The sequence below is a fragment of the Kitasatospora sp. NPDC001225 genome (assembly GCF_053597855.1).
The window spans coordinates 1-84,513 of the sequence record NZ_JBSFJC010000022.1; the positions used below are offsets into that span (position 1 = coordinate 1).

Consider the following 84,513-nt stretch of genomic DNA (forward strand, 5'->3'; position numbering starts at 1 on the left):
GTCCCAGAGCCCCGACCCGGCCCGACTGCTGGCCGACCACCGTCCGCGGGGCCCGGTGCCCGTCCGCCACCCGCAGTCCGGACCGGCGCAGCTCGCCGTGGTGGCGCGGCTCGGCGAGCACGAGGTCGGGGGCGGCGAGGGCGAGCCGGTTCGCCCCCTCGGCGACCGGCTCGGTGGGCTCGACGAGGGTGAAGGCCGCGCCGGCGCCGAGGACCGCCAGCTGGGCGACCACGGCGTCTGCCGTGCGGTCGAGATGGATGCCGACCAGACAGCCGCGACCGATGCCCGACGCCCGCAACAGGTCCGTCAGACGGTCCGCCCTGGAAGCGAGTCGGGCGTAGGTCAGACGTTCCCGACCCACGACGACGGCCGTTCGATGCGGGTGGGTTCGCGCGTGTGCGCGGACGAGCGCCGGGAGCATGCCGAAGTCCTCTCTGCGTGTCGACGGTCGATTCGAAGGCTGTGGCGGGAGCGGCGTCAGCTCCAGTAGACGAGCGGTTCCCTCGGGCCCTTGGTGGCGATGAACGCGGCCGCTCCGACCCGGTGTTCGTCCTCGCCGCTGGTCACCGCGTGCAGCATCCGGGGGCTGAAGATGATCAGGTCGCCGGCCTCGGGGTGGATCACGTGGACCGGGGGCTCCACGGAGTCGGGCTGCAGGCCCTCGACGTCGAGGATCGTCGCGGTCTCCTCCGGGGTCGGCTCGCGCAGCCAGAGGTGCAGGTCGCCGCCCTTCTTCGGGACCTGGAGGTAGACGTTGGCGACCAACTGGTTGAGCACGCCCGCGATTTCGGGGGCGTCGGTCTCCTGGTCGATCGCGTCGTTGTGCGGGTAGAACTTCGAGGTCGAGGGCTGGAAGACGCGGAAGGCGCCGACGAAGCAGGCCCGCTCGCGCAGCCGCAGCAGGTTGGCGCCGGCCGGCCACAGTTCCTGCAGCTCCAGGCGCACCCGGTCGATCGGCGAGAGGTACGGGTGGAACATCGAGCGGACGTCCTCGATGGCCGGCAGGGCGCTGTCGTGGTACTGCTTCGTCAGCTCGGCGTCCCACTTGGTGTCGATGTGCGGCATGTACACCCGTCCGACACTGCTGGTGTACTGCTTGTGGTAGTGCCCGAGCGCCTGGTGGTTGATCGCCTTCTGGGCGACCTGCTCGGCGATCTCGACGGGGTAGTAGCCGCGTACGTGGATCGCGCCGATCTCGCGCTCGGCCAGCTGGAGCAGGGTCCGGGCGGTGAGTTCGGTGGCGATCTCGTTCGTTGCCGACCTGACGACGTGCGCGGTGGCGGTCATGAGCGTGCTCCTGGGAAAGCGACGGGACAGGACTGTGCGCGCGCCTCCGGCGTTCAGCGGGGCGTTGGTGCGGTGGAGGCGTCGGAGGGGCCGCCGGCGGTGCCGTGACGCGTGAGCGGTACGGCGGACACGTCCGGCGGGGGTCTCGGCCGCGAGGACGCGTGGAGCGGCACGAGGAGTGGAACGGGCGGTCGGCCGCGGGGGCGTTCGGAGCCCTGGTTTCCGCCGCGTCCCTCCGTTCCGTGACACCGGGCCCCCGGTGTCAGCGCTCGATCACCGTACCCCAGACAATGTGACAGTACAATGTCATGTTGTCTGAAGGGGCTGTGATCAGCCACTGGTGACGGATGGTCAGCAGTTCACGGACGGGACCGGACGGCGGGCGGTGGCGTGCCAGGGCCGGCCGGTGCGTAAGGTGGGTCCGCCGATGATCGTCCGCATGCCGGGAGGCCTCATGACCAGCACGCCAGCCGCCGACGCCCCGCTCCCGGTCGGGGTGATCGGCCTCGGCGACATCGCCCAGAAGGCCTACCTTCCGGTGCTCACCGCGCTGCCCGGGCTGGACCTGCGGCTGATGACCCGGGACGCGGCCAAGCTCGACCGGCTCGGCGAGACCCACCGGATCGCCCCCGAGTACCGCTTCACCGACCTCGGCGCGCTGATCGGCAGCGGCATCCGTGCCGCCTTCGTGCACGCCGCCACCGACCAGCACGTCCCGATCGTCGAGCAGCTGCTCACCGCCGGGGTGGACGTCTACGTCGACAAGCCGCTCGACTACACCCTGGACGGCGCCCGCCGCCTGGTCGACCTCGCCGACCGCACCGGCCGCTCGCTGATGGTCGGCTTCAACCGCCGCTACGCGCCCGGCTACGCCCAGGCCAAGGAGCGCCCGCGCGACCTGATCGTGCTCCAGAAGAACCGCGAGGGCCTGGCCGAGGCGGCCCGCACCCTGGTGTTCGACGACTTCATCCACGTCGTGGACGTGCTGCGGTTCCTGGCCCCCGGCGAGATCGAGCACGTGGACGTCCGCGCCCGCACCCGGGACGGGCTGGTCGAGCACGTGGTGCTCACCCTCGGCGGCGAGGGCTTCACCGCCCTCGGCATCATGAACCGGGTCTCCGGCTCCACCGAGGAGGTGCTGGAGGTCTCCGGCGGCGACTCCAAGCGCGAGGTGCACAACCTGGCCGAGGTGGTCGACCACCGCGGCCAGCCGACCGTCCGCCGCCGCGGCGACTGGGTGCCGGTGGCCCGTCAGCGCGGCATCGAGCAGTGCGTGCTCGCCTTCCTGGCGGCCGTCCGCGCCGGGCACACCCTGGACGCCCACGACGCGCTGCGCACCCACGAGCTGTGCGAGCTGGTGGTGGAGCGGATCGAGGCTTCCTGGGAGTCCGCTGGGAGCGGGCTGTGAGAAACCCGGGCTGAGCGGCCGTCACGTCACCTGCGGGGAACCGTCCGTTCACCGTCGGGGTCTTGTCGGGGCATTTTCTACGCGCGTATCTTGAGGGGCGCCGCGGGGGGCGGGAGACCGTCCTCCGCTTCTTCGCCACGCGAGCAGCGCGCGCCCGACGCGCGCCTCCGCCCGGACCGCCGTGCCACGACCGTGCCGCACGACGGAGCTAGGAGCCCTGCCCCGGTGACCACCGCCCCCGCCTCCCGCCCCCGCAGAACCCTGCTGCGCGCCGCCCTGATCCCGGCCACGCTGGCCGCCTCGCTGGTGCTCGTCCCGCTGCCGGTGGCGAACGCCGCCGCGCCCGCGACCCCGGCCCCGACCGAGGCCGGCCCGCTGCGGATCCACGACATCCAGGGCAGCACCCGGATATCCCCGCAGGCCGGCAAGCCCGTCACCGGAGTGCCCGGCATCGTCACCGGCGTGCGCGCGTACGGCAGCGTCAAGGGCTTCTGGCTCCAGGACCCGAACCCCGACGCCGACCCGGCCACCAGCGAGGGCATCTTCGTCTACACCGGCGGCAACCCGACCGTGCAGGTCGGCGACTCGGTGCTGGTGAGCGGCAAGGTCACCGAGTACTACCCGAACTACAGCGGCGGCTCGCAGTCCATCACCGAGATCACCGCCCCCGGCATCACCGTCCTGTCGGCCGGCAACCCGCTGCCCGCCCCGGTGGTCGTGGACACCCGCAACATCCCCGGCACCTACGCCCCGCCGGCCGGCCCGGACGGCTCCATCGACGGCGGCACGCTCCAGCCGGAGAAGTACACCCTCGACTTCTACGAGTCCCTGGAGGGCATGCTCGTCCAGGTCAAGGACGTCCGGGTGGTGCAGGCGACCGACAAGTACAACGAGCTGTGGGTCGCCGCCGACAAGCAGGACCAGCGCAGCAAGCGCGGCGGCCTGCTGTACGAGTCGTACAAGGAGCCCAACGTCGGCCGGCTGATGATCCAGCAGCAGGCCCCGGTGAACCAGCGGCCGTTCCCGGTCGCCAACGTCGGCGACGAGCTGACCGGCACCACCACCGGCCCGCTGGACTACAACAACTTCGGCGGCTACACCCTGGTCGCCGGCACCATGGGCACCCTGAAGGACAACCACCTCCAGCGCGAGGTCACCGCCCAGGCCGGCGACCGCGAACTCACCCTCGCCACCTACAACGTGGAGAACCTGGCCCCGGGCAACCCGGACGCCAAGTTCGCCGAGCTGGCCCAGGGCGTCGTCACCAACCTGCGCTCGCCCGACATCGTCGCCCTGGAGGAGATCCAGGACAACAACGGCAACAAGAACGACGGCACGGTGGACGCGAGCCAGACCGTCGCCAAGTTCATCGCCGCGATCAAGGCGGCCGGCGGCCCGGCCTACGACTGGCGCTCGGTCGACCCGCAGGACGGCAAGGACGGCGGCGAGCCCGGCGGCAACATCCGCCAGGTCTTCCTGTTCAACCCGCAGCGGGTGTCCTTCACCGACATCCCCGGCGGCAGCGCCACCACCGCCGTCGGCGTGACCGGCACCGGCGCGGGCACCGCGCTGACCGCCTCGCCCGGCCGGATCGAGCCGAACGACGAGGCCTGGACCAACAGCCGCAAGCCGCTGGTCGGCCAGTTCTCCTTCCGCGGCAAGAAGGTCTTCGTCATCGCCAACCACTTCAACAGCAAGGGCGGCGACCAGGGCATCGACAGCCGCTTCCAGCAGCCGACCCGCAGCTCCGAGGTGCAGCGGATCAAGCAGGCCACCGTCGAGCAGTCCTTCGTCGCCAAGCTGCTGGCCGCCGACAAGGAGGCCAAGGTCGTCTCCCTCGGCGACTTCAACGACTACCAGTTCTCGCCCGCGCTCGCCGCGCTCACCAAGGACGGCGTGCTGCGCGACCTGGTGAACGAGCTGCCGGAGACCGAGCAGTACTCGTACGTCTACCAGGGCAACTCGCAGGTGCTGGACCACATCCTGGTCAGCCCCGAGGTCGGCTACGCCAAGTACGACGTGGTGCACATCAACGCCGAGTTCGCCCAGCAGGCCAGCGACCACGACCCGCAGGTGGTCCGCATCAAGCCGTAGTCCGGGCACCGGTTACGCTGCCTCCGCCGCCGGTGATCACCGGCGGCGGAGGCAGCGCCGTGTGACGGGGAGACGATGGACCACCGGATCGAGCGGATCGGACGCGAGGACTGGCAGCGCCTGCGGAAGGTACGGCTGGCCCAACTCCTCGACACGCCCCTGGCGTTCGGCGAGACCCACGAGTACGCGAGCCACCAGGGCGAGGGCAACTGGCGGGCCCGCTGCAACTGGGTCAACGAGCCCGACAAGCTGGGCCTGGTCGCGGTGGACGCCACGGGGGAGTGGGTCGCCACCATGCTGTCCGTCCCGAACCGGGAGCAGCCCGGCGCGCTCGACCTGATCGGCGTCTGGGTGGACCCGGCGCACCGCGGCCGCGGGCACGGCGTCGCCGACGCCCTGCTGGACGCGGTGCTCGCCTGGGCGCGGGTCCGGGGCGCCGGGCGGATGCTGCTCGGGGTGCACGAGGCGAACCCCCGCGCCGCCGCCTTCTACCTGCGGCGCGGGTTCGTCCACACCGGCGGGTCCACGCCGTACGTGCTGGACCCCTCGGCGCGGATCCTGGAGATGGCCCTCCCGCTGGACTGACCGGCCCGGCGGGAGGGCCCCGGCTCCGCGGAGGCGCGGCGCGGAGTCGGTCCGGCTCAGCCCAGATACCGGGCCAGCGCCTCGCCGGTCAGCGTGGACCGGGCGGCGACCAGCTCGGCCGGGGTGCCCTCGAAGACCACCCGCCCGCCGTCGTGGCCGGCACCCGGCCCGAGGTCGATGATCCAGTCGGCGTGCGCCATCACCGCCGGGTGGTGCTCGATCACGATGACCGACTTGCCGGACTCGACCAGCCGGTCCAGCAGCCCCAGCAACTGCTCGACGTCGGCCAGGTGCAGGCCGGTGGTCGGCTCGTCCAGCACGTAGACGCCGCCCTTGTCCGCCATGTGGGTGGCCAGCTTGAGCCGCTGCCGCTCGCCGCCGGAGAGCGTGGTCAGCGGCTGGCCGAGGCTCAGGTAGCCGAGCCCGACGTCGGCCAGCCGCTCCAGGATCCGGTGCGCGGCCGGGAGCTTCGCCTCGCCCGAGCCGAAGAACTCCTCCGCCTCGGTCACCGACATCGCCAGCACCTCGGCGATGTCCCGCCCGCCCAGGTGGTACTCCAGCACCGCCGGCTGGTAGCGCTTGCCCTCGCAGTCCTCGCAGGTGGTGGCCACCCCGGCCATCATCGCCAGGTCGGTGTAGACCACCCCGGCGCCGTTGCAGGTCGGGCAGGCGCCCTCGGAGTTGGCGCTGAACAGGGCCGGCTTCACGCCGTTGGCCTTGGCGAAGGCCTTGCGGACGGGTTCGAGCAGCCCGGTGTAGGTGGCCGGGTTGCTGCGCCGGGAGCCCTTGATCGCCCCCTGGTCGACCGAGACCACGCCCTCGTCGACCGGGATCGAGCCGTGGATCAGCGAGCTCTTGCCGGAGCCCGCCACCCCGGTCACCACCGTGAGCACCCCGAGCGGGACGTCCACGTCCACGTCCCGCAGGTTGTGGGTGTTCGCGCCGCGGATCTCCAGCGCGCCGGTGGGCTTCCGTACGGCCTCGCGCAGCGCCGTCCGGTCGGACAGGTGGCGGCCGGTCACCGTGCCGCCGGCGCGCAGCCCCGCCACGTCGCCCTCGTAGCAGACCGTGCCGCCGGCCGCACCGGCCCCCGGACCGAGGTCGATCACGTGGTCGGCGATCGCGATGGTCTGCGGCTTGTGCTCCACCACCAGCACCGTGTTGCCCTTGTCCCGCAGGCGCAGCAGCAGCCGGTTCATCCGGTCGATGTCGTGCGGGTGCAGGCCGGTGGTGGGCTCGTCGAAGACGTACGTGGTGTCGGTGAGCGAGGAGCCGAGGTGGCGGATCATCTTGACCCGCTGCGCCTCGCCGCCGGACAGCGTGCCGGAGGGGCGGTCCAGCGAGAGGTAGCCGAGGCCGATCTCCACGAAGGAGTCGAGGGCCTGCCGGAGCGTGCCGAGCAGCGGCGCCACCGAGGGCTCGTCGAGGTCGCGGACCCAGTCGGCGAGGTCGCTGATCTGCATCGCGCAGGCGTCGGCGATGCTGATCCCGGCGATCTTCGAGGACCGGGCCGCCGCGCTGAGCCGGGTGCCCTCGCAGTCGGGGCAGGCGGTGAAGGTCACGGCCCGCTCCACGAAGGCCCGGATGTGCGGCTGCAGCGCTTCCTTGTCCTTGGAGAGCATCGACTTCTGGATCTTGGGGATCAGGCCCTCGTAGGTGAGGTTGACGCCGTTGACCTTGACCTTGGTCGGCTCCCGGTACAGGAAGTCCTGCATCTCCTTCTTGGTGAACTTCCGGATCGGCTTGTCCGGGTCGAGGAAGCCCGAGTTGGCGTAGACGCCGACCGTCCACCAGCTGTCGGTCTTCCAGCCGGGGATGGTGAACGCGCCCTCGGAGATCGACTTGCTGTCGTCGTACAGCTGGGTGAGGTCGATGTCCGAGACGCTGCCGCGGCCCTCGCAGCGCGGGCACATGCCGCCGGTGATGCTGAAGCTGCGCCGCTCCTTGACCGTCCTGCCGCCGCGCTCGACGGTGACGGCGCCGGCGCCGCTGATCGACGGGACGTTGAAGGAGAAGGCCTTGGGGGAGCCGATGTGCGGGGTGCCGAGGCGGCTGAACAGGATGCGCAGCATCGCGTTGGCGTCGGTGGCGGTGCCGACGGTGGAGCGCGGGTCGGCGCCCATCCGCTGCTGGTCGACGATGATCGCGGTGGTCAGGCCCTCGAGGACGTCCACCTCGGGGCGGGCCAGGGTGGGCATGAAGCCCTGGACGAAGGCGCTGTAGGTCTCGTTGATCAGCCGCTGGGACTCGGCGGCGACGGTGTCGAAGACCAGCGAGCTCTTGCCCGAGCCGGACACCCCGGTGAACACCGTCAGCCGGCGCTTGGGGATGTCGATGCTGACGTCCTTGAGGTTGTTCTCGCGCGCGCCGTGCACGCGGATCAGGTCGTGGCTGTCGGCGACGTGCGGCTGCGCGTCCGTCCGCTTGGGCATCGTTCTCTTCGCTCCCTGGCTCTCGGCGGTCTCTCGGGGTCTCTCGGGGGTCTCTCCCGGGGGAGGGGCCGGCGGGCCCGCCCCGCGGCCGCCGTCGGTGTGCTCGAACCCTTCGATCCAACCATCGATCCGGCCGGGATCGAACGGCTTTCGGGTGCGGCCGACGGCGGGGAGGGACGGGCCCCGGCGCCCTCGGGCCGGGCCGGGCTTGTCCCGGCCCAGCCGGCTCAGCCCGGCTCAGCCCGGCCCAGCCCGGCTCAGCTCAGCTCAGCTCAGCTCGTTGAAGCGGACCATGGTGCCCGCCGGGTCGCGGAACGCGCAGTCGCGGACGCCGTACGGCTGGGTGGTCGGCTCCTGGACCAGCTCGGCGCCGCCGGACTTCAGCCGGTCGAAGACGCCGTCCAGGTCGCGGGTGCCCAGGACGACCCGGGCGTAGGTGCCCTTGGCCATCATCTCGGTGATGGTCCGCTGCTCCTCCTCGGTGCGGCCCGGGTCGGCGGAGGCCGGCTCCAGCACCAGGGAGACGTCCGGCTGGCCGGCCGGGCCGACGGTGATCCAGCGCATCGGGCCGCCGCCGACGTCGCTGCGCACCTCGAAGCCGAGCAGGTCGCGGTAGAAGGCGAGGGAGGCCTCGGGGTCGGTGTGCGGGAGGAAGGTCCAGTGAATGGTGAGGTCGCTCATGACTGCAACGCTAGGCGCGCACCCCGGGCGCGCGCTTCTCGAATCCTGATCGCTTCCCGTTCCTCCCCGCGGCGCTCCCCTGGGGCGTTCCTCGGGGCGCTCCTCGGGGAGGAACGACCGCGCCGGCCGCCTCGGGGGAGACGGCCGGCACGGGGCGGAGGGGGCTTCCTAGCAGTCGGGGATGGTCGTGCCGTTGTTGTCCTTGGCGGTGTCGTTGCCCCAGCGGGAGAGGTAGAACGCGGAGACCCACTGGCCGGCGGGGCCCCCGTCGGCGTCGGTCCTCAGCCACCAGTGGTTGACGCTGCCGCCGTTGGAGACCTCACGGCCCCAGGCCTTGCAGTAGACGTAGTTCGTCCCCTGGTTCAGCGTCCCGGTGGCGTTGGTGGAGGTCGGCGAGGAGTAGACGCTCGCGCTGGCGAAGGTGTCCACCCAGTACTTGCCGGTGGCGGGCGGGGTGCCGCCGCCGGGGCAGGTGGGGATGGTCGTGCCGTTGTTGTCCTTGGCCGTGTCGTTGCCCCAGCGGGACAGGTAGAACGCGGACACCCACTGGCCGCCGGGGCCGGAGTCCGGGGCGGTCTTCAGCCACCAGTGGTTGAAGGCGCTGCCGTTGGAGACCTCGCGGCCCCAGGCCTTGCAGTAGACGTAGTTGGTGCCCTGGTACAGCGTCCCGGTGCTGGTGGTGGAGGTCGGGGAGCCGTACACCGGCGCGTTGGCGAGGGTGTCCACCCAGTACTGGCCGCTGTTCGACGGGGGCGTGGTCGGCGGCGGGGTGGTGGAGCCGGGGCCGTACAGCCGGATGGCGCCGTAGTAGTCGCCGTGCGAGGAGAGCGTCGCCACCTGGACGTAGCCGCCGGAGTAGGGGGCCTCGACTATCCAGCCCTGCCCGAGGTACATCGCGACGTGGTGGATGGTGGAGGCGGTGTTGCCGAAGTACACCAGGTCGCCGGGGAGCAGCGGTGCGGTCCCGTCCGCCCGGTAGTAGCGGGCGACGGCGCGGGAGGTCGGCCACTGGGTCCGGGTGGTGCCGTTGATGACGTCGTCGCCGACCGCCAGGTCGTAGGCGTAGCGGACCATGCCGGAGCAGTCCAGGCCGCGGACGTTGCAGTCGTTGGGGGCGCCGTTGGCGGGGTCGCAGAGGCCGTACGTCGGGCCGGGCTGCGAGCCGTGGCCGCCGCCCCACGAGTACGGGGTGCCGATCAGCCCGCAGGCGGAGCGGACGGCGGCGGTCGCCTGCGGCGCCGCACCGGTGGAGAGCACCCCGCAGGCGGGCGCCGCCTCGGCCGCGCCGGCACCGGCGAAGAACACTCCGACCGACACCAGCAGCGACAGCAGGGCCGCCCACCGCAGCGGGGCGACCAGCCACCGCGACAGAACGTTTACGCGCGTAGTCATGGTCGCGAATACTTCCGGAGCCGCTGACTCCGGGTCAATGGTCCTGTCCCCCATACCTCCTGTGGTCCGCACACTTGCCGGTGTGCAGGTCACGGGCACGACTACCGGCAACAAGGGGGCAGCCCGGCGCGGACGTGCCGCAGCGGCCGCCGGGCCGGGCTGCTCGCCCCCGGGTGGCACCGGGGCGGGCCGTCACACCCCGGCGGCCAGGGCGGGCGTCGGGACGACCCAGAGCTCGGCGGGGCCGTTGATGATGGCGGACTCCAGCCGGGGCGGCGTCGGACGGGACGGGTCCAGGGCGCTGTCGGGGTAGGCGCCGAACAGGCCCTCCAGGGCCACCTCGGTCTCCAGTCGGGCGAGGGGCGCGCCGAGGCAGAAGTGCGGGCCGTAGCCGAAGGCCAGGTGCTCCTTGTCGGGGCGCGTCGGGTCGAAGTCGTCCGGCCGCTCCGGGTGGACCTCCGGGTCCCGGCCGGCCGCGCCGAAGCCGAGCAGGATCGGCTCGCCCCGCCGGATGACCACGCCCTCGCCCAGGTCGACGTCCTCCAGCGGGTAGCGGAGCGGGAGGTGCATCGCCGGGCTCTCGTAGCGCAGGGTCTCCTCGACGACGGCTTCCCAGCCGAGGGTGCCCGCGCGGACCTCGGCCAGGTGGCGGGGGTGGGCCAGGAGGGCCTGGACGGCGCTGGTGATGAGGTTGACCGCGGTCTCGTACCCGGCGCCGAGCATCAGGAAGAGGATGTCGCGGGACTCCTCCTCGCTGCGGCCGGTCCCGTCGCCGGTGTCGACGGCCGCCACGTCGCTGGCGAGGTCCGGGCCGGGGTCGCGCCGCTTGAGCGCCAGCAGCTCGGTCAGCACCACGTTGATCTCCGCGCGGGAGCGCGTCATCTGCTCGTTCGTGGCCGTCGTCGTCAGCAGGGTGTCCATCGCCGTGCCGATGGGCGGCCGCATGTCGGCCGGGACGCCGAAGAGGTCGCAGATCACCGTCATGGTCAGCGGACGCGAGAGGGCGTGGCGCAGGTCCACGGCCTCGCCGGGGCCGAGCGTACGGAACGCACCGACCAGGGCGGCGGTGGTCTTCTCGATGCCGGGCCGCAGCGCGGACACCCGGCGGGGCGCGAACGAGGGCGCCATCCGGCGCCGGGCCGAGCGGTGTTCGCCGCCGTAGAGGTTGAAGAAGTTCTGCTGGAACGCGATCGGCCCCATCGGCCAGCCCTCGGGCACCGAGGCCAGGCCGGGCCAGTGCCTGCGCGGGTCGCGGGAGATCCGCGGATCGCCGGTGAGGGCGCGGATCACCGAGCTGCGGGTCACGGACCAGGCGATGATGCCGCCGGGGAGTTCGACCCGCACGGCGGGTCCGGCGGAGCGGAGCTCGGCGTTCTGTCGGTGCGGGTCCCGGGCGGTCATGTCCAGCACCGGGCAGCGGCTGACGTCTGGATCTGGAGCCATGGTGTTGCTCCTCAGGATCTCTCGGGGTGCCCCGGGCGGGCCGTGCCAGGGCACGGTCCACCGTCTCCGGGGCCTGTGCTCCGTTGTAGAGGGGTACGGCGCGGCCGTCAACGGGGCCGCGGCCCGTCCGTGGCGTTCGGCGCCGGTCGCCGCGCCGGGTCTTTCCCCTTTTCCCGGGTGCGGCACGACATCACCGGCGTCCGGGGCGGGCCCGCCCATAAGGCATACGGGCATCGGGAACGCAAATCGGCGATATGCGGAACGGCGGAATGCGTAATGCGCCGCACGGTCGGCCGTCCTGGATTCAGAGGTAAGGCCATGGCTTCACCAGGTAAGTCAAGACTTACCTTCGAGGGGCTTTGACCGTATGGTGTGGCTCGAATCGAAGGAGTCCCCCGTGTCGAATGCGAATGATCCCGTTGTGCGCGCGGTTGCGTCGGAGCGGGATTATGTGTCCTCCCTGTATGAATTCCTCACCGAGCGGCTTTCCGAGGCGCGAATGCACCGGGCGGGTCTGCTGAAGGCTCCGGCGGAAAGCGCCGGTGAGGCGTACGAGAGGGAAATCGCCGCCGATCGGCTGGCCAAGGAAATTGGCCGGCTGGAGGGCGCCGAAAAGGGTCTGGTATTCGGGCGGATCGACTGGGCGGACGGCACGGCCCTGCGCATCGGGCGGATCGGACTGCACCGGGAGGAGGACGACCTGCCCCTGCTGGTGGACTGGCGTGCGAACGCGGCGCGGCCGTTCTACGAGGCGACGCCGGTCCACCCGATGGGCCTGCGGCGGCGCCGGCACCTGCGCCTGGAGGAGCGCACGGTCGTCTCGGTGAGCGACGAGCTGCTGGACGGGAGCGCCCCGACCGAGGAGGACGTCGTGGGGGACGGCCCGCTGACCGAGGCGCTGTCGGCACGGCGCACGGGCCGGATGGAGGCGGCCGTCGCCACGCTGCAGGCCGAGCAGGACGAGGTGGTCCGCTCCGCCCACCGCGGGGTGACCGTGGTGCAGGGCGGGCCGGGCACCGGAAAGACGGTGGTCGCCCTGCACCGGGCGGCCTACGTCCTGTACGCGTTCCCGCGCGCCGCGGAGGAGGGCGTCCTGGTGGTGGGCCCGAACGCCCGGTTCCTCGACTACATCTCCCAGGTCCTCCCCTCGCTCGGCGAGAACGACGTCGTCCTGGCGACCTGCCGGGAGCTGGCCGGAGTGTCGCCGGCCGCGGCGGACCGGTTCGACACGGCGCGGCTCAAGGGCGGCGCCGAGCTCGCCGACGCCCTGGCCGGCCTGCTGCGCGCCTACCAGGCCCCCGCCGGCGACTTCACCGTGCGGGTCGGGCGGGAGCCGGTCCACCTGTCCGCCGAGGAGGTCGCCACGGCACGCGACGCCGCCGCGGCGGCCGTACCGGGGCACAACCCCGCGCGCCAGGTGTTCAAGGAACTCCTGGTCGACGCCGTCACCGACGCGATGCAACGGGACATGGGCGACGTCCTGGAGCAGATCGACTCCGACACCGTCGCGATGACGGGCCTGGACCTCGACCGGTTCACGGGGGCCGGCCGGCACCGCGGCGAGGGCGCGGCCGACACGGGTCCGGCGCACGAGCTGGACCTGGACGCCCTCCGGGCCGATCTCCTCGACGACGCCGGCCTCGACCGGGCGGTCGAGGCGCTGTGGCCGCGGCTGGCACCCGGCGACCTCGTGCGGGCGCTGCTGACGGACGCCGACGCCCTCGCCGAGCAGCTGTCCCGGCTGACCGCGCCGGAGCGGTCCCTGCTGCTGCGCGGTCCGGACGCCCCGTGGACCGACGCCGACGTGCCGCTGCTGGACGAGGCGGCGAGCCTGGTCGACGGCCCTCCGGAGCGGACGTACGGGCACGTGGTCGTCGACGAGGCGCAGGAGCTGACCGCCATGCAGTGGCGGATGATCGTCCGCCGCTGCCCAGCGCGGGCGATGACGCTGGTCGGCGACTTCGCCCAGGCGGGCCCGGTCGCGACGGCACGCGACTGGAAGGAGGCGCTGGCCCCCCACGTCGGACCGCGGTTCAGGCTGCACGACCTGACCGTCAGCTACCGCACCACGCAGGAGATCCTGGAGAGCGTCCGGGGCCTGCTCGCGCGGATCGCCCCGGAGCAGAAGCCCACCCGGTCGCTGCGCGGCGGTGAGAGCCCCCGCACCGTGACCACGCCCCCGGACGGGTTGGCCGCCGCCGTCCTCCGGGAACTCCGGGCCCAGAGCGCCGCGCACCCGGGCGAGCTGCTGGGGGTGGTCTGCGCGGACACCAGGGTGGGCGAGCTGACGGCCCGGGGCGTCGCCCGCCACGCGCGCGTCGTACCGGCCTCCGAGGCGCGCGGCCTGGAGTTCGACGGGGTCCTCGTCGTGGACCCGGAGGAGATCACCGCGGCCCGCCCCGGCGGGGAGCGGGACCTGTACGTGGCCCTGACCAGGGCCACCAAGCGCCTCTGCACGATCACCGTCCAGCCCGCCTGACGCGCCCCGGCGCCCGCGCCGCCGCCGCGGGCGCGCCCGGCGTGGGACGGGCACCCGGCGCGCGGCGGGGGCGGGGTACACCGGATCGGAGGAAACAAGCAAGCGTGATTGCTTTTTTCTGCGGGCGGTGCCACGCTGCTGGCGGTGGCGCCCGTCGAAGGGTGCGCCCAACTCACCGGCAGGGGAGGCGCATTGGTGCGCGACGGCGCGGTACTGCGGATCGGCAACGCCTCGGGGTTCTACGGGGACCGCTTCGCCGCGATGCGGGAGATGCTCACCGGCGGGCCGCTGGACGTGCTCACCGGGGACTACCTGGCCGAGCTGACCATGCTGATCCTCGCCCGGGACCGGCTGAAGGACCCGTCGCTGGGCTACGCCCGGACCTTCCTGCGCCAGATGGAGGAGTGCCTCGGCCTGGCCCGCGAGCGCGACGTGAGGATCGTGGTCAACGCGGGCGGCCTCAACCCGGCCCGGCTCGCCGAGGAGCTGCGCGCGCTGGCCCGGCGGCTCGGCGTCGAGGCGGCCGTCGCCCATGTCGAGGGCGACGACCTGCTCCCGCGCCGGGACGAACTCGGCCTGCCGGAGGGCCTGTTGGCCGCCAACGCCTACCTCGGCGGGTTCGGGATCGCCGCCTGCCTGAACGGCGGCGCCGACGTGGTGGTGACCGGCCGGGTGACGGACGCGGCGCTGGTCGTCGGCCCCGGGATCGCCCGCTTCGGCTGGCCCCCGGAGGACCTGGACGCCCTGGCCGGCGCCGTGGTGGCCGGGCACGTCCTGGAGTGCGGCGCCCAGGCGACCGGCGGCAACTACGCCTTCTTCCACGAGCACGACGTGACCCGCCCCGGCTTCCCGCTGGCCGAACTGCGCGCCGACGGCTCCAGCGTGATCACCAAGCACCCGGGCACCGGCGGCGCCGTCACCACCGGCACCGTCACCGCCCAACTCCTGTACGAGACCGGCGGACCGCGCTACCTCGGCCCGGACGTCACGGCCCGGCTGGACACCGTGCGGCTCACCGAGGAGGGGCCGGACCGGGTCCGGATCGACGGCGTGCGCGGCGAGGCCCCGCCGCCCACCCTGAAGGCGGGCCTCAACCGGCTCGGCGGCCACCTCAACGAGGTGGTGTACGTCCTCACCGGCCTGGACATCGAGGCCAAGGCCGCCCTGGTGCGGCGGCAGTTCGCCGACGCGCTGCCGCCCGCCGCCCGCCCCGCCGAGCTGCGCTGGACCCTCGTCCGCACCGACCACCCGGACGCCGCCACCGAGGAGACCGCCTCCGCGCTGCTGCGGCTGACCGCCCGGGACCAGGACCCGGCCAAGGTCGGGCGCCAACTAGGCAAGGCCGCGGTCGAATCGGGGCTGTCCGGGTACCCGGGCTTCCACCTCACAGCCCCGCCCGGACCGGGCACGCCGTACGGGGTGTTCAGCGCCGTGTCCGTCGACCCGAAGGCCGTCGAGCACACCGCCGTCCTGCCGGACGGCCGCCGGATCGCCGTCCCGCCGGCGCCCGTGACCGGCCACGCCGCCCAACCCGACCGGCCCGAGCCGGAGTTGCCCGCACCGCTCCTCGAGGGCCCGACCCGGCGGGCCCCGCTCGGCCTGGTGGCCGGCGCCCGCAGCGGCGACAAGGGCGGGGACGCCAACCTCGGCGTCTGGGCCCGCTCGGAGGACGGCTGGCGCTGGCTGGCGCACGTCCTCACCGTGGAGAAGCTGCGCGAACTGCTGCCCGAGACCGCAGAGTTGCCCGTCGCCAGGCACCTGCTGCCGAACCTGCGGGCGGTCAACTTCACCCTCACCGGCCTGCTCGGCGAGGGCGTCGCCGCCCGGCACCGCTTCGACCCGCAGGCCAAGGCCCTCGGGGAGTGGCTGCGCGCCCGCCACCTCGACATCCCGGAGGTCCTGCTGTGACCGTGCTGCCCACCTGCGTCGACCCGGCCGGGCCCGAGTACGCCGGGCACCGCGCCGCGATGGTCGCCAAGCTCGCCGAGCTCGACGCCGAGCACGCCAAGGCGCTGGCGGGCGGCGGCCCCCGGTACGTGGAGCGCCACCGCGGGCGCGGCAAGCTGCTGGCCCGTGAGCGGATCGAGCTGCTGGTCGACCCGGACTCCCCGTTCCTGGAGCTGTCGCCGCTGGCCGCCTGGGGGAGCGATTACCCGGTGGGCGCGGCCCTGGTCACCGGCATCGGGGTGGTCGAGGGCGTCGAGTGCGTGATCACCGCCAACGACCCGACGGTGCGCGGCGGCGCCAGCAACCCCTGGACCCTGCGCAAGGCCCTGCGGGCCAACGAGATCGCGCTGGAGAACCGCCTCCCGCTGGTCAACCTGGTCGAGTCCGGCGGCGCCGACCTGCCCAGCCAGAAGGAGATCTTCATCCCCGGCGGCGCCCTGTTCCGCGACCTCACCCGGCTCTCCGCCGCCGGAATCCCCACCGTGGCCGTGGTGTTCGGCAACTCGACGGCCGGCGGCGCCTACGTGCCCGGCATGTCCGACCACACCGTGCTGGTCAAGGAGCGCGCCAAGGTCTTCCTCGGCGGCCCGCCGCTGGTGCGGATGGCCACCGGCGAGGAGGCCGACGACGAGTCGCTCGGCGGCGCCGAGATGCACGCCCGGGTCTCCGGGCTGGCCGACCACGTCGCGGCGGACGAGGCGGACGCGCTGCGGATCGCCCGCCGGATCGTCGCCCGGCTCGACCACCGCAAGCCCGGCCCCGGCCCGGACCGGAGCGCCGAGCCGCCCAGGTACGACGAGGAGGAGCTGCTGGGCATCGTCCCGGGCGACCTCAAGGTGCCCTTCGACCCGCGCGAGGTGATCGCCCGGATCGTCGACGGCTCCGACTTCGACGAGTTCAAGCCGCTCTACGGCACCAGCCTGGCCACCGGCTGGGCGCGCCTGCACGGCTACCCGGTCGGCGTCCTGGCCAACGCCCAGGGCGTGCTGTTCAGCCAGGAGTCCCAGAAGGCCGCCCAGTTCATCCAGCTGGCGAACCGGCGGAACACCCCGCTGCTGTTCCTGCACAACACCACCGGCTACATGGTCGGCAAGGACTACGAGCAGGGCGGCATCATCAAGCACGGCGCGATGATGATCAACGCCGTCGCCAACTCCACCGTCCCGCACCTGTCCGTGCTGATGGGCGCCTCCTACGGGGCCGGCCACTACGGCATGTGCGGCCGGGCGTACGAACCGCGCTTCCTCTTCTCCTGGCCGAGCGCCAAGTCCGCCGTGATGGGCCCGCAGCAGCTCGCCGGGGTGCTGTCGATCGTCGCCCGGCAGTCGGCCGCGGCGAAGGGCCGGCCGTACGACGAGGACGCGGACGCGGCGATCCGGGCGATGGTCGAGCAGCAGATCGAGGCCGAGTCCCTGCCGGTGTTCCTGTCCGGCCGGCTCTACGACGACGGCGTCATCGACCCGCGCGACACCCGTACGGTGCTCGGCCTCTGCCTGTCCGCGATCCACAACGCCCCGGTCGAGGGCGCCCGTGGCTACGGCGTCTTCCGGATGTGAGGGACCCCAGACGATGATCACCAACCTGCTGGTCGCCAACCGGGGCGAGATCGCCCGCCGGGTCTTCCGGACCTGCCGGGAACTCGGCATCGCGACCACCGCCGTCCACTCCGACCCGGACGCCGGCGCCCCGCACGTGCGCGAGGCCGACGCCGCCGTCCGGCTGCCCGGCGCCGCGCCCGCCGACACCTACCTGCGCGCCGACCTGCTCGTCCGCGCCGCGCTCGCCGCCGGGGCCGACGCCGTCCACCCCGGGTACGGATTCCTCTCCGAGAGCGCCGACTTCGCGCGGGCCGTGCTGGACGCGGGCCTGGTCTGGGTCGGCCCGCCGCCCGCCGCGATCGCCGCGATGGGCTCCAAGACCGCCGCCAAACGGCTGATGGCCGAGGCCGGGGTGCCGGTGCTGGGCGCGCTCACCGAGCCCGCCGAGGCCGACCTGCCGCTGCTGGTCAAGGCCGCGGCGGGCGGCGGCGGGCGCGGCATGCGGGTCGTCCGGAGCCTGGCCGAGCTCCCCGGCGAACTGGCCGCCGCCCGCGCGGAGGCGGCCAAGGCCTTCGGCTCGGACGAGGTGTTCTGCGAGCGCTACCTGCCCGCCGGGCGGCACGTCGAGGTCCAGCTGCTGGCCGATGCCCACGGCACCGTCTGGGCGGTCGGCGACCGGGACTGCTCGCTGCAGCGGCGGCACCAGAAGGTGATCGAGGAGGCCCCGGCCCCCGGCCTGCCGCCGGAGGTCCGCGCCGAGCTGCACGCGGCGGCCCGCGCCGCGGCCCGGGCGATCGGCTACACGGGCGCCGGCACCGCCGAGTTCCTGCTCGCCGGGGACGGCCGGTTCTTCTTCCTGGAGATGAACACCCGCCTCCAGGTCGAACACCCGGTCACCGAGGCCGTCACCGGCCTGGACCTGGTGGCCCTGCAACTCGCCGTCGCCGAGGGCGCGGAGCTGCCGCCCGACCCCCCGGCCCCCGCCGGCCACGCGATCGAGGCCCGGCTCTACGCCGAGGACCCGGCCAAGGACTGGCAGCCGGCCACCGGCACCCTGCACCGGTTCGAACTGACGCTCCCGTACCAGGAGTTCACCTGCGTCGAAGCGGGCTCCGGCACCGGCCTCCGGCTGGACTCCGGCGTGGAGTCCGGCAGCGAGATCACCCCGCACTACGACGCGATGCTCGCCAAGGTGATCGCCTGGGGGCCCACCCGCGCGGCCGCCGCCCGCCGGCTCGCCGACGCGCTCGCCCGCGCCCGCGTCCACGGCCCGGCCACCAACCGGGAGCTGCTGGTCCGGGCGCTGCGCCACCCGGCCTTCCTGGCCGCGGACCTGCACACCGGCTTCCTGGCCGAGCACGCGGCCGACCTCACCGCCCCGGACGCCAAGGGCGTCGACCGCGCCGCCCTGGCCGCCGCCCTGGCCGCCGCCCTCGCCGACGCCGCCGGCCGCCGCGGCGCGCTGCCCTCCGGCTGGCGCAACCTGCCCTCCCAGCCGCAGCTCAAGCGCTACCGGGCCGAGGACGGCACCGAGGCGGCCGTCCGCTACCGGCACACCCGCACCGGCCTGCTGGCCGAGGACCACCCGGACGTCGAGCTCGTCGAGGCCGCGCCGGACCGGGTCGTGCTGTCCGAGGGCGGGCTGCGCCGCACCTACCGCGTGGCCCGGTACGGCGACCGGGTGCACGTCGACACCCCGGCCGGCGGCACCGCGCTCACCGCCCTGCCGCGCTTCCCCGAACCCGTCGTCCGCACCGACCCCGGCGCGCTGCTCGCCCCGATGCCCGGCACCGTCGTCCGGGTCGCCGCCGCCGTCGGGGACACCGTCACCGCCGGCCGGCCGCTGCTGGTGCTGGAGGCGATGAAGATGGAGCACCGCGTCGTCGCCCCGGTCGACGGCACCCTCGTCGAACTGCGCGCCACCCCCGGCCGGCAGGTCGAAACCGGCACCCTGCTGGCCGTCGTCCGGCCCACCGAAGCCTGAGGAAGGACCCCGCATGTCCATCGGCAGTCAGCTCCTGGAGACCCCCGAACGCCAGACCCTGCGCCGGGCCGTCGGCGACCTCGGCCGCCGCTACGGCTCCACCTACTACCTCGCCAAGGCCCGGGCCGGCGAGCCCGCCGACGAACTGTGGGCGGAGGCCGGCAAGGCCGGCTACCTCGGCGTCAACCTGCCCGCCGAGTACGGCGGCGGGGGAGGCGGCATCACCGACCTCGCCATCGTCCTGGAGGAGCTCGGCGCCGCCGGCTGCCCGCTGCTGATGCTGATCGTCTCCCCGGCGATCTGCGGCACCGTGATCGCCCGCTACGGCACCGCGGAGCAGCAGCGGCGCTGGCTGCCCGGCCTGGCCGACGGCAGCCGCAGGATGGCCTTCGGCATCACCGAACCGGACGCCGGTTCGAACTCGCACCGGATATCCACCGTCGCCCGCCGGGACGGCGAGGACTGGCTGCTGACCGGCCGCAAGGTCTTCGTCTCCGGCATCGACCACTCCGACGCGGTGCTGTTCGTGGCCCGCACCGAGGACGCACGGACGGGGAAGCTGAAGCCCTGCCTGTTCGTCGTCCCGCGCGACACCCCCGGCTTCGAGTACCGGGCGATCCCGATGGAACTCGTCGCCCCGGAAAAGCAGTTCCAGGTCTTCCTGGACGACGTCCGGCTGCCCGCCGACGCCCTGGTCGGCGACGAGAACGCGGGCCTGCTCCAGCTGTTCGCCGGTCTCAACCCCGAGCGCGTCCTCACCGCAGCCTTCTCGCTCGGCCTCGCCCGCCAGGCCCTCGGCAAGGCCGTCGAGTACGCGAAGACCCGCACCGTCTGGTCCACCCCGATCGGCGCCCACCAGGGCCTGGCCCACCCGCTGGCCCAGTGCGCGGTGGAGATCGAACTGGCCCGGCTGATGACCCAGAAGGCCGGCCTGCTCTACGACGCGGGCGAGGACCTCGCCGCCGGGGAGGCCGCCAACATGGCCAAGTACGCGGCGGGGGAGGCCGCCGCCCGGACGGTGGACCAGGCGGTGCAGACCCTCGGCGGCAACGGCCTGACCCAGGAGTACGGGCTGGGCGCGCTGCTGACCGCCACCCGGGTCGGCCGGGTCGCCCCGGTCAGCCGCGAGATGGTGCTCAACTACGTCGCCCAGCACACCCTCGGGCTGCCGAAGTCGTACTGAGCGGCCGCCGCCGGTGGTCCTGAGCAGCCGCCGCCGCACCCGCCACCCCGGTCGGCCACCCGTTCGGTGTCGCCCGCCAGGGTGGTGCCGGCGCAGGCCTTGACGTAGCCGTCGGCGCCGGGCGCGGCCGGAGCGGCAGGAGCGGGACGGGGCCGGACAGGGGCCCCACAGCGGGGAGTTCCGCGGGCGGGGCCGCTCCCGGAGGCGGGCGGCCGTGGTGCGCGCCCTCCGGTCGGGCGCCCCCCGGGAGCGACCGTGCCACGGATGGTCCATTACGGGTTCCCCACAATGGCCGAGCCAGGCCCCCTACTGTCCGTATGCTCCTGAACGCGCCCCGCACGGAACTGCTAGCCGGTTTTGTTGCTACGTCAACTTCCATACTGGAGGCCCACCTTGGTGTTCCGAAGCGAGTTCCCCGACGTTGCCGTGGTCGACCTGCCGATCCACGAGGCGGTGCTCGGCGCCGCGGCGAAGTACGGCGACCGCCCGGCCCTGATCGACGGCGTCACCGGCGAGACCACCAGCTACGCCCAACTCGCCGACGCCGTCGAGCGGGTGGCCGCCGGACTGGCCGAGACAGGCGTCCGCCGCGGCGACGTCGTCGCCCTCTTCAGCCCCAACTCGACCGCCTACCCGATGGCCTACTACGGCGCGACCAGGGCCGGCGCCACCGTCACCACCGTCTCGTCCTTCGCCACCCCCGCCGACCTCGCCGGCCAGCTGCGCGACAGCGGCGCCCGCTGGCTCGTCACCGTCTCCCGCTTCCTGCCGACCGCCCGTGCGGCCGCCGAACTCCTCGCCGAACAGGGCCGCCCGCTGGCCGAGACCGTCGTCCTGGACGGCGCCGAGGGCCACCGCTCGCTCGCCGACCTGCTGGCCGCCACCGGCCCCGCCCCCGAGGTCGCCATCGACCCGGGCGAGGACATCGCCGTGCTGCCCTACTCCAGCGGCACCACCGGCCTGCCCAAGGGCGTGATGCTCACCCACCGCTCGATCGCCACCAACCTCTCCCAGTGCGACGCCCTCTACCGCCCCGCCGAGGGCGAACGGGTGCTCGCCGTCCTGCCGTTCTTCCACATCTACGGACTGGCCGCGCTGCTCAACCAGCCGCTGCGCTGCGGCGCCACCGTGGTCGTGCTGCCCCGCTTCGACCTGGAGCAGTTCTGCCGCACCGTCCAGGAGCACCGGGTGCAGGCCCTGGTGGTGGCCCCGCCGATCGCCCTCGCGCTGGCCCGGCACCCCGTCGTCGAGCAGTACGACCTCTCCTCGGTCGAGTACCTGCTGTGCGCCGCCGCCCCGCTCGACCACGAACTCGCCGACGCCTGCGCCCGGCGCCTGGGCCTGCCGCACCTGCTCCAGGGCTACGGCATGACCGAGCTCTCCCCGGTCACCCACGTCGTCTCCCCGCGCGAGGGCGACCCCTCGCCCGGCTCGGTCGGCCGGATGGTCCCCTCCACCGAGCTGCGGATCACCGCCCTGGACGGCTCCGACGGCGACCTCGGGCCCGGCGAACCCGGCGAGCTGCTGATCCGCGGCCCGCAGGTGATGAAGGGCTACTTCGGCCGCCCCTCCGAGACCGCCGCGGTGGTCGACGCCGAGGGCTGGCTGCACACCGGCGACGTCGGCTTCGTGGACGAGCGCGGCTACCTGTACATCGTCGACCGGGTCAAGGAGCTGATCAAGTACAAGGGCTACCAGGTCGCCCCCGCCGAACTGGAGGCCGTGCTGCTCGGCCACCCGCAGATCACCGACGCCGCCGTGATCGGCGTCCCGGACGCCGAGGGCACCGAGTGCCCCAAGGCGTTCGTGGTCCGCGCCCCGGGCAGCACCCTGACCGCCGAGGAGGTCACCGGGTACGTCGCCGGACAGGTCGCCCCGTACAAGAAGGTCCGCCTGGTGGAGTTCGTCGACACCGTCCCCAAGTCCGCGGCCGGCAAGATCCTGCGCCGCGAACTGCGCGCCCGCGAGGCCGGGCGCGCCGCCGCCCGCTGACCGGCCGGGGCCGCCCCGGCGGCCGGGGACCGGGGCGCGTCTGTGAGGATCGTCCCGCCGCGCCCCGACCGGCACCCGCCGCGCCCCGACCGGAACAGGAACCGCCCGCCGCCATGACCAGCCACCCCGCCGCCCGCACCCCGCAGCAGGACCGCAGCCGAGCGACCAGGGCCCGGCTGCTCGCGGCGGCCGTGGACTGCCTGGCCGAGCTCGGCTGGCACGGCTCCACCGTCACCGTCGTCGCCGAACGGGCCGGGGTCTCCCGGGGCGCGGCCCAGCACCACTTCCCGACCCGCGAGGACCTCTTCACCGCGGCCGTCGAGCACGTCACCGCCGAGCGGCTGGCAGCCGTCCGCGCCCACGCGGACGAGCTGCCGACCGCCGGCCCCGACCGCACCGGGGCCGTGGTCGACATGATCGTGCGGCTCTACACCGGCCCGCTGTTCCGCGCCGCCCTGCACCTGTGGACCGCCGCCGCCACCGAGGAGGCGCTGCGCGAGCGGATCATCGCCCTGGAGGGCCACGTCGGCCGGGAGGCCCACCGGGCCGCCGTCGAGTTCCTGGACGCCGACGAGAGCCGCCCCGGGGTGCGCGAATCCGTGCAGGCCACGCTGGACCTCGCCCGCGGACTGGGCCTCGCCAACCTGCTCACCGACGACAGCCACCGACGTTCCGGCGTGATCCGGCAGTGGGCGGGCGTTCTGGAGAGTACGCTGCGGCCGGTACGCCCATGACGCCCGTACACCCGGAGCGACCGGACGCCCCCTGACCAAAGGGGTCGCCGGGCGGCCGATGTCCGTGCAGTCTGGAGAAGAATCCCGGCCGGCACCGACCGCGAGGCCCACCCGGCCGGGCACGAGCCGAACCGGGGTGCTGCCTGATCATGCACGGACACGAGTGGGACGCGACCGCCGCCGACCCGGCACCGGGCCGTGCCCCGGTACGTCCCGAGGGCGCGAACCCCGAAGGCCACCGGCTCGTCCCGCTCGCGACGGCGCTGCTCCAGGACGACGGACTGATCCTGCACTGGAGCGAGGACGCCGAGGCCCTGCTCGGCTACTCCGCCGAGGAGGCCGTCGGCAGCTACGCCGCCCAGCTGCTCACCGACGGGTCCGACCGCTCCGAGGTGCTCGGCCTCTTCCAGCGGATCATGACCGGCAGCGGCTGGTCCGGCGTCTTCCCGGTGCGCCACCGCGACGGCCACAAGGTCGAGCTGGAGTTCCGCACCTACCCGATAGCCGGCCCGGCCGGCACCCTGCTGCTGCTCGCCACCGCCTCCGACACCCGCGCCCTGCACGCCGTCGAGGCCGACCTCGCGGTCCTGGACGGCATCTTCGGCCGCTCGCCGATCGGCATGGCCGTCTACGACACCGGACTGCGCTACATCCGGATCAACGAGGCACTCGCCCGGATGAACGGGGTGCCCGTCGCCGCCCACCTCGGCCGCCGGATATCCGCCGTCCTGCCCGGCATCAACAGCGCCGAGATCGAGCAGATCATGCGCCAGGTGCTCAAGACCGGCAAGCCCGTCGTCGACGCCCGCTCGCACGGCCGGGTCCCCGGCGACCCCCGGCGGGACCGCGCCTGGTCCGCCTCCTACTTCCGGCTCGAGGACTCCACCGGCCGGATCTTCGGGGTCTGTTCCTCGATCATCGACGTCACCGAGCGCTTCCAGGCCGAGGCCCGCGCCGCCCGGGCCCAGGAACGGCTCGCCACCATCGCCGAGGCGACCGCCCGGATCGGCACCACCCTCGACCTCCAGCGCACCGCCGAGGAACTGATCGAGGCCGTCGTCCCCCGGTTCGCCGACTTCGCCACCGTCGACCTGCTGGAGCCGGTGCTGCGCGGCGCCGAGCCCACCGCGATCCCCTCCGACCGGAACGTCACGCTCCGCGCCGTCGCCGTCGGGGAGTCCTACGAGAGCGGCCTCGCGCACGCCGTGGACGTGGTCGGCGAGACCTCCGAGTACGCCCCCGACCGCAGCTACACCCAGTGCCTGCGCGCCGGGAAGCCGCTGCTGCGCACCCACGTGGACGAGGACGTGCTGCGCGGGCTGGTCTCCAGCGAGGACCGGGTGGCCCCCGGGATGGCGGCGGGCATCCACTCGTACCTGATGGTGCCGATCACCGCCCGGGGCATGGTGCTCGGCGGCTCCGAGTTCATCCGGATGCGCAACCCCGAGCCGTTCACCGCCGCCGACGTCGCCCTCGCCGAGGAACTGGTCGCCCGCACCGCGCTGGCCCTCGACAACGCCCGGCTCTACCGCCGCGAGCGGGAGACCGCCCTCACCCTCCAGCGCAGCCTGCTGCCGCAGGAGGTGCACCGCACCCTCGGCCTGGAGATCGCCTACCGCTACCTGCCCAGCAGCGTGGTCAGCGAGGTCGGCGGCGACTGGTTCGACGTGGTGCCGCTGTCCTGCGGGAGAGTCGCCCTGGTGGTCGGCGACGTGATGGGCCACGGCATCCGGGCCGCCGCCACGATGGGCCAGCTGCGCACCGTCGCCCGGACCCTCGCCACCCTCGACATGCCGCCGGAGCAGGTCCTCACCCGGCTGGACGAGACCGCCTCGGGAATCGGCGAGGGCCAGTTCGCCACCTGCATCTGCGCGGTGTACGACCCGCTGGAGCGCACCGTCCAGGTCGCCTCGGCCGGGCACCTGCCGCCGGTCCGGGTCGCCCCCGACGGCACCGCCGCCAGGGTGGACGTGCCGCCCGGGGTGCCGCTGGGCGTCGGCGGGGTGGCCTTCGAGTCGATCGAGTTCACCATCCCCGAGGGCGGCATGGTCACGCTCTACACCGACGGCCTGGTCGAGCGGCGCGGCGAGGACCTGGACACCGGGATCGACCGGCTCGCCCGCACCCTCTCCGGCCCCGGCCGGACCCTGGAGGAGAACTGCGACGCCGTCCTCGCGGCGCTGGTCACCGACGGCACCGAGGACGACATCGCGATGATCATGGCCCGGGTGCTGCCGCTGCCCGCCGACCGGGTCGCCACCCTGCCGCTGTCCGGCGGCGGCCGGCTGCCCGGCAGGGCCCGCCGCTTCACCCGCGCCACCCTGGAGGCCTGGGGCCTGGCCGCGCTCACCGACTACGCCGAGCTGCTGGTCAGCGAGCTGGTCACGAACGCCCTGCTGCACGCCGACGCCCCGCGCCGGCTGCGGCTGTTCCGCGACCGGGTGCTCACCCTGGAGGTTTCCGACGCCGGCGGCCAGACCCCGCAGCTGCGCCCGTTCGCCGAGCAGGACGAGGGCGGGCGCGGGATGTTCCTGGTCAGCGAGCTGGCCCAGCGCTGGGGCAGCCGGCTCACCCGGGACGGCAAGGTGGTCTGGGCCGAGCTGGAGCTGCCCTTCGGGGTCTCGTAGGTCCCGTAAGGAACGGTGGTTCCGTACACGAGAACGGCCGTTCCCCCGGGGGGAACGGCCGTTCTCGGTGCGCTGTTACGCCTTGACGCTCGGCTGCGTGGCCGACACGTCGACGGCGCCCTCCGGGCCGGTCCCGGCGCCCGTCTCCGCCCCGGCCGTCGGCTCGGACAGCCCGCGGAGCAGCCGCCAGGCCATCACGGCCGCGCCGACCAGCAGCGCGGCGGCCAGCAGCCCGGCGCTGTTCATGCCGTGGACGAAGGACTCCCGGGCGCTCGCCAGCAGCGGCTGGGCGAGCTCCGGCGAGAGGCCCTGCGCCGTCTCGACGGCCGAGCCCAGCGATTCGCCCGCCCGGGCGGCGGCCGCCGGGTCCGTCCCGGCCGGGACCGCCAGCCCGTTCGCGTAGATCGAGCCGACCACCGAGCCCACCAGCGCGATGCCGAGCGCGGTGCCCAGCTCGTACGCCGTCTCCGAGACCGCCGAGGCGGCGCCGGCCTTGTCGGCGGGCGCGGCGTTCAGCACCAGGTCGGCGCCGAGCGTGTAGACCACGCCCTCGGCCGTCCCGACCAGCAGGAAGGAGGCGGCCAGCAGCAGGTAGGTGGTGTCCTGCTCCAGCCAGCCGAGCGCGCCCACGCCCAGACCCATCGCCAGCAGACAGGCCGTCAGCGCCTTGCGGGCACCGTAGCGGCGGGCGATCAGGGCGGTCAGCAGGCCGCCGACCACCGATCCCGCGAAGGCCGGCAGTTCGGCCAGGCCCGCCTGGAGCGGCTGGTAGCCGCGGACCAGCTGGAGGTACTGCGAGACCACGAAGATCACGCCGGAGAGCCCGATCAGGGAGATCAACGAGGCCGACACGGCCGCGGTGAACCGCCGGTCGCGGAACAGCCGGACGTCGAGCAGCGGGGTCTCCAGCCGCAGCTGGCGGCGGACGAACACGAACAGCGCGGCGGTGCCCAGCACGAAGGCGACCGGCACGTCCCAGCGGTCCACGCCGTGCGCGGCGGCCTCCTTGACCGCGTACACCGCGCCGATCACGCCGGCCATCGACAGGACGACGCTCAGCACGTCCCAGCGGCCCGGCTTCGGGTCCTTGGACTCCGGCAGCAGCCAGGCGCCGAACACCAGCAGCAGGATCAGCACCGGGATGTTCAGCAGGAACACCGAACCCCACCAGAAGTGCTCCAGCAGCACCCCGCCGACCACCGGCCCGAGGGCGGCCCCGGCGGTGGCGGCCGCACCCCAGATGCCGATCGCGGTGGCCCGCTCCCGGTCGTCCGGGAAGAGGCCGCGGATCAGCGAGAGCGTGGAGGGCATGATCGTCGCCCCGGCCACGCCGAGCAGGGCGCGGGCCACGATCAGCCAGCCGGCGCTCGGCGCGTAGGCGGCCAGCAGCGAGGCGGCGCCGAACGCGGCGGAGCCGGCCAGCAGCAGCTTCTTGCGGCCGATCCGGTCGCTCAGGGCGCCCATGCTGACCAGCAGGCCGGCCAGCACGAAGGAGTAGGAGTCGCCGATCCAGAGCAGCTGGGTGCCGCTGGGGCGCAGCGTCTCGCTGATCGACGGGATGGCGAGGGAGAGGACGGTCGCGTCCAGGGCGACCACGGTCACGGCCAGGACGAGGACGGCGAGGCCGGTCCAGCGCTGGCGGGCGGTCAGGGTGTTCATGGTGTATCGGTGTCCGGCCTGTGGTCGGCGGTGCTGTGGATGGGGGTGGTGACGGCAGTGGTGCCCACGCCGATGGGAACGGGCGTCCGCGCGTCCGGTCTGCGCAGCGCGCCGCCGAGGAACAGCTCGGCGAGCGAGAAGGCGGCGTCGCGCGGGGCGAGCCGGCCGTCCTGGATGGACCAGCCGACGCCGGCCACCAGGTCGAAGAAGGCCTCGCTCAGCCAGGCGGCGCTCAGCTCGATGCGGAACACGCCCTGCTGCTGGCCGCGCAGGAAGAGCGCGTGCAGCCGGGCGATCTGGACCTCCCAGAGGTCGTTGATGTCGTCGTTCTCGTAGAGCTGGTTCTCTCCGGCCAGGAAGGCGCAGAGCATGGCGTCCGGCACGGAGGCGTCCACCAGACGGCGCAGCGCGGCCTCGGCGTCGCCCTCTTCGACCTCGGCGGTGTCCAGTGCGGCGGCGAACCGGCGCAGCCCGAGCAGGCCGACCTCGCGGATCAGCGCGTCGCGCCCCGGGAAGAGCCGGTGCAGTGTGGCGCGGCTGATGCCGGCGGCGCGCGCGATCTCGTCCAGGTGGGCGGTCGGGCGGCGGGAGAGCACGCCGACGGCGGCTTCGAGGACGGTGTCGCGGTCGGTGGCCATGGATCGAGTCTAGTTCACATGAGACACCGATGTCTCATTCTTTTGTTCGAGCTCTCAGGTGATGCGCGGGATCTCGGTGCACGGGCAGCAAAAAACCGGGGACGGTGGTGTACCGTCCCCGGTTCCGGGGTGCCTGTGAGCCCTCGCGGGGCGGCGGCTCAGCTCTGGTTGTAGAAGCCGGTGTCGTCCATCGGGCGGTCGATCACCATGACCTCGACGTCGGCCGGGGTGAGCAGGAAGACCCTCCGGGCGATCCGCTCGATGCCGCCCCGGGTGCCGAAGATCAGCCCGGAGGCGAAGTCGACCATGCGCTTGGCCTCGGCCTCCGACATCTCGGTGAGGTCCATGACCACCGGGATGCTCGCCCGGATGTGCTCACCGACCGTCCGGGCCGCCTCGAAGCCCGTCGGCCGCAGGGAGACGATCTTCGTGGGCGCGGGGGCGGCCGGAACCGTCTCCTGATCGACCCACTCGTCGTCGTACACCGCGGCCGGGTAGTTCCCCGAGGGCATCAGCCACCCGTTGTGGTGCTCGTCGCGAAGTGCTCCCATGCCGCGCCTCCCTGCCTCGTCCCGTCCTGGTCCCCCGGGGGTGCGTGCCGTTCTTGACACGTCATCCACTCGTCGGAACTGTCCGAGTATCGCACTGTTCACCGGTCCCGTGCCCGCTCGCAACCCCCGTACGAGTCGTGCCGCGCCGGAAACCCGGGCGAACCCGGGCACTCCCACTGACGCGGCGCAGCGCCGTACGGTTGCGCGCGTTGACCTTATCGGTCGCGGTCACGGCGTAATTGACCTTCTGTCAACAATGCGGAAACGATTTCACCCGCGGTGTCACCCGCAGGGTCACTCGCCGGTCGATCCGTCGATCAATTCGCGCAGAAGATCCGCGTGGCCGTTGTGTCGGGCGTACTCCTCGATCATGTGGGTGAGGATCCAGCGCAGCGTCACCGGCTGGCCGCGGCGCGGCTTCTTGCCGACGGTCTCCAGCGGCAGGCCGGCGGCGGCGCTGCGGGCGGCCTCGACCTCGGCGCGCCAGACGGCGAAGTCGGCCGCGACGTCGGCAGTGTCGACGTCGTCGAAGTCGCCGTCCTCGTTCTCCTTGGTCCAGAAGTGCCCCTCGGCGTTCTCCTGGCCGAGCAGGACGGACTGGAACCAGTACTGCTCCACCTCGGCCATGTGCCGGACCAGGCCCAGCAGCGAGAGGTTGGACGGCGGGACGGAGCGCAGCCGCAGCTGGTCGTCCGTCAGGCCCTCGGTCTTCAGCGCGAGGGTGTCGCGGTGGTAGTCGAGGAAGGCGTGCAGGGTGGCGGCCTCGTCGGCCGTCATCGGCGGGTCCACCCGCGGGTCCGGTGCAGTCATGCGCGCCATCCTGGCCTCCGGCGGCGCACCGGCGCGAACGATTTTGTCCTGGTGGGCCGGGCTGGGGGAGTCGGAGCGGACGGACGGGCCGGGTTCAGCCGGCCGTCGCCCGGCGGCGGGTCCGGGCCGCCCGCCAGAGGCCCACCACGCTGCCCAGCACCAGCAGCGCGATCACCCCCGCCGACAGCAGGAAGGCCGCCGAGCCCGGCCGGCCCGCGCTGGCCGCCGCCGTGACGTACACGGCCGTGGTCGGCACCACGCCGATCGCGGTGGCGAGCACGAAGGGCAGGAAGCGGACCCCGGAGAAGGCCGCGCCGTAGTTGGCCGCCTGGAACGGCATGCCGGGCAGCAGCCGCAGCACCAGCACGCTGCGGAAGCCCTGTTCGGTGAACCGCCGGTCCAGCGTCCCGAGCACCTTCCCGCGCAGGTACGGGCGGAGCGCCTCGCGGCCGAGGCCCCGGCCGAGCACGAAGGCCAGGGCGGCGCCGACCGTGGTGCCGAGCACCGCCAGCAGCACGCCCTGCTGGATGCCGAGCAGCAGCCCGGCCGCGGCGTTCAGGGCCGGCCGGGGCACGAAGGCGAGCGTCCCCACCGCGTAGACCAGGGCGAACAGCGGGCCGAACCAGTAGCCCGGCATCCGGTCCGCCAGCCCGCCGGACAGCAGCTCCGTCGGGCTCCACAGCAGGAGCGAGCCGGCCGCCGCCGCGAGCGCCGCGACCAGCAGGGCGAACCGCCACCACGGGGAACGCGGCGCGACGGCGGGCACCTGCGGTGCGAGGGGCGGGACGGGAACGGCATCGGGCTCGAACACCGCCCGAGCCTAACCGGTCCCGGGCCCCGGCCCCGCCGCCGTCCACGCCCCGGTCCAAGGCCTGGGGCAGGGCCGGGATCCGGGTTCAGCGCGGCCGGGCGAGGAAGCCCAGCAGGCGCTGCCACGCGTCCCGGGCCGCGTCGGCGTGGTCGACCGCGGCGAGCTCGAAGAAGTTGTGCGGCGCCCCCGGATAGGTGACGAAGGTGTGCGGGCAGCCGGCCGCGGTGAGCGCGGCGTCGAAGGCCTCGACGGCGGCGGCCGGGATGTGCTCGTCCGCACCGCCCCAGAGGGCGAGGACCGGGGCGGTCAGCTCCGCCGCGAGCTGGGTCGGCCCGGGAGCGCCGTGGAGGGTGTCCGGGTAGCCGTAGAAGCCGACCGCGCCGGCCAGGCCGAAGCGCGGCGCGGCCGTCCGGAAGGCTTGCCGGCCGCCGAAGCAGAAGCCGAGCGCGACCACCTCGGCGGGCCCGGCGGCGCGCAGCCGTTCCAGTGCGGCGGTGATGTCGGCGTCCAGCCCCTCGGGGGTGAGCGCGAGCAGGTGGGGGAGCAGGTCCGGCAGTTCGCCGAATTCCGCCGGGCGCTTTTCCGGGAAGGCTCCGGCGGTGCGGCCGTAATAGTCGAGGACGAGTGCCGGGTGGCCCTGTTCGGCGAGCCGGGCGGCGGTCTGCCGGTAGAACGGGGAAAGGCCCCTGTTGTCCGGCAGGACGAGCACGCCGACGCCGGTGGCGACCTCCGGGCGGGCCAGGAAGGCGCCGAACCGGGTGCCGTCGGCCGAGGTCAGGGTCAGTGGGGCGGCCTCGGCCAGCGGCCACGGGGCGGGACCGAGGGCGGGCGGGGCGGCGTCCGGGTCGTAGCACACGGGGAATCCCTCTCGCGGAGCACGAAAACCGCCGGACGCGGCGCGCCCGGCGGTTCGAGACTTTAGCGGGGAATTCCCTCAGGAATTCACCATCATATCGTGGAGAGATCTTTTCCGGAAGGCTTTTCCGGTGACGTTGCGGTCACGTTCTCGCCGCCGGAATTCCGTTCGGCCAGCCGTAGCGCCCCGGCGCTCAGCAGCAGGGCGAAGGCGAGCGCGGTGACGAGTCCGAAGGAGACGGTCAGCGAGGTGGCCTGGGCGAGGGCGCCGATGACCGCGGGGGCGATCAGGCCGGAGGTGTAGGTGACGGTGGCGACGCCCGCGATGGCCTGGCTGGGGTTGCTGCCGATCCGGCCGGCCGCGGCGAAGGCGAGCGGGACGATCACCGCGATGCCGATGCCGAGGAGGGCGAACCCGGGGATGGCCAGCGCCGGGCTGTCGGCGGCGACCACCAGCAGGCCGCCGACGGTGGCCACGGCGCCGCCGACGCGGGTGGTGCGGACGGCGCCGAGCCGGCGGATCGCCGCGTCCCCGGCGAGCCGGCTGACCGCCATGGTGAGCGAGAAGGCGGTGTACGAGGCGGCGGCGACGGTGGCCGAGGCGCCGGTGACGTCCCGCAGGTAGACGCCGCTCCAGTCCATCGAGGCGCCCTCGGCGAAGACCGCGCAGAAGCCGACCAGCCCGATCACCAGCGAGCTGCGCGGCGGCAGCGCGAACCGCGGCGGCTCCTCCGCGCCCTCGTGCGCCCGGATGTCGGGCAGGCCGCGGCAGACCGGCTGGGCGAGGGCGAGCAGGACCAGCGCGGTGACGGCCAGCTGGAGCCTGGCGTCGAGGTCCAGGTGGGCGGCGAGGATGCCGAAGGCGGAGGCCAGCAGGCCGCCCGCGCTCCACATCCCGTGCAGCCCGGACATGATCGAGCGGCCGAGCCGCTCCTCGATCTCCACGCCCTGGGCGTTCATCGCGACGTCCGCCATCCCGGCCGCGGCGCCGTACACCAGCAGGGCCGCGCACAGCACCGGCAGCGAGGGGGCGAGCGCGGGCAGGGCGAGGGCCAGGCACCAGAGCGAGATCAGCCCGCGCACCGCGGCCCGGCCGCCGTAGCGGTGCACGAAGCGGCCGGCCAGCGGCATGGCGAGGGAGGAGCCGATGGCGGGCATGACCAGGGCCAGGCCGAGCTGGCCGGTGGAGAGGTCGAGGCGGTCCTGGAGCCACGGGATGCGGGTGACGAAGCTGCCGCTGACGGCCCCGTGCACGCAGAAGACCAGGGCGATGCCGGCCCGGGCCCGGCGGGGTGCGCTCAGCGGTTCCGGCGGTGGCGGTGGTGGCGCGGTGGTCCCGTTCATGGGGTGTTCCCTCCCGGTCGCGCGGTGTGGGGCGCGACAGTGCCCTGTGACGGTCGATAAACTATCAGGAAGGGACCCTGATAGAAACACTCTGGAAGGATGATCCGCCATGACCATCGCGCGTACGGCCACGCCGAGCACCGCCCGGGCGATCAACGACCGGCTGGCACTCAACCTCCTGCTCGAACAGGGTCCGCTGACCGCGACCGAGCTGCGCGGCCTCACCGGCCTGTCCCGGCCGACCGTCGCCGACCTGCTCGAACGGCTCCAGCGCACCGGCCTGGTGGCCGTCGTCGGCGAGCGCGGGGAACAGCGGCGCGGCCCCAACGCCCGGCTCTACGCGCTGGTCGCCTCCCGGGCCCACCTCGCCGCCTTCGACGTCCGCTCCGGCGGCGTCAGCCTGGTCGTCGCCGACCTGGCCGGGCGCAGCCTGGCCACCGCCGAGGTCCCGGTCGAGGGCGACGGCGGGCCGGACACCGCCGCGGAGATCGTCGCGACCCTGCTGGAGACCGCGCGCGGCGCCGGCGTCGACCGGCTGCACACCGTCGCGGTCGGCGCCCCCGGGCTGGTCGACCCGGCCACCGGGCGGCTGCAGAGCACCGGCAAGCTCCCCGCCTGGCACGCCGAACTCCTCGCCGAGCTGCGGCGGCTGCCCGGCACCGAGGTGATCCTGGAGAACGAGGTCAACCTCGCCGGGCGGGCCGAGTACCGGGTCGGCGCCGCGCGCGACCGCGACACCTTCGTCCTGCTCTGGCTGGGCCACAGCGTCGGCGCCGCCGTGATCCTGGACGGGCGGCTGCGCCGGGGCTTCTCCGGCGGCACCGGCGAGATCTGCTTCCTGCCCGTCCCCGGCACCGTCGGCCTGCCCAGCGCCGACAGCTGCGAGGGCGGCTTCCACGGCCTGGTCGGCAGCGCCGCGATCTGCGCGCTGGCCCGCGCCCACGGGCTGCCCGCCGACCCGGCCGGGGACGCCCCCGCCGCCGAGGCCGCCGTCCGGGCCGCCCTCGCGGCCGGCGAGGCGGGCGGGGGCTTCCTGGACGAGCTGGCCGAGCGGATCGCGATCGGCGCGGCGAGCGTCTGCGTGGTGCTGGACCCCGGCTGCGTGGTGCTCGGCGGCGAGATAGGCCGGGCCGGCGGGCCGGAGCTGGCCGGCCGGGTCGAGCGGCGGCTGGCGCTGCTCTCCCCGCTGAGCACCGAGGTGCGGGCCGGTACGGCGGGCGGCGGCGCGGTGCTCGCCGGGGCGGTGCTCACCGCCGGGGACGCGGCACGGCGCGACCTCTTCGGCGAGCCATAAGGTATGCCGTGGGGGCGGCCCTCACATGATCGTCCGTACCGCCGGTACGGCAGGATGGCGCGGGGGCGCCCGCCCCGAGAACCCGAACCACCGTCAGGAGACGCACATGGGCCAGCCCGAGGTGCCGGCCAACCCGTACCGCATCGGCGAGGCCGCGGCGCTGCTCGGCGTCAGCGCCGACACCATGCGGCGCTGGGTGGACGCCGGGCGGGTCGCCGCCGCGCGGGACGAGCACGGGCACCGGATCATCCCGGGGGCCGAACTCGCCGCCTTCGCTCGGGAGTTGGCCCGGCCGGAGAACGCCGAGGCGGAGGGCCGGCCGTCCTCGGCGCGCAACCGCTTCCCGGGGATCGTCACCGACGTGGTGCTGGGCGACGTGGCCGCGCAGGTGGAGATCCAGGCCGGGCCGTTCCGGGTGGTGTCCCTGATCAGCCGGGACTCGGCGGTGGAGCTCAACCTGGTCCCCGGTGCGCCCGCCACGGCGGTCATCAAGTCCACCAATGTGATGATCGAACGCCGCTAGCCGGCCCGGTGGATCCCCGCGGATCCCTCCGCAGCCCCCTGCAACCCCCTTCGTACGAGTCCCGGAACGAACCGAGAGGCGCCCGGATGCCACCCCCGCACCTGCCGACCACCCAGAGCGCCGTGCTCGCGATCGAGGCCGTGGCCGCCCGGCACGGCCGCAGCGTCCGCGCCCAGCACGACATCGGCCGCGACCAGACCTTCGCCGGGCTGGTCGGCCCGGACGGTCCGGGCGGCTCGGGCGGCTCGCTCGGGGAACTGGACGCCATCCCGCACGAGGCGCTGCTGGAGTTCGACGGCCGCCCCGCCGTCACCGTCCGGCTGTTCACCCACGACGAGGTCGCCGTGACCGTCGAGGGCATCGCCTTCGACGTCGACCGCGACCGCGTCCCCGGCTTCCTGAACGCCGTCTGGTCCGACCTGGTGCACGTCAAGGCGCGCACCTTCCCGCCGTCCACCACGCTGATCGTCACCGTCCCCGGGGAACCGAGCCACCGCGAGGGCATCGGCGTCCACAGCCTCACCCCCTGGCTCGCCGGAAGGATCCGATGAACGCCGCCGCCAAGCCGCTCGCCGCCGGAACGCTCGCCGCCAAGCCGCTGGCCGTCGCCCACCGGGGCGACCCGTACCGGTTCCGCGAGAACACCCTGCCCTCCGTCGAGTCCGCGCTCGCCGCCGGGGCCGACGCCGTCGAGGTGGACGTCCAGCTCACCCGCGACCGGGTGCCCGTCCTGCTGCACGACCGCACCCTGGAGCGGCTCTGGGGCGACGCGCGGTCGATCGACCGGGTCACCGCCGACCAGCTGGAGGAGCTGCGGCAGGGGCCGCTCGCCGTCCCCACCCTGGCCGAGGCGGTCAAGGCGGTGACGGCCGTCGAGGGCCGCCGGCTGCTGATCGACCTGGACGACGCGGGCCCGGCCGCCGCGGCCTGGTCGGTCGTCACCGGGCTCGGCGCCGAGGCGGCGGTCGCCTTCTGCGGCCCCACCACCGCCATGCTCGCGGTGCGCGAACTGAGCCCGGACGCCGAGATCGCGCTCACCTGGAAGCAGCCCCGGATGCCGGTGCGCGCCCTGCTGGACGACCTGCGCCCGCGCTACCTCAACCCGCCGTTCGGCCTGGTCACCCCCGAGTTCACGGCCGCCGCGGCGGAGCGGGGGCTCGCCGTCTCCACCTGGACCGCCGACCTGCGCCGCACCATGCGCCGGCTGCGCGACACCGGGGTCGCCTCCATCACCTCCAACCGGATCGGCGTCCTGCGCTCGGTGCTGGACGGCCGCGGCTGACCGGAGCGGTGCTCGGCCGGAGGGCGCCCGGGTCGCCCGTTCGGGTGCTCCCGGCCGATCCGCCGCGCGGCCCGTCGGAACCTCTGCTGAGCTGGGGCGGTTCGGAATCGTCGACGACCCCCGGCGGAGGTGGCCGTGTCCGTGGAGCGCGCGCCCGGCGAGCAGCGGCAGCCGGACGACCGCAGGCCGTACCTGATGCTGCCGCCCGGGCTGCGGCAGGCGGCGGCCTGGTCGGTGGCGGTGATCCTGCTGATCGCCGTCGCCTCGCTGGTGGTCTTCGCGCTGGTCGAACTGCGGGCCGCGACCGTGCCGTTCGTCCTGGCGCTGCTCGGGGCCTCGCTGCTCTACCCGGTGGTGCCGTGGCTGGTGGGCCGGGGCGTGAGCCGGAGCCTGGCGGCCGGGCTGACCTGCGTGGTGCTGGTGGTCGCGGTCAGCGGGGTGATCGCGCTGCTGGTCAACTCGCTGGTGCACAGCGCCCCGCAGATCGCCTCCTCGCTCCAGGAGGCCGGGCAGCGGCTGGCCGACTGGCTGGGCCCGCTGGGGGCGAAGATCCGGCACGGCCTGGACAACGCCAAGGGCGAGACCAACTCGCTGGTCTCCACCCTCACCAACGGCGTGCTCTCCGGGCTCGGCCTGCTCACCCAGCTGATCACCGGCGGGGTGCTGGCGCTGGCCCTGGTGTTCTTCTTCCTCCGGGACGGCCACCGCACCGGCGACGCCATCCGCTCCTACCTGCCCGAGCGCAGCGCCACGACGGTGATCGCCTGCGCGGAGCGGGCCTTCGACGCGATGGCCGGGTTCATGCGGGGCACCACCCTGATCGCGCTGATCGACGCGGGCTTCATCACCATCGGCCTGATCGCCCTCGGGGTGCCGGGCGCGCCCGGGCTCGGCGCGCTGGTCTTCATGGGCGCCTACATCCCCTTCGTCGGGGCCTTCCTGTCCGGCACGGTGGCCGTGCTGGTGGCGCTCGCCGACGGCGGGTTCGGTACGGCGCTCTGGGCGCTGGGCGTGGTGCTCGCGGTGCAGATGATCGAGGGCAACGTCCTCCAGCCGGTCATCCAGAGCCGGACGGTGGAGCTGCATCCGGCCACCATCATGGTCGCCGTGGTGGCCGGCTCGGGCATCGCCGGGATCATCGGCGCCCTGCTCGCGGTGCCGGTCTGCGCCGCCGTGATGGGCGTCATCTCGGTGCTGCGGGGGGACCCGGACGCGCGGGAGAAGTCGGTTGCCGGGTCGTGAACCGTTGTGCGAGCATCACTAATGCGATTTAAGTCGCGATAGTGATGCGGAGGGGTTGCGTGGAGCTGTTCGAGGTGGCCGAGGCGGGGGCCGGGCCGTACGGGGTGGCCGTGGGGCCCGACGGGGGCGTGTGGTTCACCCTGGTGCACGCCGGGGAGATCGGGCGGCTGGCCGCGGACGGGACGGTCGAGCGCTTCGGCCTCGGCGCGCCGGAGTGCGGGCCCGCGGTGATCACGGCGGGGCCGGACGGGGCGCTCTGGTTCAGCCGGATGCGGGACCACCGGATCGGTCGGATCACCGTGGACGGGACGGCGACGTCCTACGCGCTGCCGACGGAGGAGGCCGGGCCGTACGGGATCGCCGCCGGGCCCGACGGGGCGCTCTGGTTCACCGAGCTGAACGCCGGCCGGATCGGGCGGATCACCGTGGCCGGTGAGGTCACGGAGTTCCCGCTGCCGCTCGCCGGGGCCTTCCCGTCGCTGATCACGGCCGGGCCGGACGGGGCGCTGTGGTGCACGCTCAACCAGGCCGACGCCGTCGCCCGGATCACCGTGGACGGCCGGGTGACCGTCCACGGGCTGCCCACCGGGGGCACCGCGCCGGTCGGCATCACCGCCGGGACGGACGGCGCGCTCTGGTACGTCGGCATCGGCGGCGGGCTGGTCGGGCGGATCACCGTGGACGGCGAGGTGACCGAGTACCCGCTGGCCGACCGCGCGGCCCGCCCGCACGCGATCGCGGCCGGGCCGGACGGCCGGCTCTGGTTCACCGAGTGGGGCGCCGGCCGGATCGGGGTGCTCGGCCCGGACGGGCGGCTCGGCGGCCACCCCCTCCCGGGCGGGGGCGCCGAGCCGCACGGCATCGCCGTCGCCCCGGACGGCGCGGTGTACGCGGCGCTGGAGCGCGGGCAGCTCGCCCGGCTGGACGGCGCGCCCGGTCAGGGCTGACGGCGCAGCAGCTCCTCCAGGTCGGCGAGCAGACCGAGGGCGGCGGCCCGGTCGGGGGCCGCCTCCGGGGCGGGGGAGCGCTCGGCGATCACCCGCAGGGCGGCGGCGGCCTGACGGGCGAACATGGCCAGCAGGTCCAGCTCGGGCAGGCTGGCGCGGGCCTGCGGGGCCGGGTCCAGCACCTCCAGGACGCCGAGCACCCGGCTGCCGTGGGTGAGCGGGGCGGCCATCAGGGCGGTCGGGACGTACGCGGTGGACTCGGCGAAGTCCCGGTCGAAGGTGCGGTTGGCGCCCAGGTCGTCCACCACCATCGGCTCGCCCGAGGCGGCCACCCAGCCGGCGATCCCCCGGCCGGCCGGGAAGCGGCGGCCCACCAGCGACTCCTCGCCCCGGCCGGAGACGGCCTGGAAGACCAGCTCCCCGGCCGCCTCGTCGAGCAGGCACACCGAGCCGGCCTGGGCGCCGAAGATCGCCCGGGCGACGTCCACCACGGACTGGAGCAGCTCGCGGGCCAGCGGGTCGACGGCGGGGTCAGTGCTGAGGGTCATCGGGCGCCTCCGGGGTGGGGGTGGAAGGGACCTGGACGTTGGCCGCGGTGAGGTAGAGCGCGCTCTTCAGCTGGAAGGTGGTCAGCCTCGGCCGCCGGGACAGGATGCGGGCGCAGAGCCCGGCCACGTACGGGGTCGCGAAGCTGTTGCCGGTGGTGCGGATGGTGGCGCCGCCGAGCCAGGGCACCCGGACGTTCTGGCCGGGGGCGAAGAACTCCACCGGCGGCGCCGGGTTGTACAGGTGCAGCTCCGGGTCCTCCTCCTGGTGGCTGCCCACCGAGATGACCGAGGAGAAGCGCCACGGGTAGCTCTCCACCGGGGTGTTGTGGGCGGAGGCGACGATCGCGGTGCGGGCGAAGAAGGCGTCGTCGGCGATCGCGTGCAGCTGCTCCAGGAAGCGGGTCCGGGTGGTGGAGAGGCTGAGGTTGACCACGTCGAAGCCCTGCCCGACGGCCCAGCGCAGCCCGGCGATCAGCATGTCGCCGGTGCCGGTGAAGCGCTCGCCGAGGACCCGGACGCTGTAGAGCTCGCAGTCCGGGGCGGTGCGGCGGATGATGCCCGCGCAGGCGGTGCCGTGCCCGCAGGTGTCGCCGGCGCTGTCGGGGCGGACGGTCAGCTCCCGGGTGACCGGGTCCTTGACCACCGCCCAGGAGCCCTGCACCGGCCCGACCAGCGGGTGGTCGGGCTCGATCCCGGAGTCGACCACGCAGACCCGGACGCCCTTGCCGGTGCCCCCGGCGTCGGATGCCCCGGCGTCGCTGGCGACGGCGTCGGCGAGCACCGGGAGGTCGGCGGGGGTGCGGTCGCGCAGGCTCCAGGTGAGGCCGGCCGGGCCGCTCACCGGGTGCCCCCGAGCCGCTCGGCGCGCCGAACGCCCGGCAGGTGGCCCTTGGCGGCGAACCGGTCCCGGGCGGTGGCGGCGGCCGCCGCGGCCTCGGCGGGGCGGTCGAGCAGCAGCAGGGCGTGCGCCCGGTCGAGCGCGGTCAGCGCCTGGAGCAGCAGCGACTCGGTGGCCTCGGCGGCGGACAGGGCGGCGGCGGTCAGGTCCAGCGCCGGCGCGGCCTCGCCCCGGGCGGCGGCGAGCCGGCCGCGCAGCGCGGCCAGCTCGATCGCGAGCACCGGAGGCAGCGCGGCGACGGCGTCCGCGCCGTCCAGGTGCCGGGCGGCCTGGGCCGGGCGGTCGGTGTCCAGCAGGACCCGGGCGGTGGTCAGGGCGAGGCGCGGCAGCGGGGCGGCGCTGCCCTGGTGGCGGGCGATCTCGGCGGCGTCGGCGAGCAGGTCCAGCGCCTGGCCGCCCTGCCCGAGCGCGGCCGCCGCCTGGGCGGTCAGCGCGGGCAGCGCGATCATCGCCTCGGCCAGCGACAGCTCCCCGGCCAGGCCGTTGGCCTCGGCGAGCAGCAGCTCGGCCTCCTCGGGGCGGTCGCGCAGCGCCAGCAGGACGGCCAGCGGGCCGTTCAGCGCGACCCGGACGGTCCGCCGGCCGGTGCCGTGCTCGGCGAGCAGGGCGCGCAGCCGGAAGGTCGCGTTCGGGACGGGCTCGGGGCCGGCCAGCAGCGAGGCGGCCAGCGCGGCCAGCACGGCGGCCCGGTCCAGCTCGGCGTCGGTGCGGGAGACCTGGCCGAGCGCCCGGTCCAGCAACTGCTCGGCCTCGGTGTGGCGGCCGGCCAGCAGGTGCTCCTCGGCCAGCCGCAGCCCGGCCCGGGCCTGGCCGAGGTCGTCCCCGGTGTCGGTGAACAGCGGCAGCACGGCGCGGGCGGTCGCGGCGGGCTGGTCCTGGCCGGGCGGCAGGCCGCGGGCGGCCAGCGCGAGCCGGGCGTGCGCGGCGTCCAGCGGGTCGGCGGCCGCGTCCCGCACCTGGGCGAGGACGGGCAGCGCCTCCTCGGCGCGGCCGAGCGCCAGCCGGGCCTCGCCGAGGCGGCGCAGCACCGGGCCGGTGGCGCGCTCGCCCGGGTAGTGCAGCCGCACCGCGCGCTCCAGCAGGTCGGTGGCGGCGGGCAGGTCGGCGCGGGCCAGCGCACCGGCCCCGGCGGTGCCGAGGGCGGTGGCCGCGCGGGTGCGCAGCACGTCGGTGCGGGTGTCCAGCAGGCCGAGTTCCAGCCGGTAGCGGTGGGCGCGCTCCAGGTGGCCGCCGACGGCGGCGTCCCCGGTGGAGCGGACGGCCGGCAGGTCGGCGGCGCGCTCGTGGCGCTCGGCGCGGGCCCGCTTGGACATGGACTGGTAGACCGACTCCTGGACCAGGCCGCTGCTGAACCGGTAGCCGGTGCCGGTCGGTTCGACCAGCCGCAGCTCGGCCAGCCGGGCCAGCGCGGCGTGCAGCCGCGGCGGGGTGTCGTCGACCCAGGTGGACGGGCCGGCCGGCAGGCCGTCGATCGGGCCGGTGAAGACGTCGTCCTGCGGGTCGGCGAAGGCGTCCTGGTCGCTGCCGCCGTGGGCGAGTTCGGCGAGTTCGGCGGCGGTGAAGGCGCGGCCGAGGACGGCGGCGAGGTCGAGGGTGGCGCGCTCGTCGCGCTCCAGCCCGTCGATCTGGGCGCTGAGCAGCGCCCGTCCGGTGGGCGGCAGTTCGTCCGTCAGCGCGGGGCCCTCGGTCTCGGTGAGGGCGGCCAGCAGCTCCTCCAGGTGCAGCGGGTTGCCCTCGGCGCGCTCCAGCAGCCTGGTGGGCACCGCGTCCTGGTGGGCGCTCAGCTCGGTCAATTGGGCGGCCAGCAGGGCGGATTCGTCCCAGGACAGGCCGCCGACCGGCAGCGTCGGCAGCTCCGGGCGGGCGGCCGGGAGCTCGGGGCGGGTCAGGCAGAGCAGCAGCACGGGGGCCGCGCCGAGTTCGGCGGCCAGCCGCTCGACGGCGTCCAGCAGCACCGGGCCGGCCCACTGGCAGTCGTCCAGGACCAGGACGGCCGGGCGCTCGACGGTGCGGCCGCGCAGGATCGCGGCCAGCAGCTCCAGCGAGCGGCCGGCGTCGATGCCCGGCGCCGTCGCCTCGTCCAGCCGGGCCAGCGCCTCGGCGGGGGCGGCGCCCTCGGGCTCGTCCAGCAGGGTCCGGACCGCCTCGGCGAGCGGCGCCAGCACGCCCTGCCCGCCGAAGCTGCGGCAGCGGGCGGTGCCGCAGCGCGCGGTGCGCCGGCCGACCCGCTCGCGCCAGTCGCGCACCAGCCGGGTCTTGCCGATGCCCGCCTCGCCGGCCACCAGCAGCAGCTCGGCCCCCTGGCCGCCCGCCACCCGGGCCAACGCGGCGTCCAGCAGGGCCAGTTCGCGCTCCCGGCCGACCAGCGGGACGTCGAAGCGACGCAGCAGCTCCGGGTCGTCCTCGTCGAGGCCGACCAGGCGGTAGGCGGTGACCGGCTCGGCCTTGCCCTTGAGGTGCAGCGGGCCGACCTCGTCCACCTGGGCGGCCGGGCCGGCCGCGCGCAGCGTCTGCGGGCCGATCAGCACCTGGCCGGGGGCGGCCCGGGTCTGCAGCCGGGCCGCGATGTTCACGGTCTCGCCGGAGATCAGCGCCTGGCGCGCCGAGGCGTCCGAACCCGCCACCACCTGGCCGGTGTTGACACCGATCCGGACGTCCAGTCGGACGCCGAGGGTGGCGTCCAGCTCGGTGTTGAGGTCCTCCACGTCCTCCAGCATGGCGAGCGCGGCGGCCAGCGCCCGGTGGGCGTCGTCCTCGCGGATCACCGGGACGCCGAAGACGGCCATCACGGCGTCCCCGATGAACTTCTCCAGGGTGCCGCCGTGCGCCTCGATCCGGCGGTGCATCCGCTCGAAGTAGCGCAGGACCACCTCGCGCAGGGTCTCCGGGTCGAGCGCGCCGGACAGGGCGGTGGAGTCGACCAGGTCGCAGAAGACCACCGTGACCAGCTTGCGCTCCTCGGCGGCCAGGTCGAGGGCGGCGGCCCGGGGGGTGCCGCAGGAGGGGCAGAACTGGTCGTTGGTGCCGACGAGTTGGGCGCAGAGTGGGCAGGGCATGGTGGCCGTCCTTCGGTCGTCCTTCGCGGTGCGGGGCGTGCGCGGCGAAGCGGAACGGGTGTGCGCGGCAGGGCGGTTGGCGCGGCCCGGTGGTGCGGGCCGGCCGGTGGTGCGGGGCGTGCGCGGCGGGGCGGTGGTACGGGGGCGCGAGCGTTCCGGGCCAGGGTCGCGGGCGCGGCTTCGGGCCCGGTTCGGGAACGCCTGGTAGGCGGTATGGCCGCAGGTGGGACGGGGTGCGGCAGCCTCCCGGGCGGGCCCGCCCGGGGCCCGGCGGGCCGGCGCGGCCGCTCCGACCTGCGGCCATACCGGTTTCCAACCGGCCCCGAAGCCGGGCGCAGGCGGCTCGGGCCACGGTGGTCGGCAACGGCGGGCAGCCGCCCGCCGGAGCCGTAACCACCCCCGTGCGGAAGGGAGTTCGACCATGGCCGAGAACATGGAGCAGCAGAACGTCGGCGAGAGCGGCGAGGAGACCCCGGAGGTCGAGGCGCACGTCGCCAACATCCTGGACCTCCAGGCGATGAAGGTCCTGAGCGAGTCCTCGGACGGCCTCTGCTTCAGCCTGATCAGCTACGTCCACGGCGCCGAGACCACGGTCTGACCGGAGCCCGGACACCGGGCCGTGCGCGGGGGCGGACGCACCGCCGCCCCCGGCCGCCGACACCCGGTCACCGGCCGCCGGTTCCCGGTCGCTGGTTCACCGGTCACCGGCCACCGGCATTTCGGTCACCGCAAGGCTTCCGGGGCGGTCCCGCCGAGACGGGGCCGCCCCGGCCCGATCCGCACCCCCGGGTGCCCCCGCCGACCACGGAGGACGGCCATGGACCCCACCCCGCTCTCCCGCAACCGGGACTTCCGGCTGCTCTGGGCCGGCGGCCTGCTGGCCTCCCTCGGCTCCCAACTCGCCTCGATCGCCCTGCCGTTGCTGGTCCTGCGGGAGACCGGGTCGGCGGCCCGGGCGGGCGCCATCGGCACCGTCTCGGTCGGCGCGCTGCTGATCACCACGCTGCCCGGCGGGGTGCTCGCCGACCGGATCGAGCGGCGCCGGCTGATGCGGATCTGCGACGTCCTCAGCCTGCTCGCGGTCGCCGCCCTGGTCGTCGCGGTGCTGCGCGGGCACACCCCGCTGCCGCTGGTGCTGCTGGTCGCCGCCGCCGGGGCGTTGATCTCCAGCGTCTACGGGCCGGCCGCCGGCGCCCTGCTGCGCGCGGTGGTGCCCACCGGGCAGGCCCGCGAGGCCTCCTCCCGGATGCAGGCGCGCGGCGCCGCCGCCCGGCTGGCCGGACCGCTCGGCGGCGGGGCGCTGTTCGCCTGGCACCCGGTGCTGCCGTTCCTCGCCGAGGGCGTCGGCCTGCTGCTGTCCACCGTCTGCGTGGCGCTGATCCGGACCCGCGCGAAGCCCGCCACGACGGGCGGACCGGCGTTCAGCCGGGCCGAACTGACCGCCGGACTGGCCTTCCTCTGGCACCGGCCCTACCTGCGCACCCTGCTGCTGGTCTTCGGCCTCGGGATGAACTTCGCGTTCAGCGCGCTGATGTTCACCACCCTGGCCGTCGCCTCCGACGGCGGCCGCTCCGGCCTCGGCGGCGGCACCGTCGTCTCCTGCACCGCGGCCGGTGCCCTGGCCGGCGCGCTGCTCGCCCCGAGGCTCGCCGCCCGGGCCCGCGACGGCAGCCTGGTCGCGCTCGCCTGCTGGGCCTGCGCGCTCACCGCCGGGGTGCTGGTGCTGACCAGGGCCCCGCTGGTGATCGGGCTGCTCTGCGCCGTCTGCATGTGCCTGTCCACCGTCGCCAGCATCGGCTTCGTCTCCGGCATGCTGACCGCCGCGCCGCCCGACCGGATCGGCCGGGTGCAGAGCGCGGCCGGCTTCCTGTCCACCCTGGTCCAGCCGTTCGGCCCGCTGGTCGGCGGCGTCCTGCTCGGCTCGCTCGGCGGCACCCGGACCTTCGCCCTGCTGGCCCTCGCCATCGCGCTCTGCGCGGCCGTGGTCACCTGGGCGCCGCCGGTGCGGCGCGGACCGGTGCTCAGCCCCGCCGTCTGACGCACCGCCCGCCGCCGCACCGCCCGCTCCCGGACGACCCCGGAAGACTTCGGAACAGGAGGCCCACGATGGCCGACGTCCACGAGACCCAGCTCTACTGCCTCGCCGACCCGACGTACTACGACACCCCCGGACGGCTGCGGGACGGGGACAGCCGCTACCCGCTGGGCCTCGGCGAGCCGCCCGAGGGCTGGCGGCGGGAGCAGCGCGGGCTGTGGACGGTGCTGCGGCCCGACGGCGGCCGCCTGCCCGAGCAGGGCTGGAAGCTGCACGTGTCGGCGGCGCAGGACGGCGCCGAGCGGACGCTGGCCGTCGTCGCGGGGATCTGCACCGCCCGCCGGGTGGCGTTCAAGTTCCTGCGCAGCCCGGCGGCGCTGCGGGTGGCCAACGGCAAGTACGCGGGGCGCGGCGGCAGCGGCAAGTTCGTCACCGTCTACCCGGCCACGGACGGCGAGTTCCTCTCCCTGGCGGAGGAGTTGGCCGAGGCGCTGGCGGGCTTCCCCGGGCCGTACGTGCTCACCGACCTGCGGATCGGCGACGCCCCGGTGTACGCCCGCTACGGGGCCTTCGTCGAGCTCTGGTGCCGGGACGCGCGGGGCAGGACCGTCCCGGCCCTGCGGGACCCGGCCGGCGCGCTGGTGCCGGACCCGCGCGAGCCGGCGTTCCGGCTGCCCGCCTGGGTCGAGCCGCCGGCGGCGCTGCGCCCGCACCTGGCCGCCCGGGAGGCGGCCGGCGGGGAGCTGCCGTACCGGATCGTCGAGGTGCTCCAGGTCTCCAACGCGGGCGGGATCTACCTGGCCGAGAAGCACGGCACGGGCGAGCGGGTGGTGCTGCGCGAGGCCCGCCCGTACGCCGGGCTGGACGGCACCGGGGCGGACGCCCTGACCCGGCTGCGGCGCGAGCGGTGGGCGCTGGAGCGGCTGGCCGGGCTGGCGTGCGTGCCCCGGCTGCACGAGGTGCGCACGGTGTGGGAGCACACCTTCCTGGTGCAGGAGCACATCGAGGGCGTCCAGCTGTTCGCCGAGGCGATCCGGCGCTACCCGCTGGTGCACCAGAACTGCACCGCCGAGCAGCGCGCCGCGTACGCGCGGTGGGTGGGCGGGGTGGTGGACGGGCTGGCGGAGGCGCTCGACGCCCTGCACGCGCGGGGCGTGCGGTTCGGGGACCTCCACCCGGCCAACGTGGTGCTCCGGCCGGACGGGTCGGTGGTGCTGGTGGACTTCGAGTACGCGGCCGAGCTGGACGACCGGCGGGTGCCGACGGCCGGCGCCGCCGGGCAGCACGTCCCGCCGGGGCTGGGCGGCGCCGAGGCCGACCGCTACCTGCTGTGGGCCACCTGGCTGATGCTGCTGATGCCGGTGATGGAGCTCGCCGACTGCGACCCGGGCAAGCTCCCGGCGCTGGAACGGCGGGCGCGGGAGTGGTTCGGACTGGGGCCGGAGGAGGGGCCGGTGCGGCCCGCGGCGGTGGCACGGGTGGAGTCGGCGAGCGAGCGGCGCGGCCGGGAGCTGCTGGCCGGGCCCTCGCTCGACCCGGTGTGCCGGGAGCTGGTCGCGGGCATCCACGCGGGCGCCACTCCGGACCGCCCGGACCGGCTCTTCCCCGGGGACGTGGCCGGCTTCGCCGACGGCGGGACGGGCGTGTCGCACGGCGCGGCCGGGGTGCTGTACGCGCTGCACCGCGCCGGGGCCGACTGGCCGCAGGAGTACGCGGACTGGCTGGTCGCGGCGGTGCGCCGGCGGGCCGACCGCCCGGCCGCCGACGGGCTGTACGACGGGCCGCTCGGCATCGCGCTGGCGCTGGCCCGGATCGGCCGGACGGAGGCGGCCGAGGAGCTGGCCGGGCGCGCCCGTACCGCCCTCCCGGCGCGCGCGGCGGGCCTGTTCGGCGGCCGGGCCGGCGCGGCGCTCGCCCGGCTGCGGCTGGCGGACGCGCTGGACAGCCCCCGGGAGCTGGTCCACGCGCTGGACGACGCACGGGAGTTGGCCGCGGTGCTGGGCGGCGGGTCGGTGCCCGGGCTGGACGAGCCCGAGGCCGCCGGGCTGCTGTACGGGCTGGCGGGCGTCGCGCTGCTCCAGCTGCGGCTGTACCGGCGGACCGGGGAGCGGTGGCTGCTGGACTCCGGGCGGGTGGCGCTGGAGCGGGCGGTGGCGCGGTGCGTCCGGGTGCCCGACGGGTCCGCGCAGGTGCTGGAGTCCGGGCGCAGGCTGGCCTACCTGGACCGGGGCAGCAGCGGGATCGCGCTGGTGCTGCGGGAGTACCTGGAGCACGGCGAACTGCCGGGCGGGGAGGCCTTCCTGGCCGATGTGCGGAAGGTCTGCGCGCCCGGGTTCATCCGGGAGCCGGGGCTGTTCCGGGGCCGGGTCGGGCTGACGCTGGCGCTGGACCGGCTGGGCGGGGCGCCGGCCCGGGAGGCGGTGCTCGGGCAGGTGGGCAGGCTCCAGTGGCACCTGGTGGCCCGGCCGGAGGGGCTGCTGGTGCCCGGGATGCGGCTGCGCCGTTTCTCGGCGGACCTGCACACGGGCGCGGCCGGGGTGCTGCTGGCGCTGTCCGGGCTGACGGAGGGGCGCGGGGCGGAGCGGGCGGACGTGCTGGACCTGCTGACCCTGGGGTGAGCGGGGCCCGGGGCTGTCACACGGGTTCCGGGGACCGCGCGGGCGCCGCGACGGCGGTCTGCGGTGCCCCGACGGCGGTCCGCACCGCCCGCTCCCGGGCGTGCAGATGGGTCAGCCGGGGCAGGGCGTACAGCGCGGCGTGGGCGGTGACCTCGCCGGTGGGGGAGGTGACCGCCCCGGTGTCGGTGAGCGCCTCCAGGGTGCGCAGGGCGAGCCGCTCGGGCCGGCCGAGGGCGGCGGCGGCCTCCGGGAGGGTGAAGAGCAGGGCGAGCGGCAGGGCGGCGAGCCGGGCGAGGGCGAGCCGGCCCTGGTCGGTGAGGTCGCGCCAGCCGGAGTCCAGCCGGGCCCGGACGGTGACGTCCCCGGCGACCAGCTCGTCCAGGGCGCCCGCCGGGTCCTCCAGCCGGGCCGCATACTCGGCCAGCGGGAGGTGGCGCAGCACGGCCAGCCGGGTGCCCGCGACCCGTATGGCGAGCGGCAGCAGCCCGCAGGCGGCCGCGATCCGGGCTGCGGCCGCGCGGTCGGCGCCGGTCCGGCCGGTGCCGACGATGCGGCCGAGCAGGTCCAGGGCCTCGGCGGGGGCGAGCGGCGGGACGGCGATGCGGCGCACCGAGGCGAGGCCGGCCAGCTGGCCGCGGGAGGTGACCAGGACGGCGCTCGGGCCGAAGCCCGGCAGCAGCTCGCGGACCACGGCCTCGCCGGGGGCGTCGTCCAGGACCAGCAGCAGCCGGCGGCCGGCGAGCGAGGCGCGCCAGAGCGCGGCGGCCCGGGCGGTGTCGGCCCGGGCGGTGTCGGGCTGGGCCGGGTCGGCGGGGCCGGGGCCGGTCCGGTCGGCCGGGCGGCCGGTGAGGGCGGCGAGTTCGGCGAGCACCTCGGGCAGCGGGCGCGCGGCACCGTCCTCGGTGCGCAGCCGGACCAGTACCCGGCCGTCCGGGAAGCGGTCGGCGAGCAGGTGGCCGGCGTGTACGGCGAGCGCGGTCTTGCCGCTGCCGGCCGGGCCGGTGAGCACCGCGACGCGTCCGCCGCCGGAGCCCAACTCGTCGACGAGCTGGCGTAGTTCGTCGGTTCTTCCGGTGAAGTCGGCGGTGTCGGCGGGCAGCAGGGAGCCGCCCGGGCCGGTGCCGCGGTCCGGGCGGGCTGCGGTGGGCAGGGAGCGGCCGCGGGCCAGCAGTTCGCGGTAGCGGGCGGTCAGCGCGGGGCTCGGCTCCAGGCCCAACTCCCGGGCGAGCAGCTGGCGGTGGGTGTCGTAGACGGCGAGCGCCTCGGCCTGCCGGCCGGAGAGGTGGAGGGCGTTCATCCGGGCGGCCTGGAGGCGCTCGCGCAGCGGGTGGCGCTCGGCGAGTTCGGCCAGGTCCTCGGCGACGGCGCCGGCGTTGCCGAGCTCCAACTCGGTCTCCGCCCAGTCCTCGTGGACACCCAGGCAGCGGGCCTCCAGCCGGTCGGCCTCCGCCGCGACGGCGGGGGAGCGGCGCAGGTCGGCGAGCGGCGGGCCCTGCCAGAGGTCGAGGGCCTGGCGCAGCAGCCGGGCGGCGGGGGCGAGCGCCCCGCCGTCGGCGGCGGCCCGGCCGGCCCGGGCGAGGGCCCGGAACCGGAGCAGGTCCAGCTCGGGCTCGGCGACCCGCAGCAGGTAGCCGGCGGCCGAGTGCGACAGCCGGTCGGGCCCCTCCTCGCGGCCGAGCAGGGTGCGCAGGGTGCAGATGTAGACCTGGAGGTTCTTCCGGGCGGTGCGCGGCGGCTCCTCGGGCCAGACCGCGTCGGTGAGCAGGTCGACCGGGACGGCGGTGTTGGCGCGGCTCAGCAGGACGGCCAGGACCAGCCGCTGCTTCAGCGGGCCGAGGGCCAGCGGGCGGCCGCCGGCCTCGCCGGTGAGCGGGCCGAGGACGGCGAAGCGCAGCCGGGTGGGGGTGGCGGGCTGGGCCAGGGGCATCGGCGTACCTCCGGGGCGTGGGCGGCGGCAGTGCGGCGGTGTAGCAGGTGGTGGGGGCCGTGCGGTGGTGGGCGCAGGCTACTTGACGGCCGATCGGCGCTGAAGGCCACGGAATCGACCGGCTTCGGTCACATCGGCCGCACAACCGGGGTGCCGGAAGCTGGGATCGACGGGGGGTTTCGTACGGCTGTTCGGACGGCGTTCCGGCAGGTCGGGCCGGGTGGCGGGGGCCGGCCGGACCGGGCGGACGGACGGCGCGCGGGGCGCCGCCGGACGGGTGCGCGGGGCGGTGGGGAGGGGCGCGTTCCGGCGGTTCTCGACCGGGGCTCAGCGCCGCGGCGAGCGCGGCCCGAGCGGGCGGCGCGGTCGCGGGAGGCGGCCCGACGGCCGGTCAGGAGGCGGCGTACGCGCGGACGGCAGGCGGTGGCCGAGCGGACAGGAGGTCCCGGTCGCGCGGTCGGGAGGTCCCGGTCGGGGGCCGGGAACTCGGGCCCAGCGGCCCCGGACGGGCGGGCCGAAGGGCCCTGGGGTGCGGAGGCGGCCTGTTCGGATCATGGAGCGCCACCCATTCGCACGACGTTCCGAAGGAGTGCGTCCTTGAGCGCCACCCAGGCACAGGGCGACCCCACCTCACCGCCGACGACCCTCCCCGCAGGGGCGGTCAGGGCCAGGAGGCCCGGTTCGGCCCTGGTCAGACTGCTGACCACCACCGACCACAAGACGATCGGCACCATGTACCTGGTGTCCTCGTTCGCGTTCTTCCTGATCGGCGGCATCCTCGCCCTGGTCATGCGCGCCGAACTCGCCCGGCCCGGAACGCAGATCCTCTCCAACGAGCAGTTCAACCAGGCGTTCACCATGCACGGCTCGGTGATGCTGCTGCTGTTCGCGATGCCGCTGTTCACCGGCTTCGCCAACTGGATCATGCCGCTCCAGCTCGGCGCGCCGGACGTCGCCTTCCCGCGGCTGAACATGCTGTCCTACTGGCTGTTCATGTTCGGCTCGCTGATCGCCGCGGCCGGCTTCGCGACCCCGCAGGGCGCCGCCGACTTCGGCTGGTTCCTCTACGCGCCGCTGTCCGACGCGATCCACTCGCCCGGCGTCGGCGCCGACATGTGGATCATGGGCGTGACGCTGTCCGGCTTCGGCAGCATCTTCGGCGCCGTCAACTTCATCACCACCATCATCTGCATGCGCGCGCCCGGAATGACCATGTTCCGGATGTCCATCTTCTGCTGGAACGTGCTGCTGACCTCGGTGCTGGTGCTGCTGGTCTTCCCGGTGCTGGCCGCCGCGCTGCTGGCGCTGGAGTGCGACCGCAAGTTCGGCTCGCACGTCTTCGACCCGGCCAACGGCGGGGCGATGCTCTGGCAACACCTGTTCTGGTTCTTCGGCCATCCCGAGGTGTACATCCTGGCGCTGCCGTTCTTCGGCATCGTCTCGGAGGTCATCCCGGTCTTCAGCCGCAAGCCGATGTTCGGCTACTCCGGCCTGATCGCGGCCACCATCGCGATCGCCGGCCTGTCGGTGACGGTGTGGGCGCACCACATGTACGTCACCGGACAGGTCCTGCTGCCGTTCTTCTCCTTCATGACCTTCCTGATCGCCGTCCCGACCGGGGTGAAGTTCTTCAACTGGGTCGGCACCATGTGGAGGGGCTCACTGAGTTTCGAGACCCCGATGCTCTGGACGGTCGGCTTCCTGGTCACCTTCCTCTTCGGCGGCCTGACCGGCGTGCTGCTCGCGGCCCCGCCGATCGACTTCCACGTCTCCGACTCGTACTTCGTGGTCGCGCACTTCCACTACACGCTGTTCGGCACCGTGGTCTACGCGATGTTCGCCGGCTTCCACTTCTGGTGGCCGAAGATGACCGGCAAGAAGCTCGACGAGCGGCTCGGCCGGATCACCTTCTGGACCCTGACCGTCGGCTTCCACGCGACCTTCCTGGTCCAGCACTGGCTGGGCGCCCAGGGCATGCCGCGCCGCTACGCCGACTACCTGGCCTCGGACGGCTTCACCACCCTGAACACCGTCTCCACCATCGGCTCGTTCCTGCTCGGCCTGTCGATCCTGCCGTTCCTCTACAACGTCTGGAAGACCGCCAAGTACGGCGAGAAGGTCACCGAGGACGACCCGTGGGGCTGGGGCCGCTCGCTGGAGTGGGCGACCTCCTGCCCCCCGCCGCGGCACAACTTCGTCAAGCTGCCGCGGATCCGCTCCGAATCCCCGGCCTTCGACCTCCACCACCCGGACATCGCGGCCCGGGACGTCCTGGAGCACAGCGGCAAGCCCGCCACGCACCTTGGCGACGTGGAGCCGGCGAAGTACGACCGGCCGCTGAGCCGGGCCGACCGGGCGCGGGTGGCGTCCGCCTCCACCGACTCGCCCTCCTCGGACGGCTGAGTCCGCTCCCCCCGAACGCCGTCCCGGCCCGCGTCGCTGCCCCCGGGCGGGCGGGGACGGCCCCGTCCGCTCCGCTCCTCACCCTCCTCACCAACCCCTTCGTGACCAGGAAGGCCGGGTCGTGAACCACACCGTTCTCGCCATCGGCACCGCCGCCCTCACCGCGAGCGGCTGTGTCTGGTACCTGCCCGCCATCGCCGACCTCCAGGCCGGCGCCGACCGGCCCCGCTCCACCCGTACGGCCGCCGCGGCCTGCGTGCTCTGGTGGGCCGGGCTCGCGCTCGCGGGCGGGCTGCTGCTCGTCCTGTCGGACTGGCGGCCCGCCGCCCAGATCGCGCTCGCCGGACTGGTGGGCGGCGCGGCGCTGCGGCTGCGGGCCCTGGTGGACCGCCGCCGGGAGGTACGGGAGACGGCGGTCCGCTGGGCCGCCCTGGACGCGGGGCCCGCCCCGCGCTCCAACCGGCCGCCGGCGCTGGCCCTGGCGGGCTGGCTGGTGGTCGGTGCGGCCGTCGCCCTGCTCGGAGCGGCGGCCATCCTGCTGTCCGGCGGCGGCGAGGTCGTGCCCCGGGTGGTGCTCGCGGCGGTCAGCGGCGCGGGCGTCGCGCTCGCCTTCCTGCTGATGGGGCTGGGGAACGTCCGGCGGCAGGGGCGCTGAGGGCACCCGGACCGGCCCGGTCGAGGTCGGGGCCCGTACGGGTCCTGCGGCCCGGTCCGAATGGGGCCGTTGGGCCCTGGGCCCGCGGCCGGTCGCGGGGGGATGATGCCCTGGGCCCCGCTGGGAGTGTGCGGGGGTGACGAAGGTGGAGCCGCGTGATGGCGACCAAGACGGAGGGTGCCGAGGCCTCGGCACCGGTCCGGGTGTTCCTGCTGGACGACCACGAGGTGGTGCGCCGCGGGGTGCACGACCTGCTGGACGGCGAGCCGGACCTGGAGGTGGTCGGCGAGGCGGCGACGGCCGAGCAGGCGCTCGTCCGGGTGCCGGCCCTGCGGCCCGACGTGGCCGTGCTGGACGTCCGGCTGGGCGACGGCGACGGCGTCTCGGTCTGCCGTGAGCTGCGCTCGCGGATGCCCGGGCTGGCCTGCCTGATGCTGACCTCCTTCGACGACGAGGAGGCGCTGCTGGACGCCGTGATGGCGGGCGCCGCCGGGTACGTGCTCAAGCAGATCAGCGGGACCGACCTGGTCGCCGCCGTCCGCACCGTCGCCTCCGGGCGCTCGATGCTCGACCCCGGCGCCGCGACCCGCCTGCTGAACCGCCTGCGCAGCGACGCCGAGCCCGCCCAGCCGGTCACCACCGGACCGGGCCTGACCGTGCGCGAGCAGGAGGTCCTCGAACTCATCGGCGAGGGCCTGACCAACCGGCAGATCGGCGAGCGCCTCTACCTCGCCGAGAAGACCGTCAAGAACCACGTCTCGCGGCTGCTCGCCAAGCTCGGCGTCGAGCGCCGGGTGCAGGCCGCCCTGATCGCCACCGAGCTGCGCCAGGCCTCCGCCGCCCCGCAGCCCTCCGTGCTGCGCTCCGGCCGGTACTGATCCCGGGCCCTGCCCGGCGGGTCCTCCGGGTCCTGCCGGGCAGGGCCGTGGGGCCCGGGGCCGACGGCCCGCCCGGCGGGGCCCTCGCCGGGCCCCGCCGGGACCATCGGCCCTCGCGGCCCGGCCCGGGCCCGGGCGAGCATCGCTCGCATGAACCGCGACCACGTCCCGTCTCCCCGGCCCGTCCCGTCCCCCCGGCCTGTTCCGTCTCCCCGGCCCGTTCCGCACGACCGCCCCGTCCCGGCCGACCGTCCCGACCTTCCGGAACTGCGCGAACTCGACCGGAAGCGGTCGCTGGAGCTGCTGGCCCGGGCCGAGGTCGGCCGGGTGGTCTACACGGTGGACGCCCTCCCGGCCGTCCTGCCGGTGCCGTTCCGGCTGGCCCCCGGCGGCGTGCTGCTCTCGGCCCCGGCCGGCTCCGAACTGGCCCGGGCGGTGGACGGCGCCGTGATCGCCTTCGAGGCCGACGAGGTGGACGGCCGGGACGGCTCCGGCTGGTTCGTCACCGTCCTCGGCCGCGCCCAGGTCCGCCCGGCCACCAGGGCGGCCGATCCGGGCGGCACGGTCCGCATCCGTATCCGCCCGGAACTCGTCATCGGCCGCCGGCTGGCCTGAAAGGGCCTACGGGCCCAGCAACGCCCCGGCGGTGTGCAGGAGTTCGGCGTCCGCCGCCGCGTCCGCGGTGCCGGCCAGGCCGGAGCGGAAGAGCGAGGCGCCCTCGATCAGCATGACGAACACCCGGGCGCGGGACCGCCGTTCCTCCTCCGTCAGGGCCGGGCGGCGTTCGGCGAGGAAGCAGGCGACCAGCTCCTGGTAGCGGTCGTAGAAGGCCCGGACGGCGGCGGCCACCGAGGGGTCGCGGGCGGCCAGCGCCCACAGTTCGGCGAACAGGCGGACCAGGCGCGCGTCCTGCTGCTCGGCGAGCAGTTCGCGGAGCAGGGCGTCCTCGTCGCGGCCCGGGTCGAGCAGCGGCGCGAGCCGTTCCACCGAGCGGGCGAGGACGCGCTCCAGCACGGCGGCCACCAGCTCGGCGTGGGTCGGGAAGTAGTGCTGGAGGTGCCCGAGGCGGACGCCCGCGGCGGCGGCCACCGCCCGCATGGACAGCTCGCCGCTGCCCGTCGTGACCAGCAACTCCTCCGCCGTGTCCAGCAGTTGCTCCCGCTTCTGGGCACCCTTGCCGCTCAGGCCCCGGACGCTGCTCATGCCGCCGCCTCCGTGCCGCGCGCTCCGTCCGCCGCGGTTACCGTGACGGTGACGCCGAGGGCCGCCAGGTCCTCCAGCACCCGCCCGGGGCGCGGGGTCTGCTCCGGGAAGGCCACCCCGGCGGGCGGCGGGGCGCCGTCCGTGCCGAGCGCCCGGCGCAGCGCCAGCAGGGCGCCGACGGCGGTGAGTCTGGCCTGGCCGGCCCGGTCCTCGACGGTGGCGGTGAGGGTGCGTCCGCCGGAGGTGACGTCGGTGCGCAGCAGGGCGGTGCCGCCCTCGCCGGGGGAGTAGAGCAGGGCGCGGCGGGCCGGCTCCCAGCGGTCACCGCGGCCCCAGCGGAAGAAGCCGGCGTGCCGGGCCGCGAGCAGGGCGGTGGTGGAGGAGCGCGAGCTGAAGCCGATCCGGGTGGCGGCGGTGGTGGTGCCCAGGGTGAGCGGGAGGGTGAACTGCTCGGGGGTGTCGATCCCGGCGACCAGCGTCGGGGCGTCGCCGATGCGGACGGTCCGCGGGCGGCTGAGCGGCACGACGGAGCGGCGCCGGCCGTCCTGCACCACCTCGTAGTCGAGCCCCAGGCGGTCCATGAACTCGACTGAGTCGGCGCCGGCCCGGTCCGCGAGGTCCCAGCGGATGGCGGTCTCGATCCGCTCGGCCCCGCCCAGCCGGTCCGCCAGGGCGGCGGCGACCAGGCTGGTCACCCCGCCCATCCAGGCCGAGGAGAGCAGCACCGGGGCGGTCGGGCGCAGCAGGGCGGCGAGCGTGGCGGCCCGCTGGAGCCGGGCGGTCCAGCGGGTGACGTCCACGTACGGGACGCCCGCGCGGACGGCGGCCCGCAGCACCCGGTCGTCCGGGTCGTTGACCACCCCGACCACCGCCCGTACGGCGGCGGTGAACGGCTCGGGGTCGGCGAGGTCCCAGCGGCGGGCGGTGGCGTCGTCCAGTTCGGCGGCGAGGGCGCCGCCGCGCTGCTCGGAGCGGCCGGTGAGCAGCAGCGGCCAGGCGGGGGAGGCGAGCCGGGCGAGTTCGGTGCCGACGGTGCCGTAGCCGCCGACCAGCAGGACGGGGCCGTCGGGGTTGTGACGGAGGCGGTCGGAGGGGAAGGTGGGGTGCACGGGGATGCCGCCGGAAACGGGTTCGGTGCTCATGGAGACAAATATAGGTCACACGACCTAAAATTGTCGTCATGACTGAATCCACTGTTACCGGTTCCACCGATGACCTGTGCTTCTTCGACAGCGGCCACGGCCGCCTCGCCTACCTCGACGCCGGTACGGGCGAGCCGCTGGTGCTGCTGCACGGCGGCCTGCTGGACCACCGGAGCTGGGCGGACCAGCTCCCCGCCCTGCTGCCCGCGTACCGGGTGATCGCGTTGGACACCCGCGGCCACGGCGCCTCCGACAACGCGAGCCGGCCGTTCCGGCCCGCCGACGATCTGGCGGACCTGCTGCGCCACCTCGGCCTCGGCCCGCTGACGGTGATCGGGCTGTCCATGGGCGGGACGATCGCCCTCGACCTGGCGCTCGAACACCCGGAGCTGGTCCGCGCGTTGGTGATCAGCGGCAACGGCACCAGCGAGTCCGAGTTCACCGACCCGTGGCTCGGCGAACTCGCCGCCGACCAGACCGCGGCCCTCGCCGAGGGCGACGGCGAGGGCTGGATCGACTCCTTCACCCGGCTCGCCTCCGGGCCGCACCGCCGCCTGGACGAGGTCGACCCGGAGGTGGTGCGCAGGCTCAAGGAGATGACCCGGAACACCATTTCCAAGCACACCCCCGACGACCCCCAGTACCTGGTGCCGGTCACCGACACCTGGAAGCGGCTGACCGGGATCACCGTCCCGCTGCTGGCGATCAACGGCGGCATCGACTCGGCGGACCACGTCAACCTGGCCGAACGGGTCGTCCGCACCGTCGTCGACGGCCGCGCGGTGACCGTCGAGGGCACCGGGCACTACCCGAACATGGAGCGGCCGGCGGAGTTCAACGCCCACCTGCTCGCCTTCCTGGGCGCCCTGCAGGGCTGACCGCCCCGCGGCTGCCGCGCGGCGAGGGAGGTAGCGGGACGAGCAGGCCTCAGGAGCCGACCGGGGCCTCCCATGCCAGCCGGGTGCCGCCGCCCTCGGCCGGGTCGACGGTGAACGAGCCGCCGACCCGGTCGGCGCGCTCGGCCAGGTTGCGCAGCCCGCTGCGCCGCCCGCCCTCGGGCACGCCGACGCCGTCGTCCGTCACGGTCAGCGCCACCCGCCCGGCCAGCGCGCGCAGCGTCACCTCGACCCGGGACGCCCCGGCGTGCCGGGCGGCGTTGCTGAGCGCCTCGGCGAGGACCGCGACCACGTGCCCGGCCAGCTCCTGCGGCACGTCGGTGTCCAGCAGGCCCTCCATGCTCAGCCGGGGCGCGAAGCCGAGCGGCCCCTGGGCCTCGGTGACCACCCGGGTGGCCCGGGCGCGCAGGCCGCGGTCCGGCTCGCTGTGGGCGCGCAGGCCGAAGATGGTCGAGCGGATGATCTTGATGGTCTCGTCCAGGTCGGCCACCGCCCGGGCCACCCGGTCCGCCGCGGCCTGGCTCTCGATCAGCCGGCCCGCGCTCTGCAGCGTCATCCCGGTCGCGAACAGCCGCTGGATCGCCAGGTCGTGCAGGTCCCGGGCGATCCGGTCACGGTCCTCCAGCAGGTTCAACTGCTCGGCGTCGCGCCGCCGTTCGGCCAGTTCCAGGGCCAGCGCGGCCTGGTCGGCGAAGCCCAGCAGCGGGCCCGTCTCCTCCGGCCCGAAGGCCGGCTGCCCCTGCGCCCGGGCCAGCAGCAGCACGCCCCGCCCGTACCCGGCACCGGTGCCCAGCGGCACCGCCACCGCCGCGCCCAGCCCGTCGAAGCGGCCCGCCGGACCGGCCGGGAAACGGGTGTCGGAGGCCAGCTCGTCACTGGTGGCCGGCGAACCGGAGGCGTACGCGGCGCCGGACAGCGTGCCGTCCACCGGCACCGTCACCCCCAGCCGCGCGGAGGGATCGGCGCCGAGCGCCACCTCCACCGTCAGCTCCTCGGCCCGCTCCTCCGGGCCGGCCAGCGCCACCGAGACGTCCGCCAGCTCGGCGCCGGAGATCTCCCGGGCCCGGCGGGCGATCAGCTCGACCACCTCCAGCCGCGGCGCCCCCGACAGCAGGCTTCGGGTGATCTCGGTGCTCGCCCGCAGCCAGCGCTGGCGCAGCTGCGCCTCCTCGTACAGCCGGGCGTTGTCGATCGCCACCCCGGCCGCGACCGCCAGGGTCGAGATCACCGCCTCGTCGTCCTCGTCGAAGTCCAGCCCGCCGCGCTTGTCGGTCAGGTAGAGGTTGCCGAACACCTCGCCGTGCACCCGCACCGGCACCCCCAGGAAGGTGTGCATCGGCGGGTGGTTCGCCGGGAAGCCGGCCGAGGCCGGGTGGTCGGACAGCACCGGGCAGCGCAGCGGCCGCGGCTCGCGGATCAGCTCGCCCAGGATGCCCCGGCCCGACGGCGGCGGGCCGATCTCGGCGATCTCCTCCTCGCTCAGGCCCACCGTCAGGAACTGCGACAGGGTGTGCCCGTCCGGCCCGATCACCCCGAGCGCCCCGTACCGGGCGTCCACCAGGTCGGCGGCGGCCTCCACGATCCGGTGCAGCGCCTGCGCCAGGTCCAGCTCACGCCCGACCGCCAGCACCGCCTCCAACAGGCTGTGCACCCGGTTCTGCGTGCCGCGCGCCGCGTCGATCCGCCACTGGAGCTCCTCCAGCAGCTCGTCCAGGCGCAGCCGTGGCATCCGCGCGCCGCCACCCGCCGCGCCGCCGTCCGCTCCGCCCACCGCTGTCCTCCTCGTCGTCCTGCCCTGACCAGCCCGTCCACCGTCCGGACGCACCCCGCCCACCGTCCGGACGGCCCCCGCCGCCCGACCCGACTCGGGTGCCGTCCGACCAGCGGGATTGCCGTGTTCACGGTAGTGCCCCGGTGTCGGTGGCCGGGACGGCGGGGTCGGCCGTAGGCTCCGTCGGGCGGGCCTTTCGTCCCGTCGCGGAGGGTCCTGCGGCCTCTGCCGCCGGGCCGTGTACGGGTGCCAGGGTGGGGGAGGAGCGGACGGGGCGTCAGAGCGCACCGCGGCCCGCACCGAACCGCCGAGCGTCGACAGCGTGTCGACAGTGTGGAGGAAGAGACATGACGTCAACCGTGCTGGCCGGGGTCGACGGGTCGCCGCAGAGCACCGCGGCCGTTCACTGGGCCGCCGCCGAGGCGGAGCGCCGGGGCGCCTCGCTGCGCCTGGTGCACGCCTGGCCGTGGCTGACCGACGGGGTGTCCTCCTTCGCGGAGTCGGACGACCTGCCCGAGGCCGTCCGCCGTACCCTGGCCGAGGCCGCCGAGGACGTCCGCGGCCTGCACCCGGACCTGACCGTGGAGACCGACGCCGTCCTGGACGCGCCGGTGGACGGTCTGCTGGCCGCCGCCGCGGAGGCGGAGCTGCTGGTGCTCGGCTCGCGCGGCCGCGGCGGCTTCACCGGGCTGCTGCTGGGCTCGGTCAGCATCTCGGTGGCCGGGCGCAGCACCGTGCCGCTGGTCGTGGTGCGCGAGGCCGGAACGGCGGGCGAGAGCGGCAAGGGCGAGGTGGTGGTCGGCGTGGACGCCCACACTCCGGAGCCGGAGGTGCTCGACTTCGCCTTCCGCGCGGCGGCCCTGCGCGGCGCCCGGGTCCGGGCGGTGCACGGCTGGGACCTGCCGCCGGTGTTCGGCTACGCGGGCGGCGCCGTCCCGGCCGCCGAGCTCGGCCAGCTGGAGGCGCTGGAGGCCGAGCTGCTCTCGCTCGCCCTGGCCGGACCGCGCGAGCGGTACCCGGACGTCGAGGTGGTCGAGGACGTGCAGCTCGGGGCCGCCCGCGCCCTGGTCGAGGCCTCCGCGGGCGCCGCCCTGGTGGTGGTCGGCCGGGGCCGCCGCCCGATCGAGTTCGGCCCCCGGCTCGGCCGGGTCGCGCACGCCGTCCTGCACCACGCCGAGGCTCCCGTCGCGGTCGTCCCGCACGGGTGACGGACGCCCGTCCGGTGGATCCGCCCCCGTCCCGATCCACCGGACGGGCCCTTGCCCGCCAAGGCCCCCCGCCCGGCCGTCGTGAGGACGGGCCCAAGGGCCCTGTCGTCCGCGCGGCCGGGCGCGCACGCTCGGAAGCAGCGGGACCTCCGGGCCCGCCCTGACCCCGCGGTTGATGCCGAAGCCCAGCGGCTGAAGGAGTGGATCGCCATGACGCTCGACCCGGCTCTCACCCAGATGCTCAGCGCGGCCGACCTGCGCCTGCTCGCCGCCGCCGGCGGCGCGGCGCCGTCGCTGCACAACAGCCAGCCCTGGCGCTTCGTGCCGACGCCGGACGGGCGCGGGCTCGCCGTGTACGCCGACACCGATCGCTCCGTACCGCTGGCCGACCCGGCCGGCGCGGCCGTGCACATCGCGGTCGGCGCGGCCGTGTTCAACCTGCGGGTGGCGGCCGGGCGGCTGGACCGGGAACCGCTGGTCCGGTTGCTGCCGGACGTCGCCGAGCCCGGGCTGCTCGCCGTGCTCGACCTCTCCCGCCCGGCCGTCGCGGAGGCGCCCTTCGGCCGCGACCTCTACCCCGCCATCGCCGCCCGGCACTCCAGCCGCGAGCCCTTCACCCAGCGCGACGTGCCCGAGGCGGTGATCGGCGAGCTGATGGCCGCCGCCCGGGAGGAGGGCGTCACCCTGGCCGCGCTGGAGGAGGAGGGCGTACGGCGGGTGCAGGAGCTCACCGCCGACGCCGAGCGCCGCAACGCCGCCGACCCGGCCAGGGCCGCCGAGTCCCGCGCCTGGCTGCGGCCCGACGACGGCACCGCCGAGGACGGCATCCCGCGGTCGGCGCTCGGCCCGCAGGACCACGACGCCCGGGTGCCGATGCGCGAGTTCGGCGGCCGCCCGCCGGAGGCCCCCGAGCAGCCGCCCTCGCAGCGCTTCGAGGCGCTGCCCCAGCTGTGCACCCTCACCACCCACGGGGACGGCCCGCCGGACTGGCTGCGCACCGGGCAGGCGCTGGAGCGGGTCTGGCTGCTGGCCACGCTGCACGGCGTCCGGCTCACCGTCTGGCACCAGGCGATCGAGTGGCCGGACACCCGCTGGGCGCTGCGCGACCCGGCCGCCGGGCCGGGCCACGTCCAGCTGGTCCTGCGGGCCGGGTACGGCCCGCCCGGGGCGGCCACCCCGCGCCGGGCGGTCGAGGAGACGCTCGGGGAGCGGCCTTCCTGAGCCGATGACGTAGGGGCGTGTCCCGCGGATCCTTCCGGTCCGCGGGACACGCCCCTACGTTGTTCAGCGCGCCCGTTCAGCGCGCCCGTTCAGCGCGGCCGTTCGGCCGCCGGCAGGACCTGGGCGGCGAGCCGCAGCGGCGGGCTGTGCCGGAAGGTGAGGGTGAACTCCACCCACTGGCCGGCCCGCAGCGGCGGCGGGTCGGCGATCATCAGGTCCGCGTCCTCCGGGGTCATCCGCAGCTCGCCGCGGCCCGGCACCGGCAGCGCCGGGGCCGGCTCCCAGCGGCCCGCCGCGCCCTGGTGCAGGTGCCGCTTCAGGGTGATCCGGCCGCCGAACTCCCAGCTGGCACCGGTCAGTTCGTCCGGTATGTCGCCCGGGTTGCGGATCGTGAAGAAGGCCGCCGTGGCGGAGGCCGCGCCGGCCGTCGGCAGCAGCACCCAGCCCGGTCCGGCCTCCACCGGGCGGTCACGGCCGGCCCCGCCGAACGCCGTCCACCCGGTGAGCAGGACCAGGGCCAGCGCCGCCGCGCCGACCGGCGGGCCGACCGCCCCGAGACGCTGCCAGGCCTTCACCGTCGTCCTCCCTTGCGCTGTCCCCGTCCCTGCCCCTGTCCCTGGCCCCTGCGCTGTCCCCGCCCCGGTTCCCAGGTGCGCAGCCGCAGGCTGTTGCCCACCACGAGCAGTGAGCTGAGCGACATGGCGACCGCCGCCAGCATCGGGTTGAGCAGTCCGACCGCCGCCAGCGGGATCAGCACCAGGTTGTAGCCGAAGGCCCAGAGCAGGTTGGCCCGGATGGTCGCCAGGGTCTGCCGGGCCAGCCGTACGGCGTCCACCACCGCCTCGATGTCGCCGCGCACCAGGGTCAGCCCGGCCGCGCCGATCGCGGCGTCGCTGCCGGAGGCCAGCGCCACCCCGAGGTCCGCCGAGGCCAGTGCCACCGCGTCGTTGACGCCGTCGCCGACCACCGCGACCGTCCGTCCGGCGGCGCGCAGTTCGGCCACCACCTCGGCCTTGCGCTCGGGGGAGGCCGAGGAGTGCACCCGCTCGATGCCCAGCTCGGCGGCCACCGCCCGGGCGGCGCCGGGGCCGTCCCCGGTCAGCAGTACGGTCTCCAGGCCCAGCCCGCGCAGCCGGTGCAGGGCCCGCCAGCTCCCCGAGCGCACCGTGTCGCCGACCGCCAGGACGGCCGCCGGCCGCTCGTCCAGCTCGACCACGACGGCCGTGCGGCCCGCCTCCCCGGCCTGCGCCACCGCCTCGGCCAGGGCCGGCGGCAGCGCGGCGTCGTCCGGCCGCCCGACCCGGACGGCCCGGCCCTCGACCGTCCCGGACACCCCGAGCCCGGTGGCGGCCGCGAAGCCGGTCACGGCCGGCAGCGGCCCGCAGCGCTCGCGGGCCGCCGCCGCGACGGCCCGGCCGATCGGGTGCTCGGAGCGGTGCTCGACCGCGCCGGCCAACCGCAGGGCCTCGTCCTGCGTGGGACCGTCCGCGGTGGTGACGGCGGCCAGTTCCATCCGGCCGGTGGTCAGCGTCCCGGTCTTGTCCATCACCACCGTGTCCACCCGGCGCAGGCTCTCCAGCACCTCCGGGCCGCGCACCAGCACGCCCAGCTCCGCGCCCCGCCCGGTCGCCGCCAGCAGCGCCGTCGGCGTGGCCAGCCCGAGCGCGCACGGGCAGGCCACCACCAGCACCGCGACCGCCGCCGTCACCGCCGCCTGCGGGGCCGCGCCCGCGCCCAGCCAGAAGCCCAGCACGCTCGCCGCGACCGCCAGCACGCAGGGCACGAACACCCCGGCCACCGCGTCCGCCAGCCGCTGCGCCCGCGCCTTGCCAGCCTGGGCCTCCGCCACCAGTGCGGTGATCCGGGCCAGTTGGGTGTCCGCGCCGACCGCCGTGGCCCGCACCACCAGGGCGCCGCCCACGTTCACCGTCGCGCCCGCCACCCGGTCCCCGGGGCCGACCTCGACCGGCACGCTCTCCCCGGTCAGCAGGCTCAGGTCGAGTGCCGAACCCCCGTCGACCACCACCCCGTCGGTGGCCACCCGTTCGCCCGGCCGCACCACGAACTCCTGCCCGGGAAGCAGCAGTTCGATCGGCACCAGGCGCTCCTCGCCGTCCGCCCCCCGCAGGCACACCTGCTTGGCGCCCAGCTCGGCCAGCGCCCTCAGCGCGGACCCGCTGCGCCGCCGCACCCGGCCCTCCAGCAGCCGCCCGGCCAGCACGAACAGCGGCACGCCGACCGCCGCCTCCAGGTACACGTGCGCGGTGCCGCCGCCGTCGGCGGTCAGCGAGAAGGGCATCCGCATGTCCGGATCGCCCGCCCCGCCGAGGAACAGCGCGTACGCGGACCAGCCGAAGGAGGCCACCACACCCAGGCTGACCAGGGTGTCCATGGTCGCCGCCGCGTGCCGCAGCCCCCGCAGGGCGCGGAGGTGGAACCCGGCCGACCCCCAGGTCACCACGGGGACGGCGAGCGCGAAGCAGACCCACTGCCAGGCGGTGAACTGCGCCGACGGCACCATCGACAGCACCAGCACCGGGACGGCCAGCAGGGCGGTGACCAGCAGCCGCCACCGCTCGTCCGGCTCCTCCGCCGCCACCCCGACCGGCGCCCCGGCGGGCAGCGGCTCGGCGGTGTAGCCCGCCCGCTCGACCGCCGCCACCAGCTCCGCGACCGGCACCCCGGCCGGGTGCAGCACCCGGGCCCGTCCGGTCGCCAGGTTCACCCCGGCCGTCACCCCGTCGATCCGGGCCAGCCGCTTCTCCACCCGGCCCACGCACGCCGCGCAGGTCATCCCGCCGACCGCCAGATCGGTGGCGACCACGGGCTCGGCGACGGCGCTCACCGCATCCCGCCCATGCCGTGCCCGTCCATCCCGGGCGACGCGCCGCCCCCGCTGCCGGGCCGCAACCCGGGCGCGACCGGGCCGACCTGGCGCCCCACCCCGTAGGCCACCACGAACACCACCACCAGCAGCAGGACGAACCCCGCCAGCACACTCAACGGCCGGACTCCCGGCGACTTCGCACTCACCCCCCAGCAGTCGGACGGGCGACGCGGTTGGTTCCCGTACGTTCCGGAACCGGTTCCCGTACGTTCCCGAACCGGCGGTGCCAGGCCGCTCCGCCGGGCGGCGCCCCGGCGGGTGTCCCTTGTCAGTGGGGCGTCGTAGGTTTGCTCCGCACGCCGAACACCGGGCGTGCGGACCGAGGAACACCGAAGGGGGAACCAGCGATGAAGCGTACGGGGAAGCACGGCTTCGCGGCGGTGGCCGGGGCGGTGGGGGCGGTGCTCGCCCTCGCCGGGACGGCGGTGGCGCAGCCGGCCGGGAGCGGGGCCGAGGCGCCCGCCGCGGTTCCCGGCCAGCCGGGGACGGGCGAGATCCTGCCGCACCCGGGGCCGGAGGGGCTGATCCGGATACCGGACTGGATCGGCGACGGCGGCGCCGTGACGGCCTCGGTGAACCCGTCGCAGCCGTTCACGTTCACGCTCGGCTGCCGGGGCGGCGGCTCGGTGGACGTGCACATCGGCGGCGCGGCGCCGGTCGACTTCACGGTCCAGTGCCCGGTCGACTCCACCGGCGTCGGCTCGGTGGAGGTCCCCGCCCGCCCGGGCCGGGACCTGCTGTTCACCGCGCACACCTCGGACCCGTCGATCCACTGGGGCATGTACGCCACCCAGGCCGACTAGACACGGCCCAGGGCTACGGCCGAACGCTGCGCGGCCCGATGGCGGTGGCACCCGACACGCCGACCCGGGCCCGCAGTTCGCGGTCGGCGGTGGCGACCAGGCAGGTGCGGGCGGGGTCTCTGGTCTTCTCGGCCCGGACCAGCTCCACGATCCGGTCGTCGCCGCTGCCGCTCGCCGCCACCACCCGTACTCCGGGCACGCCGTCCACCCCCCGGGCCGCGCCCTCGACGACCAGCACCACCTCCAACGGGCCGGGGTGCTCCGGCACGCCCCGCTTGGCGACGGCCACCAGCGCGTCCCGCAGCCGCTCGGCGGCGCCCCGCCGGTCGCGCCACCAGCCGTCCGGCACCGATCCGACCACGTTCGCGCCGTCCACCACCAGCAGCGGGAGCGGCCCGGCCTCGTTCTCGTCCATGGCCGCCAGCCTGCCACGCCGCCAGGCCGGGTTCCGCGGTGGCCGGTCGGAGCCGCGCCGCTCGGCCGAACCGGCGACGCGGGCGGCATGTCCGGTGCCGCCTGAGCGCCGGCCCCGGGCGGCTCGGGTAGGCAACGGGCCCATGGACACACGCATCGACGAGATCGCCGAACGCATCTACCGGATCTCGACCTTCGTCCCGGAGATCGCCCCGCCCGCCGGGTTCACCTTCAACCAGTTCCTGGTCGACGCCGAGGAGCCGCTGATCTTCCACACCGGGATGCGCTCGCTGTTCCCGGCGGTGTCCGAGGCGGTCGGCCGGGTGCTGCCGGTGGAGCGGCTGCGGTGGGTGACCTTCGGGCACGTCGAGGCGGACGAGTGCGGGGCGATGAACGAGTTCCTCGCCGCGGCCCCGCACGCGCGGGTCGCGCACAACACGCTCGGCTGTCTGGTCTCGCTGAACGACCTGGCCGACCGCCCGCCGGTGCCGATGGACGACGGCGAGGTGCTGGACCTCGGCGGGCGCCAGGTGCGCCGCCGGGTGCGCAACATCAACACCGCGCACGTGCCGCACGGCTGGGAGGCGCGGGTGCTGTTCGAGGAGCAGACCCGCACCCTGTTCTGCGGCGACCTGTTCACCCACCTCGGCAACGGGCCCGCCGTCACCGACGCCGACCTGGTCGAATCGGCCCTGGAATCCGAGGGGCTGTTCCGCCAGACCTCCTGCCTGACGGCCGCCGCGACCGCGCTGCGCTCCCTCGCCGAGCTGCGCCCGCGCACCCTGGCGGTGATGCACGGCTCGTCCTTCCACGGCGACGGCGCGGCCGCGCTGACCGCCCTGGCGGACGGGCTGGAGGAGCGGTTCGGGCCGGAGTCGGGGTTCGTCGGGCTGCCCAGCGCACTGGCCGGCCCGCACCCGTAGCCCGGTCCGTCGGCGCCCGGTCCGTCAGTGCTCAGTCCGTCAGCGTGATCCGGATGCCGACGGTGCCGCGCTCGCCGCGGCGCAGCCGGCTGCCGAGCAGGGTGAGCACGCCGAGCAGGCCGTACTTCTGGCGCAGCAGGGTGCGGTAGGCGGCGGTGCGCTCGGGGCCGAGGAGCTCGGCGGTGGCGGGGTACTGCTCGCCGGTCGGGCGGCCCTTGACGTCGCACGGGCCGACCAGCACGTCGGCGCGGTTGCGGATCCGCTTGACCTTCCAGGAGTCCGCGACGGTCCAGACCCCGAGCGCCTCCCCGTCGCGCACCACCCACACCGGGGTCGGCACGGCGGTGCCGTCCTTCCTGTACGTGGTGACGAGCAGGTAGCTCCCGGAGGAGAGCTGGACGATCCGGGCGAGCCGGTCCGCGGCGGAGGGGTCGGGCGTGGTCATGGCCGGAAGTCTAGAGGGCCCCGGGCACCATCCCGGGCAGCGGAGACGGGCGGTCACCAGAACTGCGCCAGCGCGCTCTCCTTGAAGGGTGTCGGGCTCACGCTGAGGTCCCCGGCGAAGGGCCGGTCCAGCACCAGGACCAGCAGCAGGCTGAACCCGATCAGCGCGGCCACCGAGCCGACGAACAGCAGCCGCACCTTCGGGCTGCGCAGCCCGTACAGCAGGGTCAGCGCGAGGATCACCAGCGCGCCGCCCACGATCAGCACCTGGAGCAGGACCGGCAGTTCGTTGCGGCTCTCGTTGATCCGGTCCCGGCGCTGCCCGACCGCGTCGTTGAGGCTGCCCAACGCCTCGGTGTAGAAGGCCTGTTCGGACTGGGACTGGGGCTCGTACTCGCGCAGCACCTGGTACATCCGGTCCACCTTGGAGGCCGTCGCCGTGAAGTCGCCGTGGCCGGCCCTCATCAGCGGCCACTGCTGCTCGACCACGGCGTGCACGTAGTCGTGGATCGCGGCGTTCACGGCGGTCTGGACGTCGGGCGGGAAGGCCTTGGCGTCGCGGGCGATCTGGGAGATCGACGTCGCCTCGGTGGAGACCACCTTCTGGGTGTCCTGGAGCTCGGTCCACAGGTTGACGATGACGAAGGCGAGGATGATGCCGTAGATCGCCCCGAACATGCCGAGCACCACGCCGACCATGTCGTTGTTCTCGCCACCGGTGAGGGCGGGGAAGCGGCGGGTGGTGAGGAGGCTGCAGGCCACGGCCAGGACGACGAAGCCGCCGACGACCAGGAACGTGAGCTCGGTGGTGGAGAAGTGGTTCAGCAGCCAGAGTTCCACGGCCGTCCGTCCTCGCCGGTCAGTCGGGTGTGGTCCCGCGGGGCCCGCGGGTGGTACGGGGAGGCCCGCCGGTACGGGCGGTGCGGAGCAGGGTGCGGGCGCGGCGGGTGAGGCGGTGCCGGCCGTGGCCGCCGACGCCGGTGGCGCCCCCGACGGCGGTCGCCCCGCCCCCGTCGTACGCCGGGGCGGACGCGGCGGACGCGGTGCGGCGGCGGGCGGTGACGCGGGCGGTGGCCCAGGCGGCGAGGGCGGTGGCGAGGACGGCGGCGGTCCAGACGGCGGGGGCGAGGCCCGAGCCGGAGCCGCTGGTCAGCGGCGGGCGGGACCAGGGCGGCAACTGCTCGCCGGCCTCGGCCCCGCCAGCGGCGGCGGACGGCCCGGCGGGGGCGGGGGCGGCGGTGTCGTCGACCAGCTTGCCGACCGGCTGGACCTTCCCGGCGGCCGCGAAGCCCCAGTCGAGCAGGCTGGCGGCCTCGTCGTAGACCCTGCCCTGCGCGTCCGGGTGCATCACCGTCACCAGCAGGGTGCGGCCGTCGCGTTCGGCGGCGCCGGTGAAGGTGGCGCCCGCGTTGGTGGTGTAGCCGTTCTTGACGCCGATCAGGCCGGGGTACTTGCCGAGCAGCCGGTCGGTGTTGGCGATGTCGAAGCTGGTGCGCTGGCCGGTGATCTTGTCCAGTCCGCCGGGGAAGCGCGCGGTGCGGGTGGCGCAGTAGGAGCGGAAGTCGGCGTTGCGCAGCCCGGCCCGGGCGAAGAGCGTGAGGTCGTAGGCGGAGGAGACCTGGCCGTCCATGTCGTAGCCGTCCGGGGAGACGACCTTGGTATCGCGGGCCTGGAGCGCCCGGGCGCGCTCCTGCATCTCGGTGACGGTCTGCTGGATGCCGCCGTTCATGTGGGCGAGGACGTGGACGGCGTCGTTGCCGGAGCTGAGGAAGACGCCCCGCCAGAGGTCCTCGACCCGGTACGGCAGGTTCTCCTTGACGCCGACCAGGCTGCTGCCGGCGCCGAGGCTGGCGAGCTCGGTCGTGGTGACCTTGTGCTCGGTGGTGCGGTCGAGCTTGGGCAGCACGGTGTCCGCGAACAGCATCTTGAGGGTGCTGGCCGGGGGCAGCGGCAGGTGGGCGTCGCGGGCGGCGAGCACCTCGCCGGTGGCCGCGTCGGCGACCAGCCAGGAGCGGCCGGTCAGGTCGGACGGCAGCGCGGGCGCCCCGGCCAGCGGCGCGACCTGGACGGCCGGGCGGCCGAGCCGCTCCCCGCCGACGGCGGGGACGGAGTCCTGGGCGAGGGAGGCCGGGGCGGTGACGGCGAGGACCAGGACGGCGCAGGCGGCGGCTCCGGCCGCGGTCACGGCGGCGGAGGGCGACTTCAGGGGTGTGCGGGTGGGGAACACACGGCGAACGTACCCGCGCCGCCGCCGGGCCGCCGGGCCTGCTGCTCCGTCCGGAGCCGGGCTGAGCCGTCCGGAGCCGTCCGGAGTCGGGCCGGGCGGTGAGGAACCGTCCGGAGCCGGGTCGGAGCCGCGCGGAAGGGACGACTTTGGTGGCGTCGGCCCGCACCGAAAGTCGGATGTCCGGCGGAGGGCCGGATTCCTAGGCTCGGGAGCATGAAGACCCTGCTCGGCTACCTCGGCTCCGTGTTGATCGTCGGCGGCGCCTCCGGCCTGCTGTCCACCTGGATCGAGGGCTTCCGGCTGTTCGGCTTCGTCCGGGTCCTGGTGCCGGCCGGCCACGAGATCGCCGGGTACTCCACCCTGGTGGTGCTGGGTGTCCTGCTGGCGCTCCCCGCCGCCCGGCACGGCTAGGGGATGCGCGGCACGGCTGGAACGCGCCCGGCACGGTCAGCGCACGCCCTGATCGTCTGAGGGCGCCCCCGCCGCGATGCCGTCGAGCAGGACGGCGAGCCCGGCGCGGAAGGCCTCCCGGTGGCCGTCCTCGGGGGCGCCGCCGCCGGTGCTCTGCAGGGCGACGAGCAGGGGGAAGCGCTCCGCGAAGTCCGGTGCCAGCTCGGCGAGTCGGGCGGAGCGGGTGGCCCACCAGTCCTCGTCGGCGATCCCGGTGGCGGCGGCCGCGCCGCGCGCGTCGGCGGTGGTGGCGGCCAGGCCGCGGACGAACTGCCAGAGCGCGGCGACCGCCCCGCGCAGCCGCGCCGGTGCCAGGCCGGCCGGCCGCAGTGCGCGCAACAGCGCCTCCATCGCGGCGAGTTCGGCGGGGCCGAGGACGGGGCGGGCCTGCGAGACCTGGAGCACCCAGGGGTGGCGCAGGTAGCAGGCGTACAGGGCCTCGGCCCAGGCGGTGACGGCTTCCCGCCAGGTGTCGGCCACCGGGAGTCCGCCGGGGAATTCGGCGGGAACTCCCGAGGGGGGTTCGGTGGCGAGTTCGGCGAGCGCCCGGTCGTGCATCAGGTCGAGCAGTTCGGCCTTGCCGGGCACATAGGTGTAGAGCGCCATCGCGGTGCGGCCGAGCCGTTCGCCCACGGCGCGCATCGACAGCGCGGCCATGCCCTCGGCGTCGGCCACCGCGATTCCGGCGGACACGATCGCGTCGACGCTCAGGCCCGGCTTGGGGCCGCTGCGCCCGGCGCGCGGCTCCTCGGGCGCGCCCCAGAGCAGGGCGAGCGCGCGGTGGGCGTCGCCCTGCCCGGCGTAGACGGTCATCCGACATCTCCTTATGGCGTAAAGTATCGCCCCGACGGCAACTCTTTATGCCGTAAGGTTACCAATCGAAGGGGTTTCGCGATGACATTGCCCGTCACCTTCGTCGAGGTCGTCGAGGTCCGCCGGATCACACCGCGCACCGCCCGGATCACCTTCGCCGCCGAGGAACTCCCCGACGCCGTCGGGACCGCCCCGGACCAGCAGCTGAAGCTCTGCTTCCCGCGCCCCGGGCAGCGCGAGCCGGTGCTGCCCGCCCGGCAGGACGACCCGATGGGCTGGTACCAGGCCTACCTGGCGATCCCCGAGGCCGAGCGCCCGCTGCTGCGCAGCTTCACCCTGCGCGGCCGGCGGCCCGGCACCCGGCTGGTCGAGATCGACTTCGTGCTGCACGGGGACTCCGGCCCGGCCGCCGCCTGGGCGGAGCGGGCCGCGCCGGGGGACCGGCTCGGGATGGTCGGCCCCTCCGCGCTGTACGCCCCGCGGGTCCCCTTCGTCGAGGCCGCCACGGAGGCCGACTGGGTGCTGCTGGCGGGCGACGAGACCGCGCTGCCGGCGCTCGCGACGCTGCTCGGGGTGCTGCCCGAGGGGGTCCGGGCGTACGTGTGGATCGAGGTCGCCGACCAGGCGGAACGCCAGGAGCTGGAGAGCCGCGCCGAGCTGGAGGTGGAGTGGCTGTACCGCGACGGCGCGGCCCCGGGCACCGTGCTGACCGAGGCGTTCCGGGACGGCGTGCTGCCCGGGGGTGAGCCCTTCGTCTGGCTGGCCGGGGAAGCGGGGGCGGTCCGGGAGGTCCGCCGGCTCCTGATCGAGGAGCAGGGGGTGCCGAAGGAGGACATCGACTTCACCGGCTACTGGCGCCACCGGCTGACCCAGGACGACGCGCCCACCGCCGAGGACCTGGCGGACGCTCAGGAGCGGCTGGCCGGCACCTGAGACCGGGCCGGGCGTCCCGCCGCGGCTCCCGCCGCGGGACGCCCGGGCGCCGTGGCGGCCGTTTCGCCGGGCGGCGGCGTGGGAAGGGAGTCCGCCGGGGCTCTCGCGTGCCGGCCGTCCGGATCCGGTAAGGGCCGATCGGCTGAAAGATGCGGATTCGACCCGATTTCCTCTCCGAATTTTACTGATTGATGGTCAACTTTACTTTCTGATGGGGATTTACCCCCTTGTCGTGATCCTCTCAGGTGCGTTGGAATGCGTCAGCTGTCCATCTGACGAGAGGATTTATATGATCGGCTGGCGGAAAACCCAGCTAGCGGCCGCCGTCACGGTGACCGCCGCGTCCATGGTCCTGAGCCTCGGGACCATCGCGACCGCGGCCCCGGCCCCCGAACCGCAGAACGCCCAGGCGGCGTCCACGGACGGGTCCCCGGTGCCGGTGATCGTCATCATGAAGGACCAGATCGCGGACGCCCCGGCCGACCACGGCCACCTCGGCGCCCGGCAGCAGAAGACCGCCGACGCACAGGCGCCGCTGCTGAACAAGGTCAAGGCCGGCGGCGGCACCGATATCAAGAGTTTCGTGGTCGGCAACGCCTTCTCGGCCACGGTCAGCCCCGCCCTGCGGGCCCAGCTCCAGGCCGACCCGGCCGTCTCCTCCGTGGTGGCGGACGCCCAGGTCCAGGTCGCCCCGCCGGCCGCCGCCAAGGCGAAGGCGGCCAAGGACACCGCCGCCGCCAAGGCGCCCAAGGCCGACGCCGCTCCGCAGGCCGTTTCGGGCAGTAACGGCCAGGGGGCGGAGGAGAACGCGACCAACACGGTCTGCCCCGCCGACCCGGCCAAGCCGCTGCTGGAGCCCGAGGGCCTCTACTCGACCCGGGCCGTCACCGGCAACGGCAAGCCCGGCGTGGAGGACCTCGCCACCGGCAAGGGCGTCAAGGTCGCCTACATCGCGGACGGCCTCGACCCGAACAACCCGGACTTCATCCGGGCCGACGGCTCGCACGCCGTGGTCGACTACCAGGACTTCGCGGGCGACGGCTGGGACGCGCCGACCGGCGCGGCCGAGGCCTTCGGCGACGCCTCGGCGGTCATCGCCCAGGGCCGCCAGGTCTACGACGTCTCCAAGTTCGTCAACTCCTCGCACCCGCTGCCGGCCGGCTGCAACATCCGCATCCGCGGCCTCGCCCCGGACGCCGACCTGGTCGCGCTGAAGGCCGGCGGCGAGATGATGTCCAACTCGTCGATCCTCCAGTCGATCGACTACGCGGTGCGGGTCGCCCACGTGGACGTGCTGAACGAGTCCTTCGGCGGCAACGTCACCCCGGACAGCGGCGCGCACGACACCATCTCGCTCTTCAACGAGCAGGCCGTCAAGGCCGGTGTCACGGTCGCGGTCTCCACCGGTGACGCCGGCCTCAGCGGCACGATCGGCACCCCGGCCACCGACCCGTCCGTGATCGCGGTCGGCGCCTCGACGGACAACCAGAACTACCAGCAGACCGGTTACGCGGCCTCCCAGTTCTCCAACAAGACCTGGAGCAACAGCCGCATCTCCGCGCTCTCCTCGGGCGGCTTCACCCAGGCCGGCCGGACCGTCGACCTGGTCGCGCCGGGCGAGTCGGACTGGGCGCTGTGCACGCCCGACACCAGCAAGTACACGGACTGCACGGGCTACAACGGGCAGCCCTCGCCGATCCAGCCGTTCGGCGGCACCAGCCAGTCGGCCCCGTTCGTCACCGGCGCCGCGGCCCTGGTCATCCAGGCCTACCGCGACACCCACGGCGGCGACTCGCCCGCCCCGGCGCTGGTGAAGAAGTTCCTCACCGGCACCGCCACCGACCTCGGCGTGCCGGCCGAGGAGCAGGGCGCCGGCCTGCTGAACGTCCGCGCCGCCGTCGAGGCCGCCCGCGGCTACGACGACGGGGACGGCACCGACGGTGCGAAGACCGTCGTGGTCAACACCGGCCAGGTCGACATCGCCGGCGCCCCCGGCTCGACCCACACCGCCGACGTGTCCGTCACCAACACCAGTGACAGCACCCAGACGGTGAGCGCCACGACCCGCGGCTTCGCGCCGCAGTCGAGCAACCGGCAGACCGTCCAGCTGGACCCGTCCTCGAAGGACACCTTCAAGTACGCGACCAACGGCGCGGACTGGGTGCAGAAGCAGGTCAAGTTCACCGTCCCGGCCGGCGCCGACCGCCTCGCGGCCTCGATCGCCTGGCAGGGCGCGCCCAACCCGGTCACCAACGGGCCGGTGGTCCGGATGACGCTGCTCGACCCCTCGGGCCGCTTCGAGACCAACACCCGTCCGCAGGGCGGCGCCACCCCGGCCAACTTCGGCCTGGTGGACGTCCCGCACCCGGTGGCCGGCGAGTGGACCGCCGTCCTCTACACCCCGGCCGGCCAGGCCGGCTACAACGGCGCCGTCGAGCTCGGCACCGCCACCCAGCGCGCGGTGCCGGCCGGCGCCGTGAGCCCCGGCACCACCGACCTGAAGCCGGGCCAGACCAAGACCCTCAAGGTCCAGCTCACCACCCCGGCCACCAGCGGCGACTCCAGCGAGGCCGTCCTGGTCTCCGGCTCCAACGGCAACACCACCAGCGTCCCGGTCGTGCTGCGCAGCCTCGTCCCGGTCAACCAGGGCAAGGGCACCTTCACCGGCACCATCACCGGTGGCAACGGCCGCAGCGCCTCGCCGACGCAGAGCTTCTCGTACGCCTTCGACGTCCCGAAGGGCCAGAAGGACCTGCGGGTCGGCCTGACCGTCGGCAAGGACCCGAAGCTGCTCATGCAGGGCGCGCTGATCAGCCCGAACGGCACCCCGGTCGACATCGAGGGCAACGGGCAGTTCGACGCCCAGGGCAACCTGGCGGGCACCGGCAACGGCGTCTCGGCCACCGCCGTCAACCCGGCCGCCGGCCGCTGGCGGTTCGTCCTGAACGTGCTCGGCCCGGTCAGCGGCCAGGAGCTCGCCCAGGACTTCACCGGCACCATCGCGTTCAACCAGAACCAGGCCACCGCGGCCGGTCTGCCCAACGACGCCCGCAGCAAGCTGGCGGCCGGCAAGCCGGTCACCGTCCAGGTGAACTACACCAACAACACCGTCGCGACCCAGCGGATCGCGGCCGACGGCCGGCTGGACCGCCGGGTGGACGTGCCGCTGGTGCCGCAGGGCACCTCGGCGACCGTCACCCTGCCGCTGAGCCTCAGCTCCGCAGTGCCGTCCTTCCTGGTGCCGCCGGGCACCGACCGGCTCAAGGCCGTGGCGGCGTCCTCGACGCCGGCGCAGATCGAGCTGAGCGCCACCACCGGCTCGCCGGACCTGTTCGGCGACCTGAAGAAGGCCCAGGACGGCTCCACCGTCTCGGTCGTCACCGACAACGGCACCGCCGAGCAGCCGGTCGTCCCCGGCACCTGGAGCACCTTCGTCCAGCAGATCGGCCCGTTCGGCACCGGCGGCGCGCCGGCCGGCACCTCCACCATCACGGCCACCGCGCACACCCAGGCCTTCGACCCGGCGCTGACCTCCAGCACCGGTGACCCGTACGCCGCCTCGGTGAACGCCTCGGCCGCGGCCGCCACCCCGGTGACCGTCGCCCCCGGCGCCACCGGCACGCTCCAGGTGACGCTGACCCCGACCGGCCCGAAGGGCAGCACCGTCAAGGGCGTGCTGTACCTGGTGTCCGGCCCGACCGGCGTGGCCACCGCCAACAACGCCCTGAACACCACCGGTTCGGTGCTCGCGGCGATCCCGTACAGCTACACCGTGAACTGACGCCACGTCAGCCGACGTCAGGCCGAGGCCGTCCCGGGGTTCCGGGGCGGCCTCGGCCGCGTTCGGCGGCCGGGGTTCCGGGGGCGGCCGACTGGGCAGGGTCGGGAGTGAACGGATGTTGTCACCGGATGTTGTCACCGGATGGGGAGTTGCGAGTTGAACGACGCGATCAAGCACGGCGAGGTCGTGGTGAACGGCGTACGGCTGCACTACGCGGAGCAGGGCGAGGGGCCGCTGGTCCTGCTGCTGCACGGCTTCCCGGAGAGCTGGTACTCCTGGCGCCACCAGTTCGCGCCGCTCGCCGAGGCCGGCTACCGGGTCGTCGCGCCGGACCAGCGCGGGTACGCCCGCAGCGAGCAGCCCGAGCGGATCGACGCCTACACCCTGCTGCACCTGGTCGGCGACGTGACGGCGCTGATCGCCGCGCTCGGCGAGGAGAAGGCCGTCGTGGTCGGGCACGACTGGGGCGCGCCGGTGGCCTGGGCCGCCGCGGCGCTGCGGCCGGACCTGGTGCGCGGGGTGGCCGGGCTGAGCGTGCCGCCGCTGCCGGCCGGGCCCGGCACCCTGTCCGCGGCCCGGGAGAACTTCGGCGAGGGCTTCTACCAGATCTACTTCCAGGAGCCGGGCCGCGCCGACGCCGAGCTGGCGGCCGATGTCAAGTCCAGCCTGCGCCGCATCCTCTGCGGCATCCAGCCCGACGGCGAGCCGCGACCGTGGATCGTCCCCGAGGGAAAGAAGCTGCTGGACACCGTCCCGGAGCCGGAGAGCCTGCCGGACTGGCTCACCGACGAGGACCTCGACGTGTTCGCCGCCGACTACGCCCGGCACGGCGAGCACGCCTTCACCGGGGGCCTCAACTGGTACCGCAACATCGACCGGAACAGTGAGCTGATGACGGCGTTCGTCGGCCAGCGGATCGACGTGCCCGCGCTGTTCGTGGTCGGCGAGCGGGACCTGGTGAACGCGATGATCGCGCCGGAGGCGGTCCAGTACCTGCTGACGCACCTGACGCCCCGGCTGCACCGGCACGTCCGGCTGCCGGACACCGGCCACTGGACGCAGCAGGAGCGCCCGGCCGAGGTCACCGAGGCTCTGCTGGACTTCCTGGCGCACCTGGACAAGTAGCCGGCCGGGGCACCGGGCGCGGCCTCGGGGGCCGCGCCCGGTGTCAGACCGGCAGGAGGCGGGCGATCAGCTCGCCGAGGCGGCGGGCGTTGCGGCAGGAGTGCATCTCCACCACGCCCGCGTAGACGAGGGCGGCGGAGTCGCCGGTCGGCCAGAGCGAGGGCTGTTCGGGGTTGAGCCAGAACACCCGGCGGGCCCGGGCGGCGATCCGGCGCAGCGCGTCCGGGTTGGGGTCGCGGTGGTTGTTCCTGGCGTCGCCGAGGACCAGCACGCAGGTGCGCGGGCCGACGGCGTCCAGGTGCCGCTCGGCGAACTCCCCGAGTGCGGAGCCGTAGTCGCTGTTGCCGTGGTAGCCCGTGACCTCGGCCTCGGCGAGGATCCGGGCGGCCAGGCGTGCCGGGTCGTCGCCGCCGCGCAGCAGGCCGGTCACCTCGGCGGTGCGGTTGACGAAGGCGAACACCCGGACCTTGCTGAACTGTTCGCCCATCGCCTGCACCAGCAGCATGGTGAAGTCGGCGAAGCCCGCCACCGAGCCGGAGACGTCGCACAGCAGCACCAGCTCCGGGCGGGCCGGGCGGCGCCGCCGGTACGCGGGGCGCAGCGGCACCCCGCCGGTGCCCAGCGAGCGGCGCAGGGTGCGGCGCAGGTCGATCTCGCCGCGGGCGGCGCGCCGGCGCCGGGCGGCCAGCCGGGTGGCCAGCTTGCGGGCCAACGGGTGGACGGTGCGGCGCAGTTCGGCGAGCTGGTCGTGGCCGGCGTAGAGGAAGTCGACCCGGTCGGCGGTGGGGGCGACAGCGCGTTCGGCGATCCGCTCGGGGCCGCGCAGCTCGGCGACCCGGCGGCGGGCCTCGCCGGCGGCCATGGCGCGGAAGTCCCGGATGCGGCGGCGGATCTCGTCGGCGAGCACCCGGTCGGAGAGGTCCCGGTCGGCGGGGTCCCGGGCGCCGGGCCGCTCGCGCAGAGCGGCGAGGACGCGGGCGAGCAGCGTCTCGGGGGCGAGCCGGCCGAGCGCCTGCTGGGCGGACCAGCCGCCGGAGCCGGGGGAGCCCCCGCTGCCGGGGGAGCCTCCGGTGCCGTACCGGCCGAAGGCCTCGATCAGCTCGCCGGCCAGCCGGGCCTGGGCGGCGCGGTCGTCGGCGGCCAGCGCGGCGGCGAGGCGCTCGCGCAGCTGCTCGCGCAGCGGGTCGGGGCGGCCGAAGCGCGGCGGCTCGGGGTCGTCGGGGACGGGCGGCGGGTCGGCCCGGACGGCCTCCGGGGTGCCGACACCGAGCGGGAAGAACAGGTCGAAGGCGGCGTCGTAGACGGTCCGTTGGGCCTCCGAGCGGAGCAGGGCGGCGGCCAGGCCGGCCCGCATCTGCTCGCGGTCGGCGAAGCCGAGGACGTCCAGGACGGCGGCCGCGTCCACCGTCTCGGCCGGGCCGATCCGCAGGCCGTGCCCGCGCAGGGCGCGGACCAGGCCGGTGAGGCGGGCGGCGGTGTCGGCCTCCCGGGGCGTCGTCATGCGAGGGTGAGCTTCTGGGCGGCCTTGCGGACGTCGTCCTGGTGCTTGAGGATCACGCCGAGGGTGTCCCGGACGACCGTCTCGTCCAGGGTGGCGGCGCCGAGTGCCAGCAGGGTGCGGGCCCAGTCGATGGTCTCGGCGACGGACGGGGCCTTGCGCAGCTCCATCGCGCGCAGCGCGCCGACCACCCGGACCAGCGACTCGGCCAGCGTCTCGTCCAGTCCGGGCACCTTGAGCCGGACGATCCGGCGCTCCAACTCGGCCTCGGGGTAGTCGAGGTGGAGGAAGAGGCAGCGGCGGCGCAGCGCCTCGGAGAGCTCGCGGGTGGCGTTCGAGGTGAGCAGCACGAAGGGGCGGCGCTCGGCGGTGATGGTGCCCAGCTCGGGGACGGTGACCTGGAAGTCGCTGAGCACCTCCAGCAGCAGCGCCTCCACCTCGACGTCGGCCTTGTCCATCTCGTCGATCAGCAGCACGGTCGGCTCCTCGCCGCGGATCGCGGTGAGCAGCGGGCGGGCGAGCAGGAACTCCTCGCCGAAGATGTCGGTGCGGGCCTCCTGCCAGCCCTCGTCGCGGCCGGCGGTGATCCGCAGCAGCTGCTTGGCGTGGTTCCACTCGTAGAGCGCGCGGGCCTCGTCGATGCCCTCGTAGCACTGGAGCCGGACCAGCCGGGCGCGGCCGATCGCGGCCACCGCCTTGGCGAGTTCGGTCTTGCCGACCCCGGCCGGGCCCTCGACCAGCAGCGGCTTGCCGAGCCGGTCGGCGAGGAAGACGGTGGTGGCCACGGAGGTGGAGGCCAGGTAGCCGGTGGCGGCCAACTGCTCGGCGGCGTCCGCCACCGAGGTGAAGAAGCCCGTGCCGTGCCCGCCGTCGTCGCTCATCCGCCTGCCCCGTTCCGGTTCGCCGTCTCCGTGCGGCGCCACCCTACCGGCCGGTCACTTCGCTGTCTCGGGGGCGGGCGTCCGGGGTCGGGGGCGGGCGTTCCGGTTCGGGGACGGTCCGGCGCAGCGGCGTACGGCCCGGTGAGGGTGCCGTACGCCGCCGTCGTCAGGACGGGCCGTGGGGGCCCCGGCGTCAGTTGACGAAGAGCGCCGGGCTGCCGGCGACGGAGCTGTCGAGCACCGGGCCGTAGGTGGCGCTGAAGTAGCCCGTCGAGAAGCACAGGCTCGGCCCGGACACCAGGGCGAACGGCTGGCCGGCGAAACCGATGGTGTTGCCGGTGTTCGAGGTGGTGCCGTTGATCCCGGTGCTGTTCTGGTAGTTGCAGCTGATGCTGCCCAGGATGGTGTTGAGCACCACGGTGGTGCCCATCACGCCGGCCGCGCCGGGGGTGAGCTTGACCGGGTTGCCAGGGGCGTCGCTGACCGTGTTGGTGAACGGCAGGCTGGTGACCGTGACGCTCTTGACGCCGGTGACACCGATGACGTTGGAGGTGCAGGAGCCGAAGGTCTGGGTGTCGAGCCGCTCGACGGCGCTGCCCGGCGCGGCCGGGTTGGCGGTGACGGTCGCCGAGAAGGAGGAGGCGGCACACTTGACGCCGGTCGACCCGGTGGCGCTGTTGTTGAAGTTCGCGGTGGTGCCGGAGACCAGGTTGGCGGTCAGCACGTCGCCGACGGCGACGTCCGGGCCGCTCGGACTTCCGGTGGTCAGGACCGCGCCGGCGGCCTGGGCGGGGGTCACGGCCGCGCCGGTGAGGGCGAGTGCGGCCAGGGCGGCGGTGGCGAGGGTGCGGCTGATGCGCATGAGGGTACCTCTCTCCGTCCGGTGGACGGGGGTGGGGGAAACCCGGCGTGCGGGTGTGGTGGTGTGCACGACGGGGGAGGGGCGTGACGGGTGCCGGAGGCTTCGCACCGGAGACGTCGGACCGGAGACTTCGTACCGTTCCCCGGGTCGTTCTCCGGGCCGCGCTCCGGTCTTCACACCGGATGCCTCGGCCCATGCCGAGGGCGGGCGGGCCCGGCGCCACGGGCCCGTCCGTGCGGTACGGCGGTGCGGACGTACGCGAGGGTGGGCGTACGGCGGTGCGGTGGAACTGCGATGGAACTGCGGTGGTACGGCGGTGCGGTGGAGCTGCGGTGCGGCCTTGCGTGTGGCCTTGCGTACGGACGGCGGCGTGGAACACCGCGGCACCGCGCCGTTCGGTCGGGGACGTGCGGTGCCGTCGGGGCCCTCGACGACTGCCACCGTCGCGGTCCCGTCCCCGCCGTGGTCCCGTGGCCCGGGCTTTCGCCCCGGTCCGCGGAGCCCCCGGAGGTCCGGCCGGTGGGCGCCTGCTGGCCCACCGGTTGGAAACCTGTCAGTGTTGTAAACCCGGTGTTCCATCAATGTCAATACAGGACACAGGAGTTGGTGATGGATCGGAAACACCTCCGCGGAGCCGACGTGGTCCTGCTGCCGGGTGCCCGGACCGGCCGCGATCCGGCCCGCTCGATCAAGCCGGGCCCGCGCCGACTGCCCGCCGGCGTGGTCGCCGCGACCCAGCGCGATCGACTCCTGGACGGGCTGGTGCGGACCGTCGCCGAGCGCGGCTACCAGCACGCGACGATCAGCGACATCTGCCGCGCGGCGGGCGTGACCAGGCCGGTCTTCTACGAGCTGTTCAACGGCAAGGAGGACGCCTTCCTGGCCGCGCACCGGCACGGCACCGGTGTGGTGATCCGGCGGATGGCGGCCGCCTTCGCGGCCGAATCCGACTGGTGCCGGGGCATCCGGAAGGCGCTCGGCGTGATGCTGCAACTGCTGGCGGGGACACCGGCGTTCGCCACGATGGCGGTGATCGAGATCGAGGCGGTCGGTCCGGCCGGCCGCCGGGAGCGGGCCCAACTGCTGACCAGGTTCCGCTCGTTCTTCGCCGAGGTGCCCCAACTTCCGGGCGGGGTCGGGTCGAAGGAGATGGTGGACGCCGTGGTCGGCGGCGTCTACAGCGCGATCTACCGGCGGATCGACTCCGGCCGGACCGAACAACTACTGGAGCTCCTGCCGCTGTTGAGCCTGTTCTGCCTGTCGCCCTTCCTCGGCCCGGCGGAAGCGGCCGAGCGGCTGGGGGTGCGGGACTGGCCGAAGCGGGTCGCGGATTGGTGAAGATCCTTCGTGCACCTGTATTGACCCGGCCAATACCGGGCAGTAGCTTCCCAGTTACCTACCGGCGCCGACCGGTCCGCCCCGCTGCCGAGGGGCGGACAGCCCGGTCGGGCCGGGGAACGCTGTCCGCGCCAGGACAACGTGCCAAGTGCCTGCACACCCATTCCACCCACAGGGAGCACACACATGGCCATGTCCGAGGACGCCGCCACGGCGGCCGAGACCCCGCAGACGCCGAGCGGGCCGAGAAGAGGACGGGTCCGGCTGAAGCGCAGCGCCCTGATGGCCGTACCGGCCATCGCGGCCGGTGGCGTCCTGATGGCGCTCACCGCCCAGGGCGTGCTCGCCGCCCAGTTCTCCATCTCCGGCATGCCGTTCACCATCACCGCCGACAAGCTGGACGGCGAGGGCTTCGCCCAGTTCGGCTCGCTGGACTCGATGATCCCCGACAGCCCCAACGCGGGCTCCACCGGCGGCCAGGTGCTGGTCGCGGTGTCGGCGATCAAGAAGGCCGAGATCACCAACCTGTGCCAGAGCGTCGACCTCGGCGGCATCAACCTGGTGATCCACGCGGGCGACGGCGGCACCCCCGTCACCGCCTCCGACCTCACCACCGACTCCGACATGCTGTCGGGCGACGCGGAGTTCAAGAACATCGAGATCGGCGGCGACGCGAGCACGTACACCAAGGCCGGCCCGGTCGGGAAGGGCAACCCCGGCGTGTTCGGCCAGCAGGCCGACCACGTCACGCTGACCCACCTGAACCAGCACAACTATGCGAGCACCGCCGTCGGGTTCAAACTGCCGAACCTGCGGCTGAGCTTCAGCTCCACGGGCTGCTGAGCATGGCGGAGTCCGTACCGGAGCCGGCCGGCACCGGCGAGGGCACCGCGGCACGGGCCGAGGGGGTGGCCGCCGAGGGGACGGCGGCCGCGCCCGCCCAGGCCGTGGCGGCCCCCGTCGCCGAGCCCGCCGCACGCCCGGTCACACGCGACTGGCGGGGCCGGCGACCGTTCTGGGGCGGGCTGCTGGTGACACTCGGCGGCGCCGAGGTCCTGTTCACCCTGAAGGCCCCGCTGCCCGTCATCCTGCACATCGGGATGCAGGGGCTGGCCGGGTACCTGGTGCCCGCGGTGATGCTGCTGTGCGGCCTGCTGATCCTGTTCAACCCGGCGCAGCGGCTGTTCTACTCCATCCTCGCCGTGCTGGCCTCGCTGGCCAGCTGGGTCACCTCCAACCTGGGCGGCTTCGTGATCGGGATGCTGCTCGGGGTGGTCGGTGCCTGTCTCACCTTCGGGTGGCTGCCCGACCAGCCGCTGCGCCAGGGCCAGCAGCGGCGGCTGGAGCGCCGGGAGGCGCGCCGGGCAGGAGTCTGACGACGGCGGTGCCCCGGGTCCTGGTGGTAGGAGAGCACCGGGGCGCGGGGCACCCTTCCGTCCTGCCCGCCGGTTTCGGGGGTGCGTGCGCGCGATGGGGCCCGCCCGTTCCGGGGGGACGTGCGCGCGATGGGGCCCGTGCGCGGTGGGGGTGCGTGCGCGCGGTGGGGGTCCGTGCGCGCTGTGGCCGAAAAGCGTCCCGGTCCGGACGTACCACCGCAAGGGGTCGTTGGTCCCGGGTCTCTCCGGGGCGATCGGCCCTTCTCGTGTCCGGCGGCCCGGCAGTTCACTGGGCGGGACATGGACAACAGCAGCAGCATGAGCACTGGCACCGCCACCGCCACCGCCGAGTACGACCGCCTGATCGCCCGCCATCACGCGATGCGCCTGCGACGCCAACTCCTCGCCCCCTCCACCTCGGCCGGCGGCGACCTCGGGTGCAACGCGTACGGGGAGGAGGGCGGCTACGACGGCGCCGCTGACCAGCACGTCATCCGGCGCGACCTCGACCTGATCTCCCCGCTCGCGGACCTGATCGACCACCTCTACGCGGTGATGTTCAGCCACCGCCCGTACCTGCGACCGCTCTTCCCCGCCTCGATGGAGTTCCAGCAGCTCCACCTGGAACGGATCTTCCACCATCTGATCGACCACCTCGACCGGTCGGCCGAACTGGAGCGGACGCTCCGCCAACTCGGCCGCGACCACAGGAAACTGGGCGTCCGGCCGGTGCACTACGAGGCCTTCGAGGAGGCCCTGTGCGCGGCCGTCCGGCACCGGGCCGGCGAGCGCTGGACGGAGGAGCTGGAGGGTGCCTGGGTGCGGATGCTGCGCTTCGCCGTCGGCGCGATGGTGGCCGGCGCCGACTCCGCGCTCACCGAACCCCCGTACTGGCACGCCGTGGTGACCGGCCACGAGCGCCGCCGCCCCGACCTCGCCGTGCTGCGGGTGCGCACCGGCGAACCGTACCCGTACCGGGCCGGGCAGTACGGCACCGTCGAGCACCCGGCGCTGCCGCACACCTGGCGGCAGTACTCGATGGGCTGCGCCCCGCGCGCCGACAACGAGCTGGAGTTCCACGTCCGCCGCACCGCCCCCGGCGGGGTCAGCGCCGCCCTGGTCGAGCACACCGGCATCGGCGACCGGCTGCGCCTCGGCCCGCCGCGCGGCAGCCTGCTGCCCGACGGCGACGCCCGCGACCTGCTGCTGGTCGCGGGCGGCACCGGCCTCGCCCCGATGAAGGCGATCATCGAGCAGCAGACCGCCCACCGGCCGACCGGCCGCCGGGTCCACCTGTTCGTCGGCGCCCGGGACCGCCGGGACCTCTACGACTGGCAGTCGCTGTCCGAACTCGGCCTGCACAAGCCGTGGTTGACCGTCACCCCGGTCACCGTCGGCGAATTCGCCGACGCCGTCGCGATGGCGGGGGACTGGCGCGAGCACCTGGCCTGCGTCACCGGGCCGGCCGGCATGGTCGGCTCCGTCCGCACCCGGCTGACGGCGGCGGGGCTGCCGTCGGCGCAGGTGCGGTTCGACCAGGCGCTGTTCCGGTGACGCCCGCCTGACCGGTGACGCCCGCCCGTCCGGTCGGGTCGGCTCAGCTGGTGACGACCGCTCAGCGGAAGCAGTAGGAGTCGGAGGAGGCGTCGCCGCCCGCCAGGTGGGTCTGGTGGACGCGTAGGCCCCGGAAGTCGGCGCCGTGCGGGAAGAAGCGCTCGTCGACGCTCAGCCCGCCGGCCTCCGGGTCGGCGTCCAGCTTGACCATCCAGGGCTCGATGCCGTCCGGGTAGAACTGGTCGTCCCAGGCGCCGTAGAGCGAGTTGGTGAGGTAGACCCGCCGGCCGTCCCGGCTGATCTCCACCATCTGCGGCGCCCCGCTCAGCGGACGGCCGGGCTCGGCCGGGTGCGGGGTGCGGGCGGTGATCCCGCCGAGCCGCACCGAGCCGGCCAGCCGGGGGTGGAACGGGTCCGAGACGTCGTACTGGAACAGCTCGCCGGTGCCCCAGGCCGACACGTACAGCCAGCGGTCGTCCACCGACAGGTTGATGTCGGTGACCAGCGGTGGCACCGCGCCGAACGGCCGCAGCGCGGGCGGCAGGTCCTCGGCCGCGGCCGGCTCGGCGGGGATCTCGATCACCTTGCGCGCGGTGAACGCCGGCCCGTCCCGGTACCAGAGCCAGACCGAGGAGGACAGGTCCTCGACGTTGGTGACCACCCCGGCGAACCCCCACTCCGCCTGCGGGTCGTGCGCCGGGCGCAGCTCCAGCACCATCTGGTACTGGTCGCCGAGGTCCACCCGCTGGAGGTGGCGGCCGGAGTCCAGCTCCCAGAAGTGCAGCGCGTGGCCGTACTTGCGCCCGAGCAGGAGCTCCGGCACCACCCCGCCCTCGACCATCGACGGGGTGCCCCACTCGCTGGTGATGCCCACGTTGGTGCCCAGGTGCCACCAGACGTCGTAGGCGAAGTGCTGCGGCCCGCGCTCGGTCTCCCAGGCGCGCAGCACCTCGAAGGTGGTGTGGTCGAGCAGCGCCACCCCGCCCGGGCCGTCGTTGCCCTCGGCGCCGCCCAGGCAGGACAGGAAGACGCCGTCGGGGCCGCAGTGCAGGGTGTGCGGGCGCGAGTAGCCCGCCTTGGCGGCGAGCTCCTTCGCCTCCACCGTCTTGACCAGCCGCGGGCGGACCGGGTCGGGGTAGGTGTCCATGACGTGCAGCCGGGAGGAGCGCAGCCCCGGCAGCAGCAGGTAGCGCCGCTCCGGGTTCTCGTGGCAGGCGTGGGCGAGGGCGCTTGAGCAGGCGTTCCAGCCGAAGTGGTGCAACTCGTCGCCGAGCGTGGGGAGTTCGGCGAAGTTCAGGACCTTCCCGTAGCTCGCCGAGTCCGGATCGGTGTCGACGCTCAGCAACGCGTCCGGCCGCCGCCCCGACCGGTCGAACCCGGCCACGTACGCCAGCCTCTCCGGCGGGGCGGCGATCGCCTCGGCGGCCGAACGGTAGAGCGACGGATCGGTGTGCCCGTGCTGCATGCAAACTCCCCAACTCGCCTGGTCTGTCCCGGAAGCGTTCCACAGAACCACCGGCGCACAGCAGGCGCACGAGGGGCGGGCGACTACGCTCACGGGGTGCACAACAGCATTCGCGGGGGGACGTTCCACGCCCCGGTCGTCCAGGCGGACACGGCGCACGTCACGGTCACCGCGCGCCCGCCCACGATCGCGGGGCTGCCGCCGGTCACCTCCGCCTTCACCGGACGCGACCAGGACCTCGCCGAACTCCGCGCCCTGCTGGCCCCGGACGGCCCGTCGACGGTGACGGTCACCGGCCTCGGCGGCATCGGCAAGACCACCCTCGCGCTCGCCGCCGGCCACGCGCTGCTCGGCGAGGGCCACTACTCCGCCGCCCTCTTCGTCGACCTCCGCGGCTACGACGAGACCCCGGTCGAGGCCGGACATGCCGACCGCGAACGGGCCGTGCTCGTTGAGCAGGCCGACCAGCTCGCGCTGCACCTGGCCGGCCAGCACCATCCGGACCACGTCCATGGTCT

The 84,513-nt window shown here is 74.8% G+C and carries 67 protein-coding genes and 3 pseudogenes; 37 read left to right on the forward strand and 33 right to left on the reverse strand.

The window, feature by feature from the left end; translation table 11 throughout:
* Positions 1–361: AMP-binding protein (locus ACWDCZ_RS10185; protein ID WP_449815701.1), on the reverse strand; the 361-nt coding region annotated here is incomplete at its 3' end.
* 116 nt (positions 362–477) lie between these two features.
* On the reverse strand, positions 478–1,287 hold the full coding sequence (locus ACWDCZ_RS10190; protein WP_117486672.1) for a 2OG-Fe(II)-dependent halogenase WelO5 family protein: 810 nt from the start codon (positions 1,285–1,287) through the stop codon (positions 478–480).
* Positions 1,288–1,741: 454 nt separating this feature from the next.
* Here ACWDCZ_RS10190 and ACWDCZ_RS10195 point away from each other — a divergent pair, with 454 nt between their 5' ends.
* From ACWDCZ_RS10195 to ACWDCZ_RS10205, 3 genes are all read left to right on the forward strand, one after another.
* Positions 1,742–2,695: a Gfo/Idh/MocA family protein gene (locus ACWDCZ_RS10195; protein ID WP_449815702.1), complete on the forward strand. Its 954-nt coding sequence runs from the start codon at positions 1,742–1,744 to the stop codon at positions 2,693–2,695.
* 225 nt (positions 2,696–2,920) lie between these two features.
* Complete coding sequence (locus ACWDCZ_RS10200; RefSeq protein WP_375873637.1) at positions 2,921–4,789, forward strand: endonuclease/exonuclease/phosphatase family protein; 1,869 nt, start codon at positions 2,921–2,923, stop codon at positions 4,787–4,789.
* A gap of 75 nt (positions 4,790–4,864) precedes the next feature.
* On the forward strand, positions 4,865–5,374 hold the full coding sequence (locus ACWDCZ_RS10205) for a GNAT family N-acetyltransferase (protein ID WP_049650436.1): 510 nt from the start codon (positions 4,865–4,867) through the stop codon (positions 5,372–5,374).
* A gap of 56 nt (positions 5,375–5,430) precedes the next feature.
* Here ACWDCZ_RS10205 and ACWDCZ_RS10210 read toward each other — a convergent pair whose 3' ends face one another.
* The 4 genes from ACWDCZ_RS10210 to ACWDCZ_RS10225 form a co-directional block, all read right to left on the reverse strand.
* Complete coding sequence (locus ACWDCZ_RS10210) at positions 5,431–7,806, reverse strand: ATP-binding cassette domain-containing protein (protein ID WP_449815703.1); 2,376 nt, start codon at positions 7,804–7,806, stop codon at positions 5,431–5,433.
* Between the two features lie 267 nt (positions 7,807–8,073).
* Positions 8,074–8,487, reverse strand: a complete 414-nt coding sequence (locus ACWDCZ_RS10215) for a VOC family protein (RefSeq protein ID WP_049650434.1) — start codon at positions 8,485–8,487, stop codon at positions 8,074–8,076.
* A 168-nt stretch (positions 8,488–8,655) separates the two neighbouring features.
* Complete coding sequence (locus ACWDCZ_RS10220) at positions 8,656–9,879, reverse strand: C40 family peptidase (protein WP_449815704.1); 1,224 nt, start codon at positions 9,877–9,879, stop codon at positions 8,656–8,658.
* 192 nt (positions 9,880–10,071) lie between these two features.
* Positions 10,072–11,322 carry a cytochrome P450 family protein gene (locus tag ACWDCZ_RS10225; RefSeq protein ID WP_449815705.1) on the reverse strand — a complete coding sequence of 417 codons (1,251 nt, stop codon included), beginning with the start codon at positions 11,320–11,322 and terminating at the stop codon, positions 10,072–10,074.
* A 451-nt stretch (positions 11,323–11,773) separates the two neighbouring features.
* Between ACWDCZ_RS10225 and ACWDCZ_RS10230 the strand changes: the two genes are divergently transcribed.
* The 8 genes from ACWDCZ_RS10230 (at position 11,774) to ACWDCZ_RS10265 (ending at position 25,806) form a co-directional block, all read left to right on the forward strand.
* Positions 11,774–13,801 carry a HelD family protein gene (locus tag ACWDCZ_RS10230; protein ID WP_449815706.1) on the forward strand — a complete coding sequence of 676 codons (2,028 nt, stop codon included), beginning with the start codon at positions 11,774–11,776 and terminating at the stop codon, positions 13,799–13,801.
* Between the two features lie 261 nt (positions 13,802–14,062).
* On the forward strand, positions 14,063–15,709 hold the full coding sequence (locus ACWDCZ_RS10235) for an acyclic terpene utilization AtuA family protein (protein ID WP_449815736.1): 1,647 nt from the start codon (positions 14,063–14,065) through the stop codon (positions 15,707–15,709).
* Positions 15,706–17,304 (forward strand): acyl-CoA carboxylase subunit beta, encoded by a 1,599-nt coding sequence (locus ACWDCZ_RS10240; RefSeq protein WP_449815707.1) that lies wholly within the window; start codon positions 15,706–15,708, stop codon positions 17,302–17,304. The genes ACWDCZ_RS10235 and ACWDCZ_RS10240 overlap by 4 nt, the downstream gene beginning before the upstream one ends.
* A 13-nt stretch (positions 17,305–17,317) precedes the next feature.
* Entirely contained in the window at positions 17,318–19,270 is a 1,953-nt protein-coding gene (locus ACWDCZ_RS10245) for an acetyl/propionyl/methylcrotonyl-CoA carboxylase subunit alpha (protein WP_449815708.1), read from the forward strand.
* Positions 19,271–19,283: 13 nt separating this feature from the next.
* Entirely contained in the window at positions 19,284–20,453 is a 1,170-nt protein-coding gene (locus tag ACWDCZ_RS10250) for an acyl-CoA dehydrogenase family protein (protein WP_449815709.1), read from the forward strand.
* A 393-nt stretch (positions 20,454–20,846) separates the two neighbouring features.
* Positions 20,847–22,445 carry a 4-coumarate--CoA ligase family protein gene (locus tag ACWDCZ_RS10255; RefSeq protein WP_049659698.1) on the forward strand — a complete coding sequence of 533 codons (1,599 nt, stop codon included), beginning with the start codon at positions 20,847–20,849 and terminating at the stop codon, positions 22,443–22,445.
* A 113-nt stretch (positions 22,446–22,558) separates the two neighbouring features.
* A complete protein-coding gene (locus ACWDCZ_RS10260; RefSeq protein ID WP_049655195.1) occupies positions 22,559–23,179 on the forward strand; it encodes a TetR/AcrR family transcriptional regulator in 621 nt (206 codons plus the stop codon).
* 149 nt (positions 23,180–23,328) lie between these two features.
* Positions 23,329–25,806 (forward strand): SpoIIE family protein phosphatase, encoded by a 2,478-nt coding sequence (locus ACWDCZ_RS10265; RefSeq protein WP_449815710.1) that lies wholly within the window; start codon positions 23,329–23,331, stop codon positions 25,804–25,806.
* 75 nt (positions 25,807–25,881) lie between these two features.
* Here ACWDCZ_RS10265 and ACWDCZ_RS10270 read toward each other — a convergent pair whose 3' ends face one another.
* The 7 genes and pseudogenes from ACWDCZ_RS10270 to ACWDCZ_RS10300 form a co-directional block, all read right to left on the reverse strand.
* On the reverse strand, positions 25,882–27,465 hold the full coding sequence (locus ACWDCZ_RS10270; protein WP_449815711.1) for an MFS transporter: 1,584 nt from the start codon (positions 27,463–27,465) through the stop codon (positions 25,882–25,884).
* A 101-nt stretch (positions 27,466–27,566) separates the two neighbouring features.
* Positions 27,567–28,103: pseudogene (locus ACWDCZ_RS10275) on the reverse strand (TetR/AcrR family transcriptional regulator); the annotation flags it as partial.
* Positions 28,104–28,261: 158 nt separating this feature from the next.
* The gene (locus ACWDCZ_RS10280) at positions 28,262–28,654 is read right to left on the reverse strand and encodes a cell division protein SepF (protein ID WP_053112231.1); all 393 of its coding nucleotides are present in this window, start codon (positions 28,652–28,654) and stop codon (positions 28,262–28,264) included.
* A 294-nt stretch (positions 28,655–28,948) separates the two neighbouring features.
* Complete coding sequence (locus ACWDCZ_RS10285) at positions 28,949–29,464, reverse strand: DinB family protein (RefSeq protein ID WP_449815712.1); 516 nt, start codon at positions 29,462–29,464, stop codon at positions 28,949–28,951.
* 94 nt (positions 29,465–29,558) lie between these two features.
* Positions 29,559–30,275 carry a TVP38/TMEM64 family protein gene (locus ACWDCZ_RS10290; RefSeq protein WP_449815713.1) on the reverse strand — a complete coding sequence of 239 codons (717 nt, stop codon included), beginning with the start codon at positions 30,273–30,275 and terminating at the stop codon, positions 29,559–29,561.
* An 85-nt stretch (positions 30,276–30,360) separates the two neighbouring features.
* On the reverse strand, positions 30,361–31,131 hold the full coding sequence (locus ACWDCZ_RS10295; protein WP_449815714.1) for a dienelactone hydrolase family protein: 771 nt from the start codon (positions 31,129–31,131) through the stop codon (positions 30,361–30,363).
* 92 nt (positions 31,132–31,223) lie between these two features.
* On the reverse strand, positions 31,224–32,474 hold the full coding sequence (locus ACWDCZ_RS10300) for an MFS transporter (RefSeq protein WP_049655205.1): 1,251 nt from the start codon (positions 32,472–32,474) through the stop codon (positions 31,224–31,226).
* A gap of 109 nt (positions 32,475–32,583) precedes the next feature.
* Between ACWDCZ_RS10300 and ACWDCZ_RS10305 the strand changes: the two genes are divergently transcribed.
* The 6 genes from ACWDCZ_RS10305 (at position 32,584) to ACWDCZ_RS10330 (ending at position 37,762) form a co-directional block, all read left to right on the forward strand.
* Positions 32,584–33,768, forward strand: a complete 1,185-nt coding sequence (locus tag ACWDCZ_RS10305) for an ROK family transcriptional regulator (RefSeq protein ID WP_449815715.1) — start codon at positions 32,584–32,586, stop codon at positions 33,766–33,768.
* 106 nt (positions 33,769–33,874) lie between these two features.
* On the forward strand, positions 33,875–34,291 hold the full coding sequence (locus tag ACWDCZ_RS10310; protein WP_181970475.1) for a TOBE domain-containing protein: 417 nt from the start codon (positions 33,875–33,877) through the stop codon (positions 34,289–34,291).
* Between the two features lie 86 nt (positions 34,292–34,377).
* A complete protein-coding gene (locus ACWDCZ_RS10315; protein WP_449815716.1) occupies positions 34,378–34,842 on the forward strand; it encodes a hypothetical protein in 465 nt (154 codons plus the stop codon).
* Positions 34,839–35,573 (forward strand): glycerophosphodiester phosphodiesterase, encoded by a 735-nt coding sequence (locus ACWDCZ_RS10320; protein ID WP_449815717.1) that lies wholly within the window; start codon positions 34,839–34,841, stop codon positions 35,571–35,573. The genes ACWDCZ_RS10315 and ACWDCZ_RS10320 overlap by 4 nt, the downstream gene beginning before the upstream one ends.
* Before the next feature lie 135 nt (positions 35,574–35,708).
* The gene (locus ACWDCZ_RS10325; RefSeq protein WP_449815718.1) at positions 35,709–36,815 is read left to right on the forward strand and encodes an AI-2E family transporter; all 1,107 of its coding nucleotides are present in this window, start codon (positions 35,709–35,711) and stop codon (positions 36,813–36,815) included.
* Positions 36,816–36,859: 44 nt separating this feature from the next.
* Positions 36,860–37,762, forward strand: coding sequence for a virginiamycin B lyase family protein (locus ACWDCZ_RS10330; RefSeq protein WP_449815737.1), 903 nt, complete (start codon positions 36,860–36,862; stop codon positions 37,760–37,762).
* On the opposite strand, the gene ACWDCZ_RS10335 is transcribed toward ACWDCZ_RS10330, so the two are convergent.
* From ACWDCZ_RS10335 to ACWDCZ_RS10345, 3 genes are read right to left on the reverse strand one after another with little or no spacing between them, the layout of a single operon-like run.
* Complete coding sequence (locus tag ACWDCZ_RS10335; RefSeq protein ID WP_449815719.1) at positions 37,753–38,310, reverse strand: GAF domain-containing protein; 558 nt, start codon at positions 38,308–38,310, stop codon at positions 37,753–37,755. The two genes, ACWDCZ_RS10330 and ACWDCZ_RS10335, sit on opposite strands and share 10 nt — an antisense overlap.
* Positions 38,294–39,151, reverse strand: a complete 858-nt coding sequence (locus tag ACWDCZ_RS10340) for a S8 family peptidase (protein ID WP_375873655.1) — start codon at positions 39,149–39,151, stop codon at positions 38,294–38,296. Before ACWDCZ_RS10340 ends, ACWDCZ_RS10335 begins: the two co-directional genes overlap by 17 nt.
* On the reverse strand, positions 39,148–42,264 hold the full coding sequence (locus tag ACWDCZ_RS10345; RefSeq protein ID WP_449815720.1) for an adenylate/guanylate cyclase domain-containing protein: 3,117 nt from the start codon (positions 42,262–42,264) through the stop codon (positions 39,148–39,150). Before ACWDCZ_RS10345 ends, ACWDCZ_RS10340 begins: the two co-directional genes overlap by 4 nt.
* A gap of 421 nt (positions 42,265–42,685) precedes the next feature.
* On the opposite strand from ACWDCZ_RS10345, the gene ACWDCZ_RS10350 reads away from it, so the two are divergent.
* The 3 genes and pseudogenes from ACWDCZ_RS10350 (at position 42,686) to lanKC (ending at position 46,917) form a co-directional block, all read left to right on the forward strand.
* The gene (locus tag ACWDCZ_RS10350; RefSeq protein ID WP_158077737.1) at positions 42,686–42,862 is read left to right on the forward strand and encodes a hypothetical protein; all 177 of its coding nucleotides are present in this window, start codon (positions 42,686–42,688) and stop codon (positions 42,860–42,862) included.
* 219 nt (positions 42,863–43,081) lie between these two features.
* Positions 43,082–44,408: pseudogene (locus tag ACWDCZ_RS10355) on the forward strand (MFS transporter); the annotation flags it as partial.
* Positions 44,371–46,917, forward strand: coding sequence for a class III lanthionine synthetase LanKC (gene lanKC, locus ACWDCZ_RS10360; protein ID WP_449815721.1), 2,547 nt, complete (start codon positions 44,371–44,373; stop codon positions 46,915–46,917). The pseudogene ACWDCZ_RS10355 and the gene lanKC, both read left to right, overlap by 38 nt.
* Before the next feature lie 16 nt (positions 46,918–46,933).
* Here the strand turns inward: lanKC and ACWDCZ_RS10365 are convergent, their stop codons facing one another.
* On the reverse strand, positions 46,934–48,844 hold the full coding sequence (locus tag ACWDCZ_RS10365) for a BTAD domain-containing putative transcriptional regulator (protein ID WP_449815722.1): 1,911 nt from the start codon (positions 48,842–48,844) through the stop codon (positions 46,934–46,936).
* A 597-nt stretch (positions 48,845–49,441) separates the two neighbouring features.
* Between ACWDCZ_RS10365 and ctaD the strand changes: the two genes are divergently transcribed.
* The 4 genes from ctaD (at position 49,442) to ACWDCZ_RS10385 (ending at position 53,395) form a co-directional block, all read left to right on the forward strand.
* Positions 49,442–51,247 (forward strand): aa3-type cytochrome oxidase subunit I, encoded by a 1,806-nt coding sequence (gene ctaD / locus ACWDCZ_RS10370; protein WP_079272337.1) that lies wholly within the window; start codon positions 49,442–49,444, stop codon positions 51,245–51,247.
* Positions 51,248–51,368: 121 nt separating this feature from the next.
* Entirely contained in the window at positions 51,369–51,902 is a 534-nt protein-coding gene (locus ACWDCZ_RS10375) for a hypothetical protein (RefSeq protein ID WP_449815723.1), read from the forward strand.
* A gap of 158 nt (positions 51,903–52,060) precedes the next feature.
* The gene (locus ACWDCZ_RS10380; protein ID WP_074003716.1) at positions 52,061–52,780 is read left to right on the forward strand and encodes a response regulator; all 720 of its coding nucleotides are present in this window, start codon (positions 52,061–52,063) and stop codon (positions 52,778–52,780) included.
* 150 nt (positions 52,781–52,930) lie between these two features.
* Positions 52,931–53,395, forward strand: a complete 465-nt coding sequence (locus tag ACWDCZ_RS10385) for a pyridoxamine 5'-phosphate oxidase family protein (protein ID WP_388045731.1) — start codon at positions 52,931–52,933, stop codon at positions 53,393–53,395.
* Positions 53,396–53,401: 6 nt separating this feature from the next.
* On the opposite strand, the gene ACWDCZ_RS10390 is transcribed toward ACWDCZ_RS10385, so the two are convergent.
* Both ACWDCZ_RS10390 and ACWDCZ_RS10395 read right to left on the reverse strand, forming a co-directional pair.
* Complete coding sequence (locus tag ACWDCZ_RS10390) at positions 53,402–53,983, reverse strand: TetR/AcrR family transcriptional regulator (protein ID WP_449815724.1); 582 nt, start codon at positions 53,981–53,983, stop codon at positions 53,402–53,404.
* Positions 53,980–55,125: a saccharopine dehydrogenase family protein gene (locus tag ACWDCZ_RS10395; RefSeq protein WP_380778265.1), complete on the reverse strand. Its 1,146-nt coding sequence runs from the start codon at positions 55,123–55,125 to the stop codon at positions 53,980–53,982. The genes ACWDCZ_RS10390 and ACWDCZ_RS10395 overlap by 4 nt, the downstream gene beginning before the upstream one ends.
* A 38-nt stretch (positions 55,126–55,163) precedes the next feature.
* Here ACWDCZ_RS10395 and ACWDCZ_RS10400 point away from each other — a divergent pair, with 38 nt between their 5' ends.
* Positions 55,164–56,003, forward strand: a complete 840-nt coding sequence (locus ACWDCZ_RS10400; protein WP_449815725.1) for an alpha/beta fold hydrolase — start codon at positions 55,164–55,166, stop codon at positions 56,001–56,003.
* A gap of 49 nt (positions 56,004–56,052) precedes the next feature.
* Here the strand turns inward: ACWDCZ_RS10400 and ACWDCZ_RS10405 are convergent, their stop codons facing one another.
* On the reverse strand, positions 56,053–57,750 hold the full coding sequence (locus ACWDCZ_RS10405; RefSeq protein ID WP_074003842.1) for a sensor histidine kinase: 1,698 nt from the start codon (positions 57,748–57,750) through the stop codon (positions 56,053–56,055).
* Between the two features lie 389 nt (positions 57,751–58,139).
* Here ACWDCZ_RS10405 and ACWDCZ_RS10410 point away from each other — a divergent pair, with 389 nt between their 5' ends.
* Complete coding sequence (locus ACWDCZ_RS10410; RefSeq protein WP_074003712.1) at positions 58,140–59,000, forward strand: universal stress protein; 861 nt, start codon at positions 58,140–58,142, stop codon at positions 58,998–59,000.
* A gap of 210 nt (positions 59,001–59,210) precedes the next feature.
* A complete protein-coding gene (locus tag ACWDCZ_RS10415) occupies positions 59,211–60,221 on the forward strand; it encodes an Acg family FMN-binding oxidoreductase (protein ID WP_449815726.1) in 1,011 nt (336 codons plus the stop codon).
* Positions 60,222–60,310: 89 nt separating this feature from the next.
* Here ACWDCZ_RS10415 and ACWDCZ_RS10420 read toward each other — a convergent pair whose 3' ends face one another.
* The 3 genes from ACWDCZ_RS10420 to ACWDCZ_RS10430 are packed head-to-tail and all read right to left on the reverse strand — an operon-like array spanning position 60,311 to position 63,224.
* The gene (locus tag ACWDCZ_RS10420; protein WP_380781124.1) at positions 60,311–60,796 is read right to left on the reverse strand and encodes a copper chaperone PCu(A)C; all 486 of its coding nucleotides are present in this window, start codon (positions 60,794–60,796) and stop codon (positions 60,311–60,313) included.
* Entirely contained in the window at positions 60,793–63,015 is a 2,223-nt protein-coding gene (locus tag ACWDCZ_RS10425) for a heavy metal translocating P-type ATPase (protein WP_449815738.1), read from the reverse strand. Before ACWDCZ_RS10425 ends, ACWDCZ_RS10420 begins: the two co-directional genes overlap by 4 nt.
* A 47-nt stretch (positions 63,016–63,062) precedes the next feature.
* The gene (locus ACWDCZ_RS10430) at positions 63,063–63,224 is read right to left on the reverse strand and encodes a hypothetical protein (RefSeq protein ID WP_158077736.1); all 162 of its coding nucleotides are present in this window, start codon (positions 63,222–63,224) and stop codon (positions 63,063–63,065) included.
* A gap of 231 nt (positions 63,225–63,455) precedes the next feature.
* On the opposite strand from ACWDCZ_RS10430, the gene ACWDCZ_RS10435 reads away from it, so the two are divergent.
* Positions 63,456–63,911, forward strand: a complete 456-nt coding sequence (locus ACWDCZ_RS10435; RefSeq protein ID WP_449815727.1) for a hypothetical protein — start codon at positions 63,456–63,458, stop codon at positions 63,909–63,911.
* Positions 63,912–63,924: 13 nt separating this feature from the next.
* Here ACWDCZ_RS10435 and ACWDCZ_RS10440 read toward each other — a convergent pair whose 3' ends face one another.
* On the reverse strand, positions 63,925–64,326 hold the full coding sequence (locus tag ACWDCZ_RS10440) for an NTP pyrophosphohydrolase (RefSeq protein ID WP_449815728.1): 402 nt from the start codon (positions 64,324–64,326) through the stop codon (positions 63,925–63,927).
* Between the two features lie 142 nt (positions 64,327–64,468).
* Between ACWDCZ_RS10440 and ACWDCZ_RS10445 the strand changes: the two genes are divergently transcribed.
* Complete coding sequence (locus tag ACWDCZ_RS10445) at positions 64,469–65,248, forward strand: oxygen-binding di-iron domain-containing protein (RefSeq protein ID WP_375873666.1); 780 nt, start codon at positions 64,469–64,471, stop codon at positions 65,246–65,248.
* Between the two features lie 31 nt (positions 65,249–65,279).
* Here ACWDCZ_RS10445 and ACWDCZ_RS10450 read toward each other — a convergent pair whose 3' ends face one another.
* From ACWDCZ_RS10450 to ACWDCZ_RS10460, 3 genes are read right to left on the reverse strand one after another with little or no spacing between them, the layout of a single operon-like run.
* On the reverse strand, positions 65,280–65,693 hold the full coding sequence (locus ACWDCZ_RS10450; RefSeq protein ID WP_117486643.1) for a PPOX class F420-dependent oxidoreductase: 414 nt from the start codon (positions 65,691–65,693) through the stop codon (positions 65,280–65,282).
* A gap of 53 nt (positions 65,694–65,746) precedes the next feature.
* Positions 65,747–66,532 carry a bestrophin-like domain gene (locus tag ACWDCZ_RS10455; protein ID WP_449815729.1) on the reverse strand — a complete coding sequence of 262 codons (786 nt, stop codon included), beginning with the start codon at positions 66,530–66,532 and terminating at the stop codon, positions 65,747–65,749.
* Between the two features lie 19 nt (positions 66,533–66,551).
* A complete protein-coding gene (locus tag ACWDCZ_RS10460) occupies positions 66,552–67,919 on the reverse strand; it encodes a D-alanyl-D-alanine carboxypeptidase family protein (protein ID WP_449815730.1) in 1,368 nt (455 codons plus the stop codon).
* 213 nt (positions 67,920–68,132) lie between these two features.
* Between ACWDCZ_RS10460 and ACWDCZ_RS10465 the strand changes: the two genes are divergently transcribed.
* Positions 68,133–68,330, forward strand: coding sequence for a hypothetical protein (locus ACWDCZ_RS10465; RefSeq protein ID WP_049660802.1), 198 nt, complete (start codon positions 68,133–68,135; stop codon positions 68,328–68,330).
* Positions 68,331–68,366: 36 nt separating this feature from the next.
* On the opposite strand, the gene ACWDCZ_RS10470 is transcribed toward ACWDCZ_RS10465, so the two are convergent.
* Positions 68,367–69,182: a TetR/AcrR family transcriptional regulator gene (locus tag ACWDCZ_RS10470; protein WP_380739462.1), complete on the reverse strand. Its 816-nt coding sequence runs from the start codon at positions 69,180–69,182 to the stop codon at positions 68,367–68,369.
* Between the two features lie 81 nt (positions 69,183–69,263).
* Between ACWDCZ_RS10470 and ACWDCZ_RS10475 the strand changes: the two genes are divergently transcribed.
* From ACWDCZ_RS10475 to ACWDCZ_RS10485, 3 genes are all read left to right on the forward strand, one after another.
* Entirely contained in the window at positions 69,264–70,115 is an 852-nt protein-coding gene (locus ACWDCZ_RS10475) for a siderophore-interacting protein (RefSeq protein ID WP_449815732.1), read from the forward strand.
* A gap of 289 nt (positions 70,116–70,404) precedes the next feature.
* Positions 70,405–73,896, forward strand: a complete 3,492-nt coding sequence (locus tag ACWDCZ_RS10480) for a S8 family serine peptidase (RefSeq protein WP_049657586.1) — start codon at positions 70,405–70,407, stop codon at positions 73,894–73,896.
* A gap of 156 nt (positions 73,897–74,052) precedes the next feature.
* Positions 74,053–75,021, forward strand: a complete 969-nt coding sequence (locus tag ACWDCZ_RS10485; RefSeq protein WP_259316439.1) for an alpha/beta fold hydrolase — start codon at positions 74,053–74,055, stop codon at positions 75,019–75,021.
* 43 nt (positions 75,022–75,064) lie between these two features.
* Here ACWDCZ_RS10485 and ACWDCZ_RS10490 read toward each other — a convergent pair whose 3' ends face one another.
* The 3 genes from ACWDCZ_RS10490 to ACWDCZ_RS10500 all read right to left on the reverse strand — a co-directional run bounded on the left by ACWDCZ_RS10490 (position 75,065) and on the right by ACWDCZ_RS10500 (position 78,262).
* Positions 75,065–76,522, reverse strand: a complete 1,458-nt coding sequence (locus ACWDCZ_RS10490) for a VWA domain-containing protein (protein ID WP_449815733.1) — start codon at positions 76,520–76,522, stop codon at positions 75,065–75,067.
* On the reverse strand, positions 76,519–77,400 hold the full coding sequence (locus ACWDCZ_RS10495; RefSeq protein WP_380739452.1) for an AAA family ATPase: 882 nt from the start codon (positions 77,398–77,400) through the stop codon (positions 76,519–76,521). Before ACWDCZ_RS10495 ends, ACWDCZ_RS10490 begins: the two co-directional genes overlap by 4 nt.
* Positions 77,401–77,593: 193 nt before the next feature.
* A complete protein-coding gene (locus ACWDCZ_RS10500) occupies positions 77,594–78,262 on the reverse strand; it encodes a hypothetical protein (protein ID WP_049650670.1) in 669 nt (222 codons plus the stop codon).
* A 609-nt stretch (positions 78,263–78,871) separates the two neighbouring features.
* On the opposite strand from ACWDCZ_RS10500, the gene ACWDCZ_RS10505 reads away from it, so the two are divergent.
* The 4 genes from ACWDCZ_RS10505 to ACWDCZ_RS10520 all read left to right on the forward strand — a co-directional run bounded on the left by ACWDCZ_RS10505 (position 78,872) and on the right by ACWDCZ_RS10520 (position 82,530).
* A complete protein-coding gene (locus tag ACWDCZ_RS10505) occupies positions 78,872–79,600 on the forward strand; it encodes a TetR/AcrR family transcriptional regulator (protein ID WP_049650671.1) in 729 nt (242 codons plus the stop codon).
* A gap of 186 nt (positions 79,601–79,786) precedes the next feature.
* A complete protein-coding gene (locus ACWDCZ_RS10510; protein WP_049650672.1) occupies positions 79,787–80,443 on the forward strand; it encodes a DUF6230 family protein in 657 nt (218 codons plus the stop codon).
* Positions 80,444–80,445: 2 nt separating this feature from the next.
* Positions 80,446–80,976: a DUF6114 domain-containing protein gene (locus ACWDCZ_RS10515; RefSeq protein ID WP_449815734.1), complete on the forward strand. Its 531-nt coding sequence runs from the start codon at positions 80,446–80,448 to the stop codon at positions 80,974–80,976.
* A gap of 318 nt (positions 80,977–81,294) precedes the next feature.
* On the forward strand, positions 81,295–82,530 hold the full coding sequence (locus ACWDCZ_RS10520) for a globin domain-containing protein (protein ID WP_449815735.1): 1,236 nt from the start codon (positions 81,295–81,297) through the stop codon (positions 82,528–82,530).
* Between the two features lie 61 nt (positions 82,531–82,591).
* Here ACWDCZ_RS10520 and ACWDCZ_RS10525 read toward each other — a convergent pair whose 3' ends face one another.
* Positions 82,592–83,995 (reverse strand): selenium-binding protein SBP56-related protein, encoded by a 1,404-nt coding sequence (locus tag ACWDCZ_RS10525; RefSeq protein WP_049650674.1) that lies wholly within the window; start codon positions 83,993–83,995, stop codon positions 82,592–82,594.
* Between the two features lie 393 nt (positions 83,996–84,388).
* Positions 84,389–84,513: pseudogene (locus ACWDCZ_RS10530) on the reverse strand (acetylglutamate kinase); the annotation flags it as partial.

Bases quoted from the DNA above. Each gene is read 5' to 3' on its own strand.
- ACWDCZ_RS10190 (WP_117486672.1), bottom strand. From the start codon at position 1,287: ATGACCGCCACCGCGCACGTCGTCAGGTCGGCAACGAACGAGATCGCC.
- ACWDCZ_RS10195 (WP_449815702.1), top strand. From the start codon at position 1,742: ATGACCAGCACGCCAGCCGCCGACGCCCCGCTCCCGGTCGGGGTGATC.
- ACWDCZ_RS10205 (WP_049650436.1), top strand. From the start codon at position 4,865: ATGGACCACCGGATCGAGCGGATCGGACGCGAGGACTGGCAGCGCCTG.
- ACWDCZ_RS10210 (WP_449815703.1), bottom strand. From the start codon at position 7,806: ATGCCCAAGCGGACGGACGCGCAGCCGCACGTCGCCGACAGCCACGAC.
- ACWDCZ_RS10215 (WP_049650434.1), bottom strand. From the start codon at position 8,487: ATGAGCGACCTCACCATTCACTGGACCTTCCTCCCGCACACCGACCCC.
- ACWDCZ_RS10220 (WP_449815704.1), bottom strand. From the start codon at position 9,879: ATGACTACGCGCGTAAACGTTCTGTCGCGGTGGCTGGTCGCCCCGCTG.
- ACWDCZ_RS10225 (WP_449815705.1), bottom strand. From the start codon at position 11,322: ATGGCTCCAGATCCAGACGTCAGCCGCTGCCCGGTGCTGGACATGACC.
- ACWDCZ_RS10235 (WP_449815736.1), top strand. From the start codon at position 14,063: ATGCGGGAGATGCTCACCGGCGGGCCGCTGGACGTGCTCACCGGGGAC.
- ACWDCZ_RS10245 (WP_449815708.1), top strand. From the start codon at position 17,318: ATGATCACCAACCTGCTGGTCGCCAACCGGGGCGAGATCGCCCGCCGG.
- ACWDCZ_RS10250 (WP_449815709.1), top strand. From the start codon at position 19,284: ATGTCCATCGGCAGTCAGCTCCTGGAGACCCCCGAACGCCAGACCCTG.
- ACWDCZ_RS10260 (WP_049655195.1), top strand. From the start codon at position 22,559: ATGACCAGCCACCCCGCCGCCCGCACCCCGCAGCAGGACCGCAGCCGA.
- ACWDCZ_RS10265 (WP_449815710.1), top strand. From the start codon at position 23,329: ATGCACGGACACGAGTGGGACGCGACCGCCGCCGACCCGGCACCGGGC.
- ACWDCZ_RS10270 (WP_449815711.1), bottom strand. From the start codon at position 27,465: ATGAACACCCTGACCGCCCGCCAGCGCTGGACCGGCCTCGCCGTCCTC.
- ACWDCZ_RS10280 (WP_053112231.1), bottom strand. From the start codon at position 28,654: ATGGGAGCACTTCGCGACGAGCACCACAACGGGTGGCTGATGCCCTCG.
- ACWDCZ_RS10285 (WP_449815712.1), bottom strand. From the start codon at position 29,464: ATGACTGCACCGGACCCGCGGGTGGACCCGCCGATGACGGCCGACGAG.
- ACWDCZ_RS10300 (WP_049655205.1), bottom strand. From the start codon at position 32,474: ATGAACGGGACCACCGCGCCACCACCGCCACCGCCGGAACCGCTGAGC.
- ACWDCZ_RS10305 (WP_449815715.1), top strand. From the start codon at position 32,584: ATGACCATCGCGCGTACGGCCACGCCGAGCACCGCCCGGGCGATCAAC.
- ACWDCZ_RS10310 (WP_181970475.1), top strand. From the start codon at position 33,875: ATGGGCCAGCCCGAGGTGCCGGCCAACCCGTACCGCATCGGCGAGGCC.
- ACWDCZ_RS10315 (WP_449815716.1), top strand. From the start codon at position 34,378: ATGCCACCCCCGCACCTGCCGACCACCCAGAGCGCCGTGCTCGCGATC.
- ACWDCZ_RS10320 (WP_449815717.1), top strand. From the start codon at position 34,839: ATGAACGCCGCCGCCAAGCCGCTCGCCGCCGGAACGCTCGCCGCCAAG.
- ACWDCZ_RS10330 (WP_449815737.1), top strand. From the start codon at position 36,860: ATGCGGAGGGGTTGCGTGGAGCTGTTCGAGGTGGCCGAGGCGGGGGCC.
- ACWDCZ_RS10335 (WP_449815719.1), bottom strand. From the start codon at position 38,310: ATGACCCTCAGCACTGACCCCGCCGTCGACCCGCTGGCCCGCGAGCTG.
- ACWDCZ_RS10345 (WP_449815720.1), bottom strand. From the start codon at position 42,264: ATGCCCTGCCCACTCTGCGCCCAACTCGTCGGCACCAACGACCAGTTC.
- ACWDCZ_RS10350 (WP_158077737.1), top strand. From the start codon at position 42,686: ATGGCCGAGAACATGGAGCAGCAGAACGTCGGCGAGAGCGGCGAGGAG.
- lanKC (WP_449815721.1), top strand. From the start codon at position 44,371: ATGGCCGACGTCCACGAGACCCAGCTCTACTGCCTCGCCGACCCGACG.
- ACWDCZ_RS10365 (WP_449815722.1), bottom strand. From the start codon at position 48,844: ATGCCCCTGGCCCAGCCCGCCACCCCCACCCGGCTGCGCTTCGCCGTC.
- ACWDCZ_RS10380 (WP_074003716.1), top strand. From the start codon at position 52,061: ATGGCGACCAAGACGGAGGGTGCCGAGGCCTCGGCACCGGTCCGGGTG.
- ACWDCZ_RS10385 (WP_388045731.1), top strand. From the start codon at position 52,931: ATGAACCGCGACCACGTCCCGTCTCCCCGGCCCGTCCCGTCCCCCCGG.
- ACWDCZ_RS10390 (WP_449815724.1), bottom strand. From the start codon at position 53,983: ATGAGCAGCGTCCGGGGCCTGAGCGGCAAGGGTGCCCAGAAGCGGGAG.
- ACWDCZ_RS10395 (WP_380778265.1), bottom strand. From the start codon at position 55,125: ATGAGCACCGAACCCGTTTCCGGCGGCATCCCCGTGCACCCCACCTTC.
- ACWDCZ_RS10400 (WP_449815725.1), top strand. From the start codon at position 55,164: ATGACTGAATCCACTGTTACCGGTTCCACCGATGACCTGTGCTTCTTC.
- ACWDCZ_RS10405 (WP_074003842.1), bottom strand. From the start codon at position 57,750: ATGCCACGGCTGCGCCTGGACGAGCTGCTGGAGGAGCTCCAGTGGCGG.
- ACWDCZ_RS10410 (WP_074003712.1), top strand. From the start codon at position 58,140: ATGACGTCAACCGTGCTGGCCGGGGTCGACGGGTCGCCGCAGAGCACC.
- ACWDCZ_RS10415 (WP_449815726.1), top strand. From the start codon at position 59,211: ATGACGCTCGACCCGGCTCTCACCCAGATGCTCAGCGCGGCCGACCTG.
- ACWDCZ_RS10425 (WP_449815738.1), bottom strand. From the start codon at position 63,015: ATGACCTGCGCGGCGTGCGTGGGCCGGGTGGAGAAGCGGCTGGCCCGG.
- ACWDCZ_RS10435 (WP_449815727.1), top strand. From the start codon at position 63,456: ATGAAGCGTACGGGGAAGCACGGCTTCGCGGCGGTGGCCGGGGCGGTG.
- ACWDCZ_RS10440 (WP_449815728.1), bottom strand. From the start codon at position 64,326: ATGGACGAGAACGAGGCCGGGCCGCTCCCGCTGCTGGTGGTGGACGGC.
- ACWDCZ_RS10445 (WP_375873666.1), top strand. From the start codon at position 64,469: ATGGACACACGCATCGACGAGATCGCCGAACGCATCTACCGGATCTCG.
- ACWDCZ_RS10450 (WP_117486643.1), bottom strand. From the start codon at position 65,693: ATGACCACGCCCGACCCCTCCGCCGCGGACCGGCTCGCCCGGATCGTC.
- ACWDCZ_RS10465 (WP_049660802.1), top strand. From the start codon at position 68,133: ATGAAGACCCTGCTCGGCTACCTCGGCTCCGTGTTGATCGTCGGCGGC.
- ACWDCZ_RS10470 (WP_380739462.1), bottom strand. From the start codon at position 69,182: ATGACCGTCTACGCCGGGCAGGGCGACGCCCACCGCGCGCTCGCCCTG.
- ACWDCZ_RS10475 (WP_449815732.1), top strand. From the start codon at position 69,264: ATGACATTGCCCGTCACCTTCGTCGAGGTCGTCGAGGTCCGCCGGATC.
- ACWDCZ_RS10480 (WP_049657586.1), top strand. From the start codon at position 70,405: ATGATCGGCTGGCGGAAAACCCAGCTAGCGGCCGCCGTCACGGTGACC.
- ACWDCZ_RS10490 (WP_449815733.1), bottom strand. From the start codon at position 76,522: ATGACGACGCCCCGGGAGGCCGACACCGCCGCCCGCCTCACCGGCCTG.
- ACWDCZ_RS10495 (WP_380739452.1), bottom strand. From the start codon at position 77,400: ATGAGCGACGACGGCGGGCACGGCACGGGCTTCTTCACCTCGGTGGCG.
- ACWDCZ_RS10500 (WP_049650670.1), bottom strand. From the start codon at position 78,262: ATGCGCATCAGCCGCACCCTCGCCACCGCCGCCCTGGCCGCACTCGCC.
- ACWDCZ_RS10505 (WP_049650671.1), top strand. From the start codon at position 78,872: ATGGATCGGAAACACCTCCGCGGAGCCGACGTGGTCCTGCTGCCGGGT.
- ACWDCZ_RS10510 (WP_049650672.1), top strand. From the start codon at position 79,787: ATGGCCATGTCCGAGGACGCCGCCACGGCGGCCGAGACCCCGCAGACG.
- ACWDCZ_RS10515 (WP_449815734.1), top strand. From the start codon at position 80,446: ATGGCGGAGTCCGTACCGGAGCCGGCCGGCACCGGCGAGGGCACCGCG.
- ACWDCZ_RS10520 (WP_449815735.1), top strand. From the start codon at position 81,295: ATGAGCACTGGCACCGCCACCGCCACCGCCGAGTACGACCGCCTGATC.
- ACWDCZ_RS10525 (WP_049650674.1), bottom strand. From the start codon at position 83,995: ATGCAGCACGGGCACACCGATCCGTCGCTCTACCGTTCGGCCGCCGAG.